This is a genomic window from Centipeda periodontii DSM 2778, from assembly GCF_000213975.1.
GTDB classification, from domain to species: domain Bacteria; phylum Bacillota; class Negativicutes; order Selenomonadales; family Selenomonadaceae; genus Centipeda; species Centipeda periodontii.
This window is the reverse complement of the sequence record NZ_GL892076.1, coordinates 101854-217196: the sequence shown is the minus strand read 5'-3', so window position 1 is coordinate 217196 and position 115343 is coordinate 101854. Positions and strand designations below refer to the sequence as shown.

97 protein-coding genes and 1 riboswitch (1 of these 98 running past the window's edge) are annotated in these 115343 nt (G+C 57.6%); of the genes, 63 read left to right on the top strand and 34 right to left on the bottom strand.

Going from position 1 to position 115343, the window contains the following annotated elements:
• A protein-coding gene (locus tag HMPREF9081_RS00990; protein ID WP_006305015.1) for a biotin transporter BioY crosses the window boundary here: on the top strand, nucleotides 1–21 show its 3' portion. Its footprint begins 534 nt before the window's first position; 21 of the gene's 555 nt are visible here — the last part of the coding sequence; the start codon falls outside the window, past its left edge; the stop codon is at nucleotides 19–21.
• Nucleotides 22–87: 66 nt separating this feature from the next.
• On the opposite strand, the gene sstT is transcribed toward HMPREF9081_RS00990, so the two are convergent.
• The 4 genes from sstT to HMPREF9081_RS00970 all read right to left on the bottom strand — a co-directional run bounded on the left by sstT (nucleotide 88) and on the right by HMPREF9081_RS00970 (nucleotide 4494).
• Nucleotides 88–1335, bottom strand: a complete 1248-nt coding sequence (gene sstT / locus HMPREF9081_RS00985; RefSeq protein WP_040394173.1) for a serine/threonine transporter SstT — start codon at nucleotides 1333–1335, stop codon at nucleotides 88–90.
• A 112-nt stretch (nucleotides 1336–1447) separates the two neighbouring features.
• Nucleotides 1448–2302, bottom strand: a complete 855-nt coding sequence (gene rfbD / locus HMPREF9081_RS00980; RefSeq protein ID WP_006305013.1) for a dTDP-4-dehydrorhamnose reductase — start codon at nucleotides 2300–2302, stop codon at nucleotides 1448–1450.
• Nucleotides 2303–2393: 91 nt separating this feature from the next.
• On the bottom strand, nucleotides 2394–3824 hold the full coding sequence (locus HMPREF9081_RS00975) for a sensor histidine kinase (protein WP_006305012.1): 1431 nt from the start codon (nucleotides 3822–3824) through the stop codon (nucleotides 2394–2396).
• Nucleotides 3808–4494: a response regulator transcription factor gene (locus tag HMPREF9081_RS00970; RefSeq protein ID WP_040394172.1), complete on the bottom strand. Its 687-nt coding sequence runs from the start codon at nucleotides 4492–4494 to the stop codon at nucleotides 3808–3810. The genes HMPREF9081_RS00975 and HMPREF9081_RS00970 overlap by 17 nt, the downstream gene beginning before the upstream one ends.
• A gap of 174 nt (nucleotides 4495–4668) precedes the next feature.
• Between HMPREF9081_RS00970 and rsmI the strand changes: the two genes are divergently transcribed.
• From rsmI to HMPREF9081_RS00910, 11 genes are all read left to right on the top strand, one after another.
• The gene (gene rsmI, locus HMPREF9081_RS00965) at nucleotides 4669–5520 is read left to right on the top strand and encodes a 16S rRNA (cytidine(1402)-2'-O)-methyltransferase (RefSeq protein WP_040394170.1); all 852 of its coding nucleotides are present in this window, start codon (nucleotides 4669–4671) and stop codon (nucleotides 5518–5520) included.
• 79 nt (nucleotides 5521–5599) lie between these two features.
• Nucleotides 5600–7024 (top strand): ATP-binding protein, encoded by a 1425-nt coding sequence (locus HMPREF9081_RS00960; protein WP_006305009.1) that lies wholly within the window; start codon nucleotides 5600–5602, stop codon nucleotides 7022–7024.
• Between the two features lie 64 nt (nucleotides 7025–7088).
• Nucleotides 7089–8633, top strand: coding sequence for a methionine--tRNA ligase (metG, locus tag HMPREF9081_RS00955; RefSeq protein ID WP_006305008.1), 1545 nt, complete (start codon nucleotides 7089–7091; stop codon nucleotides 8631–8633).
• Entirely contained in the window at nucleotides 8630–9412 is a 783-nt protein-coding gene (locus tag HMPREF9081_RS00950; protein ID WP_006305007.1) for a TatD family hydrolase, read from the top strand. The genes metG and HMPREF9081_RS00950 overlap by 4 nt, the downstream gene beginning before the upstream one ends.
• 225 nt (nucleotides 9413–9637) lie before the next feature.
• Nucleotides 9638–10447 (top strand): 3D domain-containing protein, encoded by an 810-nt coding sequence (locus tag HMPREF9081_RS00945; RefSeq protein ID WP_006305005.1) that lies wholly within the window; start codon nucleotides 9638–9640, stop codon nucleotides 10445–10447.
• Between the two features lie 120 nt (nucleotides 10448–10567).
• Nucleotides 10568–10798, top strand: a riboswitch (cobalamin riboswitch).
• Between the two features lie 423 nt (nucleotides 10799–11221).
• Nucleotides 11222–13405, top strand: coding sequence for a methylmalonyl-CoA mutase family protein (locus HMPREF9081_RS00935; protein WP_006305003.1), 2184 nt, complete (start codon nucleotides 11222–11224; stop codon nucleotides 13403–13405).
• Entirely contained in the window at nucleotides 13405–15603 is a 2199-nt protein-coding gene (gene scpA / locus HMPREF9081_RS00930) for a methylmalonyl-CoA mutase (protein ID WP_006305002.1), read from the top strand. Before HMPREF9081_RS00935 ends, scpA begins: the two co-directional genes overlap by 1 nt.
• 326 nt (nucleotides 15604–15929) lie before the next feature.
• Complete coding sequence (meaB, locus tag HMPREF9081_RS00925; protein ID WP_006305001.1) at nucleotides 15930–17108, top strand: methylmalonyl Co-A mutase-associated GTPase MeaB; 1179 nt, start codon at nucleotides 15930–15932, stop codon at nucleotides 17106–17108.
• A gap of 86 nt (nucleotides 17109–17194) precedes the next feature.
• Nucleotides 17195–17752 carry a peptide-methionine (S)-S-oxide reductase gene (locus HMPREF9081_RS00920; protein WP_006305000.1) on the top strand — a complete coding sequence of 186 codons (558 nt, stop codon included), beginning with the start codon at nucleotides 17195–17197 and terminating at the stop codon, nucleotides 17750–17752.
• Nucleotides 17753–17893: 141 nt separating this feature from the next.
• Nucleotides 17894–19096, top strand: a complete 1203-nt coding sequence (locus tag HMPREF9081_RS00915) for a type IV pili methyl-accepting chemotaxis transducer N-terminal domain-containing protein (protein ID WP_006304999.1) — start codon at nucleotides 17894–17896, stop codon at nucleotides 19094–19096.
• Nucleotides 19097–19201: 105 nt separating this feature from the next.
• Nucleotides 19202–20128 carry an RpnC/YadD family protein gene (locus HMPREF9081_RS00910; protein WP_006304998.1) on the top strand — a complete coding sequence of 309 codons (927 nt, stop codon included), beginning with the start codon at nucleotides 19202–19204 and terminating at the stop codon, nucleotides 20126–20128.
• Between the two features lie 269 nt (nucleotides 20129–20397).
• Here HMPREF9081_RS00910 and HMPREF9081_RS00905 read toward each other — a convergent pair whose 3' ends face one another.
• On the bottom strand, nucleotides 20398–22299 hold the full coding sequence (locus HMPREF9081_RS00905) for a PTS fructose transporter subunit IIABC (protein WP_006304996.1): 1902 nt from the start codon (nucleotides 22297–22299) through the stop codon (nucleotides 20398–20400).
• A 258-nt stretch (nucleotides 22300–22557) separates the two neighbouring features.
• Nucleotides 22558–23466: a 1-phosphofructokinase gene (gene pfkB / locus HMPREF9081_RS00900; RefSeq protein ID WP_040394168.1), complete on the bottom strand. Its 909-nt coding sequence runs from the start codon at nucleotides 23464–23466 to the stop codon at nucleotides 22558–22560.
• Nucleotides 23467–23636: 170 nt separating this feature from the next.
• On the opposite strand from pfkB, the gene HMPREF9081_RS00895 reads away from it, so the two are divergent.
• From HMPREF9081_RS00895 to rfbG, 15 genes are all read left to right on the top strand, one after another.
• Nucleotides 23637–24557, top strand: a complete 921-nt coding sequence (locus HMPREF9081_RS00895; protein WP_006304994.1) for a YitT family protein — start codon at nucleotides 23637–23639, stop codon at nucleotides 24555–24557.
• A gap of 183 nt (nucleotides 24558–24740) precedes the next feature.
• Nucleotides 24741–26288: a gluconokinase gene (locus HMPREF9081_RS00890; RefSeq protein WP_040395331.1), complete on the top strand. Its 1548-nt coding sequence runs from the start codon at nucleotides 24741–24743 to the stop codon at nucleotides 26286–26288.
• 15 nt (nucleotides 26289–26303) lie between these two features.
• On the top strand, nucleotides 26304–27728 hold the full coding sequence (gene gndA, locus HMPREF9081_RS00885; protein WP_006304992.1) for an NADP-dependent phosphogluconate dehydrogenase: 1425 nt from the start codon (nucleotides 26304–26306) through the stop codon (nucleotides 27726–27728).
• A gap of 228 nt (nucleotides 27729–27956) precedes the next feature.
• Nucleotides 27957–29276, top strand: a complete 1320-nt coding sequence (locus tag HMPREF9081_RS00880) for a gluconate:H+ symporter (RefSeq protein ID WP_006304991.1) — start codon at nucleotides 27957–27959, stop codon at nucleotides 29274–29276.
• Nucleotides 29277–29318: 42 nt separating this feature from the next.
• Nucleotides 29319–30833 carry an FGGY-family carbohydrate kinase gene (locus HMPREF9081_RS00875; RefSeq protein WP_006304990.1) on the top strand — a complete coding sequence of 505 codons (1515 nt, stop codon included), beginning with the start codon at nucleotides 29319–29321 and terminating at the stop codon, nucleotides 30831–30833.
• Nucleotides 30834–30844: 11 nt separating this feature from the next.
• On the top strand, nucleotides 30845–31201 hold the full coding sequence (locus tag HMPREF9081_RS00870) for a PTS glucitol/sorbitol transporter subunit IIA (protein WP_040394167.1): 357 nt from the start codon (nucleotides 30845–30847) through the stop codon (nucleotides 31199–31201).
• Nucleotides 31202–31211: 10 nt separating this feature from the next.
• Nucleotides 31212–32276, top strand: coding sequence for a 2-hydroxyacid dehydrogenase (locus HMPREF9081_RS00865; RefSeq protein ID WP_040394166.1), 1065 nt, complete (start codon nucleotides 31212–31214; stop codon nucleotides 32274–32276).
• A gap of 13 nt (nucleotides 32277–32289) precedes the next feature.
• Nucleotides 32290–33387, top strand: coding sequence for a zinc-dependent dehydrogenase (locus HMPREF9081_RS00860; protein ID WP_006304987.1), 1098 nt, complete (start codon nucleotides 32290–32292; stop codon nucleotides 33385–33387).
• A gap of 77 nt (nucleotides 33388–33464) precedes the next feature.
• Nucleotides 33465–34049: a dihydroxy-acid dehydratase domain-containing protein gene (locus HMPREF9081_RS14695; protein ID WP_006304986.1), complete on the top strand. Its 585-nt coding sequence runs from the start codon at nucleotides 33465–33467 to the stop codon at nucleotides 34047–34049.
• Nucleotides 34050–34065: 16 nt separating this feature from the next.
• On the top strand, nucleotides 34066–35448 hold the full coding sequence (locus tag HMPREF9081_RS00855) for a dihydroxy-acid dehydratase domain-containing protein (protein WP_006304985.1): 1383 nt from the start codon (nucleotides 34066–34068) through the stop codon (nucleotides 35446–35448).
• A 16-nt stretch (nucleotides 35449–35464) separates the two neighbouring features.
• On the top strand, nucleotides 35465–36352 hold the full coding sequence (locus HMPREF9081_RS00850; protein WP_006304984.1) for a dihydrodipicolinate synthase family protein: 888 nt from the start codon (nucleotides 35465–35467) through the stop codon (nucleotides 36350–36352).
• Between the two features lie 95 nt (nucleotides 36353–36447).
• On the top strand, nucleotides 36448–36588 hold the full coding sequence (locus HMPREF9081_RS14235; RefSeq protein WP_071778178.1) for a secretion protein HlyD: 141 nt from the start codon (nucleotides 36448–36450) through the stop codon (nucleotides 36586–36588).
• Nucleotides 36589–36633: 45 nt separating this feature from the next.
• Nucleotides 36634–37485 carry a MurR/RpiR family transcriptional regulator gene (locus HMPREF9081_RS00845; protein ID WP_006304983.1) on the top strand — a complete coding sequence of 284 codons (852 nt, stop codon included), beginning with the start codon at nucleotides 36634–36636 and terminating at the stop codon, nucleotides 37483–37485.
• 38 nt (nucleotides 37486–37523) lie between these two features.
• Nucleotides 37524–39602, top strand: a complete 2079-nt coding sequence (locus tag HMPREF9081_RS00840) for a sulfatase-like hydrolase/transferase (RefSeq protein WP_006304982.1) — start codon at nucleotides 37524–37526, stop codon at nucleotides 39600–39602.
• Nucleotides 39603–39706: 104 nt separating this feature from the next.
• Entirely contained in the window at nucleotides 39707–40768 is a 1062-nt protein-coding gene (gene rfbG, locus HMPREF9081_RS00835) for a CDP-glucose 4,6-dehydratase (protein WP_040394165.1), read from the top strand.
• 19 nt (nucleotides 40769–40787) lie between these two features.
• Here the strand turns inward: rfbG and HMPREF9081_RS00830 are convergent, their stop codons facing one another.
• On the bottom strand, nucleotides 40788–41924 hold the full coding sequence (locus HMPREF9081_RS00830) for a YibE/F family protein (protein ID WP_006304980.1): 1137 nt from the start codon (nucleotides 41922–41924) through the stop codon (nucleotides 40788–40790).
• 129 nt (nucleotides 41925–42053) lie between these two features.
• Here HMPREF9081_RS00830 and HMPREF9081_RS13730 point away from each other — a divergent pair, with 129 nt between their 5' ends.
• The 29 genes from HMPREF9081_RS13730 to HMPREF9081_RS00690 all read left to right on the top strand — a co-directional run bounded on the left by HMPREF9081_RS13730 (nucleotide 42054) and on the right by HMPREF9081_RS00690 (nucleotide 75951).
• Complete coding sequence (locus HMPREF9081_RS13730; RefSeq protein WP_006304979.1) at nucleotides 42054–42203, top strand: phosphomethylpyrimidine synthase ThiC; 150 nt, start codon at nucleotides 42054–42056, stop codon at nucleotides 42201–42203.
• Between the two features lie 247 nt (nucleotides 42204–42450).
• Nucleotides 42451–42651: a hypothetical protein gene (locus HMPREF9081_RS00825; protein ID WP_006304978.1), complete on the top strand. Its 201-nt coding sequence runs from the start codon at nucleotides 42451–42453 to the stop codon at nucleotides 42649–42651.
• Between the two features lie 71 nt (nucleotides 42652–42722).
• Complete coding sequence (locus tag HMPREF9081_RS00820; protein WP_006304977.1) at nucleotides 42723–43034, top strand: HMA2 domain-containing protein; 312 nt, start codon at nucleotides 42723–42725, stop codon at nucleotides 43032–43034.
• Entirely contained in the window at nucleotides 43031–43786 is a 756-nt protein-coding gene (locus HMPREF9081_RS00815) for an HMA2 domain-containing protein (protein ID WP_006304976.1), read from the top strand. Before HMPREF9081_RS00820 ends, HMPREF9081_RS00815 begins: the two co-directional genes overlap by 4 nt.
• Complete coding sequence (locus tag HMPREF9081_RS00810) at nucleotides 43774–45894, top strand: heavy metal translocating P-type ATPase (protein WP_006304975.1); 2121 nt, start codon at nucleotides 43774–43776, stop codon at nucleotides 45892–45894. The genes HMPREF9081_RS00815 and HMPREF9081_RS00810 overlap by 13 nt, the downstream gene beginning before the upstream one ends.
• Before the next feature lie 103 nt (nucleotides 45895–45997).
• Entirely contained in the window at nucleotides 45998–46426 is a 429-nt protein-coding gene (locus tag HMPREF9081_RS00805; RefSeq protein ID WP_006304974.1) for a hypothetical protein, read from the top strand.
• A 116-nt stretch (nucleotides 46427–46542) separates the two neighbouring features.
• Nucleotides 46543–46812: a flagellar biosynthesis anti-sigma factor FlgM gene (locus HMPREF9081_RS00800; RefSeq protein WP_006304973.1), complete on the top strand. Its 270-nt coding sequence runs from the start codon at nucleotides 46543–46545 to the stop codon at nucleotides 46810–46812.
• Nucleotides 46813–46825: 13 nt separating this feature from the next.
• On the top strand, nucleotides 46826–47314 hold the full coding sequence (locus HMPREF9081_RS00795) for a flagellar protein FlgN (RefSeq protein WP_006304972.1): 489 nt from the start codon (nucleotides 46826–46828) through the stop codon (nucleotides 47312–47314).
• Nucleotides 47315–47320: 6 nt separating this feature from the next.
• Entirely contained in the window at nucleotides 47321–47812 is a 492-nt protein-coding gene (locus tag HMPREF9081_RS00790; protein WP_006304971.1) for a hypothetical protein, read from the top strand.
• 34 nt (nucleotides 47813–47846) lie between these two features.
• Nucleotides 47847–49577 (top strand): flagellar hook-associated protein FlgK, encoded by a 1731-nt coding sequence (flgK, locus tag HMPREF9081_RS00785; protein WP_006304970.1) that lies wholly within the window; start codon nucleotides 47847–47849, stop codon nucleotides 49575–49577.
• A gap of 11 nt (nucleotides 49578–49588) precedes the next feature.
• Complete coding sequence (locus HMPREF9081_RS00780) at nucleotides 49589–50926, top strand: flagellin N-terminal helical domain-containing protein (protein ID WP_174262939.1); 1338 nt, start codon at nucleotides 49589–49591, stop codon at nucleotides 50924–50926.
• A gap of 31 nt (nucleotides 50927–50957) precedes the next feature.
• Entirely contained in the window at nucleotides 50958–51542 is a 585-nt protein-coding gene (locus tag HMPREF9081_RS00775; protein WP_040394161.1) for a DUF6470 family protein, read from the top strand.
• A 12-nt stretch (nucleotides 51543–51554) separates the two neighbouring features.
• Nucleotides 51555–52001: a flagellar assembly protein FliW gene (fliW, locus tag HMPREF9081_RS00770; RefSeq protein ID WP_006304967.1), complete on the top strand. Its 447-nt coding sequence runs from the start codon at nucleotides 51555–51557 to the stop codon at nucleotides 51999–52001.
• Nucleotides 52001–52222, top strand: coding sequence for a carbon storage regulator CsrA (gene csrA, locus HMPREF9081_RS00765; RefSeq protein ID WP_006304966.1), 222 nt, complete (start codon nucleotides 52001–52003; stop codon nucleotides 52220–52222). The genes fliW and csrA overlap by 1 nt, the downstream gene beginning before the upstream one ends.
• A gap of 68 nt (nucleotides 52223–52290) precedes the next feature.
• Complete coding sequence (locus tag HMPREF9081_RS00760; RefSeq protein ID WP_006304965.1) at nucleotides 52291–52713, top strand: flagellar protein FlaG; 423 nt, start codon at nucleotides 52291–52293, stop codon at nucleotides 52711–52713.
• A gap of 21 nt (nucleotides 52714–52734) precedes the next feature.
• A complete protein-coding gene (gene fliD / locus HMPREF9081_RS00755) occupies nucleotides 52735–54378 on the top strand; it encodes a flagellar filament capping protein FliD (protein WP_006304964.1) in 1644 nt (547 codons plus the stop codon).
• A gap of 20 nt (nucleotides 54379–54398) precedes the next feature.
• Nucleotides 54399–54815, top strand: coding sequence for a flagellar export chaperone FliS (fliS, locus tag HMPREF9081_RS00750; protein WP_006304963.1), 417 nt, complete (start codon nucleotides 54399–54401; stop codon nucleotides 54813–54815).
• Complete coding sequence (locus HMPREF9081_RS00745) at nucleotides 54805–55149, top strand: flagellar protein FliT (RefSeq protein ID WP_006304962.1); 345 nt, start codon at nucleotides 54805–54807, stop codon at nucleotides 55147–55149. Before fliS ends, HMPREF9081_RS00745 begins: the two co-directional genes overlap by 11 nt.
• Before the next feature lie 267 nt (nucleotides 55150–55416).
• Nucleotides 55417–56748 (top strand): flagellin N-terminal helical domain-containing protein, encoded by a 1332-nt coding sequence (locus HMPREF9081_RS00740; RefSeq protein WP_006304961.1) that lies wholly within the window; start codon nucleotides 55417–55419, stop codon nucleotides 56746–56748.
• A 124-nt stretch (nucleotides 56749–56872) separates the two neighbouring features.
• On the top strand, nucleotides 56873–60805 hold the full coding sequence (locus tag HMPREF9081_RS00735; RefSeq protein ID WP_040395328.1) for a glycosyltransferase: 3933 nt from the start codon (nucleotides 56873–56875) through the stop codon (nucleotides 60803–60805).
• Nucleotides 60802–62280 (top strand): glycosyltransferase, encoded by a 1479-nt coding sequence (locus HMPREF9081_RS00730; RefSeq protein WP_006304959.1) that lies wholly within the window; start codon nucleotides 60802–60804, stop codon nucleotides 62278–62280. Before HMPREF9081_RS00735 ends, HMPREF9081_RS00730 begins: the two co-directional genes overlap by 4 nt.
• Entirely contained in the window at nucleotides 62277–63923 is a 1647-nt protein-coding gene (locus HMPREF9081_RS00725; protein ID WP_006304958.1) for an O-linked N-acetylglucosamine transferase, SPINDLY family protein, read from the top strand. The genes HMPREF9081_RS00730 and HMPREF9081_RS00725 overlap by 4 nt, the downstream gene beginning before the upstream one ends.
• 54 nt (nucleotides 63924–63977) lie before the next feature.
• Nucleotides 63978–66698 (top strand): O-linked N-acetylglucosamine transferase family protein, encoded by a 2721-nt coding sequence (locus tag HMPREF9081_RS00720; RefSeq protein ID WP_006304957.1) that lies wholly within the window; start codon nucleotides 63978–63980, stop codon nucleotides 66696–66698.
• Between the two features lie 161 nt (nucleotides 66699–66859).
• On the top strand, nucleotides 66860–67762 hold the full coding sequence (locus tag HMPREF9081_RS00715) for a tetratricopeptide repeat protein (RefSeq protein ID WP_006304956.1): 903 nt from the start codon (nucleotides 66860–66862) through the stop codon (nucleotides 67760–67762).
• Nucleotides 67759–70494: a glycosyltransferase gene (locus HMPREF9081_RS00710; RefSeq protein ID WP_006304955.1), complete on the top strand. Its 2736-nt coding sequence runs from the start codon at nucleotides 67759–67761 to the stop codon at nucleotides 70492–70494. Before HMPREF9081_RS00715 ends, HMPREF9081_RS00710 begins: the two co-directional genes overlap by 4 nt.
• Before the next feature lie 168 nt (nucleotides 70495–70662).
• Nucleotides 70663–70863 carry a cold shock domain-containing protein gene (locus HMPREF9081_RS00705; RefSeq protein ID WP_006304954.1) on the top strand — a complete coding sequence of 67 codons (201 nt, stop codon included), beginning with the start codon at nucleotides 70663–70665 and terminating at the stop codon, nucleotides 70861–70863.
• 197 nt (nucleotides 70864–71060) lie between these two features.
• Entirely contained in the window at nucleotides 71061–71606 is a 546-nt protein-coding gene (gene hpf, locus HMPREF9081_RS00700; protein ID WP_006304953.1) for a ribosome hibernation-promoting factor, HPF/YfiA family, read from the top strand.
• A 123-nt stretch (nucleotides 71607–71729) separates the two neighbouring features.
• Nucleotides 71730–73022: a PepSY-associated TM helix domain-containing protein gene (locus HMPREF9081_RS00695; RefSeq protein WP_040394159.1), complete on the top strand. Its 1293-nt coding sequence runs from the start codon at nucleotides 71730–71732 to the stop codon at nucleotides 73020–73022.
• 265 nt (nucleotides 73023–73287) lie between these two features.
• Nucleotides 73288–75951: a calcium-translocating P-type ATPase, PMCA-type gene (locus HMPREF9081_RS00690; RefSeq protein WP_040394158.1), complete on the top strand. Its 2664-nt coding sequence runs from the start codon at nucleotides 73288–73290 to the stop codon at nucleotides 75949–75951.
• A gap of 252 nt (nucleotides 75952–76203) precedes the next feature.
• On the opposite strand, the gene HMPREF9081_RS00685 is transcribed toward HMPREF9081_RS00690, so the two are convergent.
• From HMPREF9081_RS00685 to HMPREF9081_RS00660, 6 genes are all read right to left on the bottom strand, one after another.
• Nucleotides 76204–77091 (bottom strand): radical SAM protein, encoded by an 888-nt coding sequence (locus HMPREF9081_RS00685; RefSeq protein WP_006304949.1) that lies wholly within the window; start codon nucleotides 77089–77091, stop codon nucleotides 76204–76206.
• A gap of 91 nt (nucleotides 77092–77182) precedes the next feature.
• Entirely contained in the window at nucleotides 77183–77950 is a 768-nt protein-coding gene (locus HMPREF9081_RS00680) for a DeoR/GlpR family DNA-binding transcription regulator (protein ID WP_040395325.1), read from the bottom strand.
• A 333-nt stretch (nucleotides 77951–78283) separates the two neighbouring features.
• Nucleotides 78284–79153 (bottom strand): CoB--CoM heterodisulfide reductase iron-sulfur subunit B family protein, encoded by an 870-nt coding sequence (locus tag HMPREF9081_RS00675; protein ID WP_006304947.1) that lies wholly within the window; start codon nucleotides 79151–79153, stop codon nucleotides 78284–78286.
• On the bottom strand, nucleotides 79150–80112 hold the full coding sequence (locus tag HMPREF9081_RS00670; protein ID WP_006304946.1) for a succinate dehydrogenase/fumarate reductase iron-sulfur subunit: 963 nt from the start codon (nucleotides 80110–80112) through the stop codon (nucleotides 79150–79152). The genes HMPREF9081_RS00675 and HMPREF9081_RS00670 overlap by 4 nt, the downstream gene beginning before the upstream one ends.
• A 1-nt stretch (nucleotide 80113) precedes the next feature.
• Nucleotides 80114–81961, bottom strand: a complete 1848-nt coding sequence (locus tag HMPREF9081_RS00665) for an FAD-binding protein (RefSeq protein ID WP_006304945.1) — start codon at nucleotides 81959–81961, stop codon at nucleotides 80114–80116.
• 185 nt (nucleotides 81962–82146) lie between these two features.
• Nucleotides 82147–82533, bottom strand: coding sequence for a GtrA family protein (locus tag HMPREF9081_RS00660; RefSeq protein WP_006304944.1), 387 nt, complete (start codon nucleotides 82531–82533; stop codon nucleotides 82147–82149).
• Nucleotides 82534–82647: 114 nt separating this feature from the next.
• On the opposite strand from HMPREF9081_RS00660, the gene HMPREF9081_RS00655 reads away from it, so the two are divergent.
• Entirely contained in the window at nucleotides 82648–83685 is a 1038-nt protein-coding gene (locus tag HMPREF9081_RS00655) for an FAD:protein FMN transferase (RefSeq protein WP_006304943.1), read from the top strand.
• Nucleotides 83686–83734: 49 nt separating this feature from the next.
• Here HMPREF9081_RS00655 and HMPREF9081_RS00650 read toward each other — a convergent pair whose 3' ends face one another.
• From HMPREF9081_RS00650 to HMPREF9081_RS00625, 6 genes are all read right to left on the bottom strand, one after another.
• Nucleotides 83735–84379: a CBS domain-containing protein gene (locus HMPREF9081_RS00650; RefSeq protein WP_006304942.1), complete on the bottom strand. Its 645-nt coding sequence runs from the start codon at nucleotides 84377–84379 to the stop codon at nucleotides 83735–83737.
• A 77-nt stretch (nucleotides 84380–84456) separates the two neighbouring features.
• On the bottom strand, nucleotides 84457–85191 hold the full coding sequence (locus tag HMPREF9081_RS00645) for an ABC transporter ATP-binding protein (protein WP_006304941.1): 735 nt from the start codon (nucleotides 85189–85191) through the stop codon (nucleotides 84457–84459).
• A gap of 1 nt (nucleotide 85192) precedes the next feature.
• On the bottom strand, nucleotides 85193–85963 hold the full coding sequence (locus tag HMPREF9081_RS00640; protein ID WP_006304940.1) for an ABC transporter ATP-binding protein: 771 nt from the start codon (nucleotides 85961–85963) through the stop codon (nucleotides 85193–85195).
• On the bottom strand, nucleotides 85963–86913 hold the full coding sequence (locus tag HMPREF9081_RS00635) for a branched-chain amino acid ABC transporter permease (RefSeq protein WP_006304939.1): 951 nt from the start codon (nucleotides 86911–86913) through the stop codon (nucleotides 85963–85965). The genes HMPREF9081_RS00640 and HMPREF9081_RS00635 overlap by 1 nt, the downstream gene beginning before the upstream one ends.
• 12 nt (nucleotides 86914–86925) lie before the next feature.
• Nucleotides 86926–87810: a branched-chain amino acid ABC transporter permease gene (locus HMPREF9081_RS00630; protein ID WP_006304938.1), complete on the bottom strand. Its 885-nt coding sequence runs from the start codon at nucleotides 87808–87810 to the stop codon at nucleotides 86926–86928.
• 67 nt (nucleotides 87811–87877) lie between these two features.
• A complete protein-coding gene (locus HMPREF9081_RS00625) occupies nucleotides 87878–89050 on the bottom strand; it encodes an ABC transporter substrate-binding protein (protein ID WP_006304937.1) in 1173 nt (390 codons plus the stop codon).
• 356 nt (nucleotides 89051–89406) lie between these two features.
• Here HMPREF9081_RS00625 and HMPREF9081_RS00620 point away from each other — a divergent pair, with 356 nt between their 5' ends.
• From HMPREF9081_RS00620 to HMPREF9081_RS00610, 3 genes are read left to right on the top strand one after another with little or no spacing between them, the layout of a single operon-like run.
• Complete coding sequence (locus tag HMPREF9081_RS00620; RefSeq protein WP_040394155.1) at nucleotides 89407–90666, top strand: diaminopimelate decarboxylase family protein; 1260 nt, start codon at nucleotides 89407–89409, stop codon at nucleotides 90664–90666.
• Nucleotides 90667–90721: 55 nt separating this feature from the next.
• Nucleotides 90722–91354, top strand: coding sequence for a nucleotidyltransferase family protein (locus HMPREF9081_RS12880; RefSeq protein ID WP_218916817.1), 633 nt, complete (start codon nucleotides 90722–90724; stop codon nucleotides 91352–91354).
• The gene (locus tag HMPREF9081_RS00610; protein WP_050794990.1) at nucleotides 91326–91583 is read left to right on the top strand and encodes a DUF6718 family protein; all 258 of its coding nucleotides are present in this window, start codon (nucleotides 91326–91328) and stop codon (nucleotides 91581–91583) included. The genes HMPREF9081_RS12880 and HMPREF9081_RS00610 overlap by 29 nt, the downstream gene beginning before the upstream one ends.
• A gap of 57 nt (nucleotides 91584–91640) precedes the next feature.
• Here HMPREF9081_RS00610 and HMPREF9081_RS00605 read toward each other — a convergent pair whose 3' ends face one another.
• From HMPREF9081_RS00605 to HMPREF9081_RS00535, 15 genes are all read right to left on the bottom strand, one after another.
• Nucleotides 91641–92210: a lipid-binding SYLF domain-containing protein gene (locus HMPREF9081_RS00605; protein WP_040394152.1), complete on the bottom strand. Its 570-nt coding sequence runs from the start codon at nucleotides 92208–92210 to the stop codon at nucleotides 91641–91643.
• Nucleotides 92211–92363: 153 nt separating this feature from the next.
• Nucleotides 92364–93755 (bottom strand): GntP family permease, encoded by a 1392-nt coding sequence (locus HMPREF9081_RS00600; protein WP_006304932.1) that lies wholly within the window; start codon nucleotides 93753–93755, stop codon nucleotides 92364–92366.
• A 159-nt stretch (nucleotides 93756–93914) separates the two neighbouring features.
• Nucleotides 93915–94151 (bottom strand): glutaredoxin family protein, encoded by a 237-nt coding sequence (locus tag HMPREF9081_RS00595; RefSeq protein WP_006304931.1) that lies wholly within the window; start codon nucleotides 94149–94151, stop codon nucleotides 93915–93917.
• Between the two features lie 12 nt (nucleotides 94152–94163).
• Nucleotides 94164–94394, bottom strand: coding sequence for a glutaredoxin family protein (locus HMPREF9081_RS00590; protein WP_006304930.1), 231 nt, complete (start codon nucleotides 94392–94394; stop codon nucleotides 94164–94166).
• A 182-nt stretch (nucleotides 94395–94576) separates the two neighbouring features.
• Nucleotides 94577–95509: an NAD(P)/FAD-dependent oxidoreductase gene (locus tag HMPREF9081_RS00585; protein WP_006304929.1), complete on the bottom strand. Its 933-nt coding sequence runs from the start codon at nucleotides 95507–95509 to the stop codon at nucleotides 94577–94579.
• A gap of 261 nt (nucleotides 95510–95770) precedes the next feature.
• On the bottom strand, nucleotides 95771–100714 hold the full coding sequence (locus tag HMPREF9081_RS00580; protein ID WP_006304928.1) for a TonB-dependent receptor plug domain-containing protein: 4944 nt from the start codon (nucleotides 100712–100714) through the stop codon (nucleotides 95771–95773).
• 277 nt (nucleotides 100715–100991) lie between these two features.
• A complete protein-coding gene (tsaA, locus tag HMPREF9081_RS00575; protein WP_006304927.1) occupies nucleotides 100992–101393 on the bottom strand; it encodes a tRNA (N6-threonylcarbamoyladenosine(37)-N6)-methyltransferase TrmO in 402 nt (133 codons plus the stop codon).
• A gap of 13 nt (nucleotides 101394–101406) precedes the next feature.
• Complete coding sequence (locus HMPREF9081_RS00570) at nucleotides 101407–102339, bottom strand: asparaginase (protein WP_006304926.1); 933 nt, start codon at nucleotides 102337–102339, stop codon at nucleotides 101407–101409.
• The gene (locus tag HMPREF9081_RS00565; protein ID WP_006304925.1) at nucleotides 102336–102737 is read right to left on the bottom strand and encodes a nitrous oxide-stimulated promoter family protein; all 402 of its coding nucleotides are present in this window, start codon (nucleotides 102735–102737) and stop codon (nucleotides 102336–102338) included. The genes HMPREF9081_RS00570 and HMPREF9081_RS00565 overlap by 4 nt, the downstream gene beginning before the upstream one ends.
• 140 nt (nucleotides 102738–102877) lie before the next feature.
• Nucleotides 102878–103240: a PTS glucitol/sorbitol transporter subunit IIA gene (locus tag HMPREF9081_RS00560; RefSeq protein WP_006304924.1), complete on the bottom strand. Its 363-nt coding sequence runs from the start codon at nucleotides 103238–103240 to the stop codon at nucleotides 102878–102880.
• Nucleotides 103241–103317: 77 nt separating this feature from the next.
• On the bottom strand, nucleotides 103318–104745 hold the full coding sequence (locus tag HMPREF9081_RS00555; protein WP_006304923.1) for a hypothetical protein: 1428 nt from the start codon (nucleotides 104743–104745) through the stop codon (nucleotides 103318–103320).
• A complete protein-coding gene (locus HMPREF9081_RS00550; protein WP_006304922.1) occupies nucleotides 104732–107869 on the bottom strand; it encodes a DEAD/DEAH box helicase in 3138 nt (1045 codons plus the stop codon). Before HMPREF9081_RS00550 ends, HMPREF9081_RS00555 begins: the two co-directional genes overlap by 14 nt.
• Nucleotides 107866–108714, bottom strand: a complete 849-nt coding sequence (locus tag HMPREF9081_RS00545) for a serine/threonine protein kinase (protein ID WP_006304921.1) — start codon at nucleotides 108712–108714, stop codon at nucleotides 107866–107868. Before HMPREF9081_RS00545 ends, HMPREF9081_RS00550 begins: the two co-directional genes overlap by 4 nt.
• Nucleotides 108705–110135, bottom strand: coding sequence for a protein kinase family protein (locus HMPREF9081_RS00540; protein WP_040394151.1), 1431 nt, complete (start codon nucleotides 110133–110135; stop codon nucleotides 108705–108707). The genes HMPREF9081_RS00545 and HMPREF9081_RS00540 overlap by 10 nt, the downstream gene beginning before the upstream one ends.
• Before the next feature lie 93 nt (nucleotides 110136–110228).
• Entirely contained in the window at nucleotides 110229–110786 is a 558-nt protein-coding gene (locus tag HMPREF9081_RS00535) for a flavodoxin family protein (protein ID WP_006304919.1), read from the bottom strand.
• A gap of 166 nt (nucleotides 110787–110952) precedes the next feature.
• Between HMPREF9081_RS00535 and HMPREF9081_RS00530 the strand changes: the two genes are divergently transcribed.
• From HMPREF9081_RS00530 to pflA, 3 genes are all read left to right on the top strand, one after another.
• A complete protein-coding gene (locus HMPREF9081_RS00530; protein WP_006304918.1) occupies nucleotides 110953–112110 on the top strand; it encodes an MFS transporter in 1158 nt (385 codons plus the stop codon).
• A gap of 187 nt (nucleotides 112111–112297) precedes the next feature.
• Nucleotides 112298–114547 carry a formate C-acetyltransferase gene (gene pflB, locus HMPREF9081_RS00525; RefSeq protein ID WP_040394150.1) on the top strand — a complete coding sequence of 750 codons (2250 nt, stop codon included), beginning with the start codon at nucleotides 112298–112300 and terminating at the stop codon, nucleotides 114545–114547.
• Between the two features lie 6 nt (nucleotides 114548–114553).
• Nucleotides 114554–115300, top strand: a complete 747-nt coding sequence (gene pflA, locus HMPREF9081_RS00520) for a pyruvate formate-lyase-activating protein (RefSeq protein ID WP_006304916.1) — start codon at nucleotides 114554–114556, stop codon at nucleotides 115298–115300.
• The last annotated feature ends 43 nt before the right edge of the window (nucleotides 115301–115343 follow it).

Below are 115343 nucleotides of genomic sequence, written 5' to 3'. Positions count from 1 at the left end.
CGACGGCTGCGGTATCTCTGAAGTCCATACAGACGAAAAAAACGGCTTCTGCACACGGGCGCAGAAGCCATTTTTGTATGTCGTGGATCAGCTCTTCGGCGTCATATCCTCCGCCGTGAGCGTGCCCGCCTTTGCGCGATCGGCAAACTCCGCCGTCGCGGTGAAGAGGACATCAGAGGAGCTGTTGAGTGCGGTTTCGCAGGAGTCCTGCAGCACGCCGATGATGAAGCCGACGCCGACGACCTGCATCGCGATGTCGTTGCTGATGCCGAACGAGGAGCAGGCGACCGGGATGAGGAGCAGCGAGCCGCCTGCAACGCCCGAGGCGCCGCACGCACCGACGGTGGCGATGAGACAGAGCAGGAGCGCCGTCGGCAGATCCACCTGAATGCCGAGTGTATGCGCCGCAGCGAGCGAGAGGATGGCGATCGTGATCGCCGCACCGCTCATGTTGATGGTCGCACCGAGTGGGATGGAGATGGAGTAGACCTCGGGGTTGAGTCCGAGGCGCTTGCAGAGTTGGAGGTTGACAGGAATGTTCGCCGCAGAGCTGCGTGTGAAGAATGCGTAGATGCCGCTTTCACGCAGTGTCGTTAAAACGAGCGGGTACGGGTTGCGATGGATCTGTGCCCAGACGATGAGCGGGTTCATGATGAGTGCAACGGAGAAGAATGCGCCGATCAGGACGGCGAGCAGCTGCAAATAGCCGATGAGGGCGTCCACACCGCTCGTACCGACTGCATCTGCCACGAGTCCCATGATGCCGAACGGGGCGAAGCGGATGACCCAGAGCACGATCTGCGTCATGACGACCGCGAAGTCGCGTACGGTGTTCTTCGTTGTCGGGCTTGCCTTCTGCAGGGCGATGCCCGCCAGGATGCTCCATGCGAGAATGCCAATGTAGTTGGCGTTTGCGATGGCGTGGAGCGGGTTGTCGACGACGTTCATGATGAGGTTGTGGACGACCTCGACAATGCCGCTCGGCGGCGCAATGGTCGCGTCTGCCACGACCAGATGAAGTGTCGAGGGGAAGGCGAATGAGAAGCCGACAGCGACGACGGATGCGAGGAAGGTCGCGACGATGTAGAGGCGAACGATGGGCTTCAGTGCCGCGCCTGAGCCGACGGTGCGCTGCGCCATGGCGTTCATGACGAGGACGAAGACGAGAATCGGCGCAACGCCTTTGAGGGCGCGGACGAAGACATCGCCGAGCACGGCGACGATGGGGATGATGGCGGGCACATAGAGTGCGATGCCGATACCGATGATGAGTCCGACCGCGATGAGCTTGATGAGTGCTGTCTCGCGGTACTTGCGGCTGATGTTGCTGAACAAGAAGATTCCTCCTTTAATCAGAAAAATATGCCCCATTGTACCATAATGGAGCATACTTGTCACGGGGTTGTCAGGGTATACAATACGGCGAGAGGGCGGGACAATGTTTCCCCTATACCCGCGCCTCTCCCAGCTCCTCCAAGAATCTCCCGACGGCATCCTGCCACGTCGGCAGGCGATGGAAGCCCGCCTCGTCGAGCGATTTTTTGCTGAGGCGGGAGTTCTTCGGGCGCACGGCTTTTGTCGGGTACATGTGGGAGGGGACGGAGGTGACGTTGACCTCCTTGCCCGCCTGCCGGAAGATCTCGGCAGCAAACTTCGCCCACGAGCAGAAGCCCTCGTTCGTCGCGTGGTAGATGCCGTACTTCTCGCTCTCGAGCATATCCGCGAGCAGCGGCGCGAGGTCGCGCGTATACGTGGGCGAGCCGATCTGGTCGGCGACGATGGAGAGGCTCTTGTGCGTTTTGGCGAGTTCGAGCATAGTTTTGACGAAATTCTTGCCATGTGCGCCGAACACCCATGAGATGCGCACAATGAAGTATTTCTCGAGATGCTGCTGCACCGCCTCCTCACCTGCGAGTTTTGACGCGCCGTAGACGTTGTGCGGCGATGTGAGTGCGTTCGTCTCGTACGGCGTCTCGCCTGTGCCGGGGAAGACGTAGTCCGTGCTGACGTAGAGGAGCTTTGCATCGCGTTCGCGTGCGAGGCGTGCGAGAATCTCCGTGCCCGCCGCGTTGATCTTGCGGCAGAGGGACGGTTCGTCCTCCGCCTTGTCGACGGCAGTGTATGCCGCCGCGTGGAGAATGGCATCCGGCTCGACCGCTTCGAGGACGGCACGCATGACGTTCTCGTCGGATAGGGGGAAGAGCTCCGAGGAGACACCGTGTACCTCGTGTCCGCGCGCCTTGCACTCTTCGACGCAGTCATGACCCAGCTGACCCGTCGCGCCGGTGATGAGGATCTTCATAGCAATCCACCTTTCTTTCTGTTTGTTATTTCATTGTACCATAAAAAGGTTGCCGCGCGAAATAATTTTACCTCGTGCAGCAACCTTTGTTTCATTCGTGTATGAGCGGGATGTTGAGCGTGATTGTCGTGCCCTCGTCCACCGCGCTCTTGAGCACAAGTTTGATGTCATGGCGCTCGGCAATCCAACGCGCGATCGAGAGACCCAGCCCCGAGCCGCCCGTTTCCTTTGTACGCGAGGAGTCAACGCGGTAGAAGCGGTCAAAGATGCGCGCTTGATGTTCCGGTGCAATCCCGATGCCGTCGTCCGTGAGGGTGACGGTGACCGAGCTGCCGTCGTTCGATCGAATGGAGTAGGCGTGGATGTGACCGCCGGGAGGCGTGTATTTTACGCTGTTTTCGAGGAAGATGCGCAGGAGCTGACGCAGCAGCACGGGATCAGCGCTTACGGTCGCGGGATCGTTCCTGCCGAGGGTGACCTCGTGTGAGGTCGTGACCGTATGCATCTTCTCTATCGTGTCGGCGAGGAGCTCTGCGAGATCGACCGCCTCCTTGTTGACTGCCTGTCGCTTCTGGTCGGCGCGTGCGAGGAAGAGCAGCTTTTCAATGAGCTGCTGCATATTCTCCGCCTCCGAGCGAATGGCGGTGATGCCCTCATCCAGAATGTTTTTGTCCTCGCGCCCCCAGCGCGAAAGCATATCGGAGTAGCCGAGGATGACGGTGAGAGGCGTACGCAGCTCGTGTGAGGCGTCGGATACAAAGCGTTGTTGCTGCGAGAAACCCTCCTGCAGACGATCGAGCATGCGGTTGAATGTGCGCGCCAGCTCGGAGAGCTCATCGCGGGCACGCGGTACGTCAAGACGCCTGCCGAGGCGCTCCACCTCGATGCTGCGTGCCGTCCACGTGAACTCGCGGATGGGTTTCAGGATACGCCGACTGATGAAGTGTCCCGCAAGAAGCGCGAGCACAAAGCCGATGGCGACGGTGTAGAAGATCAGGCGCTGCAGCGAGCTGAAAAAGTCCTTCTCGGTCATAATCGTGCGGAAGAAATGAACCTGATAGGGAATGCCGCCGTACTCGACGTAGCGCCGCGCGTGATAAACCGCCCCGCCTTGGAACTCGGAGACCTCCATATCGGGGTTTGCCCAGATCGGCGTTGTGACACGCCCCTGCTCAATGCGTTCAATGGAGGGGAAGTGGGTGTCTGTGTCGAGTACAATGCGTCCCGAACTATCCGTGATCCGCACAATAACGCCGGGGATCACGGGTCCTTCGAACCAGAACTTTGCCTCCGTGGCATTGCCGGTTTCGATATTGCTCATTACATGCTGGATGCTGCGATCGAGATCGACCTCTGCCTGCCGATAAAAATAGATGTACGCGCCAATCCCCAGAATCGCCGTCGACAAGATGAGTACGAAAAAGAGGATTGCCGCGTACAGCAGTGTGATCTTTGTGGAGATGCGGACGTAGAAATAACGATCGATCCAGCGTGCGAGATGCGTCCTAGTCGCGGACAACATATCCGACGCCCCGCACCGTGTAGATGTACTTCTTGTGGAAGCGGTCATCCAACTTGGCGCGCAGGTAGCGGATGTAGACGTCGACCACATTGGTCTCGCCCGTGTAGTCGAATCCCCATACCTCCTGCAGGATTTGGTCGCGTGTCAGCACCGTGCGCTTGTTGCGCAGGAGATACTCGAGGAGATCGTATTCGCGTTTCGTGAGGGCGACGGTCTCACCGTCCACCTGTACCTCGTAGCGTGAGAGGAACATGATGAGATTCTTCACCGTGAGGCGGTCGGAGGCATCCTCGGTGGAGATGTCACGGCGGCGCAGCGCGTTCCGAAGGCGCGCTAGGAGCTCGGGCACGGCAAACGGCTTCGTGATGTAGTCATCCGCCCCGATGTCCAGACCCTCCACGCGATCCTCGATCGCATCGCGTGCCGTCAGCATGATGATGGGGACGTTTGAGACCGTGCGCACGCGGCGGCAGATCTCGATGCCGTCCATGCCCGGCAGCATGACATCGAGCAGAATGATGTCGAAATTCTCCTGAATGATGCGCTCATAGGCGCGTGTGCCGTTGCCCTCGGTCTCTGCCTCAAAGCCCTCGTGCTCAAGCTCCATCTGCAAAAATCGTGCAATGCGCACTTCATCCTCTACAATGAGGACTCTCGTCTTTTCGTCCATCGTTATCCCCCTCATGATTCCTTGTTTCTGTCCCTACTATATATGAATGGCGTGGAAATGAAAAGCCAAAAATGAGAAATATAATCGAAATTTTAAGAGCGGAGGAGTTTTCATAAGGCTCGCTTGACAATGTGTCATCTGTGCCCCACAATGGGAGAAAAACAAACGGGAGGAATGACCGTGACCGGACGGCTCTATCTCTGTGCGACGCCCATCGGCAACCTCGGCGACATCACCTATCGCGCGGTTGAAACGCTGCGCACGGCAGACCTCATCGCTGCCGAGGACACGCGGCACACGCGCGGGCTGCTTTCGCACTACGACATCCACACGCCCATGACCAGCTATCACGAGCACAACAAAGAGGGAAAGGGCGCGGAACTGATCGCGCGCATGCAGGCGGGTGAGAACATCGTCTGCGTCAGCGACGCGGGGCTGCCGGGCATCGCCGACCCCGGCGGGGATCTTGCGCGGCGTGCCATCGCGGAGGGCATCCCCGTCACGCCGCTGCCGGGTGCAAACGCTGCGCTCTCCGCGCTCATCTGCGCGGGGTTGCCGCTCGATGGCTTTACCTTCGTCGGTTTTCTCCCGCGCAAGGAGAAGAAGCGGCGCGAACTGCTCGCGCGTGTTGCTGCCTACCCCGAGACACTCATCTTCTACGAGGCGCCGCATCGATTGAAGGAGACACTTGCCGCGCTCGTCGCGGCATTCGGTACGGAGCGGCGCGCGTGTGCCGCTCGCGAGCTGACGAAAAAGTTTGAAGAATTTCGACGTGCGTCGCTTGGGCAGTTGCTCGCGTATTATGGGGAAAACGAACCGCGCGGCGAGTTCGTCCTCATCGTTGCGGGCGCGGATGAGAGCGTTGCCAGTGTTGCGGATACGGCAGCGAAGATGACCCTCATGGAGCGCTACGAGGCGCATATCGCCAAAGGTTTGGACAAGAAGGAAGCCATGCGGCGCACCGCGCAGGAGCTTGGCATCGCGCGGCGGGATGTGTATCAGGCGCTGCTGGCGGAGGATGCGTGATGCTTGCACTTTGTTCGCCATCGATGTATAATCTTTCTAATCACGATTATACTAATCACGATTAGAAAGAGGGGGTTCTGTGTTTATTGGGCGTGCCCGCGAACTTGAATTTCTACAAGAGTGCTACGACTCCCCGCGCGCTGAACTTATCGTTCTTTATGGACGGCGGCGCATCGGTAAGACGGAGCTGCTGCAGCAGTTTGCGCGGGATAAGGCAGCCGTGTTCTACGCCTGTACGGAGTGTACCGATCAGGAGCAGCTTGCCCGCTTTTCAAAGCGCATCTTGCAGACAGGTCTTCCTGCGGCGCGATTTCTGACCGCATTTTCGGATTGGGAGACGGCACTCAGGAGCATACAGGAGGTTCCGTCCGAGGGGAAGAAGCTTCTCATCATCGACGAGTTCCCCTATATGTGCGCAAGCCATCCAGCGCTGCCGTCCATCCTGCAAAATCTTTGGGATCATGAGCTCTCGCGTGCGAACGTCATGCTCATTCTCTGCGGCAGTGCGATGAGCTTTATCGAGAATGAGTTGCTTGCCGAACGAAATCCGTTGTACGGACGAGCGACGGGCATCTACAAGCTGTTGCCGCTGCCCTTTGTAAGCGTACGGGAGTTTTTCCCGCAGTACAGTGTGGAGGATCAGGTCGCAGTCTATGCGATTCTTGGCGGTATACCCTACTATTTGATTCAGTTCCAATCCGAGAAATCCCTCGAAGAAAATATCTGCAAGAACATCCTGCAAAAGGGCTGCGTACTCTACAGCGAGGTGGAGTTTCTGCTTCGACAGGAGCTGCGCGAGACGAGTGTCTACAATGCCATCATTGAAGCGGTGGCACTCGGCAACAATACGCTCGCACTCATCCACAGCAAGACGCAGATCGAGAAAACGAAAATCAGCGTCTATCTGAAGAACCTCATGGAGATTGGCATCATCGAGCGCGAGTTTTCTGTGCTCTTCACCGTGAAGGAGCGTGCGGGCAGTGGGCGGGGGCTGTATCAGCTGACGGACGCGTACTTTCGCTTCTGGTACGCGTTCCTCTACGGCAGCCACTCGGAGCTTGAGGCGGGCGATGTGCGCGGTGTGTGGCAGCATCTCATTGCGCCGCAGCTGCATGCGTATGTCGCGCGTGCCTTTGAGAAGATCTGTGTGGAGCATCTGCGTGTGTGTAATCAGGCAGGGACGCTGCCATTTCACTTTGTCAAGATCGGTCGATGGTGGGAGAAGGTCACGCACACCGTAGATGGGAAAAGGCGTACCGTGTCGGAGGAGATCGACATTGTTGCTGCAGATCGCGCGGAGCGGAACTTCTTGCTCGCGGAATGTAAATTTCGCCATGCACCCGCCGATCTTGACGTACTTCGACAGTTGCAGGACAAATTTCCTCAAAAGAAATATCCCGGAAACTATCACTATGTGATCTTTTCCTTCTACGGCTTTACCGAGCGTTTGCGGGAGGCCGCGGCACGGGAGAATGTGCGGCTCGTGTCCGGAGAGGAGATATAGATTGAAAGCACGCAAATGCTGTGCTACTATATAAGGAAAAAATGATCGAAACGAGGCATGCATTATGAGTGAAAAAACTCCGTTTTACATCACCACACCCATCTACTACCCGAGTGCGAAGCTGCACATCGGACACGCTTACTGCACGACGGTTGCGGACACGATCGCGCGGTTCAAGCGGCTCGCGGGCTACGATGTGTTCTTTCTGACCGGCTCGGATGAGCATGGGCAGAAGATTCAGCAGGCGGCGGAGAAGGAGGGTGTGACGCCGCTCCAATACGTTGACCGCATCGTCGCGGGCTTTCAGGAGCTGTGGCGACTGCTCGGCATCTCCTACGACGACTTCATCCGCACGTCGGAGGAACGCCATCACGAACTTGTGCAGGCTATTTTTCAGCAGATCTACGATCAGGGCGACATCTACAAGGGCGAGTACAAGGGGCTCTACTGTACGCCGTGCGAGAGCTACTGGACGAAGCTGCAGCTCGACGAGAACGGCTGCTGCCCCGACTGCCACCGCCCTGTGCAGGAGGTCTCCGAGGAGGCGTACTTCTTCCGCATGAGCAAGTACGCGGATCGTCTGCTTGCGTACATCAATGAGCATCCGGACTTCATTCAGCCCGTCTCGCGCCGCAACGAGATGATCGCGTTCATCGAGCAGGGGCTTGAGGATCTCTGCGTCTCGCGCACCTCGTTCGACTGGGGCATCCCCGTGCCGTTCGACCCGAAGCACGTCGTCTACGTCTGGTTCGACGCACTTACGAACTACCTCACGCCGATCGGCTACATGGACGACAAGGCAAAATTCAATCACTACTGGCCGGCGGACGTGCATCTCGTCGGCAAGGAGATCGTGCGCTTCCACACGATCATCTGGGGCTGCATGCTGATGGCACTCGGGCTTGATCTGCCGAAAAAGGTGTACGGGCACGGCTGGCTGATTGTGGACGGGGCGAAGATGTCGAAGTCCGTCGGCAACGTGGTCGATCCGATTGCGCTCATCGAGGAGTTCGGCGCGGACGCCGTGCGCTACTTTCTCCTGCGCGAGATCACGCTCGGGCAGGATGGCAACATCTCGCGCGATGCGCTCATCGGGCGCATCAACTCCGACCTTGCGAACGACCTTGGCAATCTGCTTCACCGCACGCTCTCGATGGCAAAGAAGTATCGGGGGGGCGTTATCACGAAGGGTGCAGGACGTACGGACTTCGACGCGGTACTTGAGGACATGGCGGCAGCGACATTTGCGGACTACACGGAGCAGATGGAGCGCATGGAACTCTCCGCCGCAATCAAGACTGCGTGGGCGCTCATCTCGCGCACGAACAAGTACATTGACGAAACCGCGCCGTGGACACTCGCAAAGGATGAGGCGAAGGCGGCGGAGCTCGACTCCGTGCTCTATCATCTGGTCGAGTCGCTGCGCATTACGAGCGTCCTGATCTCCCCGTTCCTGCCCGTGACCGCGCGCCGCATCCACGAGCAGCTGGGATTTACGTCGGACTTTGACAGCGTGCGGCTCGCGGACGCTGCGTGGGGCGGCACGCCGGACGGGCACACGGTCGGCTCGGCGGAGCAGCTCTTCCCGCGCATTGAGATCGAAAAATGATGACATTCATTGATACGCACGCGCATCTGTATGACGAGCGCTACGATGATGACCGTGCAGACATGATCGCGCGCGCCGAGGCGGCGGGAGTCACACAGATCATCAGCATGGGCGACACGATGGCGGCATCCGCGCAGGTCATCGCCGATGCGGAGCAGTACCCCACACTCTATGCCGCCGTCGGCGTGCATCCCGAGAGTGCGTGCGTACTGACGGATGCAGAGCGGGCGCAGCTCCTCGCATGGGCAAAGCATCCGAAGGTGGTCGCCATCGGTGAGATCGGGCTTGACTACTACTGGGAGAAAGATCCAAAGGTGCGTGCCGTGCAGCGCGAGCTCTTCGTCGCGCAGCTCAGTGTTGCGCGTGCAGCAGGTCTTCCCGTCTGCATCCATGACCGCGAGGCGCACGGGGATACGCTCGCAATCCTAAAGGCGGAGGGGCGTGATCTCACGGGCGTACTCCACTGCTACTCGGGCAGCCTTGAGACAGCGCGCGAGCTGTGGAAGATGGGCTACTACATCGGCATCGACGGTCCTCTTACGTTCAAGAATGCGGCAAAACTCCCCGACATCGTGCGGGAGGCACCGCAGGAGAGGCTCCTCATCGAGACGGACAGCCCCTATCTCGCTCCCGTGCCAAAGCGCGGCAAGCGCAATGAGCCCGCCTACGTCGTGCATGTCGCGGCGAAGATTGCGGAGCTGCGCGGCGAATCGGTGGAGGAGGTTGCGGCGTACACGACGGAGAACGCGCGGCGACTGTATCCAAAGCTGGGGAAATAACTCCTAAATTACTGCGTGAAAATTGCAACACTTATATTGTTCTTTCGCAAATCGTCGCCCTGTGTATGGAGGAATCCTCCACGCACAGGGTTTTTGTGTGGGACGATAATCCCTTTCAAGTGGCGAGTAAAATATGAAAACACACGCTGAAATTATTCTGAATCCCATTTTTCATGAAAAATTCAGCGTAAAGTGGGAAAATGCTTTCAGCAAAGGAGGAATTCTATGCAGTGGAAGAAACTGGGACAGCTGATTCAGATCAAGAGAAACATGTTGTTTTGCGCCATCTTGGCGGGGATGATGCTCCTCTCCAGCGGATTCACGATGAACGGACTGCCGAAGAATATGCAGCGCGTGAGCGTGCATGTCGATGGCGAGACCATCACCGATATGACGGTGCAGACGAGACCCAACGATATTTTTGAGAAACTGGGCGTGAAACTCGGCGCGAAGGATACCTACGAGGTCTTCCACAACGAGGACGAGCGCCATACCGAGATTTCCGTACACCGTGCCGTTCCCGTCAGCATTTCGTTCTGGGATGACACGCAGCAGGTCATGACGAGCGGACGCACGGTCGGCGATGTCATCGCAGAGTACGGCTATAACCCGCATGAGGTCGATGTGACGCCGTCGATGGATACACCGATCACGGCAGGTCTTGCGATCGAGCTTACGGAGAACGAGCAGGCTGCCGAGCAGCGCCGCGCGCGTGAGCGTGAGGTGGATCGCGTCAGCCGTGGCATTCCGCGCTACCGTGCGGCATATACGATGCATGCGTCCGCCTACCTCCCGAGTGACGGGGGCGGCAGCGGCATGACGGCAACCGGGATTCCCGCAGGGCACGGCGTCGCGGCGGTCGATCCGGATGTCATTCCGCTCGGCACGCGCCTCTTCATCCCGGGCTACGGCGAGGAAATCGCCGCAGATACGGGCGGCGCGATTGTCGGCAACACAATTGATCTCTGTATGGAGAGTTACGATGAGGCGATCCGGTTCGGACGCCGCAACGTCGAGGTCTATGTCATCGACTGATGAAAATTATACACATGGAGAATCACTGTGCGATAATTCACGCAGTGATTCTTTTTTGCGCGAATCTTTATTGACAAGAAGCCGTTTCAGTGTTACTATTCTATCGTACCATAAAAACTAAATATTGATGATGGATCAAGTGCAGAGGTTCTGCGTGCAGAGCCTCAGATGCTTCATAGGGAATCCGGTATGGGAATCACTGATTTCATAAGCCGGAGCGGTCACGCCACTGTAACAGGGAGTGATTTCGCACGTCGATGAAAGTCGGCAGTCACTGGGGAGAGATCTCTGGGAAGATGCGAAAGAGCGATGAACTGGAGCCAGGAGACCTGCTTGATTAACAATCACCGATTGACCTGCGAGTGATGGGGATGGAGATTTTGCGGATTCGTTCGCCTCGAGAGAGAGTTTGGCACGGATAGACCAAACCATGTCGGGAACTGAGTAACGATACCGAAAAAGCCCGTTCTGCACACCGTGGAATGGGCTTTTTCTTTGTATAAACCCGTTTCCGGCGTGCATGAACGATCCTGAGGAGATCTGTGTGCATGTGAAAAGTATCCCATGCCCAGAGATTTCCCCGGGATGAAGGAGTATGCGCTCCTTGGGGAAACATTGCTCATCTTTTCAGTTCTCGTTTTGCTTCCTATATGGAAGCTACGCTCTGAGGGTGGAAGCTCAGAGCGCTTTTTTTACAAAAAATCATCATATGATGATTTTTTAGAGAAGTTAGTTTCGGTCTAATTTCCCTAAAAATATAAAGGAGGACATACTATGCCGGAAGAAAAAGAGCGGTCGAGCGACGAAGAGCTTCAGAAGCTTTTGAAAAAATCGGCGGATGTCGAGGACTTCCCCGACGTTCCGCTCGATGAATTCACGCCGCCCACGGATGAGGAGTGGAAAGCCGCATGCGAAGCGCTCCTCAAAGGCGCGCCGTTTGAAAAGAAGATGTTTACAAAGACGTACGAGGGGATCACCTTCGATCCCATGTATACGCGTAAACACACGGAAGAAATCCTGCCGAAGAGCGTTATGCCCGGCATGGGGGACTATCTGCGCGGCGTCGATGCGGCGGGCTACATCGGAAAGCCGTGGGGCATTGCGCAGGCGTGCGACGAGACGCTGCCCTCCGAGAACAACGAACTCCTGCGTCACGAGAACGACAAGGGATCGACGATCTATCACATCGTGCTGGACTCGGCGTCCCGTGCAGGCATCGACGCACGTCAGGCGGAGAAGGTCGGTGACACGGGCACGAGCGTGACGACGGTCGATGATATGCACACGTTGCTCACGGGGCTTGACCTCAAGAAGTTCCCGCTCTATGTCTATGCGGGCGCAAATGCCGTGCCCCTCCTCGCACTCGTGGCGGCGGCACGCCGCGCGGCGGGCGAGGATATGGCGAACGTGCAGGGCATCGTCGGCGCAGACCCCATCGGAGCGCTCGTGACGGACGGGAAACTCCCCGCCTCGCTGGACGCACACTATGACAGCCTCGCTGCGGCGGCGCGCTGGGCGACGGCGAATGCACCGCGTCTGCGTACGGTGTTCGTACGCAGCGATGTTTACAGCAGCGGCGGTGCAAACGATGTGCAGGAGGTTGCCTCCGTCCTCGCTACGGCGACGGCGTATCTCAGGGCGCTGTGCGAGCGTGGTCTTACGATTGACGAGGCGGCATCGCAGATCGCCTTTGGGTTCTCAATGGGCGCGAACTTCTTCCTGCAGATTGCAAAGCTGCGCGCCGTGCGTCCGATCTGGGCGCAGATCGTGAAGGCGTTCGGCGGCAGCGCAGAGGCGCAGAAGATGCGCATCCATGCGCGCCCTGCGCTCTTCTTCAAGACCATCTACGACCCGTATGTCAATATGCTCCGCAATACAACGGAGATCTTCTCGGGCGTCGTGGGCGGCATCGACTCCTTTGAGAGTGCGCCGTTCGACGAACCCATCCGCAAGGGCGATGAATTCTCGCGCCGCATCGCGCGCAATATTCAGATCATGCTACAGGAGGAATTCGGACTTCTCCAACCCATCGATCCCGCCGGCGGCTCGTGGGCAGTCGAAACATTGACACGCCAGATGAAGGAAAAGATCTGGGAAGAGTTCCAAAGCATCGAGAAGCAGGGCGGTATCGTGGAGGCTCTGCGCAGCGGTACGGTGCAGGATGCCATCGCGAAAGTGCTTGCCGACCGCTTCAAGAGTGCCAACCTCCGCAAAGACCGCATTGTCGGCAACAATATGTATCCGAACATGACGGAGACGCTGCTGGAGACGCGTGCGGAGGATACGGCGGCGCTCAAGGCACAGCGCACGAAAGACATCGACGCCTATCTCTCCGACATTGATGCAAAGCATCGTGACGAGGCGCTTGCCGCACTGAGGGGAGCGCTCAGTGTTGAGAATGCGACGGAGGCGGCGCTTGCGGGCGCAACGATTGCAGAGCTGATGAACGCAGTCAACGAGGGGAAGGGCGCGGAGACCGTTACCGCAATCGCGCCGCACCGTTGGAGCGAGCGTTTCGAGGCGCTACGCCGGCGCACGGAGGACTACAAGGCGGAGAAGAACGACAACGTGAAGATCTTCCTCGCGAACATGGGTCCCATCCCGCAGCACAAGGCACGTGCGGACTTTACCACGGGCTTCCTGCAGGTCGGCGCATTCGAGGTGCTCACGAACGACGGCTTCAAGACCGTCGAGGAGGCTGCAGAGGCAGCGCGTGCGAGCGGCGCGGATGCGGTTGTCATCTGCTCCACGGATGCGACCTATCCCGAGATCGTGCCCGCGCTCGCACCGAAGCTCCATGAGGTGCTGCCGAACGCGCGCGTATTCCTCGCGGGCGCCGCGCCGAAAGATCTGCTTGAGACTTACAAGGAAGCGGGCATTGACGAATACATCTCCGTCCGTGCGAACTGCTATGAGGTGCTCGAGAGCCTTCAGAAAAAGAAAGGGATGATTGCGTAATGGCAGGCTTTACCAACCCGGATTTCACGGGGATGAGCCTCGGCGAAAGCCCGTCCGCAGACTCCAAGGAGTGGCGCGCCCTCTTTGAGGGGACGACGGGACGGACATTCGAGGCACTCACGCACAAGACCATGGAGCGTGTGCCCGTGAAACCATTCTACGATCACGATGTATACGCATCGATGAACCACCTCGACTTCGCCAGCGGCATCCCGCCGTGCCTCAGAGGTCCTTACTCCACGATGTACGTCTTCCGTCCGTGGACGGTGCGTCAGTATGCGGGCTTTTCGACCGCCGAGGAGTCGAACGCATTCTATCGGCGCAACCTCGCCGCAGGTCAGAAAGGTCTTTCCATCGCGTTCGACCTTCCGACACATCGCGGCTATGATGCGGACAACCCGCGCGTCGTTGGCGACGTGGGCAAGGCGGGCGTTTCGGTCTGCTCCATGCTGGACATGAACATCCTGTTCTCCGGCATCCCACTCGATCAGATGTCCGTCTCCATGACCATGAACGGTGCCGTTCTGCCGATTCTCGCCTTCTTCATCGTATCGGGCGAGGAGCAGGGCGTTGACAAAAAGATCATGGCGGGCACGATCCAGAACGACATTTTGAAAGAGTTCATGGTGCGCAACACCTACATCTACCCGCCCGAGATGTCCATGCGCATCATCGGCGACATCTTTGAGTACACAACGAAGTACATGCCGAAGTTCAACAGCATCTCCATCTCCGGCTACCATATGCAGGAGGCGGGTGCGCCGGCGGACATCGAGCTGGGCTACACCCTCGCGGACGGTCTTGAGTACATCCGCACGGGCATCAAGGCGGGACTTGCCGTTGACGACTTTGCGAAGCGTCTCTCGTTCTTCTGGGCGATCGGCAAGAACTACTTCATGGAGATTGCAAAGATGCGCGCGGCGCGTGTCCTCTGGGCGAAGATCGTCAAATCCTTCGGCGCGCAGAACGACAAATCCATGGCTCTCAGAACGCACAGCCAGACATCGGGCTGGTCGCTGACCGCGCAGGATCCGTTCAACAACATCGCCCGCACGGCAATGGAGGCGATGGGTGCGGCACTCGGTCACACGCAGTCCCTCCACACGAACGCACTGGATGAGGCAATCGCGCTGCCGACGGACTTCTCGGCGCGTATCGCACGCAACACGCAGCTCTACATCCAGGATGAGACGAGCGTCTGCAAGATCATCGACCCGTGGGGCGGCTCCTACTACGTCGAGGCGCTCACGAACGAGATCATCCGCCGTGCATGGGCGCATATCCAGGAGGTCGAGTCCCTCGGCGGCATGGCAAAGGCGATCTCGACGGGACTGCCGAAAATGCGCATCGAGGAGGCGGCGGCACGCCGTCAGGCGCAGATCGACTCCGGCATCGAGAGCATCGTCGGTGTCAACAAGTACCGCCTGGAAAAGGAAGACCCCCTGCAGATCCTCGCCATCGACAATACCGCCGTGCGTCAGGCACAGGTGGAACGCCTTGAGAAACTGCGCGCAGAGCGCAATGCGGACGATGTGCGCCGCTGCCTTGAGGGCATCACGAAGGCGGCGGAGACACGCGACAACGGCAACCTCCTCGAGGCAGCGGTCGATGCGGCACGCGCACGCGCCTCGCTCGGCGAGATCTCCGATGCGGTGGAGAAGGTCTCCGGCCGCTTCCAGGCGGTCATTCACACGATCTCGGGTGTCTACTCCTCCGAGTTCACGGACAAGACCGAACTCGACCGCGCCCGTGAGATGGCGGACGAGTTCGAGGAACTCACGGGACGCCGTCCGCGTATCTTCGTCGCGAAGATGGGACAGGACGGACACGACCGCGGACAGAAGGTCATCGCCTCCTCCTTCGCCGACATGGGCTGGGACGTTGACGTGGGACCGCTCTTCCAGACGCCCGCCGAGACGGCGCAGGATGCCGTCGACAACGACGTGCACATGGTCGGGTTCAGCTCCCTCGCAGCGGGGCACAACACGCTCCTGCCGCAGCTCGTCGATGAGCTGAAGAAGCTCGGCCGCGACGACATCATGGTCTGCATCGGCGGCGTTATCCCCGTGCAGGACTATGACAACCTCTACGAGCACGGCGCGGTCGCGATTTTCGCACCGGGCACGAACATCCCCGAGGCGGGCATCAAGCTCCTGACACTTCTCATCGCACGCGCGAAGGAAGAGGCTGCAGGCTGAGGAAATAAATAAAACGCCCCTTCCACCGCTTGCGCGGTCCCCCTCCCCCGCCCCGTGCGGGGGAGGCTTTGAATTACGGGATATTAGGGAAGCACTGATAAATTCAGCACCGCCATCTTGACGTATCTTTTTTGCCCGCACTACGCCCGCGATCCTCCACATAGCTTTGGCTATGCGTCGGACTCTCTCCTTGTTCGGACGAAAAAATCTACGCCAATCTGAGGGTCTATTTTATCAGCGATTCCTTAGCTTCCCCCGTCGCTACGGGGGAAGTGGCGAGCGAAGCGAGTCGATAGGGGCGCCTCAATACCATAGAAGGAGGCTCTATGAGCGAAAAATATACAACGGAACGACCCGACTGGGTGCCCGAGGATGCCGACTGCAAATTCACGACAAGTGTCATGGGCGGCATCGAGGGGATCAAGGATCTGACCGTCGGCAATATCAATCCGAAACTATTGAACGGGCAGGGGATGCCCCGCCGCAAGCTCGTCCTATCGGAGGACGACTATGTTGCGGGCGTCGAGCGCGGCGACCGCATGACGCTCTCGCGCGCGATCACACTCATCGAGAGCAACAGCAGCCGCCACTTCAAACTCGCCCAGCGCGTGCTCCAGAGGCTGCTGCCAAAGACGGGCAACGCCCTGCGCATCGGCATCACGGGTGTACCGGGCGCGGGCAAGTCCACGATGATCGAGGCGTTCGGCAACATGCTCTGTGATCTGGGGCATCGCATCGCCGTTCTCACCGTCGACCCGACCAGCTCCGTCACGAAAGGCTCCATCCTCGGCGACAAGACGCGCATGGGTACGCTCTCGCGTCGTCCCGAGGCATTCATCCGCCCCTCGCCCGCCGGCGGCACACTCGGCGGCGTCGCGCGCAAGAGCCGCGAGACGATGCTGCTCTGTGAGGCGGCGGGCTACGATGTCATCATCATTGAGACGGTCGGTGTCGGACAGTCCGAGACGACCGTGCGCTCCATGGTCGACTTCTTCCTCCTCGTCGTGCTGACGGGTGCGGGCGATGAGCTGCAGGGCATCAAGAAGGGGATCATGGAGCTTGCGGATGCCATCGTCATCAACAAGGCGGACGGGGATAACCTCATCAAGGCAAAGGTCGCACGCGGACAGTACGAGCGCATGATCGAGTTCATCCGTCCCGCGACGCCGGGGTGGGAGACGCACGCCTATCTTGCCTCTGCCATCGAGAAGACAGGACTCGCCGAACTTTGGGAGCTCATCCGCATCTTCCGCGAGAAGACCACGGAGACGGGCGTTTGGAAGAAACGTCGTGACGGACAGCTGCTCGACTGGATGAACAGCATGATCGACGAGCACCTGCACAACCTCTTCTTCGACGATGCGGTCGTGCGCGGACGCATGCCCGAGGTGCGCGAGGCAATCCTCTCGGGTGAGATCTCGCCGACACAGGCGGTCGCCGAACTCCTTGGCGTGTTCGATGTGCGCCGCGCGGCGGGGCGGCAGGTCGATCTGTTTGCGAATTGAGAAATAGGGGGGCTGTTGCACGAAGTTTTCTAGCTTCGTGCAACAGCCCCGGGACCGCGCGAAGCGTGGTGGAAGGGGGACTTAGATTGCACAAACGCATCTGCCTCTCGGGCGCGGATATGTACGAGCTTGAGGAGGTTTTCAAGGAGTGGCGTGGCATCATCTCCGTCCGCACGGGCTACATCAACGCTGCACCGAACGCCGCGCATGACGACGTGGCAACGGGTACGGCGGGCGGGCGTATGGGCGTTGAGATCTGCTACGATCCGAAGAAGATCGACATCTCGCAGCTCCTCGACCTGCACTTCGCCGTTGTGACACCATACAGCATTGACGGGCAGGGTTATGTGCGCGGCAGTATGTACCGCGCGGGTATCTTTTACGAAAGCGCCGAGGACGAGCCGCAGATCGCGCTCTACCTCACCTTCCTTGCGGGGAAGGGGCGTTGTCCCGCGACGGGCGAACATCTGACGCTCAACGATCCGAACAGCAGTGCGGCGGCGCGGCGCGTACTGCACGCGACAATGGAACGGCTTACGTCCTTTCAGCCGGCGGCAGACGAGCATCAGGGCTATCTCAGCCGTCACCCCGAGACCGAGACCTACATCGACCTCGCACGCCTGCGTGCGCTTGTTAAACTTTGAAGCATACGGAAAAGATCGTTGACAATAAATCGTCGACGATCTTTTCCATTGTAACTATTTTTTTTAATTTCTCATTTCTTGCGTCTAATTTTATGATATAATCAAAGAAGTGATGGAGGTAACGCGTTTAGGAGAATATATATGATTATTCGAAATCGACTGCGCGCCACACTGTTGGTGCTTTTCGCATTCATTGTCGGACTCGTTGCCCTGAACTTTTATACATTTGAAAAACTGGAGGGAGACTCTCCTGCCGTCAACGCGTCCGGTTCCCTGCGCATGCGTGCCTATCAGCTTGCGTGGCTCTCGGCGCGCCTTGTTCCTGCCGATGCAGACGAGGCGGTGGATATCCGACGCAGTATGCGGACGCGGATTGAGGAGTATGAACGCGTTCTCACGGGGCTCAACGAGGGCTGTGCGGAGATGCATCTTGAGGCGTCCTCGGACGATGCGGTAAAGGCGCAGCTGGCTGTTGTGCAGCCCCTGTGGGAGAGTTATCGCGAGCACGTCTTTGATGTGCTGAGGGCGGATACGCCCGAGAAGAAATATGCGGCAAATGCTGTGGTCGCCGCTGAGGTTGTAGGCTATGTGACAGAGGTGGACAAGCTCGTTACAGCGTATGACCACGCGAGTCAGGCAAAGATCGAGGCTTCGGAAAAGATTGGCGTGAGCGTGATCTTCCTTGCCTTCCTCATCTTCGTCATCTCCTCCTACTGCATCATTACCGAGGTTCTGCGTCCGCTGGCGGCGCTTACTGCGTCCTTCCACGAGGTCGCGGGCAAGGAGGCGGATCTTACGCAGCAGCTGACTGCGAAGCGCTATGACGAGATCGGGCGCATTGTTCACTCGTTCAACAGTTTTGTCAGCGATCTGCGCCAAATCGTGCAGCGCGCGCAGGAATGTTCCACGGAGGTCTCGGGACTCTCGGACACACTATGGCAGGCGAGCATCGAAAACAGCAAGGCGGTTGAGTACAACGCCGTTGCCATCACGAATGTGGCGAATCACGCACACGAGCAGAATGAAAATATTCAGCTGCTTGCTGCGAGTGTCGGCGGCATCTCCGCGCATATGGAAGAGATGCAGACATCCATGAAGGCCGATGAGATCAACCGCGCCGCCCTGATCACCTCCATCGAGGCGGTGCGTGCCTGTGTGCAGGTCGCAGCTGCAGCTTCCGAGGACGTTGCGAAAGCGTCGCGGGAGATCACGGGGCTTACCGAGGACTCTGCCGCTGCCATCGAGCAGGAGACCGCCTCCCTCGAGGCGTTTGCCGCAACCGCCGAGCACCTCAAGGGGCTTTCGGGCGAACTGGATGAGCTTGTCGGACGGTTTAAGGTGTAATCCCATCATTGCGTTCATGCCGCCGAAGAAATTCGGCGGTTTTTCTTGCGAATTGACTGGAAAGAACGTACAATATAAAAAAGAATTGCAAATAAGGGAGCAGCTATGGGCAAGGAAGCGGAAGGACGACAGTATCAGGATACGGTATTTCGCGCGTATTTTAACGATGCGGATCGACTGCGGGAACTTGCGGGCGCCCTGCATGGGAGAACGTATGCGGCGAGCGATCCTGTGAAGATTGTGACACTTGAAGGGACATTCCTCTCGCAGGTCAAAAACGATATTTCATTTCTGCTGGCGGGGCGGTATCTCGTTTTCATCGAGCACCAGAGCACGCCAAATGAGAATATGCCACTGCGGTGTCTCTACTATGTATGTGAGCAACTGCGTGAGGAAATTGATAGCAGCCTGCTCTATCGCAATCGGAGTGTTTTACTTCCTGCGCCTGAGTTTCACGTATTTTATACGGGCACGAAGGAACTGCCCGAGGAGTTCGTGATGCGTCTCTCGGATGCATATCGGCGTGAGGGTGAGGAGAAGATACACCTTGAGCTTTTGGTGACGGTGCATAACATCGTCTATCGTGACCGAAAAAAACTGCTCATGGAGAGCCGTGCCCTACATGACTACAGCCGGTTCATTGGAGAGATCAAGGCGAACCGTGCGGCAGGAATGCTGCCGGCGGACGCCATCCGCGCCGCGATGCACACCTGTATGGAACGCGATATTATGCGTGCGTTTTTGAAAGCGCACGAGAGGGAGGTTGTTGATATGGTGAATTTTGAGTGGAATCAGGAACTGTTCGAGGCGGCAAAGTTTGAGGAGGGGCTTGAGCAGGGGCTTGAGCAGGGGCTTGAGCAGGGGCTTGAACGAGGGCGTGCGGAAGGGCGTGCGGAGGGGCGCGATGAGGAGAGAGGCGTCATGATCCTCAATATGCTGCGTGAGAAGATGCCGATTGAGATGATCGCGAAGGTCTCGAATCTCTCGCTCGAGAAGGTGCGGGAGCTTGGACGAATGCACAGTCTGCTATGAGGGAATACCGATCATAAATCCCATCTTGCTATCATCGGCAGAACGGGATTTTTGTATGCCTCGGGTGGTGTTACGCAGCAGAAAAATCCCCTTTTGTGCTATAATTGCAATTCAGTACAGCTTTTTCAGCCGGACAAGGAAGCGAACCGGACGCAGAGGGATTCTCCAATGCCTCCCACGCAGCGGCGGGGAAGAGGAACGAAAAAGGCTGTTGCATGAAGTTTTTTAACTTCACGCAACAGCTCATTTATTATACTGGGTACGATGCGTTACTCCTTGATCGGTTTCTTGAGCAGGGAGAGGATGACGGCACCGACGACGGCGCCGATGATGATACTCACGAGGTACATGAGCGGGTTGCCGATGGTCGGGACGACGAAGATGCCGCCGTGTGGTGCGCGCAGGGTGCAGTCAAAGAACATGGTGAGTGCGCCCGCGAGCGCAGAACCCACGACCATGGAGGGGATGACGCGCACAGGATCGGATGCCGCGAATGGGATCGCGCCCTCGGTGATAAAGGAGAGTCCCATGACGTAGTTTGTGATGCCCGCTTTGCGCTGGCTCTCGGTGAAGCGGTTCTTGAAGAACGTGGTCGCAAGTGCGATCGCCAGCGGCGGAACCATGCCGCCCGCCATGACCGCAGCCATGACGTGATACTCGCCCGACGCGAGGAGTCCCGTGCCCGTGACGTATGCCGCCTTGTTGATGGGACCACCCATATCGACTGCCATCATGCCGCCGACGATCAGTCCCATGAGGACGCGCGCCGAGGGATCCATGCCGCCGAGGGTCTCGATCATCCAGTTGTTGATGGCAGAGACGGGCGGCGCGATGATGTAGAGCGAGATCAGCCCCATGATGAGGATGCCGAAGAACGGATAGAGGAGGATGGGTTTGATGCCGTCGAGGGAGGCGGGCAGTCCCGCGAATACCTTCTTGAGGGCGTTGACGGCGTAGCCGCCGACGAAGCCCGCGAGCAGTGCGCCGAGGAAGCCCGTGCCCGTTGCGCCTGCGAGTGAACCGCCGACGAAGCCGACGGCAAGTCCCGGGCGGTCGGCAATCGACATGCCGATGAAGCCCGCGAGGACGGGGAGCATGAAGCCGAACGAGGCTCCGCCGACCTGCATGAAGAACTTGGCAAGCGGGGTGTTCGAGCCGAACTTTGACGGATCGATGGTGTAGTCGTCAAAGAGGAAGGCGAGCGCGATGAGGATACCGCCGCCCACAACGAACGGGAGCATATGCGAGACGCCGTTCATGAGATGTTTGTAGATCTGGCGGGCAAGACTCTCGTTTTCTGCATCGTCTGCGCCCTCTGCCGTGTCCGCACCGGTTGCATGGTAGATGGGGGCACTGCCGGAGAGTGCACGGTCGATCAGTTCATCTGCCTTGTTGATGCCGTCCGCGACCTTCGTGATGACGACGCGGCGCCCGTCAAAGCGGGACATGGCGACATTCTTGTCCGCCGCGACGATGATGCCGTCCGCGGCGGCGATCTCCTCCGGCGTGAGGACGTTCTTGACGCCCGCTGAGCCGTTCGTCTCGACTTTGACCGTGAGACCGCGTTTCTTCGCGTGCTGCTCGATGCTCTCCGCTGCCATAAAGGTGTGCGCGATGCCCGTGGGGCAGGCGGTGACAGCGAGGATCTGGATGTGGTCGGCGGCAGGCTTCGTCTCCTCGTCTGCCGTGTCGGCACCGGGCGCAACGAAGCGGTCGTTTTCCTTGTCGTCGATGAGGCGACGGAACTCCTCGACACTCTTGGCGGCGATGAGCGCCTCCTTGAAGTCGGGATCCATAATCATGGTCGCGAGCTTCGAGAGGATGGCGAGATGTTCGTCGTTCGCGCCGTTTGGAGCCGCGATCATGAAGAAGAGGCGGCTCGGGTTGCCGTCCATCGCGGCGAAGTCCATGCCGTCCGGAATGGTCATGGCGGCGAGTCCCGCCGCCTGCACGCCGTCGCTCTTGGCGTGCGGCGTTGCGATGCCGTCGCCAAGGCCGGTGGTGCCGCTCTCCTCACGGGCGAGCACGTCCTTGACGTACTGCTCCTTGTCGCTGAGGTTGCCGCCCTTTTCCATGTAGTCGGCAAGCAGGCGAATTGCCGCCTCCTTCGAGGCAGGGGCAGAAACGCCGAGGGCGATGCTCTTAGGGTTAAGAAGATCGTTGATATGCAAGGGAAACCCCCTCCTTTTTCATTGTGCTGAGTTTTATTCACTGTGCATACTCCTCGCAGAACCCTCGTTACGCAAGCGGTCGGGCACTTATCTGCCGAAATACCTGCGGATTCCAAACGCGCTTCGCTTGAACGAATAAAATCCGCAGGGGGCAGAACGTGCCCTCTCTTCCGCTTGCTCCACTAGGGTTTGCTACGGAGTATTGCACAGCTGCGATAGGTTTACATTCATTTGCCTGGGATGTATGCCGCAGTTACATCAAACAATCGTCTTCAGTAGCGCAAGTGCCTCTTCACGCGTGGCGAGGTTCTCGGAGAATGCGGAGGCGGAGCCGGTTGCGACGCCCATGTAGAACGCGCGCTCATAGTCGCCGTTCGACTCCATGAAGCCTGCGAGGAAGCCGGCGACCATCGAGTCGCCCGCGCCGACGGAGTTGACGAGCGTGCCCTTCGGTGCGGCGGAGCGGTAGAAGACTCCCTCGGACGTGAGGAGGATTGCGCCGTCGCCCGCCATGGAGATGAGCACATTCGTTGCGCCCTCTTCCTGCAGCTTCTTTGCGTGGTAGACGATCTCGTCGTCCGTTTTCAGATCCACGCCGAACATCTCACCGAGCTCGTGATTGTTTGGCTTGATGAGGAACGGGCGATACTTCAGCACGCGCCGCAGGAGATTCTTTGTCGCGTCGACCACGATGCGGATGCCGCGCCCCGCGAGATGCTCCATGATGCGCTCGTAGATGTCATCGGGCAGCGTGTTCGGAATCGATCCTGCGAGGACGAGCGTGTCGCCGCTCTTCAGGCGGCCAAGCTTTTCAAAGAGTGTACGCTGCGCTTCCTCCGTGATGACGGGCCCCTGTCCGTTGATCTCGGTCTCGCGTCCCGCCTTGATCTTGACGTTGATGCGCGAGAAGCCGTCATCGAGGCGCACGAAATCGTCTTTGACGCCGAATGAGTGCAGCATCTGCTGCATCGCGACGCCCGTGAACCCCGCGAGGAAGCCCAGCGCCGCACTGTCGTGTCCGAGATTTTTCAGCACGATGGAGACGTTGATGCCCTTGCCTCCCGGCAGGATCTGCTCGTAGTTCACGCGATTGATCTCGCCCACAGTGAGATCCTCCAATCGGACGATGTAGTCAATCGACGGATTGAAGGTGACGGTGTAGATCATGTAATTATCCCTCCCTAGATTTTCGATGAAATGATAATATTCCCCATTAAAACCATCATATATTCTAGACATGCCAAAGTCAAGGAATCCAGTTCCACATCTCCGACTTGTCAGCGCTTTTTCTTTCCTCTATAATGGAGAAGAAAATATAACGGAACAGGGGCGTATATATGACAGCAGAAATGGAAACGATGGAGCAGGGGAGCGTGCAGACGGAGGAAAAACCGAAGAAAGCGCCAGCACCGAAGGGGATCATGTTCTACATCAAGAAGGGGCTGCGCCTGATCCTCGGCGCGCTCATCACAGCAGTGGGATTGGAACTCTTCCTGATCCCGAACAATGTCATCGACGGCGGCGTGGTCGGCCTCTCGATCATGTCGCAGACGATCACAGGGATGGGGCTCGGCGTATTCCTCGTGCTCTACAACATTCCGTTCGTCTACATGGGCTACAAGCAGATCGGCAAGAGCTTTGCGCTTTCGACCATCTTTGCCATCATCATGCTCTCGATCTGGTCGAGTGTACTGCACGATGTGCCGCAGGTGACGAACGATCCGTTCCTTGCCGCGATCTTCGGCGGCGTCGTGACGGGGCTTGGCGTCGGCATTGTCATGCGTACGGGCGGCTGCTTCGACGGAACGGAGATCGTCGCGATCATCATGGACGCACGCACGCAGTTCTCCGTCGGCGAGGTTGTCATGTTCATCAATCTCTTCATCCTCTCTTCGGCGGGGCTGCTCTACGGGTGGGACAAGGCGATGTACTCGCTCTTTGCCTACTTCGTCATCGCGAAGATGATCGATGTCGTCCTCAAGGGACTCGATGAGTCCTACGCCGTGATGATCGTCACGAGCGAGCATGAGGAGATGACCGAAGCGCTCAACGAACGCCTCGGGCGCGGTGTGACACTGCTGCACGGCGCGGGCGGCTACACGGGCGATGCAAAGGAAATCCTTTACTGTGTCGTCACGCGCCTCGAACTCGACAAGCTCAAGGAGATCGTTCTTGACAAGGACGAGCGTGCCTTCGTCACAATCAATGCCGTGCACGACATTGTGGGCGGGCGGTTTAAGAAAAAGGCGATACACTAACAAGCAAGGGCTGTTGCACGAAAGTCGTGCAACAGCCCTTGTCATATGCATAAACTGATATAAAATAAACATTTTATAAAATAAAATATGATAATTATATTGCTTTCTGCGTGTGGATGTGCTACAATGCAGATAATTCATGCGAGTGATTTTGTTGTTTTTTCGAAGAAAGGCGGCGGCACGATGGGCAGTGTGAAAGAACAAAACATATGGATCGGCGTGGATGTCGGGACGACGGGTGTACGCGCAATCGCATACGAGGCATCCGGGTTGAGCCGTGCCTCAGCAGAGGCATTCTATCCACTGCGCACGCCACATCCGGACTGGGCGGAGGAACGCCCGTCAGAGATCCTTGCGGCGACGGAGCAGGTGGTGGGCAAGGTGGCGGATGCACTGCGCCATCAGGGGCGGATACCATCCGGCATCGCACTCAGTACGGTCATGCACAGCCTGATCCCGCTCGATGCGGAGAAGCAGCCGCTCACGGATATGCAGACGTGGGCAGACAGCCGCAGTGCAGGCATCGTGCGCGCGCTGAAGGAAACGGAACCCGCACTCTGCCGCTCGTTCTATGAGCGCACAGGCTGCCCCATGCACGCCTGCTACCCGCTGGCAAAGATCCTCTGGCTGAAACAGAATCGCCCCGAACTGTTCGCACGCACGAAGTTCATCGGCTCGATCAAGGATCATCTCTTCCATGCGTTCACGGGGGAGTTCCTCATCGACCGTTCGACGGCGAGCACGACCGCGCTCTATAACGCACGTCAGCTTGCGTGGGACACGGAGATCCTGAACTTCATCGGCATCACGGAGGATATGCTGCCGCCCGTCGTCTCGACAACCGAGGCACGTGCGCTCACGGCGGCTGCGGCGGAGCGGATGCACCTCACGGCAGGTCTGCCCGTTGTGATCGGTGCGACGGACGGCGTGCTCGTCAACGTGGGGATCGGTGCGGTCGCGGCGGGACAGCTGAGTGCGACCATCGGCACGAGCGGTGCCATGCGCATGCTCGTCGGTGAGCCGCGCACCGATGAGAAGATGCGTACATGGTGCTACAACCTCGTGGACGGGCTCTGGGTCGCGGGCGGCGCGATCAACAACGGCGGCATGATCCTGCGCTGGATGCGCGATAAGATCTGCCATTTCAGCGAGGCACAGATGGCGGCGCTCGATGTGGATGCTTACGACCTCATGACGATGAAGGCATCCAAGATTCCTGCCGGCTCGGACGGGCTGATCCTCCTGCCATTCTTCACGGGCGAGCGTGCGCCGTATTGGAACTCCGATCTGCGCGGGCTCTTCTTCGGGCTCTCGCTGAACCACAGCCGCTCCCATATGATTCGCGCCGTGATGGAGGGGATTTGCTACGGCATGCACAACGTCTTTGATGCCCTGCAGGGGTTCGGTGCGGTGCGTGACATCCGTATGAGCGGCAGCTTTACGAAGTCGCCGCTCTGGATGCGGATCCTCGCGGACGTGCTCGGCGAGCCGCTCGTTCTGCCCGATAACAGCGAGGGAGCGGCGTACGGTGCGGCGGTGCTGGGCTTTATCTCGGCAGGCGAAATGAAGGGGATCGCGGATACGGCAGATCTCGTACACGCAAAGAAGGTTTACGCGCCCGACCCGTCGAATCACAAGACATATGCGCAGCTCGTCGACATCAGCGGGCGGCTCTATCACAATCTGCAGAAGGAATTCGCCGAGATTGCGGCGTATCAGGCGGGACACTGAGGGGAGGAAATCGAGATGAGTAATGGAACGATGGATATTGGTGTCGTTGGCATGGGTGTCATGGGGAGCAATCTCGCGTTCAACATGGCGGATCATGGCTTTCAGGTGGCGGGGTGGAACCGCACATCGGATCTGACGGAGGCGGCAGAGAAACGCAATCCACCCGCGAATTTCCATGCTTGCTACGATTTGAAGGAATTCATCGGTTCCTTGAAGAAGCCGCGCCGCGTCTTCCTCATGATCGCTGCGGGAGCGCCCGTGGACTGGGCGATCGGGGAGATTGCCCCACTGCTCGAGGCGGGTGATATCATCCTCGACGGCGGCAACTCCTTCTATGCGGACACGCGCCGTCGGCATGACGCGCTCAGAGAGCAGGGGATCTGCTACTTCGGTGTGGGAGTTTCGGGCGGCGAGAAGGGCGCGCGCTTTGGCCCCGCCATCATGCCGGGCGGTGACCGCGCGGCGTACGAGGCCGTGCGCCCGATCCTAGAAGGAATTGCGGCGCGTGCGGGGGATGCGCCGTGCTGCACCTACATCGGCGAGGACGGCGCGGGACACTATGTCAAGATGGTGCACAATGGCATCGAGTATGCGGATATGCAGCTGATTGCGGAGACATACCTCATCCTGAAGCACGTAGGCAGCCTGTCGAATGCGCGCATCGGCGAGATCTTTCACGAGTGGAATGCAGGCGAGCTGAAGAGCTACCTCATCGGCATCACGGCGGACATCTTTGCCGAGCAGGATGCGGAGACGGGCAAGGCGCTCGTCGATATTATCGTCGACCGTGCGGGGCAGAAGGGGACGGGGCGCTGGACGAGCCTTGAGGCGCTGCAGTGCGGCGTGGATCTCTCCATGATCTCGGCGGCGTGCAACGCGCGTGTGCTCTCGAACCTCACCGAGGAGCGCGCCCATGCGGGAGCGGTCATGAGCGCACCTGCCGCCGCGGGCGAGGTTGGTGCGGACTTTATCGAAGCCGTGCGCCGCAGCCTGTATACGGCGAAGATCGTCGCCTACGCACAGGGGTTCTCGCTCTATCGTGCGGCAAAGGAGGAATTCGGCTGGTCGCTTGACTTCGGAAAGATTGCCTCCATCTTCCGTGCGGGCTGCATCATCCAGGCGGAATTTTTGCAGCGCATCACGGACGCCTATGAGCGCGAGCCGAATCTCAAGAATCTCATGTTCGATGACTTCTTCCTCTCCTCCATCAATGCGAACATGGAGAGTTTGCGCGGTACCGTCTGCCTTGCTGTGCAGCATGGCGTGCCCGTCCCCGCACTCTCTGCCGCCATGCAGTACATCGATGCACTGCGCAGCGGACAGCTCGGGGCAAACCTCATTCAGGCACAGCGCGACTATTTTGGTGCGCATACCTTCGAGCGCACGGACAAGGCGGGATCGTTCCACCATCAGTGGCAGGAGCATTATCCAAAAGAATAGGGCGTGGTTCACCACGAACGGGTTGCTGCATGAAATCGTGCAGCAATTTTTTTGCCATGAAATGATATTTAATAAACAAAAATAGATTAAATAAATGAAATGCTATTTACAAATGAAAAACAATCGTCTATAATTACGTTAGGAATTGTTGCAAGTCTTTCTGCCGGGGAATGGGGGCGGAAAGACGGTGGGGGATGAGATCCCCATACATGAAAGGAGAGGAATCCTATGCCGCTGATTATTCTAGCTGTGGGCATCCTGCTGCTGTTCTTCCTCATCGTTCGCGTGAAGCTGAACAGTTTCATCTCGCTGCTCATCGTCGCAGGTCTCGTCGGCTATGCCGAAGGACTGCCCGTCACGCAGATCATCCCCGTCATCCAAAAGGGGCTTGGCGGGACACTCGGAGGGCTTGCCATCGTCGTTTCGTTCGGCGCGATTCTCGGCAAGCTGATGGCAGAGAGCGGCGGTGCACAGCGCATTGCCATGACGCTCATCAATATGTTTGGAAAGGAAAAGGTCAAGTGGGCGGTCTGCCTTACGGGCTTCATTGTCGGCATTGCGCTCTTCTATGAAATCGGCTTCGTCCTCCTCATCCCGCTCGTCTTTACAATCGCGGCATCGGCGCAGATCCGCCTGCTCGAGGTCGGCATTCCGATGGCAGCGGCGCTCTCCGTGACGCACGGCTTCCTGCCGCCGCATCCGGGACCGACGGCGATCTCGGTCATCTACAATGCGGACATCGGTCTGACACTCGTCTATGGTGCACTTCTCGCAGCTCCAATTGCAATCATTGCGGGGCCGATCTTCTACAACTTCGTCAAGGATCTCAACCCCGCGATCCCCGAGGGGCTGTATAACCCGAAGGTGTTTACGGATGAGGAGATGCCGAGCTTCGGCGTCAGCGTATTCACCGCGCTCGTGCCTGTTGTGCTCATGGCCGGCTCGGCGATTGCAAAGATGACGCTTCCTGCCGGTTCGCACGCGCTGGCGATCATGACCTTCCTCGGCTCGCCGGATATGGCGCTCACGATCTCCATCTTCATCGCGTTCTACACATTTGGTATCTCGCGCGGCAAGAGCATTCAGGAGATCATGAAGATCTCCGAGTCTGCAATCCTTGCCATTGCCATGATCCTGCTCATCGTGGGCGGCGGCGGCGCGCTCAAGCAGATCCTCATCGACAGCGGCGTCGGCCGCTACATCGGCGACCTCCTCATGGGCTCCGACCTCTCGCCGCTTGTCCTCGCGTGGTCGATCGCCGCCGTCATCCGCATTGCCTGCGGCAGTGCGACGGTCGCAGCGCTTACGGCGGGTGGTATCGCTGCACCCGTGGTTGCGCTCACGGGTGTCAGCCCCGAGCTCATGGTGCTCGCGACGGGCGCGGGCAGTCTCATCATCTCGCCGCCGAACGATCCCGGCTTCTGGCTCTTCAAGGAGTTCTTCGGCCTCACGGTAAAGGAGACGGTACGTACGTGGTGCGCGATGGAGACCATCATCTCGGTGCTCGGTCTCGCGGGCGTCCTGATCCTCAACGTATTCATCGGCTGATGAAGGCGCTGCGCGGATCATATCCAAAGGAGCGTGGGTGTCATGGGCTATCTTCTGGGCATTGATGCAGGCTCTACAAACTACAAGGCGATCGCGTGTGACAAGACGGGGCGTTTTCTCGCCTCTGCACGTCGACCGGCAAATACGAAGTATCATGAAAACGGCTGGGCGGAGACCTCGCCTGAGCTGATCTGGGAGGGCGTCGCCGCCTGTATCGCGGAGATTGCGGCGCAGCTGCCCGGTGAGACGTGCGACGGTGTTGCAGTTGCGAGTTCAGGCGAGGATGTTCTGCTTGACGGCGCTGTGCAATCGGTGTATCCTGCAATCCGATGGTTCGATACGCGCACGGAGGCAATCGCCTCTGCGTGGGAGCCGTTCGGGCGAGAGCACATCTATCGGATTACGGGGATCAATCCAAATCCCGTGGCAAGCATCACAAAGATGCAGTGGATTAAACGCTATGTTCCTGAGGCATGGGGGCGGGCGCGGCTTTGGATCCCGATCGCGGGCTTCATCAGTCTGAAACTGACGGGCACAGCGCGTGCGCCGTGGACGAATGCGTGCCGATCGATGGCGTTTGATCTAACGCGCCGCGACTGGTCGACGGAGATCCTTGCGGAGGCGGGGATCGATCGCTCCATGCTCGCCGATCCCATCCGCCCGGGCGAGCAGATCGGCACGCTTACGCCCGCCGCTGCCGCAGCGACGGGACTCAAAGAAGGGGCGCCGGTCTTTGCGGGCGGTGTGGACTATGCCTGCGGCACCTTTGCGACGGGGATCATCCGTCCGGGGCAGATGCTCGACTCCACAGGGACGAGCGAGCAGCTGCTTGCGATTCTGGATGCGCCCGAGAGCAGCGCCGCGAGCATGGAGAAGAACTTCACGTCCGTCGCCTATGTGGTCAATGACGCCTACTACATCATGGGCATGATCGTCGCGTCGGGCGGGATCTTCGAGTGGTTCAAGAATACGTTCGCATGTGCGTCCTTCGACCAGCTGGTCGGGGAGGCATCGCTCGAGCCGATCGGTGCGCGCGGCTGCATGATGCTGCCGTATTTCTCGGGGCGTCACACGATGGGGAGCGACCCCGCCGCACGCGGGGCGTTCGTCGGACTTACACGCGCGACGACGCGCGGCACCTTTGTGCGAGCCATTCTCGAGGGGCTCTGCTACGAGATGCACAGCATCGTGCAGGCGATGCAGGAGCTCTCAGGGCAGAGCGTCGAGTCGATCTACGCCATCGGCGGTGCGGCAAAGAGTACGTTCTGGATGCAGATGAAGGCGGATGTCACAGGCATTCCCGTGCGCAGCAAGGATGTTCCGGAGGCTGCGGCGCTCGGTGCGGCGATGCTCGCCGGACTCGGCGCCGGTGTCTATGCGAGTCCGGAGGAAGCCGTCGCACGCGTGCGCTTTGCCGAGCGGGAGTATGTGCCGGATGAGGCACGTCACGCACAGTATATGGAGCTCTATGAGACGCTGAACCGAGCGCTCTATCCCGCACTGCGGGAGTTCAACGCGGCGGTGACGCGCGCGCAGGGGACAAATGAAACGAAGTGAGGAGAGCTATGATGAAATATGAAGCAACGGTCACGGCAATCGGGGATTTTGTACTGCCCTTTATGCAGACACGCGAGTCTGTCATCCTCTTTAACAAGGATGTACCGTACGAGTACGAGAACATGGTCGTGGCGCACACAAAGGGGGAGCTTTCGGCAGATATCGTGCCGGGAGATCGGCTGACCCTCGCAGATCGCAGTTATACGGTGACGGCGGTCGGCGATGAGGCGATGAAGACGCTGCGCGCAAACGGACACTGCACGATTGTGTTTACGGGCAAGGACGCAGTGGAACTGCCGGGGCAGATCATGGTCAAGGGCGACGGCGTGCCGCGCTTCATGGTCGGCGATGTCATTCGCTTTGAATAAGGAGGGGCACATGAAGGTATTGGTAATCGGCGATCCTCTGCTCTCATCCGAGCGCCTGGAGGCCGCCGTCAAGAAGATATTGGGCGATGTCGAAGTCGCGCGCGTGGACTGGAAGCCCGCAAGCGATGAGGAGTTCTGGTTCCTGCGCAGCGAGGTCGAGAAGAAAGGACCGTCGGCAGGAAAGCCGCCTGTGGAGATCTTCGATCATGTCGGCGATGTCGATATCATCATCACACATCACACGCCGATCAATGCAGAGATTGTAACAGCGGCAAAGAAATGCCGCATCATCGGCGCGTGCCGCGCGGGTGTCGAGAATGTGGATGTCGCGGCGGCATCGAAGCAGGGCATCGCCGTGTTTCACACGATGGGGCGCAACGCGCACGCGGTTTCGGACTACACGATCGGACTCATGCTCGCCGAGATGCGCAACATCGGACGTGCACACGCAGAGCTGAAGCAGGGACATTGGAAGAAGCAGTATTCGAACGCCGCCTTTGTCGGCGACATGCTCGAAAAGAAGATCGGTCTCGTCGGCTTCGGCTACATCGGGCATCTCGTGGCAAAGAAACTCAAAGGCTTCGACGTAGAGATCCTCGTCTACGATCCATATGCGAACGCGGCAGACGTCGAGGCGTCGGGCGCACGCCTCGTTCCCCTCGAGGAACTGTGTGCGGAGGCGGACTTTATCAGTATGCATGCGCGTCTCTCCGAGGCGACGCAGGGACTCCTCGGTGAAAAGGAGTTTGCGCGCATGAAGCCGACGGCATATGTCATCAATACAGCGCGCGCAGGACTCATCGATGAGCAGGCACTCATCAAAGCGCTGCATGACAAGAAGATCGGCGGCGCGGCAATTGACGTGTTCTGGACGGAGCCGCCGCCGGCGGATCATCCGTTTATGACGCTTGAGAACGTCACGATCACGCCCCATCTCGCGGGATCGACACGCGACGCATTCAACCGTACGCCCTACCTCCTGCTCGAGGAGATCAAGAGCACGATCAGCGGGAGTGCGCCGCGCTGGGTCGTCAATGCGGATGCCGTTTCGACCGACTTTTCGGGACTCAAATAGGGAGGAGGCAGCTATGAAAGCAGCAGTGTACCACGGCACGGCAGACGTGCGCGTGGAGGAGGTCGCAAAGCCGGTGATCGGTGCGGGGGAACTCCTCATCAAGGTCAAGGCGTGCGCCATCTGCGGCGGCGATCTCAGGACATTCCGCCATGGGCACAAGGCGATTCATCCGCCGATCATCCTCGGACATGAGATTGCGGGCGTGATCGAGGAGGTCGGTGCGGGCGTTGATCGTTACCACGTAGGCGACCGCGTTATCGTTGCGCCGGGCATCGGCTGCGGTGCATGCTCTTACTGTCTCTCGGGACGCCAGCATCTCTGCTATACGCGTGAAACCATCGCACACGGCTACGACGGCGGCTTTGCCGAGTACGTGCGCATTCCTGCAAGCGCTGTCCGTGCGGGCAATGTCAACTTCATCCCCAACGAGGTTGACTATCTCGCCGCCTCGCTCTCAGAACCCCTTGCCTGTGTCATCAACGGGCAGGAGGCGATGGACATCCAACTCGGTGATACCGTCGCCGTCATCGGTGCGGGTCCGATCGGCATCATGCACGCCGAGCTCGCGCGTGCGCGCGGCGCGGGGAAGATCTTCCTGCTGAACCGCAGCCGCAACCGTCTGGACGCAGCACACGATCTGAACTATGACGCCTACATCGAAACGGGTGAGGACGGTGGCGTGCAGGCGGTACTCGATGCGACGGACGGTCTCGGCGCGAACGTCGTCATCGTCACGGCGGGCAGCGCTGCGGCGCAGCGTGCGGGCATCGCCATGACGGGCAAGATGGGCAAGGTCTGCCTCTTTGCAGGGCTGCCGAAGGATACGCCCGAGCTCTCGTTCGACGTGAACTTTGTTCACTATCGGCAGATCACGCTGTACGGCACATTCTCATCCGCGCCGCGTCACAACGCGCTCGCCGTGGAACTGATCCGCAGCGGCAAGATCAATGCCGACCGCATCCTCACACATGCCGTCGCATTGGATGACATCGTGCACGGGTTCGAGCTTGTAGAGCACCGGGCAGGGATGCGCGTCGCGGTTGTTCCCCACATGGAGGAGATTGCGGAGGACATTGCGCGTCATCCGGATCTTGTGATTTCAAAAGGCTGATTTTCATCGGGACTGCTGCACGCTGCTTGTGCAGTGGTCCCGTTTTGTCTGTGTATTGAGTGAAAGGTGGAGCTGCGATGTCGATGGAGGAACTTTACGCACGGGAGCCGGCAGGGCTGTACGAGGTGCGCACGCGCAAGGCGGGACCGAAGGGGCGCCTGCCGCTGACGGATGAAATGCTGCGGAAATCGCCGAGCGGCAATATTTTCGGCATGACAATCAACGCGGGTATGGGGTGGAATCCCGACGATCTGGCGGGCGGCGATGTACTCATCATCGGCACACAGGGCGGCATCCGCCGCGATGACGGGACAACGGCGGCGGTAGGCCTGCACAATGGACATTTCGAGCTTGGCGATCTCATGCGTTCTGCTGCCGATGAACTAAAGGCGGAGGGCTATGTCCCACACGCCGCCTTTGTCACTGATCCCTGCGACGGACGCAGTCAGGGGACGACGGGCATGTTTGACTCGCTGCCATACCGGAATGATGCTGCGATCGTCATGCGCCGACTCATGCGCTCGCTGCCGACACGGCGTGCGATCATCGGCGTCGCCGCGTGTGACAAGGGGCTGCCCGCGATGATGATGGCGCTCGCGGGTATGCACGACCGTCCCGTCATCCTCACTATCCGGCGGCGCGACACTCTCGCCGACGGATAGTGAGGATCTCGGCACGGTGCAGACACTCGGGGTGCGCTATGCGAACGACGAGATCACGCTCGACTATGCTGCGCGGACGGGCTGCAGCTCCTGCGCGTCCCCGGGCGGCGGCTGTCAGTTCCTCGGTACGGCGGGTACGTCACAGGTCGTCGCCGAGGGACTCGGACTGACGCTCACACACGCGGCGCTTGCACCGTCGGGAGAGGAGATCTGGCGGGAACTCGGGCGTGCATCGGCGCGTGCGGTGATGGAACTCGCCGCGCGAAATATCGTGGCGTGCGATATCCTGACCGATCACGCGATCGAGAACGCAATGGTCATTCATGCCGCATTCGGCGGCTCCACGAACCTACTGCTCCATCTCCCCGCCGTTGCACATGCGGCGGGTTGCCACATGCCCGACGTTGCCGACTGGTCGCGCATCAACAGGGAGGTGCCGCGCCTCGTGAGCGTTTTGCCGATCGGCCCCGTCAACTATCCGACGGTATTCGCTTTCATGGCGGGCGGCGTACCCGAGGTTATGCTGCATCTCAGGAAATTGGGACTTCTGCATGAGGATGTGCGCACCGTCACAGGTGCGACACTTGGAGAAAACCTTGACTGGTGGGAGCAGTCCGAGCGACGCAGCATCTTACGCAAGCGTCTCGAAGAGGTGGACGGCCTTTCGCCCGATGAGGTGATTTTCAGCCCGGATGAAGCAAAGCGGCGCGGCATCGGCTCAACCGTCACCTTCCCTACGGGCAACATTGCGCCCGAGGGCTCCGTCGTAAAATCCACGGCGATCGATCCCTCTGTGATCGGCGCGGACAAGGTGTTTCGTCACACGGGCAAGGTCAAGACATTTACATCAGAAAAAGCGGCGATTGCTGCGCTCAAGGAACACGGGCGCATCGTCGCGGGGGACATCATGATCGTCATGGGCGGCGGGCCGAAGGGGACGGGCATGGAGGAGACGTATCAGCTCACCTCCGCACTCAAGCACCTGCCGTTCGGCAAGCATGTCTCCCTCATCACGGATGCGCGCTTCTCTGGTGTGTCGACGGGTGCCTGTTTCGGACATGTGGGACCCGAGGCTCTTGCGGGCGGCCCCATCGGTAAGCTGCGCGACGGCGATGTTGTCGAGATCATTGTTGATACCGAGAAGCTGGAGGGCAGTCTCAACTTTATTGGCACGGAGGAGAGGCCTCTGAGCTGCGAAGAGGGGGCGCGTGTACTTGCGGAACGCACGATGCAGGACGGCGTCGGTCCCGATGCGGAACTCCCTGACGATACGCGCCTCTGGGCGGCGCTGCAGGAGGTCAGTGGCGGTACATGGCGCGGTTGCGTCTACGATGTGGAGCGCATTCTCGCCGTGCTTGAGGCCGGAAAGAAAGCGCTACAGGAGAGATCAGGAAGATAGGGAAGCGGAGGATACTATGTTCAAGGGAGTCAACTCACCCGTCATTACGATATTGAAGGATGACGGCACAATCGACTATGAAAACATGGAGCGGCACATCAATCATCTCGTCGAGGCGGGACTGAACGGACTGCTCTTCCTCGGCAGTCTCGGCGAGTTCTACGCGTTCAGCGATGCGGAGAAGCGCGCACTGATCGACTTCGCCGTCAAGACCGTTGCGGGACGCACGCAGGTTGTGATCGGTGTCGGTCACACGGAGGAGGAGCAGGTCATCCGTCTTGCTGCCCATGCTGCGGAGGCGGGGGCAGATGCACTCAACATCGTTTCACCCTACTACTTCGGACCGCCTGCTGCGGCGGCGATTGATTATTTTGAGCGCATTGCAAAGAGAACCACGCTGCCGATCATGCTCTATAACTTCCCCGATCGTACGGGCAGCGACCTTTCTCCTGAGATCGTGCGCGAGATCGCACTGCGTTGTCCCACGATCACGGGCATCAAGGACACGGTGGACAACATCAGCCACACGCGGCGCATCTGTCAGGCGGTCAAGCCCGTACGCCAAGATTTCGCCGTTCTCTCGGGCTTTGATGAATACTATGTTGTGAACCGCATCTCCGGCGGTGACGGTGTCCTCTGCGGACTTACGAATGTTGTGCCCGAGCTTTTCGTCAAGATGCACACGTCCTATGAGCGCGGTGATTTTGCTGCGGCAGTTTGCTGTGCCGAGAAGATCGCGGGGCTCATGCGCATCTACGCCGTGACACCGCTCTTTATCACGGGGATGAAGGCGGCGGTGCGCGCGATGGGGCTGCCCATCTCCACCGACACACGCGCACCGGGGACGACACTCACGGAGGCCGAGGATCGGGAGATTTGCGCGATTCTCGCCGATCTTGATTAAGTGAAGAGTGAACGGCGAAATTATGACAACACCTCCTGCAAGGTTTTTTGCAGGAGGTGTTTTTTTAGGAATCGCTGATAAAATAGACCCTCAGATTGGCGCAGATTTTTCGTCCGATTGAGGCAGCAAACCGGACGCATAGCCAAAGCTATGTGGAGGATTTGCTAACGAAAAGCGGGCAAAAAAGATGCGCTAAGATGGCGGTGCTGAAGTTATCAGTGCTTCCTTTATGCTAATCTTTTTGTTATAATGATAAGAAAGTAACATCGAAGGGGAGTGGAATGATGGCGGAGAGTTTGCCGCTGCCCGTGATGCGCGGCAGTTATGCGCATATGACACGGACGGAAAAGCGCATCGCGGACTATGTGTCCGCGCATGTGAGTGAGGTGATGGAGCAGACAATCTCGGATCTTGCGGCTGCGGTCGGCAGCTCTGAGATCACGATCTCGCGCTTTTGTAAGAAGCTTGGATTCAGCGGGCTGCAGAGCTTCAAGATCGCGCTCGCGGCAGAGCTTTATACGCAGGAGGAAACAGTCTATCAGGACATCGACGCCGCTGACACGAGCGAGATGGTCGTGCAGAAGGTCTTTCGCAACATCACGGACGGACTCACGGACACGCTGAAGCTGCTCGACTATGCAGCGATTGACCGCGCTGTTGACATCATCCGCAGCGCGCGGCGCATCGCCGTCTACGGCTTCGGCAACTCGGCGACCGTCTGCCGCGACATCGAGACACGCTTCCTGCGTTTTGGCATGGTCGTACAGGCGTATAGCGACGCGCACCAGCAGGCGACCTCGGCGTCGCTCCTCACGGCGAAGGATGCCGTAATCGCCGTTTCGCATACGGGTGCGACCCTCGAGCTCCTCGACTCCGTGCGTACGGCGCGGGCGGCGGGCGCCTCCGTCGTCGTCATCACGAGCCATGCTCATGCGCCTCTGGCGAAACTTGGCGATGTTGTGCTGCACGGCATGGGACGCGAGGTGCACTACAGCTCCGAGGCCGTCTCCTCGCGCCTCATCCACATGGCGATCACCGATGCCCTCTATACGGTCATTGCGATGAGGGAGCCGAAAGAGTACCGCAGCAACCTCAAGAAGATGCGCGAGGTGATCGCGAAGAAGCGGTTATGATGGAATGACAGAAGAGCAGGTTGGAAAAGAGCAGATAAATGAAAATCTATCAATGGCATAAGGGAAATTCAACGGGGCGGCGTCTGTTTGACGAACTGTTGGCAAAGGTCGCCAATGAGGAGTGGGACGACGAATATCTGCTCCTTTTGATCGAATATCAAAAACTATATCCGGCGTCAGAAAAATTCGAAGTGTTCTATGCAAAATATGCACTGGCGCACGGCAATACACAGCTGGCGCTTGCGATTGCACGCGACGGCGAGCGCAAGCGCAGGGTGAGTCCTGTCGTGTGGGAACTCTTGGCGGAGTGTTATGAGCGGCTTGGGATGTTCTACGAAGCTGCTCTTTACCGTGCCTATCTGCGTGTGCACTGCCGCCGCCCGCTGCGGATGTCCATACCGGAGGGAGAGGAGCAGCGGTATCTTGATCTGTTCACATGTGCCGCTCGATTGGGGAGTTATGCACCATATATTTCGCGGGCCAACTTTGCGCAGGGCAGCATCGAATGGAAGTCCGGCGTATATGCGGGCGAATGGATCCCGCATGTCCTGCCGGAACCGTATCCGTATTGGGTGGGAGCCTACCTCGAGCGCGGGGAACTGAACTCGCACGGATGGCTGCTCGCACGTAGCCGTGCGGACTCCGCCTTTGCCAAACACTATGGCGCGGATTTTACCTTTGATATTTGGCGCTCGACCGTGCAGACCGAACTGGAGGTTCCGTGTGCGCCCGGAGAGACATACCTGCTGCCTGTAGCCGGAACAGAGCCGTCGCAGAAGATCGTTTTTTCCGTGGGGGAGCAGAGCTTCTTTGACCGTGGCGGGCAGTATCGCTATCTGTTTTATCGCGTGGAAGAGCCCGTTCGGATTTGCTCCGAGCAGCCCTTTGCGGCAGCACGCCCCATCCGCCTCGGACACAGTCCGAAACGCAAAAAGCTGGTGCTGAACATCCTTGTGGACGCGCTGAGCTGGGGTGCGATCAAAGAATTCCAATACGCAGATGTGCCGAACATCATGCGCTTCTTTTCCAAGGGCATTATTTTCAACAATCACTTCTCTGCGGCGGAGTATACCTATCCCTCGCTCGCGTCGATTGAGACGGGGATGTATCTGCATCACAATCAGGTGTTCAACGAGGTGTTCGGACAGGAGATCGATCCGTCCTATGTGACCATCTCTCAGCGCATGAAGGAACTCGGCTATCTCTGCGTGAATGTCATGGGGTCAGGGGATGGCATATACAACGGTGTGACGCGCGGGTTTGACCACATCATTGTGGACGCAACCTATCTGCCGGGATATGAGGCAGTGGAACGGACGATCCGTCACATCGAGGCATTTGATGAATGCGATCAGTTCCTGTGGATACATTTTGCCGATTCGCATGTGTACTCTGCGGGCGCGCAGGCACCTCCGAGCTCCATTCAGACACATTTGCCGCTCGCGCAGCGCATGGAGGGGAGCGACGATCGGGAGACCAGCGTGAATCTGCCGAGCCGTCCCATCTATATCGCTGCGAATCGACACAACATCCGCCATGCGGATCGTGTGCTCGGCGTACTCTTTGACTATTTGGAACATCATTTCAGCGACGATGAATACATTGTGCATCTGTATTCGGATCACGGCGTTCCCGTCTATGAGGCGGAGCCGTATCTCACGAGTGAGAAACAGGCGGGGGCGACGCTCATGATGCGCGGCGGGGATATTCCTGCACGCGGCATTGTGCAGGAGCTGACGAGCGGCGTCGACATCTACAATATCATGGCGCATAATGTCGGCTTCCCGGTCGGTGAGAATACGGACGGCAATCTCCCCGCAGCGCTCGGCGGGAAAGAGCGCGCCTATGTCATCTCTAATTCCATCTATCCGAGCAAGCGCTATGAGCTTGGGATCCGCACGATGGATTATGAATTCCGGCTCAGCTCGGAGGATATCGTCGGCATGGACGGCACCGTTGATCTTGCGGGGGCGAAGATGGCTGTATGGAAGAGAACTCCTGCGCATGAGAACGTCGATGATGATGCCGTATTCGAGTACTTCTATGACATTGCAATGAGATTTACCCGCGGCACGATCGATCACGAGGGACATCGCTGGCCTGAGCAAACGGATTGAGTCGAGCAGGATGCAGAAAAGTGCAAAGAGATATGGAAAAATCACGACGCACAGGAATCGTAAACCTGGACGTAGCTATGGAATTGGGAAGAAATGGAGGGGCAATGGGCGACTTAAACTTTTACGAGGGGAAGCGCGTATTCCTCACGGGACATACGGGATTCAAGGGCATGTGGCTCTCTCTCCTGCTTCTGAGGGCAGGTGCGGAGGTCACGGGATTTTCCCTCGATGCACCCACCAAGGGCGGCGCACAGGCACTGAGCCATCTTGGTATCTTGAAGGAAATGCGGGATGTGCGTGGGGATGTGCGTGATCTTGCAGCGCTGCGCCGCACATTTGATGAAGCAGATCCCGAGATTGTCTTCCACCTTGCGGCACAGCCGATCGTGCGCGAGAGCTACCGTCGCCCCGTGGATACGTTCGCGGCGAACGTGATGGGGACGGTCAATCTGCTCGAATGTGTCCGCGCATCGGACACCGTACACTCGGTACTTGTTGTGACGACGGACAAGGTCTATGAAAACAAGGAATGGGCATGGGGCTACCGTGAGAATGAGCCGTTGATGGGGTACGATCCCTATTCCGCGAGCAAGAGCTGTGCCGAGCTTGCGGTTTACAGCTATCGGCAGAGTTTTTTTGCCGATGGAGCAGTACGCCTCTCAACGGCGCGCGCGGGCAACGTGATCGGCGGCGGGGATTTTGCGCCCGACCGCATTATACCCGACTGCATCCGCGCAGCCGTGCGCGGGCAGGTGATCGACATCCGCAACCCCCACTCGACGCGTCCCTATCAGCATGTCTTGGAGCCACTCTCCGTCTATCTTACGATTGCGGCACGACAGGCGGCAGACGCCTCCCTCGTCGGCGCGTGGAACGTGGGACCCGACGATGCAGACTGTGTGACGACGGGCGAACTTGCCAATATCTTTTGTCGGACTTGGGGGGAGGGCGCACACTGGCAGACACACGCGGACAATGGCCCGCATGAGGCTCATTTCCTTAAGCTCGACTGCTCGAAGATCAAGAGTGAACTCGGATGGAAACCACGTTGGCATATTGCTGATGCCGTGGAGAAAACGGTGGAATGGGCAAAGGCGTGGGCGGCAGACAGTGATATGCGTGCAGTGACAGAGGAACAAGTGCGAGAATTCTTTAGGAATCACTGATAATTTTATCAGCGATTCCCTAGTCCTCTGCCTTTTTCCTTTTGCGCCGTGGGCGGACCGTGATGAGAAAGGCGGTGGCGTAGGCAGTGATGGGGATGGCGCAGAGGAGGCCGATGCTGCCGACAAGGGAGCGCACAACTTCGGTTGCGATCATGTTGAGGTTCATGACGTGCAGCAGGGAGATATCGGGCTGCGCGGAGATGAGGAGGATGAGCGGGAGTGCGCCGCCGATGTAGGCGAGGACGAGTGTATTCGCCATCGTGCCCATGACATCGCGTCCGACGTTCAGCCCTGAGGCGACGAGCTCCCGAAATCTGGTCTTGGGTGCGAGCTGCTTCATCTCATACTGCGCAGAGGCGATGGATACCGCTACGTCCATAACGGCGCCGAGTGCGCCGAGGACGATGCCCGAAAAGAGCAGCTCGCGAAAGTCCACGTCTTTCAGATAGAGTACCTTGAGCATACCTGCCTGCTCCTCAGCGACGCCCGTGAGATAGGAAAAGTGGATGGCAAGGATGGCGAGAAGCCCCGCGATGAGTATGCCGCCGATCGTGCCGATGATCGCGCCTGCGGACTTGACGTTGCGCCCGTTAACAATGAGCTGTGTCGCAAGCGTGATGACGGCGCCGATGAGGATCGTCCAGAGGAGGATGTGCGACGGTGCGAAAAGGATGAAGCCGATGAGTCCCTTTGCGATGAGAAGGACGGCGAAGAGGAGGACAAGGAGCGCCTTTGCGCCGGTGACGCCGCCGAAGAGGATGAGGAGCGCGGCGAAGCCGAGCAGCAGGAGGAGCATTGCGGGCAGGCGGTCGTAGTCGACGATGGCGTAGCTCTCGTTCTCCGTGCGGACGATGATGTTGTCGCCCTCCTGCGGGTGGATATCAAAGGCGGGATTGTTCAGCGTCCGGTGTGTGATCGTTGCCTCTGTTCCCTCTGCGGGGCCTGAGTCGATACGAATCTGTACCCTATACTGTGCGCTGCCCGGCGCAAATGCAGCGATGTCGTTTTCGCTCTCCGCAACGGAAAGCACTTCTGCCTTGTAGGTGGGCGGGTCGCCGTCCTCGCCGGCGGGCAGGTGGAAGAGTGCATAGAGAATGACGATGAGGGCGAGGCAGATGCCAAGGAAGCGTGCAAAGCGCTGCGAATGGATTTTCATGGAAATGCACCTTTCATGCATGTGGAAATGATCGGAATTATCATATAGAACAATGATGATATTTTGATGAAGAAGTGTGGAGAAAGTATCGGATTTTTATTTTAGGAGGCGATCGTTATGGCAACATAGATGCAGCGCGCACGTGCGGGAGAGACGACGGAGGAAATGCGCATTGTGGCGGAGGAGGAGCGGGTAACACCGGAGTTCGTACGCGAAGGTGTGGCGGCGGGGCGGATCGCAATCCCCGCGCACATGGACACTGCTAATCGTTATCCATGATGTCAATAGTTATTCCTGATTACCTTAAAACTATTGACTTTACGCCTATTCTCACATATACTGAGAACAACAGATGATTCCGGAGAGGACCGACGATGTTCTCACGGCGCAGGAATTGTCATCACCGTGTGAAATCTTTCAAAGCTGCCATACGGCGGCTTTTCTTTTCCATCGGTGAACTCAGTTCGAGGCAAGGCGCCAGAGTGTAAACAGCCCGCTCGGGCGATAGAACAGAGGAGGAATTGTCATGTTCTCAAAGACAGATTTTTGGATTGGCCTTGCGGTCGGTGCGGTGGCAGGTATTTTTGGCTATCGCTTCATGCAGGAGCGCACGCAGCAGCTCGCCGCGCTCGAGGCAGGTCAGGCGGATCTCTCGCTGGCGGAGCTTCAGCGCCAGAAGGAGGAACTGGAGGATCTGATTGCGGCGCAGTCCGCGTCGGAGCAGTAAGAGTTCCGTAGGGGTGGGGACTGCTGCGCGGAATCGCGCGCAGTCCCTTTTTGAAAGTAAGAGGGCTTTTCATGAATATTTTCGATACGATCAAAAACGCGATTCCACAGTCGGCGATGGATGTCTTCGTCCGCACGACGGACATTGCGTCGTATATGCCGGGGCGTGTGCGCCTCTACAGCAAGCAGCTCGTAAACAATGCGGCGCTCGAGGCGCAGGTGCAGGCACATCTTGGTGCACTCGCGGAGATTGAGCGCGTGGATACGAATATCGCGACGGGCTCGATCCTCATTACGTATGAGCCGGAGCGCCTGCGCAGGAATGCGGAGCTGCGCCGCGTAGAGGACTATATGCGCACGCACGCGAGGAGGCGGGCATCATGAACTACGTCTCAGGGTTGATGCTCGGCGCATCCGTTGCCAATATGCTGCGGCAGATGCTCGGCGCGGGCAGTACGTCCGGCTTTGCCGGGCAGGGCATGGGAGGAGGACACGGGCGCGCGATGCAGGATGGCAATCTGTTGTCGGGCGCTGCATCGCTCGGGAATTTTTCGAGCGGTGCATCTGCATTTTCGAGTCTCTTTGGCAGCATGGGGCGGATGGGTGGAAATACGCCCCTCCTGCATGCGGGCGTGTCGGATAAGAATGCTGTTCCTCAGCGGGCAAGCGATCCCTCGGTGTCTCCCTTTGCTGTGGTGCACGCATCGTCGGGGCGTCGTCGCTATCGGACGCCGTATCTGACACCGGAGTTCGCAAAGGTGCTTGAGGAGCTTCTGCCGCGTCTCCCGTTTGTGACGGCTCTGCGGGCAAACGCGGTGTCCGGCAGCATTCTCATTATTTACCCGCCGGAGGACGAGGCGCATATCCTCGTGCTCGCGGAGGGGTTGGAGGCGATCTTTGCAGAGGGACGCACCGCACCGCCGCCTGCGACGGTTGCGCAGAGCGTGCGCCGCTCGGTGCGTGATTTCAGCGGCTGGATTCAGCGGCACACGGGCGGGGCGCTCGATCTCAGTTCGCTGGTCGCGGTGATCTTTGTCCTGCGCGGGATTCGCCAGCTCCTGCTCACGAACAATACGCCGTCGGGTTCGCAGATGCTCTGGTGGGCACTGACGCTCATGAGGGGATGGAAGGTATGAAGCTCGTGAACACGCGAATTCGTCTGAGCACTGCCCTCCCGCGTGAGGATGCTCTGCGGCTTGCGGCGCGTATCCGCCGCTTCCCTGCGGTGACGGCGGCATCCGTGCGCGATGCACACGTCGAGCTCTGGCACGAGGGCACAATCCCCGCCGCACGCATCCTCGCGGCAGCAGAGCGTGCCGTGCGCGATGCGGCAGAAAAGGCGGTGACACCGACGGAACGCCTCGCGGAGTTCCGCCGCGATGCCGTGATCTCGCTCGCGAGCTTTGCGGCGATGGAACTGCTTCGGCGCGGTGCGCCCGAGCTCTTCGCCTCGCTGAAAATTCTGCGCGCTCTTCTCGTGCTTGGTATTTCACGTAATTTCATCAAGACGGGGATCGGCGGTTTGATCGAGAATCGGCAGCCGAATGCGGATACGCTGACGACGACGGCGGTCATCGCCTCCGTGCTCGCAGGCAAGCCCGAGTCGAGCCTCATGCTGCTCGCACTCAGCAACGGCTCTGAGATGCTGACGAGCTATGCGGCGGAGAAGGCGCGTACGCATATCTCGGGACTCCTCTCGCTCGGACAGCGCGATGTCTGGCTCGTCGAAGAGACGCCGGACGGCGAGGTCGAGCGCAAGGTGCCCGTGGAGGAAGTGCGCCCCGGTGATACGATCGCCGTGCACGCGGGCGAGAAGATTGTGATCGACGGGCGTGTCCTGCGCGGTGATGCGGCGGTGACGCAGGCATCCATCACGGGCGAATCGGCACCCGCGATGAAGCATGAGGGTGCACCGGTGTATGCGGGCAGTGTGGTTGAGGCGGGCGAGCTCGTCGTCGCGGTGGAGAAGGTGGGCGGCGATACCTCGCTCGCGCACATCGTTCACCTCGTCGAGGAGGCGCAGACGCGCCGCGCGCCCGTGCAGAACTTTGCCGATCAGATGGCGAACTATCTCGTACCCGTGTCCTTCCTCGGCGCGGCGATCGTCTACGGTGCGACGCGTGACTGGGGACGTGTGCTGAATCTGCTCTTTATTGACTTCTCCTGTGGCCTCAAGCTTTCCACGGCGACGGCAATGTCGGCGTCGATTGCGGCGGCGGCAAAGCGCGGCATCCTCGTCAAGGGCGGCAACTACATTGAGGCGCTTGCACGCACGGATACGGTTGTGCTCGACAAGACGGGAACACTGACGGTCGGCGTGCCGGAGATCACGTTCGTCCGCACGGCAGCGGGTGTGACGGAGAAGGAAGTCATCCTTCTCGCGGCATCGGCAGAAGAGCACTCCGTGCACCCGCTCGCTGTCGCCATTCAGAAATACGTGGAGGAACAGGCGTGGAAGGCACCGCAGCACCGATCCTCCAAAACAATTGTAGCGCGCGGCATGCTTGCCGAGGTGCCGGATTTCGAGGGCTTTGCGGGCGGTATCGTGCGTGTCGGCAGCCGTCGCTTCCTGCAGGAGAACGGCGTTACGGACGAGGAGAATTTGATTGCCTCGGTGACGGGGAAGAACCTCCTCTACGTCGCGCGGGATACGAAGCTCATCGGCATCATCGGCATCGAGGATCCGATCCGCCCGAAGATGAAGAAGACGCTGAACCAGCTGCGGCGCTGCGGCGTGGATGAAATTGTCATGCTCACGGGCGATGCAAAGGCGGTCGCGGCAGACGTGGCGCGCGAGATGGATGTGGACTCCTATCATGCGGAGATCCTGCCCGAGGATAAGTCGCGCTACGTCAATCAACTCAAGCAGCGCGGCACCGTCATGATGGTCGGTGACGGCATCAACGATGCGCCTGCGCTTGCATTTGCCGATGTGGGCGTTTCACTTGGCGGACGCCAGACGGACATCGCGGCGGAGTCCTCGGCGGTAACCATTCATTCCGAGGATCCGACGCGGCTTGTGGAGGCACTGCGCCTCGGACAGCGGTCGATGCACCTCGTACATCAGAACTTCAAGGCGACACTGCTCGTCAACTCGGCGGCGATGCTGCTCGGCGCACTCGGGTCGATCAGCCCTCTCGCAGCGGCGGCGATCCACAACACAGCGACGCTCGCCGTCGTCTTGAACAGCTGCCGCATCCTGACGCCGGAGGGTGGGCTTTTCGCGCGGCGCACACAGCGATGAATGCTTGATTTTTCCGCAAACCTGTTGTAGAATACGAGAGAAATAGGAGATAGTTTCGGATCATGCATTTACCGATCCGCTATTTGAGAGGAGTGTTTTGTCAATGGCAGGAAAGATGAAGAACTGCTCGAGTTGCGGGAAGGTATTTGTTTCGATCAACAATTCTCGTATCTGCATGGATTGCCGCGCGAAGGAAGAGGAGTACGAAAAGGAGATTATCGCGTATGTGCGCGACAACCCCAAGAGCACGATCGCGCAGATTGTTGAGGAAACCGGTGCACAGGAGCCGTTGATTCGGCGGATGATCCGCGAGGGTCGCTTTGTGGCAACGGGAGTCGAGCTCTACTATCCGTGTGATAAATGCGGCTCGCCCATCCAGAGAGGGCAGTACTGCGAGAAGTGCCAGAAGGAGATGCGCGAGGAACTGACCGCCGCGATTGCGAAGAAGAGCGGCGCGGCTGCAAAGCCCGCTGCTGATGCTGCAAGCGGACGCCGCGGATATGTGACACTCGGTGATAAGATGGGTAAATGAGTAAAAGTGCAGACGGGTACTTGGGAAAATCTTCTTAAGTACACGTCTTTTTTTTCGATAAAGAGTGTGAAAGGGCTCCAAATTTTTTGGAGTTGATATATTAGGTGGTGAAGAATATGTTGATCAGCAATCATGCAGTTGCGGCGGTGAGCCGTCTCTATGCGGGCAGTCAGTCGGCAGGAATGCGTCGTCTGGATGCGGCAGGAGCTGTGCAGCGTCCGGATGCACTCGAACTTTCCGGCGAGGCACAGAGCTTTGGTGATATTCTGCAAAAACTGCGGGGCATAGACGATGTGCGTTCTGAGCGTGTGGAGGCGCTTCGGGCACGTGAGCAGGAACCCGCACCGGCCGACATTGCGGCAAAGATGCTCGCAATGCGTTACTGATAGGGGCTAGGTCATGTGGAATACGTTCGCTGCAACACTCAAGGAACTTCATCGGCAGTACGAGAAGATCCGTGATCTGCAGGGGAAAAAGCGCCGCGTTCTCGTGGCACTTGACATGGCGGCGCTGGAGAAGCTGACCGCCGAGGAGGAGTTTCTCGCAAATGCGGTGCAGGAACTTGAGACACAACGCCTGACGCAGCTCGCGCAGATCGCAAAGGATACGCCCGGCGTCAGCGCCGAGACCGATATGGAGGAGCTTGCACTGCTTGCTCCGACCGATGCCGTTCACCGCTCCGTGCTCGCAGCGAGTCGGAAGCTGAGCCTCATCGTCAAGGAAACGAAGGAGCTCAGTGAGGCGAATTCCCTCCTCATTGAGGGAGCGCTCATCGCAGTGAACCGGCAGCTGGGCAGGATCGGCGGTGCCGTTGTCGACCCCGTATACGGGAGCAGCGGCACAGAGCAGGTGCGGCATCTGAAGAAAAACTTGGACTATAGGGCGTGAGCGGCGATGACAAATGAGATTCGCGAGGCACTTGTGCTCCTGAAAGAGCAGCTCGCCGCCTACGAAGAGGCGACGCTTCGCTTTGTTGCGCTGAGAGAAGCATTTTGTCGGAGTGCTTCGGGCGGGGGGCTTGCGGAGCCGACGGCGGCAGCGGAACGCAGCCTGAGTGAGGTGCGTACGCTTGCACGTCGGCAGTCGGACTTTTTGCTCCGGACAGGGGCGACAAGCCTCTCTGATATCGTCTCCCGTGAGCCGAATTTGCGTGAACGGCTCGCTGTGGAGCGCGTTTTGCGCGCCGTTGCTGCACGGCAGAAGGAACTGCAAGAACGCATACAAATTTGCGCGGAGCTGCTGCAGAGGAGTGCGGATTTCGTGAACTATCAGCTGAACGTCATCTCAGGCACGGCTGCGGACGACACCTACGGCAGATCGCAGCCCGTTGCGGGACCCGCACCCGGGGTGCGGCGCGAGATTGCAATGTTTGATGCAGATGTATAAATGAGCGAGTATATAAGGAAAGAGTGAGGGATCTATGCGGTCAACTTTTGCCGGACTCAATACGATGGTGCGGGGCATCCAGAACAATCAGCTCTCGCTCGACACCACGGGACACAACATCACAAATGCCTCGACAGAGGGGTATTCGCGCCAGCGCGTCGACTCGGCGGCGACGAACTATCAGGAGCGCCCATCCCTCTATGGGGGAGTCTATGTCGGCGGCGGCGTGGATGTCGTGGCGCTGAACCGTGCACGCAATGTCTACGCGGACAAGCAGTACTGGTCGGAGAACTCGACGCAGAACCTCTACCAGACGTACAAGACGAACTACGACAAGGTGGAAACGATCTTTAACGACTCCAAGAAGACGGGTGTGCTGAACGCGATGCAGCAGTTCTACTCCGCGTGGGTAAACCTCTCCAACTATGCAAGTGATTCGGCTTCGCGCACGTCGGTCATCGCGAAGGGGAACAACCTCATCGACCGCATTAAGACGAATGCACGGCAGTTGCAGTCTCAGATCGAGTCACAGTACGAGGAAATGCGCATTCAGGTTGGCAAGGTCAATGGTCTCACAAAGGAGATCGCACGTCTGAACAAGAACATCCTGTTTGCCGAAACGAACGGAGGCAAGGCGAACGACCTGCGCGACCAGCGCGACCTCCTCGTGGATAAGCTCTCTGAGATCACGAACGTCAATGTCTATGAAGAAGCAAATGGACAGTATACCGTCGTTTCGAACGGCATGTCGCTCGTTCAGCGCGAGAGCTCGCTGACGCTTGAGATGAGCGAGCCGATCAACAATAAGCAGTACGGGCTCACGGACTATACCCTGCGCATTAAGGAGGCGGGCGGCATCGGCTACGTCCCGCAGAGCGGCATCCTGAAAGCTCTGCAGGATACGATCGTGCAGGATAAGGGACACATCGACCAGCTCGCGGATATCTCCGCGACGCTTCTCACGACGTTCAACGATGTGCACAAGCTCGGCGCGGGCATTGATAACGACACGACCAATGGACCGACGACGTGGCTGAACTTTTTCGGGAAGAACAAGTTCAAGTCTGAGACAGGCACGACCTACGACCAGATGCAGTACACATGGCATATCGACCCGCTGACAGGGGAGCGCTATATGGAGGCTGCGGGCGCAACACTCACGCGTACGGTAGGCCCCCCGGGTGAGATGACGGTGCAGACGAACGTTACGGGCAGTCCGGACAGGCTCCAGTCGATGCAGATCATCAACGCACTCAAGATCGCAGATGAACTGACGGAACCGGGCGGGCAGAATCTCGTCGCCGCGCGTCAGATCACGAAGGCGGACGGGACAAAGGTCGTTCCGACTGCGCTGAGTGGCACTGGTTCGACTTACAAATATAAGTTTTCCGAGGTCAACGGCACGGGCGATGGAACGATGGCGGTGGAGCTGAGCAAGCTCTTCAACATTGACAAGGCGGGCACGATGAACCCGCGTGGCACGGAGCGTGCGGTCAGCGATGTCTCGATCAACCAGTACTACAACAGCATGATGAGCAAGCTCGGTGCAGATGCCGAAAACATCGACAAGACGCTCAAGCAGCAGGATGATCTCATGACGCAGATCGAGCAATGGCGGCAGTCCACCTCGGGGGTTGACTGGAACGAGGAGCTGACGAACATGCTCAAGTTCCAGACGGGCTATGGCGCGTGCTCACGTGTGCTCACGTCAATGGATGAGATGCTCGATCGTCTGATCAACAGCACGGGCGTCGTCGGAAGGTAAGAGGTGACATAATGGTTCACATTAGCAGCAACTACATGGTGCGGCGCTATCAGAGGGATCTGAACGCACTCGACTACACGAAGTCGAAACTCATGGAGCAGGGCGACGGCAGCAAACTGCACCGCCCCTCGGACAACTCCGTGGACTATTCGCGCTTCCTGCGCTACGATGTCTCCGAGGGCGAAAATGACCGCTATCAGGCCAGCGTTAAGGCTGGGATCTCGTGGATGAACGCGACGCAGACCTCGCTCTCTGCGATGGAGGACATACAGAAGACGTTCAAGGCAAAGACCATCCAGGGCGCAAACGACGATAAGGACGAGAAAGGCGGCGACTGGCCCGCGATTGCACGCGAGATGAAGGCGAACATTGAGCAGGCCGTTTCGCTCGGCAATACGCAGCTCGGCGACCGCTACATCTTCGCGGGACAGGCGGATCTCAAGCAGCCCTTTGTCATGTCGAGCGAGGCGGATCTGAAGAACCGTGGCGTGACGAAGACGCTCGATGACCGTCAGGCAGCCTTTTTCAACGATGCGAGCAACAACAACAGCGCGGATTTCCTGCACCAGATGCTCTCGCTCGACGGCGACGACGGCAATACATACTACCTCAACACGCTGACGGGTGATATCTACACGAAGAAATTCGTGCAGGAAGGCTACAAGGATGTCATTGCCAACGGGCGCAAGACCGTTTCCGCAGCGGATCGCGTCGGCAACATCACGACGGGTACGAACTTTATCAAGAACAATTTCAAGAACACGGGGGAGCTGGTCAGCGATCCGGGACAGGGTGTAAACTGGTCCAATAACACGGCGGTGTCCGGTGTGACGCTGAAATTCTCCTCTGTGCGCCAGCAGATTGTCACCTACAACGGCGATATGCGCTACATCTCGATGGTCAAGCAGAACGGCTCGACGGAGCCGTCGGCGGATACGGTCAACAAGACGGGGCAGGATATCTTCGGACGTGATCTTTTCGATGATAAAAATTCTGGCAACGAGCCCTCGGGTACGGCGATGGTCAACAATATGCTGACCGTCTATGCCAAGACGAAGGCGTGCGACGCACACTGGCTCAGCTCGGACGGCGTGACGCTCGCCGATGTCGCCAATCAGGTCACGCTGCAGGCGCATACGGAGACGGGCTCGCGCAGCGCCCTCTACACGGATATGACGGATATTCTCACGAATCACAAGGAGAATATCACGCGTGATATCACGAATACCACCGGTACGGATGTGGCGGAGCTCGCGACAAAGATGATGCAGCAGCAGACCATCATGAGTATGTCGCTTTCGATGGGGGCGCGCATCCTGCCGCTCTCGCTCGTGGATTATCTGCGGTAATTTCTTAAGCTAATGGGAAAGGATGCCCTTTATGCCTATGCTCTATCTGAATATACGCCACACGCTTCCGATGATCGGGATGCGTATTCAGCCGAATCGGCTGGATTCCGGCATGATACAGCCGCACTACGAACAGGAAACGCAGCAGGCACGCTCGAACCGCGGCGCAACGCAGCCGAAACTCACGATTGACAGCTATCCGAGTCGGCACAGCTACGGCTATACGAATCACACGGACTTTGCCCGTGAGAATCTCGAGCGCGGCATGCGCGAGGTACAGAAGGGCACATCAAAGCACACACAGATGGCATGGGCACTCGCTGAGGACGGACCGAAGGCAGGACGGCAGGTCGGCATCGAGTTTGCAAAGCGCGATATGGAGAACCGCGTCACGCGTCAGCGGACGCTGGTTGCGGCGCACATCCCTGACCCCGAGATCCACTTTGATGTGGGGCAGGCAGTTGGCGAGCCGACGGTCGGTCGCACAACGCCTCACTGGCACACGGAGGGAAAGCCGCGCCTTGAGTATAAGCGCGGCAGCATTGAGACCTACTTGCAGCAGAAAGGCGATATCCGCCGGTGGGTCAGTGAAGGCAAATACGATATACGTGCATAATAGGAGTCATTGATGAAGAAGATTATGACGAGCCGCTTTGGTGAGATCGAGGCGGCAGAGGAGTCCATCATCTGTTTTGAGGCGGGGATCCCCGCCTTCGAGGAGGAACGGGAGTTCATCATCATCCCGTATGAGGAGGACAGCCCGTATGTCTTTCTGCAGTCGGTCAAGACACCGGGGCTCGCCTTCCTGATGACGATGCCGCTCACATTCTTCCCCGACTATGAGTTCACCATCGATGATGAGGTGGAGGCGGAGCTCGGTCTGACATCTCCGGAGGAGGTGCTAATCTATGCAATTCTCACCCTGTCGGGCAATGAGATCCGCGATCTGACAGCCAATCTTATGGCGCCGATCGTCATCAACGCGAAGACGCGCAAAGCGAAGCAGATTGTGCTTGACCGCAGCGCGTATACGACAAAGCATCGGCTGTTCCCCGCCGAAAAGGAGGAACGGTAATGCTCGTGCTCACACGGAAACCCAGACAGCAGATCATGATTGGCGATAATATTGTTGTCAACATCGTGGAAGTTCAGGGCGACAACGTGCGCATTGCGATCGATGCGCCGCGCAGCGTCAAGATCTACCGCGGTGAGATATATCGGGCAATTCAGGAGGAGAATCAAAAGGCTGCGGCAGCGCCCGCAAACGTTGATCTCAGTGCATTGCCCAAGATCTGAAACAATTGTCAAGGAAGAATTGAAGGGAGCGCCGAGTGCGTTTCCAATGACACACGGAGGGGTGCCTTATGACCGTAAAAAATGTTCAGGATGTTATGCTGACGGCAGTACCTGTCAGCGGAATGAGGGGGGCGGACGTGCCCGAGGCCGATCCGCCCGAAGCAGCTGTACGGGAGGCACAGGCTCCTCTTGCGAACACCGCTGCTGACGCCGCAAAGGCAAAGGCTGCGGATGCTGCGGAACAGAAACCGCAGCATGAACCGCTCACGGAGGAGCAGACCGCATACCTTACAGAGCAGCTCAACGAGATCATGCGCAATATCAACGTCAATCTGCAGTTCCAGTACCATAAAGAGGTCAACTTTATGTCCGTGCGGATGCTTGACAAGAAGACCGGTGAGGTCCTGCGCGAGATCCCGCCCGAGGCAATGGTGGAACATATGATTAAGGTGCACGATTGGATCGGTGCATTTTTGGACAAGACGGCATAAGGATGCAGAAGGAGAAATAATATGGCAGGAGCAAAAGGAATCTATGGACTTTCCGGTTCGGGGCTGGACGTTGAATCGTTGGTCAAGGTCGGAATGATCTCGCAGCAGAAGAAATATGACCGCATCTACAAAAAAGAAGTCGAAACCGAATGGCGTAAAGAAGCCTATGCGAACGTCTATGATAAGGTCAATACATTCCGTTCGCGCATGTCGGACTATCGACTGAGTGCTACGACGAAACCAATGACAGCGACGAGCTCGAACGCGGATGCTGTCTCGGCGACGGCGAATGCGAGTGCAGGTGTGATGACGCACTCCGTCGAGGTCATGCAGGCGGCGACGAACGCCTACTTCATGACGGCGGCGGGACAGCATATTGCGCGTACGAACACCGGCGCTTCGACAAGCGTCAAGCTCAAGGACGTAGCGTTCACGGGCGGCACGATGCCGCCGGGCATGTCACCCGGGGATACGGCGCTCAGCTTCAAGATCTCGAACGGAACGGGCTCGGCAGAGGTGAAGTTCACGGCAGATGAGGTCTTTAACAAGAACCTCACCCTCAACGATCTTGCAAACCGCATCAACAATGCGCGCTATACGGCGAGCGGTCAGAAATCGTCGCTCGACATCCGTGCGAGCTATGACTCCGTATCGGACGGCTTCTCCCTCTTCAACAACAAGACGGGCGACAGCAACAAGATCAACCTCACCGTGGATACAACCTCAACCTCTGCGAGCTATACGACGAATCTCCTGAACAATCTGAAGCTCGGCGTCGTGAGCGGCGGCACCATCGGCGCACCCATGACACTTACGACGAGCAGCCCCACAACCATCGCGATGGCGACTGCGGGCACGAATGCGAACGTTAAGATTGACGGACGGACGTACAACAACCTTCAGGAAAACAACCTGCAGGTGAACGGCGTTACCTATACATTCAAGAAGACGACGCCCGTTGGTACACCGGCTACCGTCAACGTTGCGCAGGATCAGGACAAGCTCGTTGAGAACGTCAAGAAATTTGTCGAGGAGTACAATGCACTGCTCGATGATCTCGTCAAGCAGTATGGGGATAAGGGGCACAAGGACTATGGCGTGCTCACGAAGTCGCAGGAAGACGGCATGACGAAGGAGCAGGTCGAGAAGTGGAATGCGAAGGCGAAGGAGGGCCTCCTCTATCGGGATACCCACCTGCGCTCCATCATCGGCGATCTGCGCGATGCGGTGATCAATCGCGTGCAGTCCGTGCCCGGACGCTACAGCACGCTCTCGTCCATCGGCATTACGGCGAAAGATCAGACGGGGCATCTGCGGCTCGATGAGACGAAGCTCAAGAACGCGATTGCGGCGGAGCCGGATGCTGTGAACCGCCTCATCTCCTTTGATGATGAGAACGATGACTACGGCAACAACGGCGTTGCTTCCCGCATCTACAACAAGCTGAACGGGCGTCTCAAGGAGATGGAGCGCCATTCCGGCGTTGCAGCGGACAAGACGGATCTCAGTGAACTTGGCAAGCTCATTCAGAACTACGAGAAGCAGATGAGCGACTTCAAGAAGCTCATGTCGTCCTTTGAGAGCAAGCTCTACGAGAAGTACAATGCAATGGAGGTCGCAATCTCCCGTCTCTCGACACAGTTCAATTTCTTTAACGCACAATGACGTAAGGGGGGGATTCCCATATGGTAAACAGTGCTGCGGAGGCATACAAGAAGCAGCAGGTGATGACGGCAACACCCGAGGCGCTGACACTAATGCTCTACAACGGCTGTCTCAAGTTCATCAAGGAGGGGGTTGAAGCGCTTGCGGAGAAGAACTACGAGGCGTCCAACATCTCCCTTCAAAAGGCGCAGAACATCATCTCCGAGTTCCGCATCACGCTCAATATGGACTATGAGATCTCCCATCAGTTGATGCCGCTCTATAACTATGCCTACGACCGTCTGGTCGAGGGCAACATGAAGAGCGACCCTGCGATCATCCAAGAGGCGTCGGACATCATGACGGAGCTGCGCGATGCGTGGGCGCAGGCGATGAAGACGGCGCGTGAGGAAAAGGGCGCCCGCGGGATGGAAGGGAGCGGCGTCTATGCCGGATGAAGCATACGAGACGGCGCATGCCCTCTGGGAGAAGTATCGTGTTCTCACGCACGAGCTGCTCAAATTCGTGGATGCGGACGAGATTGATACCTTTCTCGATCTCGTCGATCAGCGTGAGCAGATTGTGGGCATGCTGAAAGGACTTTCGTCGGATCCCTATCGGACGGGGGCCGAGTGGGCTGCCTATGACGCGGAACTCCGTCCGCTCGAAATGCAGATTCAGTACAAGGCGCGCGCGTGGCTCAATCGTTCACGGCGGCAGAACGCAGCTGTGCACAGCTACGATCTCACGGGGGCGAGCCCTTTGGGAGGCAACCTCAATCGGCGGTACTAATTTCTGTCTAAATTTTGCGGCTGTCACCCTTGACAAACAGATAAAAAAAAGTAAAATAGTTCCAGTTCCAAACTTAAGTATGTCTTCATCATGACGATATACTTTATGTAAGGTGATAATAAGCAAGCGGTGCGGCTGCCAAGGAGGGCTAGCTAGCAGCCATTCAGGATAGACGCGTCACTTGCCTATTATACAGCGGGCACGGATGTCCGCACATATATTCAGGGTTCCGGAACATCCGGAAAGACACCAGGGAGGAATTTACACATGGCAATGGTAGTAAAGAACAACATGTCGGCGGTCAACACGCTCAACATCCTGAACAGGAACCAGTCGGCACTCGCGAAGAGCCTTCAGAAGGTCTCCTCGGGCATGAAGATCAACAACGCCGGTGACGATGCGTCCGGCTATGCCATCTCCGAGCGTATGCGCGTCCAGATCCGTTCGCTCGATCAGGACAACCAGAACACGCAGAACGGCAACAGCATGATGCGTACCGCTGAGGGCGCTGTCTCCAGCACGGTCGAGATCCTCAAGACCCTCAAGGAGAAGGCGATCAACGCAGCGAACGACACGAACACGGATGAAGATCGCCGCACGATCCAGAAGGAGATCAACCAGATGGTTGATCAGATCGACGACAACGCGCTCGCCACGTACAACGGCAAGTACCTCGTCGACGGCTCGCGCAACAGCGTTGGCACGGCGACCTGCACGACCCTTTCGAACTCCGCGCTGAGCACGGAGACGAAATGGGCGTCTGCTCTGACAAGCATCCAGAACCGCATGGGCGAGAGCCTCAACATCCAGTCGACGGATAAGCTCACGGTTTCCTACGTTCGTCAGGGTCGTACCTACACGACGACGTTCGAGGTCGGCACGAACAAGCTGGTCGACATTCTCGATAAAGCTGCGTTCAACGGCTCGGAGTCTTTTGCGGGCAAGGATCTTCTTGATTCTGCTTCCACGCAGAATAAGGCCTACATCGGTAAGGACAAGGCTGGGAACAGCATCTTCACGGCGGATAACAAGACGGCGATTTCGATCGCGGCTGCCGGTTCGGGCACGACCTATCAGATCTCCTCGTTCACGCTTTCGGTCATGGACAACTCGGGCACGCTCCGCAAGACGGCGAACAATGCTCTCGATATGTTCAATGAGCGTATTCGTGCAGAGAACAAGTCCGACGACAACGCTCTCGTTCTTCAGACGGGCACGAAGGCAAATCAGGCGATCAAGGTCAGCATGACGGATATGCGTTCGCTCGCACTTGGTCTCAAGGGCACGGATGGTTCTGTCCTCAGCGTCCAGACGCAGGATCGTGCAAACGCTGCGATCAACACGATTGATTCGGCGCTCCAGAAGGCTCTTGATGAGCAGGCAAACATTGGCGCTGTTCAGACGCGTCTCGCCTACACGAGCTCGAACCTCTCGACGGCATCCGAGAACGTTCAGAACTCCGAGTCCACGATTCGCGATGCGGATATGGCGAAGGAGATGACGAACTACACGAAGAACAACGTGCTGCTCCAGGCTGCGCAGTCCATGCTCGCGCAGGCGAACCAGAACAGCTCCGCTGTCCTTTCGCTCCTCCAGTAATTCGCTTCGGCTGTTACATACGGATGACAGGAACCTCTCCCCTCGGGGAGGGGTTCTTTTTCTTTGCTAATTTTATCCATATCGCGTATAATATTCCTCGAATGGGAATGGAAGGATGTGCATGATGAGGATCTCTGCCTGTTATATTGTAAAGGATGAGGTAGCTGAGCTGCGACGTTCTCTTGCCTCTCTTCGAGATGCGGTCGACGAGATCGTTATTGTCTCAACGGCAGCGGACGTAGGTGTGGCAGAGCTTGCATCAAACTTTCATGCACAGCTCTGGGATTTTCCGTGGCAGAATGATTTCTCCGCCGCACGGAACTACGCTCTTGGCAAGGTTAGCGGGGAAATTGTTATCTTTTTGGATGCGGATGAATACTTCTTCCATCCGGAACACGTTCGAAATGCGCTTGATGATGTGATACGTGCAGCACCCGACTTTGACATAATAATGCTTCGCCGCTGCAATTTTATGACTGCCAATGTCGTTCAGAATGCTATGTATGACAATAGCCCTCGTATTCTTCGTATGCCCGGTCTTCACTACGAGGGCATGATTCATGAGCAGGCTGTTCGTGATGACGGAAAGGAGCGCGTGCTCGCCTATGGCGATGAACGCCTTGCTGTCGGACATACGGGGTATCTAAAGATACGCGGCGAGGCGAAGATTCGGCGCAATATTGCGATGCTGGCACAGGATGCCGCGCTTCACGGACGAACGGAGATGCATGCGCTTTATTTGATGGATTGCTTCTTCGGACTGAAGGACTATGAGAAGGTAATTGCCCTGTCCAAGGAGGTCTTGCAGGGAAATATCAGGGTTATTGGCTCTGAGAGCACGATCTATCATCAGGTGATCGAGTCCATGCGCGCCCTTCACTATCCAGACGAGGAAATGTTGGCGCTTGCTGATGAGGCTCTGGCGAAATTTCCGGAGCTGCCGGATTTCTACGCGCAGCGCGGGATGATCCTCTGCGGGCTTGTGCGTTACCGTGAAGCGGCGGAGAGCTTTGAGGAGGCTTTGCGCCGCTACGATCATGACTTTCTTTCCATACATAACTCCTCGTTCTTTAATGATGCTGTTGCGGCGCTTGTCTCAGAGCGACTCGCTCGGATCTATCGGGTGCTGGGGGTGCCCGCGGCGGCGCAGCTTTGGGAGGAGCGGCAGAGAGCTTATCTGGGGGGGGATACGGGAGCTGAGGTGAAAGAGAAAATGCAGATTACGGCGTGCTACATTGTGCGCGATGATGCCGTCCATCTGAAACAGTCCATTGAGAGTCTGTGCACTGCGGTGGATGAGATCATTGTCCTCGATACGGGGTCGCAGGATGACAGTGTGCGCACTGCGGAGGAATGCGGCGCCTCGGTATATCACGCGGCGTGGCAGGATGATTTTGCAGCGGCGCGCAATGCTGTGCTTGCCCACGCGAGTGGAGCGTGGATTGTCTTTATCGATGCGGATGAATACTTTTCTCCCGAGACGCGGGAGCATCTGCGGGCAGTGATTGAGGAAGCGGATCGCACGGAGGGTGAGGTGCTTCTCGTCCCGTGGCACAATATTGATGAAGCGACGGGAGAAACGCTGCTCGATTCCTATGCACCGCGCATCTTTCGGCGACGAGAGGGCCGGCACTACGTGGGGCGTATTCATGAGGAACTGCGGGAAGCGGATGGCTCGGCACCGCTTTCCCGCATCATTGCACCGGAACTTTTGACGCTTGTCCATACGGGCTACTCCGCCGTGCTTACCCGTGAAAAGGGGGAGCGCAATCTGCGTCTGCTCCTCGAAGAACTGGAACATACCGATACACCGGAGCGCTGCTGGCGCTATCTCGCCGAGACCTATGACAATCTGGGCAATGAACGCATGGCAGAACGCTATGCTCTTCTCGATATCGGGACGGGTCGGCGCAGTGTTCTGTATGCGAGCTGTTCTTATCGGATCCTCCTGCGTATCTATGGTGCGAATCCGGTGCTCAGGGACAAGCATCTTGCCGTTGCGGAGCAGGCAGTACGAGAATTTCCGGAACTGCCGGAGATGCACGCGGAGCTCGCGGAGGCGCTTGCTGCATTTCATCGGTATGAGGATGCGACTGCCGCGGCAGAGCAGGCGCTCCAAACAGGGCCGCCGACGGCGGGGACGGAGCAGTCGGTCTTTACGGCTGAGATGCGCGATGCACTGTGTCGCCGGATGAAGATATGGCAGCGTATTGCATCGCGTGCAGAGGAGATCCGCATTGCCGCATGTGTCTTTGTGCGCGATGATGCGCGCGACATGGAAACGTGGCTCGGCAATGCTGCGGTCTATGCCGATGAGCGGGTCGTTGCCGATACGGGATCGACGGACGGGACGCGAGCGCTTTCGGAGCGGGCAGGGGCGAAGGTCTTCGACTTCCCGTGGCGGGATGACTTCGCCGCCGCCCGCAATGCGGTGATTGCAGAGGCACATGCGGACTGGGTGACGGTTCTGGATGCGGATGAGTCTTTTGTTGATCCTGCGGAACTGCGGCCCTATCTTGCGATGATGGATGTTGTACTGCCCCATGTGGACGCGGTCCTGCTGCCGATCGTGCATGTGGATGAGGATGCGGGCAATCGTGAGATCGGGCGTGCGCCGCATGTCCGGCTTCTGCGTATGGGGCGCGGCCTTTTCTATGAGGGGCGGGTACATGAGGCACTGCGTAAGGAGGACGGAGAGCCGGTGCTCTATCACGAGCCGGTCGCTCTTGTCATTCGCCATGTGGGGTACTCCTCGGGACGCATCCGTGCGAAGCACGAGCGAAATCTTGCACTGATGGAGCGGCGCATCGGGGAGCACGGTCTTCAGATCGGCGATTGCCGCTACCTTGCCGATACCTATTACGGGCTTGGAAAGTATGCTGCTGCGCTGATCTATGTGCGTGCCGCTCTTGAGGAGAATGTGACCTCGTTCGGTGCGCAGAGCCATCTTCATCATCTTCTGTTGGATGTGATGGAGAAGGAGAATATTCCGCTGCCGGAACAAATTGCAGCCGCACACGCGGCATGCCGCGCGTTTTCGCAGCTGCCGGACTTTTATGGGCGCCTCGGGCTGCTCCTCGCCGCAGATGGTGATGCCGGCGCTTTGGATGCCCTGACAAAGGCGCTGATGCTCTATGAGCATCCGACAGATGCGGAGGGTGAGGCATCGGTGTTCCCTGCGTGGGCAGGGGCGGTTTCTGCTGCGCGTGCACGTATTTTAATGGAAATGGGACAAAGAGATGCGGCAGAGGAGGAGCTGACACGCGCATTCACATTCAATACTGCGCGGGAAGAGGCTCTGGATGTCTCTATGGAATTGCATGGTTCCGAGGATGTAGCGCAGATTCTCGCCGGAATGCGGGAGCTTCTTGGTGAGGGAGTGGAGACGCTTGCCTATCTCACGCGCTTTGCGGACAGCTATGGCTGGCTGGCACTCGGCGCGGCGGCACGCGCAGAACTCTCGCGTATGACGGGGCACGTTGTTCCTACGCCCGAAATCTATGAGCGCATACGCGTGCTTGCACCGAAGGAACTGGGCGAGCACGTGGTCGGCGCGTTGGTCGAATACGTGCGCGAGATGCCGGAGATCCTTCTGCGTCTGGAACGCGAACGCCGTGCGAAGAGCCTTCATCTCTATCATCGGCTGCGCAGTCTGCTGCCGGATGCGATGCTGGCATTCTGGCGGCACTACGATGAGCCGGATGCGGTCGCACTGCCGGAGGCGATGGACGGCTATGAGAGCGTGCGTGCGGCGTTTATCCATCATGCGGACGCGGAGCAGAGCGCACGCTTTCTGCGTGTTGCTGCGGGCTATGGAAGAGATGTCCTGCGTGCTGCGGCAGAGGATTTTGCAGATGCACAGCGATGGGAGGGGGCGTTCCTCGGGTGGAGCCTCCTCTCTGCCGTGGAGGGAGAGTCGCTGGACAGCTGTTACGGGATGGCGCTTGCCGCCCTCTATCTCGGTGCACGCACGGAGGCGCAGGAATGCCTAACTCGTGCATGCACTCTCGATCCATCGCACAGGAAGGCAATGGAACTATTGGAGCTGATCAAATGAAGATCTCGGCATGTGTGATCGCCAAGAATGAGGCGGAAAATTTGCCGCGCTGGCTTGCGTCGATGCGTGTCTTTGCCGATGAGATGATCGTGGTCGATACGGGATCGGCAGATGCGACGGTGGAGATCGCACGCACGGGCGGTGCGCGGGTGTATCATTTTGACTGGATCAATGATTTTGCCGCAGCAAAGAATTTTGCACTCGATCAGGCACAGGGCGACTGGGTGGTCTTTACGGATGCGGACGAGTACTTCACGGAGGAGAGTGCGTCGCGCGTACGTCCGCTGATTGAGGAATACGACAAAAAAGAGACGATGGACGGATTTATCGTGCACCTCGTCAACATCGACATGGATACGGGGGCGCTCCTCGGTACAACGGCCCAGGTGCAGCGGATCTTTCGCCGTGCGCCGCACATCCGCTTTGTGGGGAGTATTCACGAACATGTGGAGAACCTCAGCGGAGATCCCGGGCGCGAGATGATGATGGCGCCGGGGCTGACACTTTACCATACGGGCTACTCGCCGCGCATTATCAAAGAGAAGTCCAAACGGGATTTGGATCTGCTGCTCGCGCGGCGTGCGCGCGGCGTGTATAAGAAGCTCGACGAATACCATCTGATGGACTGCTACTATACGCTTGAGGATTATCCGAAGGCAGTGCATTATGCACGGTTGGCACGGGACAGCAAGGATCGTCCCGTCGGTTCGGAAAACCGTCCGCATGCGGTTCTTCTCCAGGGGCTCATCCTTATGGGGGCGCCGGATGCGGAGATCGAAGATGCGTATCAGGTAGCGCGCCAAGCATTTCCGGAACAGGCGGATTTCCCTCTGATCTATGGGATCTATGCGTGGGAAGCGGGATATTTCGCGCGAGCGCGCGAAGCGTACACGGAGGGTGTACGTCTGCATGAGGAGTATTATCGTGCGGGGGACTTCTCTGGCATTCTCGCTCCGCGTGCCTATGCATGCCTCGGCGCGGCTGCGGTACTCTCGGGAAATGTGGAGGGGGCAGTTGCGCTCTATGAGCGTGCCATAGAACTGCGCCCGCACGATGCATCTGCCCTCGTGGGATTCGTGCGCCTTCTCGGGGCGGTGGGCGCGGATGATGCGACGCTCATCGAAACCCTGAATCGGCTCTATGATGAAACGGCGGATGCGGCGTTTCTCTCTTCGATTCTCGCGGGAACGGACTTTCCTCTGGCAAGCCTCTACTATGACCGGCGTGCGGACATACACTTCTCGGAGCGTCGGCGCTTCCTCCTCGCGGGTGATGTAAGCTCTGCGGCGGCATCGCTGATCGAGGATATGGAGCGCGCGGCGGTGGTTGCAGCTGCGCGTGGGGCACGCTTTGCACCCACGCAGCAGGGGGCACTTGCGTTTTTGCTGCCGCATGTGTGCAGGGGGGAATCTGCGGCTCCCGAAGCACAGCGGGTGATACGCCGCATCGGACGGCTTGCGAGGGGGACGGAATGACGGGCGAGGCACTTGAGGCGCTGCGCGATCGGATCTTTGCGGCGCTCGCGCACGGGGATGAGAAGGCAGCACGCAAGGGGATCAAGCAGCTGCACAAACATGTACCCCTCGAAGCCGCGGGGCTCCTGACGGCACTTCATATCGAGGCGAAATGTGCGCAGGAAGCTCTTGCGGCATGGAGGGAATGCGCGGCACTTGCCCCCGACGATCCCTATACAATCTTTTTGCGTGCGCGCATTTATCTCCTCGAGGGGGAACGTGTCGCAGCACGCAAGGCATTGACGCCGCTTATTGACGCAAGCATGCCCCCTGCGATTGCGGAGAAGGTGTATAATCTCGCGGGACAGTGCGCCCGTTTCCTCGGCGATGCAGAGGATGCCGTGAAGTTCTATGAACGGGCGCGCGACGCTGCGCCCGATCTCGCCCTGCGTGCGCTGAACGCGAGCAATGTACTCTTTAACCGGCACTATCTGCCCGCGACGCTCGCGGAGGACAAGAGGGCGGCAGAGGAGTACGGCGCGCTCTGTGCGGATGTGCATCCGTTCGACCACACGGAGCACCGTGCGGGCAAGCGGCTGCGCATCGGCTATCTCTCGCCCGATGTCAGGGAGCACGTTGTGCTCTCCTTTTCGTATGCGCTGATGACAGCGCTCGATCGGTCGCGCTTTGAGGTGACGGTCTATGCGCTGAATGCAGAGGATGCGTACACGGAAAAGGTGCGGCAGTCGGTTGAGCATTTCCGCAATCTTGGACAACGCTCGGCGGAAGAAGCGGCGCATACGATCTATCGCGACGGCATTGACATTCTCGTCGAGCTTGCGGGACACACGGCGGGCATGACGCTGCCGATCCTTGCCTACCGTCCTGCGCCGGTGCAGATCTCAGGGATCGGCTATTTTGCTTCGACAGGGCTGCCTACGGTTGATTATTTCCTTGCCGATCCCGTGCTTGCGGAAGGGAATGCGGAGGCGGGCTTCGTGGAGGAGCTGCTTGTCCTGCCGCACTCACATTTCTGCTGGCAGCCGCTCCATGCGGCGCCCGTGCCCGCTCACGCTCCTGCGGCGGGGCGCGGCGTTGTCTTTGGCAGCTTCAACAACTTTACAAAGCTGAATGACCGCGTGCTCCGTACATGGGCAGAGATCCTGCGCCGCGTGCCGGAGAGCCGCCTCTTTTTGAAGACGGATGTCTTTTCGTATGCGGATGCACGTGCGGAGGTTCTGCACCGCATGGGAGAGGCGGGAATTCCGCTCGATCGCGTCGATACGGAAGGTTCCTCGAAAGATTATCTTGCTGCATACAATCGCGTGGATATTGCGCTCGACCCCTTTCCCTATCCGGGGGGCGGCACGACATGCGACGCCCTCTATATGGGCGTGCCTGTGGTCACGCTTGCAGGGGCATCTCTCGGTAGCCGCTTCGGTGCCTCCCTCTTGGAGAATGTTGGAGCGGGAGCGCTCGTCGCGCGGGCGGAGGAGGAATATATCGCGCTTGCGGTTTCCCTTGCCGGTGATGCCGACATACTGGATGCCCTGCACGCGGGATTGCGGCGGATGATGGAGAGCTCCCCCGTGATGGATGCGGTCGGTTATGGTGCGGCAGTGGGAGCAGCCTATGAGCAGCTTTGGTCGGCATATACTGCTTAAAGTCCAACTCCATTTATGACGATAGTATGAGTATGGACAGAAAGAGGAGAGAAGATGAAGAAAAAAAAGATAAAGCGTAGGGAAAGAAAACGCACGGAGAATGCAGAGCGAAAGATTCGTCTTGGCTATCTCTCCTCGGATTTTGGGATGGGGCGTACGCGGGATCTGCTGCCCGCGTTCTTCGCTGCCTATAATAAGCTGCGCTTTGAGATCTATGCCTATCATACGGGCATGGGCGGTGATACGGCGCTTTTTTCGAAGGAGGTCACGCTGCGGGAGCTCGGTGGTGCTGCGCCTGCAGAGGCGGCAGAGATCATTCGCAGGGATAAAATTGATCTGCTCGTGGATCTCTCGCTTCGAATGCCGGATGAAACTATCTGTGCCATTATGGAGATGCATCCCGCTGCGCATGTGATCTCCCTCGCAGACAACTGCCCACGGGAGCTTGCGGAAGTACTGCCCACGGTTGAGGGGGAGGTGCTTCTTCCTTATTGCTATACGCCGTTCGATCCTGCCCACAGATATACCTACCGCGCTCCGCTCCTCGATACGGGGGTGCCGGCGATCGGCGTGAGCGGATCGCTGTACGGGGACGGTGCGGCGGCGCTTCGGCAGATGCTTTCGGATCTTCTTGCGCGCATGCCTGCCGTTCGTCTGATTCTTCCCGCAAGTATTGCAGAGGGGCTTTCGGCGGAGGACTTCGCGCAGATTGCGGAACTGGGGACGGAGAAATCTGCGCTCGATCTGGTGGATGAGCTCCCCTATGATGAGATTGACATTTTGCTTGGGATCCATGTCGATCTCATGGATGTCTGCCATGCGGCGGAGCACGGTGTACCTCTTCTTGTATCGGAATCTCTTGTCGATGACCGCTATGCCGCGATGTTGATGGCTCGACTGGGACTGCCCACGGCAGCTCGTGTTGAGGATGTGGGCGCGCAGGCATGCGCGCTCTGCGCTGATCTTCCGCGCCTCTCACAGCTGCACGGGCTCCTGCATTGGCATCTTTTGGATGTATTCGATATAGGTGCGGTCATGTTTTCCGTGGAGAGGGCCTATGATCGCGTGCTTGTATGCGGCGCGGCGCAGGAACCGGAGGAGCTTGCCGTACGGCTTGCACATGCAGCCGGCGCACAGGATTGGGAGACGGTTTTCCATACGGCGCACATGCTGGACGGGCTTGAGCGGCTTGTGCCGGAGCAACGCATGAGCCTTGCGTGGGGATATTTCTTCAGGGATGATCTGGTGCTTGCCGGACGATGGGCGCTTGCGGCTGAGGGGGTGCCGTGGGAGCGCGAAGGCGCACGCCTCTATCTCTCTGTCATCAGTGATACACCGCCCGGAACGCACCTGGAGATCTATGAGCGGGCGCAGCATGGGCTTGCGCTGATTGACAGCGGTCTTCCTGTGGTGGAAGATATTCCTGAAAATTTGTTTAAGGTGTGTGCGGATCACGGGGTATTTGTCTGTGATTCTGCAACAGTATCTTCCTATGCAATGGCATATTCTCAGCGGACGACCGACCTCTTTATGCGGCGCTTCTACTATGGAGGCGGACTCTTCAGGCTCAATGCCGCAGATGTTCCGGCGCAGGAGGTCTATCAAAAGAGCCTTGGCTATGGGGCGCTCTTTGCGGATGTGCAGCCCTATTCCCATGCAGGGCGACGCAGGAAGGAAAAGCTGCGCATCGGCTACATCTCCGGGGACTTTCGTATGCATGTCATGCAGTACTTTATCTGGCCGTTCCTTGCCGGATTTGATCCCGACCGGTTCGAAGTCTACGCCTACAGTCTCGGCAAGGAGGATCAATATGCAAAATTCTTCCAAACACTTGTTACATGCTGGCGGGATCTCTCGGAGCATGCACGGGATATGGAGCACGTTGCGCGCGCGATCTATGCGGACGAGGTCGATATTCTCTTTGACCTTGCGGGGCATACGTCGAATTCCGGGCTTGCCGCCCTTGCATGGAAGCCTGCCCCCGTGCAGCTTTCGGGGCTTGGTTATATGGCGACAACGGGACTGCCCGCAGTAGACTATTTCGTAACCGATCACTACTGTGACCCGGAGGGAAGCGGCAGCGAAAGTGTCTATGTTGAAAAATTACTGCGTTTAACGAGTCAGTTCTGCTATAATGGCTATACGAGCCTGCCTGCATCCGAGGGAACACCGGCACGTGCGAAGGGCTATGTTCAGTTTGCTTCGTTCAATAAGTACGCAAAGCTGCAGGATGAGATGCTCCTGGCATGGCGCACGATACTGGAACGTGTCCCGAATGCACGCCTCCTACTAAAGAACAGTGCCTATGGGGGGCGGGGGATTGCTGTACTGGCGTATGATCGCCTGCAGCGGCTCGGATTTGATATGAGCCGCGTGCAGTTCGAGGGCGCGACATCGGACTATATGCTGCGGTATCTCGATGTGGACATTGCGCTCGATACCTTCCCGTGGCCGGGCGGCGGAACGAGCTGCGATGCGCTCTACATGGGTGTGCCCGTCGTCTCCTACTATACGGAGCGGCACAGCACGCGCTTTACTTACAGCCTCTTGGCGAATATCGGGCTTGCAGATCTTGCCTCTGAGCAGCTTTCGGACTACGTCGAGACGGCGGTGGCACTGGCGGGGAATCTCGATCTGCTCGATGCTCTGCATAGGGAACTGCGCCCTCGGATGAAGGCATCGCCGGTCATGGACCAGGAGCGTTATATTCGTGAGATGGAGGAATGGTATCGTGCGATCTGGGCGGACTGGGAAGCGCAGCAGGGATTCGTTTGAACGCAGTCTTGCCGGAATGCAGGAAGCATATGCAGATGGGCAAGGCATGATATGAACATTTGCATAGGTTACCGCATAATCCGATTGGTTTAATGATGGGCTCCACAGCTATGTCCGCGCCGTGGAAGCGGCATATGAGATGATATGGGAGCGATATCTCAATGAAGAAACGCAACAAGAGCCGTGCAGAGCGCACGCGCAGAAAGCGTGCACGTCGGGAAGAAAAGCGTAATGCGAAAGGGACGATGACGATGGCAGAGAAGAAAATTGCAACGATCGAACAGATTCGTAAGCATGTGGAGAAAAAGGAGTATGCAGAGGTCATCAATTCCTTTGCCGATATGATCGCGCAGGGAAATCCGCCGGAAGAGTGTTTCGGGGATGTTGCGCGTGCCTACTTCGAGCTCGGCGACTATACGCGTGCGGCAACTTGGGTGACGAATGTGCTCTCGCGCGATGCCGGCAATGTGGATGCACGCATTCTGCTTGCGCGCATCTGTCGGCGTGAGAAGCGTCCGGACGATGCGCTGAAGCTCTTTGAGAATATCCTTTCTGTGCACGGGCGTGCAGTTTCCTCTGCGCAGCGTACGGAGATCAGCCGCCTCGCAGGGCTCGATGCACGCCTCACGCCGGAGAGGACGCGTGCGGAGTATCCGCACCTTGCGGCGCTTTTGGGGCTCGGTGCAGCGCCCGTACAGCAGGCGCCTGCTGCAGCTGCCGTCACAGCGCCGCTTGCCGTCCCGCAGCCTGTCGCTCCGGCAGTACCTGTCGCAAGCACCGCAGATGCCGAGGAGCGGGCGGCGGAGATCCTTGCGCAGGCGATTCGCCCCGTGGAAAAAATGGAGGCGTTGAACGCCTTCGCGGGCGCGGCATATGTCGCAGATGACTATGCGGGGGCAAAGGTGCTGCTCACGGCAGCCCTGCATCTCGATCCGGGCTGTGATGCGACGCTCAGGAACATGGCACTCCTTCTGCACGAGATGGGCGAACGGGATAAGGCGATTCAGGTGGCCGCAAAGATGCGGATGGCAGACTTCACGCTGCTGCGTACGCTGAAATCATGAGTGCGCTCAGCATTATCCTCACAGCCACAGAGGAAGGGGCGTATCTGCGCGAGACGGCAGAGGCGGCACTCTCCTCTGTTGCGGCTCTGCGCATCGATACAGAGCTGATCATCACTTCATCGGCGGCGATGGAAAAGACCGTGCGAAAGGAGATGCACGGTCTGCCGTGCCGCGTGTGCCCATCTGCCACAACTGCGCCTGCAGCACTCTCGAATCACGGTGCCGCACTTGCCTCAGGCGAAGTGTTCCTCTTTCTGCAGGAGGGCGTTATCCTTACGGCAGAGGGCTTTCAGAAGCTCTTGGAGACCCTTTTGCTGCACGAAGAGATCGCTGCCGTCGGTCCGTTCTCCAATCACACACAATTTTTGTGGCAGTACCTGAAGGACGAGGAGATGAGGGCGTCCGGCGAGGATCCGACCGCATGGGTCAGCAGACATTTGACGAGCCCGTCGGAGAGCCTGTTCCTCGAGCACGTTGCCCTGCTTGTGCGGCGTTCTGCATTTCAGCAGGTACATGGGTTCGATGAGGCGTTCGCGGGCGGCGGCGCCGATCTTGATCTTTCGTTCCGTCTGAAATACGATGGGTTCCACCTCCTGCGCGCTCCCGTCTACTTTGTGCACAGGGGCGCGGGAAGCTGCGACCTCTACGATCTGACCCGATCGGAGGCGCGCCCCCTCCTGTTGCAGCGGTGGGGGATCGACATCGGCGTGCCCGAAACGATTCTGCAAGAGACACTGGGCGGTATCGTGTGGACAAAGAATATGCCGCTCATTCATGCAAGTGGGCGGTCGGCGTTCCTCAGGACATCGCTTGTCAGCATCATGATCCCGACGTATAACCGCCCGGAGTACTTCCGTGAGACGCTTGAAAGTGCGCGGTCACAGACGTATCCCAATATTGAGATCATTGTCTGTGACAACTCTACAGATGACCGCACCGAGGAGCTGATGCAGGCATATCAGGATGATATACGCGTGCGCTATGTCCGGAATAAAATGGCGAAAACCAAGGCAGAGAACTTTATGCCGTTCGAGCACCTGGCACAGGGGGAGTTCCTGCAGTGGTGCATGGACGATGATATCCTCCTGCCGGATAAAATAACGCGGATGGTCGATGCGTTCCTCTCAGAGCCGACGGTAACCCTTGTCACATCGGTGCGCGGTGTTATTGATGGGGATGGAATGTTTCTGGGACAGTGGGAGGACGCGCCGCCCATCCATGGGACCTATGGAGGCTTTCGTGGCTCGTTCGTCGGCTATATGACGCTTGCAAACTGTACCAACTTTTTGGGCGAGCCCTCCGCCGTCCTCTTTCGGCGGCGTGATCTGACGCATCATTACTGGCGTGCGGAGTCGCGTGGATGTCTGACCATATCGGACTGTGCCATGTGGCTCGAACTTCTCGAAAAGGGCGATGCCGTCGTCTTTGCGCGGCCGCTCAGCCTGTTCCGTGTGCATGACGATCAGGAGGGACAGAATCCGGAGTCCTTGGTTCGCAGCGTGATTGAATGGCGGCACCTCATTGAGGAATACTGGCGCCGTCGCGTGTTTTTGACGAAGGAAGAGGAGCATCGGGAGGCGCTGGATTCACTGCAGATATTTAACCAAAGGGTTGTCGGCACGCTCCCACTGGTATCCCCTGCGCTGCGTCAGGAATATGAAGCGGGGGTGCCAGATATCCATGTTGTGCTGATGAACCGCGTGGAGGAGTGCGCACCGATTCGACTGGACATTCCCTTTGCAAAACTTGTTTCACGCGGCTTCATCTCGTTAAGCGGGGCGACGCAGCGAGGAGATGAGGCGCTCGATCTGTATGGTCTTCGGGATCTTCATGATAGTTTTATCCTGTTTGAAAGAGCTTTTATCAACTGTGATTCACCCGTGAACCAAATCCTTGCAAAGTATGGAACACAGGGGAATGTATTGCTCCATGAGCTGGATGACCATCCGGTGATCTCAAAGCAGATGCTGGAGGATAACTACTTCTCCTTCCGTGCCGTCTCCGCCGTGCAGACTTCGACGCAGTACCTCGCGGACTTCCTGCGTGAATTCAATCCTTATGTCTATCTCTTTGAGAATCAGTTGGAAGCTCTGCCCGAGCGGCGTACGTATGACGTGCCAAAGGATCGCGTGACGATCTTCTTCGGCGCATTTAATCGTCGCCCGGACTGGGAGCCGCTGATGCCCGCGATCAATAATGCGATCCGACGGCATGGCGACCGCCTGTACTTCCGTGTCGTTTCGGATCATGGCTTCTATCAGGCGCTCCAAACGGAGGCAAAAGAGTTCACGGGCGGCACGCAGGACGGTGACATTGTCGTCCCGTACGAGATGTATACGGCGGCACTGCATGCCTCGGACATCGCGCTCCTGCCGCTGAATGATACGGATTTCAACCGTGCCAAGTCCGATCTGAAGTTCATCGAGTCGGCGGGACACGGCGCCGCGGTGCTCGCCTCGCCGACGGTCTATGCGGGGACGGTGCGTGACGGTGAGACGGGGCTGATCTTCCGCAGCCCGAAGGAGTTCGCGCAGAAGCTCGACCTCCTCATCCGCCGTGCCGACCTCAGGCGTACGCTCGCGGAGAAGGCTTACCGCTATGTGGCGGAGCACCGCCTGCTCGATCAGCACATCGACGACTATATCCATGCCTATCGCGAGATGTTCGAGCGGAGGGAGGAACTGGAACGCGCACGTCTCCAACGCGTTGCAAAGTTCTTTCCGCATCTTTGATATTCATTGTGACAAATGTCAAAGAATATAAATTCTTCTTTTTCACTCTGTTTCGTGTTATCCCATTGACAGTACTACACACGGCTCTTATAATAAGAATAAGCATACGTGCGAAACTGGAGAAAGGCTGGTTGCGGTACTTTCTCTATCAGTGAAAGGAGAGCCGATATGACGGGCAAAGTGAAATGGTTCAGCGCGGATAAGGGATATGGATTTATCTCCCGCGAGGATGGAGACGATGTGTTCGTACACTTTTCCTCGATCCAAGGCGAGGGTTACAAGACGCTCAGCGAGGGTCAGGAAGTGGAGTTCGACATTGTCGAGGGCGCGCGTGGTCCCCAGGCGGACAACGTCGTCAAAAAGGAATAAGCACAATGGTTTGAAAAGCCCGGCTTACACAGCGGGCTTTTTCATTTGCGCAAAAGAGCGGAATCGTGCAAGAGAAAAATCAGAATTTAAGGAAAGTGCTATTCTTTTTGCAGGTTTTTTTCCCCGCATGTCGAAATACATAGATAAAGGGGGGGCGATAGAATAGCGCTCCCGTGGATAGAAAGGGGCTGTGTTTCATGGCTGCATTCACGATTCGGGGAAAGAATGTCGAGGTTACACCGGCGCTGCGGGACTATGTGGAGAAGCGGGTCGGCAAGATCACGAAGTACTTCGAGAACGTCGGGGACATCTCGGTACTGCTCTCGGTGGAGGGGAAGCATCACAAGGTAGAGGTAACGGCTCCCATCGTGCGCGGCGTCTTGCTGCGTGGTGAGGAGCGTTCGGAGGATATGTACAGCTCCATCGATCTCGTCATCGAGAAGCTGGAGCGCCAGATTCGCAAGCAGAAGACAAAACTCGAGCGCCGTTTCCGTCACGGCGGGTTCAAGGCAGAGGCGGTCGAGACATTCGTCCAGCCGACACCGGAGGAGGACGATGTCTTCCCGGTCGTCAAGACGAAGCGCTTTGCCCTGCAGCCGATGGATGTGCAGGAGGCGATCATGCAGATGAATCTGCTGAATCACCGCTTCTTCGTCTTCCGCAACGCGGAAACGGAGGAGGTCAACGTGGTCTACAGCAGAAACGACGGAAAGTACGCCCTGATCGAGGTCGAAGAGGGCTGATTGTGAAAATGGGGGACGGCTGCGCGTTTGCGGTGCGCAGTCGTTCTCTTTTTTGTCCCGTTTCCGTTCATTTTGTGTTATGATAGTGGGCGGTAAAATTTCTCTATGGAACGGGGGCAATCAATGAGAAAAATCTATGTTATTCATCAATGGGTGAGCCTTATCTGCGCGCTCTTTCTCCTGCTGCTGACGCTGACGGGGCTGCCGCTGCTCTTTCGCAGTGAAATCAATGCGTGGAACACGGTGAATCTGCCGCAAAGTGGGGAGCCCATGCCGCTCCGTGCGATCTGGGAGGCGCTGCCTGCGGGGACGGCGGCGGTGATGCAGGCGTTTCCGGAGAAGGAGATCCTCGGTGTCACACCGGACGGGTCGGACGGGACGCTCTACTTCCTCGTCAAGGATCGCAGTGGAAAGGCGGCGCGATCCCATATGCGCATGGGCGGCGAGCAGATCATGTACGATGTGCGCACGGGCACGGTCTTCAACCGCAAAGACCGCGTCTACCGCTCCGAAGCCGTGCAACAGTTCATGCATACGATGCACGTTCTGCACGTCCGCATGGGGATGGATGAGGGCGGGCGCGACCTTCTCGCATTCATGTGCGGCCTTTCCGTCATCTCCATTGTGAGCGGTGTCTATCTCTATCTGCCGATGATGAAGAGCCTTGCGTTTGGCACGCGGCGGCGAAAGAGCAGTCGTCTGTTCTGGTCGGACTGGCACAAGATCACGTCCGTCTTTGCGGGCACATGGGCGGTCGTGATGTGTGTGAGCGGCATCTTCATCGTCCTTTACTCCATCGGAATACGGGACTATCACCGCACGGCGCACGCACTTGCGATGGAGCATTTTGCGGCGCAGGAACAGAGTGCGGGGACACTGTCTTCGACCGAGGCGCTAACGCGAATTCAGGAGAGCTTTCCTGCGAAGGATATTATTTCCCTGCGCCTTCCTACGGCAGCGGATGGCTATTATATCTTCCAGATCGCCGAGCCCGCCGTGCGTGCGACGGATTTTACGCTCGGCGAGCAGGCATACCTGCCTGCGGCGGGCGGGGAGCCGCTCTTTGTACCCGTGCCCGCGTGGCTGCAGACGGCGCCGTTCTTCCTGAATATCCACATTCACAACCATGAGATGCTTGCGGAGAAAATCTTCTGGGGGCTGCTCATCCTCATGACGGCGGCGATGATTGTCACGGGGATCGTGCTCTGGCTGACGCGCTGGAAGAGTCGCATCTCGGATGCCGTTGAGGCTGCCGCTCGGCGACGGACAAATGCAGCGTGGGAGGAGCCGATGCGGATTGCCGTACTGAGTTTGATCATATTCATCGCACCGATGTACGGCAGGATCGGAGAGTGGATAGCCCTTGCACTCAGCGCCTATCTCGTCTTTTACTTTGTACGCGCCGTGCGTAGGTGATGTGTTAGGGAAGCACTGATAAATTCAGCACCATCATCTTGGCGCATCTTTTTTGCCCGCTTTTCGTCGGCAAATCCTCCACAGAGCACCACTCTGCGTCCGGTTTGCCTCCTCAACCGGACGAAAAAATCTACGCCAATCTGACGGACTTCATTTTATCAGCGATTCCCTAGAAGTTCTTCGGCACATATTACGGAATGTTTCATGTGTCCACCCATGTTCCGCAACATTTATCATAGAGCCGTTTTTAGAAAAGGGGATGCCGTTGAAATTCACGGGACTTACATCGTCTGAGGCGGAAGCATCGCGCGTGCAATACGGCGCGAATACCATTCCGGAGCCTGCGTGGGTGACGTTTGGAGAGGCGTTCCTAGAGACGTTCCGCGATCCGATGATCCGCATCCTGCTCGTGATGGTCGCGCTTATGATCGCGATGTACTTCGCGGGGCATGCGGAGATCTACGAGCCGATCGGCACGATCGTGACCGTCATCATCGTCGCAACGGTGACGGCGCGGACGAATGTGGCGAGCGATACAGAGTACCGTGCTCTGCGTGCAAGCTCGGCAAAGGATACGGCAAAGGTCTGCCGCGACGGCGGGCTCCTCGTGCTGCCCGTGGACGACATCGTTGTGGGTGATCATGTGATCCTGCAGGGCGGGAACAAGATCCCGGCGGACGGAATGCTCATCGCGGGGGAACTCCGCGTCAACAATTCGGCACTCAACGGGGAGACGGAGGAGTGCCCGAAGGTTCCCGCAGACATCCTCTATCGCTTTCCCGAAGAGGTTACGGGCGACACCTTCGTCGATGATGCGACACTCTTTCGCGGGAGCGTCGTCTTTGACGGTGAGGGCGTGATGGAGGTGCGCCGCGTCGGCGTGCAGACAATGATGGGGAAGATGGCGGCGGAGATGCAGGCGCGTGAGCCGGACTCTCCCCTGCAGGTGAAGCTTGCGAAGCTCGCCGATCAGATCTCGGCGTTCGGCTACGTCTCAGGACTGGTCATCATCTCGCTCTATATGATGTTTTTCGTCCTGCGTGCGGGTGGGCTTGAGGCATATGTCATGCTGGGATGGAGTGCGATCCTTGTGGATGTGATTCAGGCGGTCTCGCTCGCGATCCTCATCATCGTCTGCGCCGTACCCGAGGGGCTGCCGCTCATGATCTCGCTCGTCCTCATGCAGAATACGAGTCGGATGCTCGCACGCGGCGTCCTCGTGCGGCGTGCGGTCGGCATCGAAACGGCGGGCTCGCTGAACATCCTCTTCAGCGACAAAACGGGTACGATCACGGGCGGACAGCTTGAGGTCGTGGAATTCTTTACGGCGGACGGCACGGTCATCGCGCCCGAGGAGCATGCCGTCCTCCATGAAAAGCTGAAGCTCGCGATCGGTATGAACTCCGCCGCCATGTATGATGAGAGCGGCAGTGTCGTTGGCGGCAATCCGACCGATCAGGCGGTCATGCGTTTTCTGGGCGTCGAAACGTACCGTGCGATGCAGGCAGATGAACGCTGCCGCGCAGGGCAGCGGCAGACCTTCAACTCGACGAACAAGTTCAGTCAGGCGGAGCTGCCTGCGCGCGGTACGGTCGTCTACAAGGGGGCGCCCGAGGCACTGCTTGCACGTGCGAAGTACGCGCTCCGAGCGGATGGGACACTCGTGCCGTTTGACGCGGCGGCACTGAACGAAAAAATAAACGCCTATGCGACGCGTGCAATGCGCGTGCTGGCGTTCGGGTATTCGGAGCAGCCCTTCCGAAAGAACGAGATCAACGCGGATGTGGTTCTCATCGGGCTTGCGGCTATTCGTGACGATGTGCGCCCCGAGGCGCGCGAGGCGATCACGGAGGTGCAGGCGGCGGGCGTGCAGGTCGTCATGGTGACGGGCGATCGGCGCGAGACCGCCGTTGCGATCGCGCGTGATGCGGGCCTCCTGCGCGAGGACAGCGATCTCGTGCTCACGAGCAGCGACCTCGCGCAGATGCGCGATGATGAGGTACAGCGCGTTTTGCCGCAGCTGCGCGTCATCGCGCGCGCACTGCCGACGGACAAGTCCCGTATCGTGCGACTCTCGCAGAAGATGAACCTCGTCGTCGGCATGACGGGGGACGGCGTGAATGACTCACCCGCACTGCGCCGTGCGGATGTCGGCTTTGCGATGGGCAGCGGCACGGAGGCGGCGCGTGACGCGGGGGATATCGTCATCCTCGATGATAACTTTCGCTCGATTAAGGACGCGATTCTCTACGGACGCACGATCTACAACAACATCCTGAAATTCTGCCGCTTTCAGCTTGTCATCAACATCGCGGCGGTCGTCGTGAGCGCCGTTGCGCCGTTCTTCGGCATCATCGAGCCGCTACGCGTCACGCATCTCCTCTTCATCAACCTCGTCATGGACAGCCTCGGCGCGATCATGCTCGGCAATGAACCTGCGCACGAGAGCTACATGCGCGAAAAGCCGCGCAGCCGCGATGCGAACCTTATCAGCCCGGCAATGAGCGTGCAGATCGTCTGCATGGGAGCGTGGCTTGTCCTGCTCAGTTTCTATTTTCTGACGAACGTGCATATTGCCGCCGTCTTTGACGGGAAAGCGGAGCACTATACGGCGTACTTCCTGCTTTTCGTCCTCGCCTCGCTGATGAACGGCTTCAACGTGCGCTCCACGGGCTTCGGCATCTTCCGTGCGCTTGGAGAGAATCCGGGCTTTCTCAAGGTATGGGTGATGATCGTCCTCATCATGGCGGCAATCATCAACGCGCCGTATATTCCGCACGATATCGGGCTGTGGATCGGCGGCATGTTCAGCACGACGCCCATTCACGCGGGCGGTTGGGTGCTTGTCTTCCTCCTTGCCGCGACCATGATTCCTGCGGACATGCTGAGAAAGGCTGCGTGGAAAGGGATTATGAGGGCGAGAGGGTGAATGACATGCTTGGTGTGGTTGAGGGAATCAACGACGTTATGCCGTGCATATGCATAGAGCAGTGTGATGCCCAAAAGCGAACCCTAGTGGAGCAAGTGAGTAAAGTGCGCGGTACGCCCCGTCGGATTTCTTTCGTTCAAGCGAAGCGCGTTTAAGAAGTCCGACGGTATTTAAGCGTACAAGCGCACGATCACTTGCGTAACTAAGCGTTCGCGTTGGGTTCACACTGCTCCGTTATAATATCGAATCCAATCACTCAAAATCCGGTACATACTGCGCCCCCACCGCCTCCGCACCCTGCACATAGACGCGCTTCATCCCAAGCTCACGTGCCGCATTCACCACGCTCTCGTATTCAAACGTTGTCAGGCGGCGGTGGAGCGGCGGGAACTCTGCGGCACGATAGAGCGGCGTATACTGCCGCATCAGACTGAGCTGGACGGAATCACCGAACGTCTCCCACAGCCGCCGCACGAGCGCAATGCTCTCGTGACGGTGCCCCGGCAGCACGAGATGTCGTACCAGCACGCCGCCGAGAAGCTGACCGTCGGGGGAAAAGCGAATCGCGCCAACCTGCGCGACCATTGCCCCGAGCGCCGCCCACGCCGCTGCCGCATAATCCGGTGCGGCGGAGTAGAGCCGCCCGCTTTCCTCCGTATCATACTTCAGATCGGGCAGGTAGATGTCCACCGCACCTGCAAGGCGCATGATGTTCTCCACCGTCTCATAGCCGCTCGTGTTCCAGACCACGGGGAGCGTCAGCCCCTGCGCGCGTGCACGTGTGAGCGCATCGAGAATCTGCGGTGTGTAGTGCGTCGGTGTCACAAGATCGAGCGTTGCAGCTCCCTCGCGCGCAAGCTCCAGAAATCGTGCGGCAAGTTCCTCCGTGCTCATCTCCGTGCCGCCGCCCTCGTGGCTGATCGCGTGATTTTGGCAGTAGACGCAGCGCAGCGTGCAGTGGGAGAAGAACACGGCGCCCGCGCCGTGCACGCCGACAAGGCACGGCTCCTCCCACTGATGGAGCATCGTGCGCGCTACGCGCACCGTATGTCCCGCACCACAGAAACCGCGCGCCCCCATCATGCGATTCACGCCGCAGCGACGCGGACAGAGCGTGCAGTGCGCGAGAAGATCTTCCATGCAAAAACTCCTTTCTCTCTATATTTTTGCACAAGAAAACCGAGACGGCAAGAGCCGCCTCGGCTTTTTCATTCCGAACAGTATGCGATGCTTAGGGCAGTACGATATCCACACCGAGTTCTGCCGCCGCCGCGCGAATGTCCGAAGGTGGTTCCGTATCCGTCACGAGCCCTGCGAGCGCGTTGAGCGGAGTGTAGTCATAGTTGCCGTCCGTCGAGAGCTTGCGCGCCTCCGCCACCACGTAGGCGCGTTTGCTGCGCGCGATGATGCGTGCCTTGTTCAGTCCGTCGTCGATGTCGTAGGTGGACACACTGTTGCCCTTGACATCCACGCCGACCGCGCCGACGAATGCGATGTCGGGCTTGAGCCTGCCGATGAAGTCCTGCGTCATGCCGCCCCAGAACCCGTCGCGTCCGCGGTTGATCTGTCCGCCCGCAAAGATCAGCTCGATGCGGGGGTTGCGCGCGAGCACGCCGAGTACATCGACCATGTTCGTCACAACCGTCAGATCGCGGTCGCTCTTCATGAGAAGTTCCGCAATGGCGAGGTTGCTCGTCGACACATCGAGAAAGACCATGTCCTTATCCTGGATGAGCGAAACAGCAGCCTGCGCGATGCGGCGCTTTGCCTCGACATCCATGTGACGATGACGGCTGACCTCGATCATATGAACGCTCTGTGTTAGTTTCACAGCGCCGCCATAGGTGCGTTTCAGTCGTCCTTGTCGCTCGAGCGATCCCAGATCCTTGCGGATACAGTCCTCGGTCACCTTGAATTTGGCGCTGAGCTCCTTGACTTTGACTTTACCGTCACGCTCCACCATGCGGACGATGAGCTCTTGGCGCTCTTCCAGAAACATGATATTCACTCCCTTTGCGCAGATGAAATTGGCAGCGCTCATATATCTGCAATCAATGAGCCGTCCATCCTTTTTTTCCAGTGTAGCGCAAAATTGCTAAAATAGCAAGACAATTTTAGCTATTGAAGCAAATTTATAAGAGTGTATTCATTGCATATATTCTATTATAATAGACAATATCCTCCATCTACTTTCGTTAAATTGTAATTACATGCGAATAAAATGAAAAAATGCCCACAGTTGCCCTCGCGATGCGTCGGAAGATACGTGATTTCATGCCATATCCGACTCATATACGCGAGGCACAGCTGTGGGCAGTCCCGTGAAAAGGGCTCAGCCCCCGATCTTTAATTTTTCACGCGCGGAAACGTGACGGTTAAATCCAACTTCGTCCCGCGTCATGCCCAGCGCGAGCCCGACAAGCTGCTGCAGGTGGAGGACAGGCATATCGGTCTGTGAGTGCACCGCCTCGCGTCCCTCGGGTCCGTACATGTCGAGCTGCATCTGGCAGAGGGGACAGGGCGTCGCGATGAGATTTGCTCCGGCACGGTCGGCGCTCGCTGCGATCTGCCCCGTGACGGTCAGCACATCGTGCTCCGCCGTGAACTGTGCGTGGAAGCCGCAGCACTTGCGTCCCGCGTCGAACCAGACGGGCTCTGCGCCGAGGCGGCGCACAAGGCGTTCGAACGATTCGGGATAATCGCCGCTCTCGTGATTCATGATGAGCGCAGGGCGCAGAATGTGGCAGCCATAGTAGCAGGCGACCTGCGTGCCCTTGAGCGCGTCCGTAATTTTTCCGTCGAGGACTTCCGGGTGCTCGTCAAGCACCCAGAGGAAGTGTGTGATCTCGCTTGTTCCCTGATATGCGTATGGATGCCCCGCCTCCTTGAGGATGGCGTTGACCTTCTCCTTGAGCGCTGCGTCATGGTCGAGCCGATACTTTGCCGCGCGCAGCTGCAAGGTACAGGTGTTGCAGACGGTCAGGATCGGCAGATCCATGTGCTCGGCAATGGAGATGTTGCGTGCGTTGACGGCGAGCGCGGCGAGGTCGTTCACGCCCTGCGCGTGCGAGGCACCGCAGCACGTCCAGTTCGGGATTTCCTCTACATCAATGGCAAGACGCGCACAGACCTCTTTGAGCGAGGTATATGCCTCGGCGGCCGCTCCCTCGAGGACGCAGCCCGGAAATAATGCGTACTTCATGATGTTGCCTCCTCCTTGTCCGCCTGCTCCGCCGCCTTTACGATCGCGGCAATGGTCTTGATCTCAGGGTTGACGGGATGGCTCGCGAGCGGATCCATTTTGCCCGTGTTCATGAGGCGCAGTGCCATTGGCAGGCGCAGAGCGGACATGAAGTAGCCCTCGGACTTGATGTTGAGCTTTGACTCGTCGAGCGTACCGGACTCGGAGATGTCGTCATAGATTGCCTTGGCGTGGCGTGCGCCGACGTTGTCGTCGAGATGGTGACGGAACGTCGCCTCCTTGAGCTTTTCAATCGCACCTGCGGGATCGAGTCCCTTCGGACACTTCGCCGTGCATTCCTGACAGTTGAAGCAGCGCCAGAGGCCCGCGTCGAGCACCGCCTTCAGATGTTCGGCGGGTGTCTTGCTGCGCGAGTCTGCGACGAGCTTTTCCGCCTTGACAAAGGCGAACGGATCGAGGAAGTCGTCTGCGTTCAGCGTGTTCTTATTGCACTCGGAGACACAGGAGCCGCAGAGGATGCAGCCCGCATATTTCTTGTACTTGTTGAAGTCCTCGGGCGACTGCAGGCAGCCGGTCTCGGATGTGAAATCGTCCTTCGGGTGCAGTGTGGGCTTTACCTTCTTGATGCGTGCGTACTTCGGATCCCAGTCCACGACGAGATCGCGGATGACGGTGAAGTTGCCGAGCGGTTCGATGGTCAGCTCCTCTGTCTGATAACGTGCGAGGAGATCCTCGACGAGCACCTCGCAGGAGAGCTCGGCATTGCCGTTCACGCGGACGGCACATGCGCCGCAGATGCTCGAGCGGCATGCACTCGTGAAGGAGAGCGTCGGGTCGAGCTTCTCCTTGACGTAGGTCAGCGCATTGAGGACGGTCAGGCCCGTGGTGATGGGGACGGTATAGGTGTCCACCCACTTCTTCCCCTCGACGAAGCGATGGATTTTGAGCTGCACGTCCATATCAATACTTCCTTTCCTGCGGCGGATACTTCGTGATGACGACATCCTGATACTCCGCAGCATAGCTGCCGTCCGACTTCTTGAAGATCAGCGTGTGCTTGAGGAAATTCGCGTCGTCGCGCTTTGGGAAATCACGGCGTGAATGACCACCGCGGCTCTCCTTGCGTGCAATCGCGCCCTGCACGATGGCATGGGAGATCTGCAGCATATTGCCGAGCTCGACGTACTGTGCGAACGCTGTGTTGTATACATGGGACGTGTCGCCGACGAAGCAGTTCTTGTAGTCCTCCTCGAGCGCATGCAGCTCCTTTGCCGCCTCCTCGAGCTGCGGACCATTCCGAAATACGCCCGCCTTAAACCACATGGTATCGACCATTGCGTCGCGGATCTCGGGCACGGTGCGGTTGTTCATGTGCGGACGCGCGGTCACCTTGTCGAAGCGATCCTTCCACTTTGTGCAGCCTGCCGTGAGCGCATCCTGACTGCCCTCGTAAGCATGCTCCTTCGCGTAGGCAGCGGCACCCTCGCCGGCGGTCTTGCCGAAGACCAGAACCTCGGAGAGGCTGTTTGCGCCGAGGCGGTTCGCGCCGTGCACGGAGACGCAGCTCGCCTCACCTGCCGTGTAGATGCCGGGGACGCGCGTTGCGCCCGTATGGAAGTCCGCCATTTCGAGCCCGCCCATCGAGTAGTGGCAGGTCGGGCTGATGAGCACGGGGGCCTTCGTGATGTCAACGCCCGCGAAGCGGAGCGATAGGTCGGCGACCTGCCCGAGGCGCTCGCGGATGCGTTCGGCTGGAATCTTTGTAAAGTCAAGGTAGACGCCTGCGGTCAGCCCCTCGCCGATGCCGTGTCCCTCCTCGATCTCGGTTGCAATCGCGCGTGCTACGATGTCACGCGTCGCGAGCTCCATCTTCTCCGGAGCATAGCGCGACATAAAACGCTCGCCGTTCTTATTGATGAGGAGCGCACCCTCGGAGCGGCTCGACTCGGAGAGGAGCACGCCGTTGACGGAGAGTCCCGTCGGGTGGAACTGCACCATCTCTGGGTCTTTGAACGGAATGCCCGCATTCATGCCCGCGACGATGCCGTCGCCCGTGGAACTGTACGGGTTGGATGTGCGTACCCAGTAGGCGCGTCCGTAGCCGCCCGTTGCGATGAGGACGGTCTTTGCGGGGATGCCGATGAGGTCGCCCGTACGCATATCCATAGCGACAACGCCCGCGAGCTTGCCTGCGTCCGTCATCGTGATTTCAAGCATCTGACATTCGGAGATGAAGTCCACGTCATGTGCAAGACACTGTTCGAAGAGCGCGTGCACCATCGCATGCCCTGCACGATCTTCGAAGTAGGATGCGCGTGCGTGGGATGAGCCGCCCATCTTGCGCTGATGGAAGTGTCCGTCCTTCTGACGGTTGTACGGATAGCCCATGTAGTCCATCTCGTAGATGGTTTTGCCCGCGTTCTCGGCGAAGTATTCAACGGCGTCCTGATCGCAGAGATAGTCCCCGCCCTTGATCGTGTCAAACGTATGCGACTCGACCGTGTCCTTGTCGTCCGTGACCCCCGTGACGCCGTTCATGCCGCCCTGCGCCATTGTTGACGCTGAGCGCGTGGGCATGAGTTTCGACATGACGGCGACCTTTATGTCCTTGTCCTTTGTCGCGGCAAGCGCCGCGCGCATGCCGGCACCCCCGCTGCCGATGATGAGCACGTCGTAGGTCACGTCGCCGTGCCTGACCTGTGCGGGAATGTTCTTGTTCCCACAGCCGAGATAGGCGCCGGACATGAGAACTACGCCCGCCGCCGCAGTGCCTTTGATAAAAGTGCGGCGTGAGATTTCCATTGCCATAGCTTTCGTCTCCTCTTTTGGTGATGCATAGAATTTATCTCAACGATTGATAAAAACTATCGTGATTTTATTTCGCGTTGATAGGTGGAAAATCCTGCATTGTTGTGGGGGAAACGTGCACTTGAAAAAGCCTCCCGTTTGCAGCGGGAGGCTTGAAGTCTCTGTGTGAAGTTGTTAGAATGGATTCATCTGCCGAGGACGGCGCGGCGTTTGAGGATGTAGTTCCACACCATGACGATGGCGGCAGCGATCAGCTTTGCAATCATGTAGTAGATGCCTATGAGGTCAACAAGCATCCACATGAGGAGTTGGTTGAGTCCGAGACCCGCGATGCTCGAGCCGAAGAAGAGCATCTTCATGCGGCGCGTCTGTGCATTTGCCCCGCGAAAGACGCAGACGAGGCAGAGCCAGTAGTTGACGAGGACGGAGACAGTGAAGGAGATGCCCGCCGAAAACAGATAGTAAAGTCCTCCGTACTCGGTGAGGATGTAGAGCAGGCCGTAGTCGAGGATGAAGCACGCGCCGCCGACGAGGACGAAGCGAGCGATTTCGTAAAGTCTGGAATGCGGCATAGAGCACCTCGCATCGTTTTTGTGTGTGAACCACCGTACGCACGCTACGCGAACACATCGTTGCGCAAGCGGTCGCGTTCTCGTTCATCTAAGGAATCTTTGAAAGGAATACATATGATAGAAAGATTCTTCACGTTGTATAAAATTCCTGCTGCGGTTCTTTTTTGCGCAGTCCTCCTCCTCGGCGGGTGCGGGGGCACAGTGACGGCGGAGGAGACAAAACTCGTGATGGGAACGGTGGCACGGCTCGTGGTGCGTGCGGATGAGATCACGTCGCAGGCGGCGCTGCGCGACGGGATGGCGGTGCTCGCGCAGACGGAGCGCGATGCGGATGGGGAAGCACTCGCGGCTGTGGAGGCGGCGGCAGGAACGGGGGAGTGGCGGGAGATATCGCCCGCGCTCTATGATACACTGAACCTCGCGCAGGAGATCGCGCATCGTTCGGACGGTGCATTCGATGTGACGGCGGGCACGCTCACACAGCTCTGGGAGCGGGCACGCACGGAGAAGATGCCGCCACCTGCCGAGGCGGTTATGGAGGCACGCGTACATGTCGGCTATGAGGCGCTCGAACTTCGTACGATGGAGGAAACCGGTCAAACGAAATATGAGGCGAGACTCATGAAAGCGGGCATGAAGTTCGACCGCGGCGCACTCATCAAGGGGCTGGCACTTGACGGTATTCGTAACTCTTGGCAGAGTGCGGACGTAACGGATGCGCTCGCAGATCTTGGGACCAGCTCGATTCTCGGGATGGGCGTGAACGAGGAGGGCGCACCGTGGCAGATCGGCATCCGCAATCCGCGCGGAGTGGAGCGGTCTGATCTCCTCTCCGTCGTACCCCTTTCAAACGAAGTGCTCTCCTCTTCGGGCGATGATGAGCGATTCTTTATGTATGAGGGACGGCGCTGGCATCATCTCATCGATCCACGCACGGGCTATCCTGCGCAGACGGGGCTCGCTTCCGTGACCGTCGTCCTGCCGATGGATGTGGAGGAGGGGGCATGGCAGGGACATATGGGGGCGCTTTCCGATATGCTCTCGACGGCGATCTTCGTGCTTGGCGCAGAGGAGGGAAAGAAGCTGCTCGCGGATTTCCCCGATGCGCGGCTGATTTTGATCGACACGGATGGGAAACGGATAGGGGAGTAAGAACGCATAGAAAAACTCTGCCGTTTTGTGCGGCAGAGTTTTTTTCAATTTAGCCAATCTGAATCACATGGCTGACGGTGAAGCCCTTTGCCAAGAGGCGCTCCTTGACCGTGTCCACGTCGTCGATGTCGGCGCGAATGATGATCTGATAGGTGCCGCTCGGCTGCGGCAGTGTGACCATGCTGTCGATGCTGATGTCGAGATCGGCGAGGACGGTCGCGATGTCGCGCAGGACGCCCGTGCGGTCGGCAACGTCGATCGTGAGACGCGTCTTGCCGCTGTCGAGTCCCATGACGGCAATGAACGCCTTGAAGATGTCCGTGGAGGAGATGATGCCGACGAGCTTGCCGACCTCCGAGAGGACGGGCATACCGCCGATCTTCTCGCGCGTCATGATGAGCGCGGCTTCCTCGATCGTCATCGTGTCGGTCACGGTGATGACATTCTTCTGCATGACATCGGCAACCTTGATCTTCGAGAGCAGGGTGCGCAGTTCGTAGCGGTCGAGTGTGGTCGCCGAGGAGGGCGAGGCGCGCAGGAGATCACGATTCGTGAAAAAGCCGACGAGCTTTCCGTGCTCCACGACCGGGAGGCGGCGGAAATGCCCCTTGTCCATGAGTTTTGCCGCATCGTCCATGCCTGCGTCGGGGCCGATCGTGACGGGATTCTTGGTCATACAGTTGGCAACAAACATAAATGCTTCCTCCTTGCCAATGGTAACACGAGATATTTTCTCTAATAATTCGCGCTTTGCGTCGCGTTTTCCTTCTTTTATCCCCCTAAATACGCCTTCCGCACATCCTCACTTGCCGCCAGTTCCCTCGCATCGCCGGACAGCGTGATGCGTCCCGTTTCGAGGACGTAGGCGCGGCTGGCAATGGAGAGCGCCATGTTTGCGTTCTGCTCGACGAGCAGGACGGTCGTGCCCGTCTTGTTGATGTCCACGATGATCGAGAAAATCTCCTTGATGAGGAGCGGAGCGAGCCCCATCGACGGCTCGTCGAGGAGCAGGAGGCGCGGGCGGCTCATGAGGGCGCGTCCCATCGCGAGCATTTGCTGCTCGCCGCCCGAGAGAGTGCCCGCCTGCTGCGCGATGCGCTCCTTGAGGCGCGGGAAGCGCGTAAAGACCATCTCCATGTCGGCGGCAATGCCGTCCTTGTCACTGCGCGTGAACGCGCCGAGCTCAAGGTTCTCAAGCACACTCATCTCGGCGAAGATGCGTCGTCCCTCGGGCACCTGCGAGATGCCGGCACGCACGATCTCATGTGCGCCCGTACCCGCGATGCTCCTGCCCTCGAATTCGATCGTGCCGCTCTTCGGCGCGATCAGCCCCGAGATCGTGCGCAGTGTCGTGGACTTGCCCGCGCCGTTCGCGCCGATGAGGGTGACGATCTCACCTTCATTCACTTCGAGCGAGAGCCCCTTGAGCGCGTGAATCGCGCCGTAGTAAACCTCCAGATCCGTCACACGGAGCATGGGAGCTTTTGCTGCTGTTTCCTTTGCCATGTTATTCCTCCGCCCCCAGATATGCACGGATGACCTCGGGATTCGAGCGAATCTCCTCCGGTGTGCCGTTCGCGATGATCGCGCCGTATTCGAGCACGTAGATGCGCTCGCAGATGCCCATGACGAGCGCCATGTCATGCTCGATGAGGAGGATCGTGATGCCGAAATCCTTCTTGACCCAGCGGATCATCTCCATGAGTTCGAGTGTCTCCTGCGGGTTCATGCCCGCCGCCGGCTCGTCGAGGAGCAGGAGGCTCGGCTGCGCCGCGAGGGCGCGCGCGATCTCGAGCCGCCGTTGCGCACCGTAGGGCAGGTTCTTTGCCTTCTCCTCTGCCGCGTCCGCGAGGTGGAAGATCTCGAGCAGGCGGTACGCCTCCTCGGTGAGACGATTCTCCTCGCCCCAGTAGCGCCCGAGGCGCAGCACGGACTCTATCAGCCCGTAGTTCATGTGGCAGTGGTAGGCGATCTTTACGTTGTCGAGCACGGAGAGCTCACCGAAGAGACGAATGTTCTGGAACGTGCGTGCAATGCCGCGCTCTGTGATCTGGTAGGGCTTCAGCCCGACAATGCTCTTGCCCTTGAACGTAATCTCGCCCGTCGTCGGCTGGTAGACGCCCGTAAAGAGGTTGAACGCGGTCGTCTTGCCCGCGCCGTTCGGCCCGATCAGCCCAAGTAATTCTCCATTCTTGATGTGCACATTGAAGTCGACGATCGCCTTGAGGCCGCCAAAGACCATCGAGACATCGTTTGCCGTGAGTAAATCCTTTGCCATTACGCCTCACCCCCCTTCTTGAAGAAGCGGCGCAGCGGCTGCATCGCCGTGACCTCGACGTAGCCGAAGAGCCCCTGCGGACGGTAGAACATGAGCAGGATGAGTGCGAGCGCGTAGATGATCATGCGCGCATTCGGGAAGCTCGCGAGCGCCGCCGAGAGGAAGGTCACGACGAGCGCACCCGCGATTGAGCCCGTCATCGAGCCGAGTCCGCCCATGACGACCATGATGAGGATGTTGAACGACTGCATGAAGGTGAACGAGGCGGGGCTGAGGATATACATATTGTGTCCGAAGAGCACACCCGCAACACCCGCGAAGAATGCGCCGATCGTGAACGCGAGCACCTTGTACTTCGTCGTATTGACGCCCATTGACTCCGCCGCGATCTCGTTCTCGCGGATCGCGAGGCACGCGCGGCCGTGGCGCGAGTTGACGAAATTCTTGATGATGAAAAGCGTAACGAGCATCAGGAAGAACACCCATGTAAAGTTCGTGTGGTGGGCGATGCCCTTGAAGCCCGCCGCGCCGCCGACGTAGGGGACGTTGATGATCACGATGCGGACGATCTCGCCGAGGCCGAGCGTTGCGATGGCGAGGTAGTCGCCGCGCAGACGCAGTGTCGGCAGACCGATGAGTGCGCCGAGGAGTCCTGCCGCAACACCGCCTACGAGGATGGCGAGCGGAAACGGGACTCCAAAATTCGTCGTGAGGACGACGCCGACGTAGGCGCCGACCGCCATAAATCCCGCGTGCCCGAGTGAAAACTGTCCCGTGTAGCCGTTGATCAGGTTGAGGCTCGCCGCGAGGATGATGTTGATCCCTGCGAAGATGAGGTTCAGCTGCCAGAACGCACTCAGCATGCCGGCGCTTGTCAGCCCCATGATAACACCATAGATCACGAGGGCGAAGACGAGCATCTTGAGATCATTTTTCTGCAAAAGATTCATCTGCAACCCTCCTTAGACCTTTTCCTTGACATTTTTTCCGAAGATTCCTGCGGGTTTGAAGAGCAGGACGAGAATCAGGATGGCGAATGCCGCCGCATCGCGGAACATCGAGAAGCCGAATCCCGAGATAAACGCTTCGACGATGCCGAGGACGAGCCCGCCGACGACCGCGCCCGGCAGGATGCCGATGCCGCCAAATACCGCCGCAACGAACGCTTTGATGCCGGGCATCAGCCCCATCAGCGGGTCGATCGAGTTGTAGTAGATGCCGATGAGTACGCCTGCGACCGCCGCGAGTGCCGAGCCGATGGCGAACGTGATCGAGATGATGCGGTTTGCGTTGATGCCCATGAGCTGCGCCGCCTCCGTATCATACGATGCGGCGCGCATCGCTTTGCCGATTTTCGTCGAGCGTACGATGTAGGTGAGGATGAGCATCAGCACGAAGGTCACGCCCATGATGAGCAGCTGCTGCCCGCTGATGATGAGCCCCGCCAGATCGAATGAAATGTCACTGATCGTTGCGGGGAAGGTGCGCGGCGTGGGGGATACGATCGCCATCATGACGTACTCGAGGAGAAATGACACGCCGATCGCCGTGATGAGTACGGAGATGCGCGGTGCATGGCGCAGGGGACGATAGGCGAAGCGTTCGACAATGACGCCGAGCAGTGCGGTGACTGCCATCGATATGAGAATCGCCGGAAGGGCAGGAATGCCGAGCGTAATGGCGTAGAAGCCGAGATAGGCGCCGACCATGTAGATATCGCCGTGCGCAAAGTTGATGAGCTTGATGATGCCGTAGATCATCGTATAGCCAAGAGCGATCAGCGCGTAGATACTGCCGAGCGAGATCCCGTTGATCAGCTGCTGCAGAATCTGGTGCATAAACTCCATAGAATGACCTCCTGATAAAAAAGAGCCGCAGTTGTGCGGCTCTTTTTGAAAGCGTCAGCCGAATCTATTACATGCTCGGCATAATCTTTGCGACGACAACGCGGTCGCCGTCCTTGTTCTCGAGAATGACCGCCTGCTTGATTGGGTTGTGCTGCGCGTCCATCGTAATCGTGCCCGTGCCGACGACGAGATCCTTTGTCTCCTCAATCGCCTTGCGCAGCGCCTCGGGATCATCCGAGCCCGCGCGCTTCAGCGCATCCACGAGCAGCTTGCCCGCGTCATAGCCGAGTGCGGCGAACACGTTCGGAGCATGGTTGTATTCCTTCTGGAACGCGTCGATGAAGGGGCGCACGGACTCATCCTTGTCGGAGTAGTGCGTGCTGAAGTACGTGTTGTTCAATGCAGCTGTGCCCGCGAGCTCCGCGACCTTCGGATCGTCCCAGCCGTCCGTGCCGATAATGGGCGCCGTGATGCCGATCTCGCGCGCCTGCTTGACGATCTTGCCGACCTCCTCATAGTAGGCGGGGACGAAGATGACATCCGCATTCGCCGCGCGCAGACGCGTGAGCGTTGCCTTGAAGTCCTGATCCTTTGCAAGGAATCCTTCGGTCATAAGCACCTGACCGCCCCCTGCCGTAAAGACCTTCTCAAAGACTGCGGCGAGGCTCTTGGAGTAGTCCGTCGAGTTGTCGATGTAGATGACCGCCGTCTTTGCCTTGAGCGTATCCAGTGCAAACTTCGCCATGACATCGCCCTGCTGCGGATCGATGAAGCAGCTGCGGAAGATCCACGGCTTCACAACGCCGTTCTCGACCGTGACATCGACCGCCGTTGCGTCCGGTGCGATGACGGGGACCTTGTTGTCCGTCGCAACCTGCGACTCCGCGATGACGTTGCCCGTCGTTGCGGGACCCACGATCGCGCGAACATGATCGTCGGAGATCAGCTTCGTCGCCGCATTGATCGACTCTGCCGCCTCGGACTTGTTGTCCGCCTCGACGAGGACGATCTTTTTGCCATTGATGCCGCCGGCATCATTTGCCTCCTTGATCGCGAGCTTCAGACCCTCGAGCGTCGAACTGCCGTAGTTCGCCGTATTGCCCGTCATCTCGAAGTTTGCACCGATGCGGATCTCATCCGACTTTGCCGCGTCGCCGCCGCAGCCTGCGAGCACCGAGCCGAGAAGCGCCGTGCCGACCAGAGCGGCAGCAAGGCGCAGCGCCTTTCCTCCAAATATCATGAAGATACCCCCTTATTAGTTCCCAATGTATGAATCAATGAAAATAAAAAAAGATAGCCCTCATTATAGGGGAGAGAAGGATTTTCGTCAAGGTATACAATTTGATTTCTTCCGTGCGGTCTCGTGCAGATTGACAGAGTTGTTTTGCCGTTGCTATAATAACGGAATCTCATGTTTTGCAAGCCTCCCCCGTCGAAACGGGGGAGGGGGACCGCGAAGCGGTGGTGGGGGCGCTTTGAGCAAGGCAGGTATTGCTATCGTAAGCAAGTCTCATCAGACACTGGCGCCCCCATCGGCTCGCTATGCTCGCCACTTCCCCCGCATCGGCGGGGGAAGCTCATATAGAGGAGGATACCATGAACGAAAAGAACTTTCCGCTTACGCAGGAAGAGACGCTGCGCCTGATCGAGCGATACCCGACCCCGTTCCATATCTATGATGAGGCGAAGATCCGCGCGAACTTCCACCGCCTGTGCGATGCATTTACATGGGCACCGAGTTTCCGCGAGCACTTTGCCGTCAAGGCACTCCCGAATCCGCGCATCGTTCAGATCCTCCACGAAGAGGGCGCGGGCACGGACTGCAGCAGCATCGCGGAGCTTATCATCTCCGAGGCAGCGGGCGTTATGGGCGAGGAGATCATACTTTCCTCGAACGATACCCCGTATGACGAGTTCCAAAAGGCAATCGCCCTAGGCGCGGTCATCAACCTCGACGACATCACGCATCTGGACTACATGGCAAAGCACGCGGGGCTGCCCGAGGTGCTGAGCTTTCGCTACAACCCCGGCGACCTCATCGAGGGCAACGATATCATCGGTAAGCCCCTGGAGGCGAAATACGGTCTTACGCGCGAGCAGATCTTTGAGGGCTATCGGCGCGCCCGAGAGATGGGCGTGAAGCGATTCGGTCTGCATACGATGGTCATTTCTGCCGAACTGCGTACAGAGGCGTTCCTTCTCACCGCGCGCATCATGTTCGAGCTTGCGGCGGAGCTCAAGGCACGCCTCGGCATCCACATCGAGTTCGTCAACCTCGGCGGCGGCTTTGGCATCCCGTACCGTCCCGAGGAAAGCCCTGTGGACTACGCAGCCGTCGGCGCGGGCATCGAGCAGATCTACAATGAGATCATGCGCCCCGCAGGACTCGGCGATGTCGCTGTCCGTACCGAGAGCGGACGCGCCATGACGGGCGATGCGGGGTGGCTCGTCTCCACCGTCCTTCACGAGAAGGACACGTACAAGCACTACATCGGACTCGACTCCTGCATGGCGAATTTGATGCGCCCCGCACTCTACGGCGCATATCATCACATTACCGTGCTCGGCAAGGAGCATGCGCCCGCTGACCACATTTACGACATCACCGGCTCGCTGTGTGAGAACAACGACAAGTTCGCCATCGACCGTGCCCTCCCGAAGATCGACATCGGCGACATCGTCATCATTCATGATACGGGTGCGCACGGCAGCGCGATGGGATTCAACTACAACGGCAAACTCTGGTGCGCCGAGCTTCTCCTGCGCACGGACGGCAGCGTCGAACTCATCCGCCGTGCCCAGACGCTTGACGACTACTTCGCAACATTGAAATACGACGGCTCGCTGATGAAATGAAAAAGCACCTTTCTGTGTTTTATGATATAGTAATAGAAGAGCAGGAGGGATATTGGTGGCAGAGAATAACGGTTGCTTCATATCCCATGCATTGCTTATCAATTTGTCATGTACCTCTGAACTGGGATGCAGTCTGAGGAATGTGTTGGCACATATTGATAAAGAAAAACTAATGTCGGATGTCAGGCACGTGCGCCGCTTCTACCGTGAGCGAATTCCTCTCTTGGAAACATCGGGACTGGACTATCGCATTAAGTCACTGGAATCCATACTGCTCAAGTATGATCGTTACTATCCGAATTTTACAGTTGAGCGCACCTATAATGACATTCTTGGCTTTCGGCTCATATGTTCTGACTACGCGCAGGTAGATGAACTGCGCGGTGCATATCCACAGGAGTTCAGACACTGCTCCGATATGCGTGTTGGGAAGAAATGTGATGACGGTTATCGCGGCGTTCATCTGTATTTTCAAGTTGACCATTTTCACTATCCAATCGAGTTTCAATATAACACCGTATTTGATCGTCGATTGAATGATTGGCTGCATTGTTACCTATACAAACGCAGTGAAAAGGCAGCAGAAATCGGCGCATTCCTGCGAACATTGTATGAGCAGGGAAAAATCAGGAGTGAGGATGACTTTAGGAGGGATCTGTATGGCTTATATTGTGGCGAAAAATCGTGATATACGCGGCTGCATTGCAGTTGAGATGGAGCCGGGCAATCGCCTGAATGGGCTCGATGAATATCTTTCGGAGACGGTGCTTGGCACAGGTACCCAGATCGTTCTGATCAGTCACCCCGATGCCTATCATGAGTACGCACCCTATGAGATTCTGACCTCGGAGGAGGAATTTATTCGACGGGCGCTGCATATGGACATGCCTGATCGTACGAACCGCAAATCTGCATAAAGAAAGCTCCGCCTACACATCGGCGGAGCTTTCTTTATGCAGATTGTATATCAACTTTTACGAATTGAGCTTTCGATTCGGATAGATGCTGAGTCCCTTGATCGCCGCACCGACCGCAAGTCCCTTCGTCGTGACCTGATAGACCCAGATGTCCTTGCCGACGATATCCGCGCCCTCGATCGAGCCGCCCGAATAGCCGTCGGTTGCAGAGGCCTCCGCCTCACCGCCGATCTTGAACTTGCCGGAGATGAAGGACTCCCAAGCGCGCTTTGTGCCAAAGATGAAAATGAGATCGTATTCCTTCACGCCGAGTCCGATGCCGAGCTGGTACGACTCCATCTTCATATAGATCTGTTCGCCCGTACGGTTGTTCACGGCAACGCCGCGTCCGTGCGCGCCGCCGAGCAGACCGATCTGCGATCCGGTGGCGCTGATCGTCGCGTAGCCATAGGCGCCACCGATCACATCGTGCGCATCCGGCGTGAGATCATAGAGATGATCGAGTGCTTGTACGCGGAGCTTTTGGATTTCGGCGCGCTGCTGACCGGCACTCTTTGCCAGTGTCGTGGCAGAGAATGCGAGCAGCAGGGTGAGTGTGAGAATAATCAGTCGTGTTGGGAATTTCATTGTGACCTCCTTATCCAATCCATATGACGTTTCTTCTATTTTACGGTGTTTTGGAAGATGAGGCAAGAAAAAGATAGATTGGAATATGGGAACACCTGCATCAGAAAAAGAGCATTGCATGGCGCAGTGCTCTTTTGTGTGTTCTGCGAAATATCAGCTCAGCACCAGACTCAGGAGGCCGATCTCGATGATCGCAGCGATGCCGAGAACGAGGGTGCCCATCGTCTGCACGCGGTAGCCCTGATCGGGTGTCAGACCACTGAACTCCGAGACGACCCAGAAGTACGAGTCATTCGCGTGCGAAACCGTCATCGCGCCCGCGCCGATTGCCATGCAGGCGAGCGTCGCACGGATCGGCGTATCAAAGCCGAGCACCGTGAGCAGCGGCGCAATAATGCCCGCCGTCGTAATCATCGCGACGGTCGAGGAGCCCTGTGCCGTTTTCAGCACAGCGGCGAGCAGGAACGGGAAGAAGATACCCATGCTGCCAAACACATCGGCGTTCGCCGTGATATACCGAACCATATCCGAGACCGCAATCACCTTGCCGAGCACGCCGCCCGCCGCCGTGATGAAGAGGATGGGACCAACCGCCGTCAGACTGCTGTTGCAGACGGCGTAGAACTCCTCCGAGCGATCCACGGAGAAGAGCTGGAGGGTGGCAAGCGCCATGCCGATCGCAAGTGCGATGATCGGCGTGCCCAAAAAGCGCAGGAGCTCGGGAACGAACCCCGTCAATCCCAACATTACAATCACGGAGGACAGCGCCATCAGCGAGATCGGGATCATGATCGGGGCGAGCGTACTGAACGCCGAGGGGAGTTTGCCATAGGAGGCGATGAGATCCTTGTAGATCTTTGCGACCTCCTCGGAATTGACCTCATCCTTTGACTTCACCTTCGTACCGATCCAGCGCGCGAAGAAGTAGCCGGCGATCAGCGGGAAGATGGAGCAGAGCAGTCCAAGACCAATGACCTGTAGCAGATAGTCGCCGATGCCGAGCGTGCTTGCCGCTGCGATCGGTCCCGGTGTCGGCGGGATAAAGACGTGTGAAATAAAGAGACCGGAACTCAGGGCAAAGGTCATGGAGACGGCAGAGACTGCCGTGCGGCGCACGAGCGCCTTGCGGATCGGGTCGAGGATGACGAAGCCCGAGTCGCAGAAGACGGGGATCGAGACCACCCAGCCCATGAGCTGTACGGCGATGACGGGGTTGTCCTTGCCCACGAGCTGGATCATCATATCCGCGAGCTTCAGGGCACCGCCTGTCTTTTCGAGGATCGTGCCGATCATCGCACCGAGGATGATGACGATGCCGATGCTCGTGAATGTTCCCGAGAATCCCTGTCCGATGACCGTCGCCAGACCATACTGTACCGTACCGTCTGCGAGCTTGTGGTCGATGAGCGGAATGCCGGCGGCAAGCCCAAGCGCGAGCGCGACCAGCATGATCGAGATGAACGGATGAATGCGCAGCTTTGAGATCATGACGATCATGATGACGATCGCCACCCAAAAGGCGAGGATAAGGGGTAATCCTGTCATATCAAAACCTCCTTGCGTCAGGGCACAATGATCTCTTGCTGTGCCCACACAAACGAAACGTCCCTGCCTCTCTATTTTAATCCGATTCAAAAATTTTGGCAAGCAGAAACGCGAAAAAAACGGACACAGATTTTTGCGTCCGTTTCGATATGTCTTCTTTTATGCTGTAATCCCGAGAATTTTATCCAGTTTCTCACGATCATAGCTGACGGCGAACTCCTTGCCGTCCGCCGTCGTGACGGGGACGATCGTATCGCCCGAAAGGCTGCGGCACTCCTCGCGCGCAGCTTCATCGACTTCGATGTTGTGTTCCTCATAGGGAATGCCGCGATACTTGAGGTACTTCTTCACCTTGACACACCACGGGCAGACCGTGATGGAGTAGACCTTTACCATAGCGGTCTCCCCTTACACACCGAGATGGCGGTCGATGGCGGGCTGATCGAAGCCGCGCACATATTCGCCGTTCTCGAAAAGAATGACAGGGCACGCGCCCTCGCCCGTGAGCTTGATGAGATCATCGTAGGCGGCAGGCTCCTTTTCAATGTCGCGCACCGTGTACGCGACGCCCTTCTTGTCGAGATACTTCTTTGCCTTCGTGCACCACGGGCACGCGTCGAATGAAAAAACCTGAATCATGGGAATGTCCTCCTTATCGTTTGTATCGAATAGTTCGTTACTTCTGAATGCCCCTATCGGCTCACTGCGTTCGCCACTTCCCCCGTAGCGACGGGGGAAGCTAATATGCCGTTTTCAAAAGCCTCCCCTGCCACAGCGGGGGAGGGGGACCATGCGCAGCATGGTGGAAGGGGCGCCCCTCATTACTTCTTCAATCCTGCCAGATACTTCTCCGCATGGAGCGCGGCGGTCGTGCCGTCGGCGGCGGCGGTTGTGAGCTGATGGATCTCCTTCACGCGGATGTCGCCCGCGACAAAGACGCCCGGGATCTCCGTGCGGCAGTTCTCATCCGCCGCGATGTAGCCCGTCTCCGTGAGCTTCAGCTGCCCCACAAACAAATCGGTATTCGGCAACACACCGATGTTGACGAAGATGCTGTCCACGGGCAGCGTCTCCTTTTTGCCCGTGTCCTTGTGCAGGAGATCGACGGACGTGAGCCGATCCTCACCGTTCAGATGCTCGATCTCCGTCTCGAGCATCACCGTCACCTTTGGATTGGCGTAGAGCGCATCCTGTGAGGTCTTATCCGCGCGCAGCTGAGAGCGGTGGATAAGGTAGAGATGCGAGGCGTACTTCGTGAGGAAGTTCGCCGCATCGACTGCCGCGTTGCCGCCGCCCATGACGGAGATCACCTTGCCCTGATACGTGTGCCCATCGCACATGTGGCAGTAGTGCACACCGCGATTGAAGTAGTGAGGCTCCTGCGGCAGCGGCAGCTTGCGGCGGTTCATGCCCGAGGCGATGATGATGACGGGCGTCTCGTAGATGTACGTCTCCGTCTCCACGATCTTCGGCGTGGATTTGAGGTCGACGCGTTCAATGCGGTCGAACTCGTCAATCTCCGCACCGAAATTCGTCGCCTGCTTTTCGAGCGTCCCGATCAGCTCCATCCCGCTCACGCGTTCGAAGCCCGGATAGTTCTCGATGTCCGCTGCCGTCGCGATCTGTCCGCCGACGAGCGAGTTCTCAAGCACGAGCGTCCTGAGGTTCATGCGCCCGCAGTAGAGGGCGGCGGTCAGCCCCGCCATGCCCGCACCGATGATGACGACATCCTTTTGAATATGCTTCTTTGCCATGAATTCATCTCCTTTAATAAATTTTGACCTTTTGATTATTATAGCATGTCTGTCAAGATATAACTGTGATAAAAAACACAAAAATAGCCCACACTCCACTGTGGACTATCTTTGCTGTGTATTATATTTTAGGAGAGCTTTGGAAACGTCCGAAGACATTCCCTAACGAAAGCCTGAATAAAGTATAGCACATCTGAGAACGAAAATCAATAGATTTTTGAGAAAAATTTTCAGCGAAATGTGGAGTGTGGAAAATTTTCTTTAGAATTTGTACGTCACTTGGAAGCGCGTATAGTTCCCGAGCTTGAAGTTCTCCGAGCCGTGGATGGTATCGCGGCGTCCTGTGCCCTTTGCATCGAAGGTGTAGAACAGCTCGACGAGCCAGTTCTGCGCGGGGACGTAGCCGCCGCCGATCGTAAAGCTCTGGATACCGTCGAGGTAGCGGTCGGGCAGGAAGCCAGTGCCGTTGCCGCCGAAGAACGAGCCGTGCTCGAAGTGCTTGTAGTCGACGAATGCGTTCCACGTTCCGGCGCGATCCGTGTCCGCGCGTCCGATGTCGAGGCGTAGTGCCCAGAACTTTGGCGCGCTCCCCATACTGCGTCCCTTCGGGGTGAAGATGTCGGTACGCACAGGATGCTCGAACATTGTCTCACCGTTCATGTACTTGCCGAAGCGTGTGAAGTTGTAGCCGTAGTCGAATGAAACGGTCGTTTTCCGTCCCACCTGCCACTGTGCGCCAAGACCGAGGACATTCGCGAGATTGCTGAAACTGTGGCTGTCATTGTCCGTGCCGTTCGCGACCTGCATCGTGTAGTTCCTGCCGCCGATGGAGCGCAGATACCACGCCGTCACGCCGAGATCGGGGCGCAGCTGCTTGCGGTACTGGATGAATGCCGCCTTGTCGATGGGCGGAATATAGTCCCTCTCAAGAACGGTTCCGCGCGACTTGATAAGGTTGCCGACAACATTGCCGAGTGCGGCACGTGGCAGCTTGTTCTCGGATTCGGATTTTCGCAAAACGTCTTCGAGTGCTTCCAAATAGTTGAATAGGATGTTGCTCATGTTCAAATCGTAGCGGGAACGCGAGCTTTCGTTTTCATATTGGTCTTGGTAGAGAGACCCCATGGTATCCGGCGTCGTGAATGTATAGTTGGGCCATCCGGAGGAATCCTCTGTAACGACAGCGCGTACACGCTTGAACCGGTAGTCCCCGGCAGAACTGCTGTCATATGTGGAAGTTCCTGTCATCGTATCACCCGAGCCACTCAAGGTCCAAACATCATCGAGTGGATCGGTGGCTCCGTAGTAGCCCCATGCTTGTTTGGCATTATACTCCGCAATCTCATTGAATGCGGACATGAGATCATTTTTATGGTTCTGGAGATAGGAATTGTCCGCACGCAGGGCTTCATCGCTTGCGGCGTTGAAGCCGAATTTCTGATTCATCCGCTTCTTGAATTCTTTTTCCTCATCGGAATCATACTCAGATATGTAGCTGGAGTAGGATACGCTTGTCTTTTTGACCTTGACATTGCCGTGCGCATCCTCCACCTCGTAGAGAACCTGCGTGCCCGAGGGCGCGTCAAATGCAATGACCTTGTTCGCCAGTTCACTGCCATAGGCCGCTTTGACGATGCCGTGCAGGCGCTTGATGATCGCGGTCTTTTCTTCAATGCTGGCACTGTTGTCGTATGCCTCTTTGATCTGCTGATAGAAGAAGGCATTGTTGGTCTTGCCCTTGTAATTTTCTTCGTATTCCTTCGTCAGGGCTGCGACATCTTCATCCTGAATACCATACATCAGACTTTCGCGCAGAATACCCATCAGCTCGGCGGCTGTCGGTGGGCGATAGAAGTCCGTATAGGTCACATGGGTATACGCCGTATCCGAGACACCGGTCGACTGCTTGAACGTGCCGAAGCCGACACGCAGCTGAGAGGTCTTGCCCGTATAGACACCGCGGATGCCGTCGTACTCACGCCCGAACCAGTAGCCTGTGACACCCATCGGCTCGGTGAGACGACCGAGGGAGAGATCCCATTTCTTCATACGCTGCGTCACGTCCGCCTGTTCAAGGCGTGCCTTGCCGAGCCCCTTGCTGTCCGGTTGGCTGTGTGCGGGATCGACGCCCTGTGTGCCGGAGAGGCTGCCGAGGATGCGGATATTCGTGTTCTCGGCGACGCGTGCATCGGCACCGACGCGGATGCGCTGCTCGAAGCCGTGCTCGTTCGCATCGCGCATGTTGCGGACGGCGCCCTCACTGACGGAGGAGTCCTCCGTATAGGTCGACTGCGGGCGGTTCGTTCCGTTGTGCGCCGTCCAGCGCAGCTGATAGTCGCCAATGAGGTTGACGCCCATCGCCTTGCTCTCGTCGAACGGGCGGGCAAGGAACTTGTTCAGCAGTGCCTCTTCCTGTGCCCCCATCTCGGTCGTACCGTTTGTGAGGAGGCTCTTCTTCGGACCCGCCGTGTCGAACTTGAAGTTCGCGCCAATGCGGTAGACGCGCTCCTGTGTCGCGCGGTCGTCGTCACGATGGTTGAAGATGTTGTTCACGCCGACGTAGACCATGGCATCTTCACTGAGCTTCTTCTGCACCATGAAATTCCAGATGCCGAACGTTTTTTCCTGATACTCTTGCCTGCCATACACGGCACTGCTACCGGACAGAATATCCGGCCAGTAGTTTGCCCTGTTCGCAAGCGTATTGCTGTCCAGCATACGGATATAGTAGTCGCCCCAGAGCTGTGCGAACCAGCCCGTCTTCTTGTCCTCGTAGGAGATGCCGATGTCGATCTTGTGCGTCGGGCGGTCGAGCAGACGCTTCGGCATGAGCGGATCGCTCTTGTTGATGGCGTGGAGGTAGGTATAGCCGAGGCGTGCATCCCAATGCGGACCGATCTTCTGACGCACCTCTGCTTCGAGTCCGGTGATCTCCGCGCGTCCGATGTTCTTGAAGCTGTAGATCATATCCGGCGCCCGCATCCATTTTGCGTAGTCGCCAAGCTGCGGGGCAAAGTCCATATATTTGCCTGTGAAGTAGACACTCATGTAGTCGCGGATGCGGTTGTGGAAGACACCGACACGCGCATAGGTGTTCTTCGTCTCACCCTCGATGCTCATGTCGATGTTGACGGACTTTTCGGGCCTCAGGTTCGGATTCCCTGCCCACCACCAGCCCATGCGTGCAACTCCGATCCCGACGGGATTGCTGCCGTACATCTCCCAGTTGTACCAGAGTTCGCCCATGCCCGGTTCGGCATAACTCGTACCGATGTTCGCCTTGAAGCGACGGTGTGCATTGCCGCCGACGTTATGCGTCACACCGACACTGCCGGAGATGTTCGTGCCAAAGAGATTGCTGTGATCGAGCCGCAGGATGGGGAAGAGAATTGTGTCCTTCGAGAGCTGCCATGTGTCACCGACAAAGAAATGCTGTTTGTTGATCGTGCCCTTGCCTGTGGTAATGCGCTGGTCGCGATTCCAATACTCCTCAAGGAATTTTTTTCCGTTGAATGTCACGGCGTTGGGGTTTCGCTGTTCCCCCCAGCCGTAGTATTTATCGACGATGTTGGAACCGTAAAAGGAGGGGTTCTGCGCCTCCAGTTGTGCCTTGAAGTCGTTGTAATCGTCCCAGAAGGATGCCGGAGCGTCAATGTCGCTGCCCGCAACCTGCAGCTTCCCCATCCAGTTTTTCGTGAGCTCTCCTTTGTCCAGACGGTACTCTTTGTATTGCTCATAGGTGACTTTGGGGGCGAGGTTGGGTGTGCCGTCCGTCTTGGTGGGAAGCACGTTGCCGTGGCTGTCTGTGTGAAATTTATCATAGTAATAGTATTCGTAATCGCCATCCCACTGCGGCACGCCATTCCGCTCGCCCGAAAATTTATAGTCATGGATATGCGACCATACATATTTCTTCTCGTCGCCGTCGCGTGTCAGCCAATCCCGTTTATCCACGCGCAGCCCCTTGTCGTAATCCCACGGGTCGATGCGGCGCGTCGAGGTGTTCGGCGAACTCTTGAGACGACTGCCCTCTCCGGATTCGTTTGTGATTCCGAAACCAAAGCTGAGCAGGTGTTTGTCGCTCAGCTGTGTATTCATCGACGCCTTGAAGTCGATCTGTCGATGGTCGACATCGTCCACATAGCGCAGTTCATTCTTTCCTTCGTAGACACTTTTTCCGTCATAGTTGATGAGGGAGACATCGTTTTCTTTGATGTTGGTGGAGTTCAGTTCGACCTTCCAGTCGCTCACATTATTGTATCCGGTCCAACCGATGTTATAGGAGTTGCGGTCTGCCTGCCGTTTGAAATGCTGCTGTGGTTCGAGGTCAGAGTCGGAGTGCTTGACATCGCGGACGAGATCCTCCGTATAATGATCCATGCGAACCTCAAATGTATTACGATTGTCCGGCTCGTATGTTCCGACCAGACCGACCGTTGCCGTGTCGCCATAGGCGCGCAGAACGTTTGGTTTGAAGTCGCGCTTACCATAGTCAAACCCCATATCGGTTTTCCGTCGTGCAACACTTGCGTATACGGGCATGATCTCGCGTTTGCTACCCGAGAGACCGACGCGGAACTTGCCCATCTGCCCCGAGTCTGCACGCAGGAAGAAGTTCGAGAACGGAAGACCGTCGTCGTTTTTGGTCTTTAGCCCCTCCCAGTTGAACTGGAATCCCGGCTCCTTTGTCGCCTTGCGTGTGATGATGTTCACGACACCGCCGATCGCGTCCGAGCCGTACTTCGAGCTTGCCGCGCCTTGGATGATCTCGATGCGCTCGACGTTCTCCGTGCCGAGGCGCATGACCTCGTCCGCTGCGCCCGAGTATTTTGCGAGGTCCCCGAGAACAGGCTGACCGTCCACGAGAATCAGTGTATGGCGCGGCTCTGCGCCGCGGATCGAGACACCAACGCGCCCCATCGCATCCACCGTGCGCGAGACGCCCGTCTCGCTGAAGATGATGTCCTCGACGGATTTCGCCTGCTTCTTCTCGATGTCCTCTTTCGTGATGATGGTCTTCTGTTGGGACTCCATCTTTGCCTCTTCCTGCGCGGCATCCACCTCCACATGAATATCCGCAGTAGAAACTTTGCCTCCTCCCTGTGTCCCGTCATCCGCCCATGCCGTATAGGCGGGCAGGGTGAGTCCTGCCAAAATCGCGTAGGTGAGCAGATGCAGCGAGCGCTTACTCTGTTTCCTCGTCATGAGATCCTCCTTAATACAATGCGTGAATGCGTTTCAATCCATGGAAACGCGCATACTTGCTCACAGGACACACGGAAATAGAATCCAATACGTACATCTGTGAGACAAGCTAAATGAAAAAGATAATTGCGTTAAAATAGCGCATGAGTATTATAAAGGCGAATGGGATTCATTACAAGTGTTTTTCACGCATGGTCGAAATCTAATTTTTCAATACAAAGTTTCTGAATCCAGTTCATAAAAATAATCCCGTTCAACATGAACGGGATGAGAGAATTTATGGGAGTTGAATGACATCCATCCGTGTATAGGGCTTGATGTCGATGATGCTGCTGCCGTCGAGGGCATCGAGTCCCTTCACGCGGAGGATGGTTCCCTCGCGTGCGATGAGTTCGGCGATGCAGAGGGAGAGAGGATTCGGGCGACCGGGGGAGCGGCTGGCGAATACGCCGTGAATTTCTTTTGACATGGGCGGCAGTGTCTTCAGTATGTCGCGTTTCGCCAGATGCGCCCAGTAGAGGACGATGAGGTATTTGTTCTGCTCGATTTTTAGGAGTCCGTCCGTAAAGGCAGGGTGAATCTCGATCTCCGAGATCTCCTCACTCATGTGTCCCTGTCGTGGGATGTCTGTAAGGTTTTTGTAGTCGTTATGCACAACGCCGATTTCTTGAAGCTGCATGATGTATTCCTTTTTATTTGAGTGATTTCACCGTTTCTCCCTCGGGCGTCTCTGCAAGCCTCTGCATCAGGCGCGCGTAGAGTGCCTCGATGGGGAGGCTGCCGCCCGCGAGGGCGCCGAGCTGTGCCGCACGTACGCCTACCTCGTAGTGCGAGAGATCCGCACCGTCATAGATGCACTGTGTTGTGAGGACAACGGTGCAGGCGCGTGTCCGTGCGCGGTCAAGCGAGGGCAGAAAACTTTCCTCCGCATCGTCGCCGGGGACACTGCCGCACCCGTAGCCCTCGAGGATGATGCCGCGATAGCCCGATGCGATGTGTGCATCAATGGTGATGGGCTTCATGCCGGGATAGAGGCGGATGACGGCGACGCGCTCATCGAGGGCGTCATGCAGACGAAAGGGCGCGGATGGCGCAGATGGGGCAGAGAGGTCAACCTCTGCGCGCCCGATGCTGCGAAAGGCATCATCTGCAAGCGAATACATTTTCTTCGCAGCGTTGCCGTGGATGAACCGCCCACCGAAGGCGACGCACACGCCCGCGAAGCCGCTGCACGCCGCCTCATACGCGAGACGCAGGTTTTGCTCCGCATCCGAGCCGTCCCTGCCGAGTGGACGCTGTGCGCCTGTGATGACAACGGGGCGGTCGATATTTTCAAGCATATAGTAGAGTGCGGCGGCGGTATATGCCATCGTATCGGTGCCGTGGGTGATGATAAAGCCGTCGTAGTCCGTGCGTACATCGGCGACTCTGCGCGCGATCATCTGCCAGTGGGAGGGCGCGATGTTTGTGGAGTCGAGCGAGAGAAGGTCGATGACTTCGATGGCGGCGTCCGCGGCACCGATGGCGGTGCGCATATCTTCGCCGGAGAGGGCGGGGCGCAGACCGTGCGCTGTTTCCCGTGAGGCAATCGTGCCGCCCGTCGCGAGGAGGAGAATCTTCTTCATGAGAGGTATCCTTTATTTTGATTGTGCTGCGACCGTTTTGCAAGTTTTTTTTCACGTCTGCGTGCCGCGAGATCGATCCAGATGTGCTGCAAAGTCATGAGAGGGCGATGGAGGAGCATCCGAGGTCCGCTGTAGCGCATAACGATGCGGATCTGTTCCCGCATATCGGTGGTGTAGCAGTGGACGGGGCATGCCGAACAAAAGGACTTGACCGCCATGCGCGGGCAGCGGATGATGCGTTTGCGCGCGTAGTCGAGGAGACGGCGGCAGTCGGGGCAGAGTGCGGGCGTGTCATCCTGCAGATCTGTGCGATTGGCGTGCCCCTGCCCACGGCAGTAGATGTCGATCATCTCCATCATGACATCGATCTCTATTGAGCGCTTCTTCTCCGTATCCATCCCTCGGCTCCTTTCTCTTTTGACAATTCAATAGATAGTATACTATGGGGGAAATACTTTCCGCAAGCATATGTGTCACTTCTGTGCAAAATAAAAGACTGCCGCCGGCGTTCAGCGCATGCAGCAGTCTTTTGCATACATTACAGAATCTCGAGGGTGTCGCCCGTTATGATGCGCGGGAGGTCTGCGCCGATGAGGTGAATCTCGCCGGGCTGGACTTTCTCGTTCGATTCTTCGCTCTCAAAGTGCAGGGTGACGTGTCCGTGTGCACGCAGATTCGCATTCGCATCCGAGCCGACGTGCGTGACCTTATAGCTGCGCTCGGCGATGACAACGGTGTCACCTTCCTTGACATCGTCGCTCAGCGTACCTTTCGTGTGAGAGACAACCATGTTCTCGTAGGAGTAGGGAACGTCCTTGTCAAAGATGATGAGGTTGCCGCGCGTCTGAAGCAGCTGCAGTGCAAAATCCCCAATGGCGGTGAATGTAACGCGGTACTTCATAAAATCCTCCCATTTACAACTTTAATTTTATATTTATTTTACTCTATTATGGGTAAGATGGCAAGGGGGCAAAAAGATCATTTTTGCTGTGCCGTTTCTTCCTGTTTTCTCCGCTCAATCAGAGCTTTGGACAGCGATGCCGCCATCGTTTCTTCCGGCTCCCGTATGCCTTCTTCGTGTGGAGGATCGGCAGGCGTGTTTTCCTCCTGCCGCGACACTTCCTTTTTCCGTCTGCATTGATGAAAACAGCTTCGAAGCATGCCCTCCGTTTTTCCCTTTCCGTGTTGGTGTGCCGTATCCGCAATCAATCCTGCCAGCGAGCGAACTTCGTCATCGCCTGCGGTGGCGCGCAATACTATGCCACAGGCGTCCTCGTGGGCAATATAGCAGGGGTCACCGCTGCCAAGGCGATACAACACCTCAAAAAGGTTGTGTGAGAATTCATCCGGACGCATGCCGGACGACGTGATGGAGACCATATCTTTTTCCGGCAGGTAGCGAAATGCATTTTTGCCGAAGTACGCGTTGGTAAAATGCTGCTTGAATACATATTCTTTTTCTTTGCTTGAGCCGCGCTCATGTTTCGTTTGATTCTTTTCCTCGTAAATCTTCGTGCTCTCTTCTTTGTAGAGCTGCCCAAAGAGCTGACGGAGGGAGTGCATATATTCTGCGCCGTCTGCACACACAAGTGTGTCTGACGGGAAATTGTATTGCTGCCGGAGCTCCTCTGTACTGACGCTGAAGGGGAGCCACACATAGGATCTCGTTCCATACAATTCGTGCTCATCTGAAACGCGATGGTGCCCGAAGACGATGGGATCCGTTATGCCGTCCAATAGGAGCATGCAGGAGCGTGCATATTTTAGCTCTAAACATTTGATGTCCGTGATCTCCTCGAGGTTTGTATGGAGCACATGGCGCGCCTTTTGCAGGAAATCACCGTCATAGCCTTGCTCTTTCAAGCGCTCCTCGATGATCTTTGCATCGAGTGTCTTGGGGCCGGAGAGCACGCCTGTATTCCACGTCGATGCCTCTCTGCGCTCATAGAGCACATAATTGTCCACTTGGCGCTTCCACGGCAGGAGAGCCAGATTCAGTACATCCAGCTGGACTTTCTGTCGGCCCGTCTGAAGCTGTATCTTGTGTTCCGCCTGTACGGCTTCCTCTCCCAGCGGGGTGAGATGTCCTTCCCCGTCGATATGTCCATAGCCGCGCAGGAGGCGTGTCAGCGGACGGATGTAGTCGAGAGAAAGCCCCATGAGTGCAGAGATCTCTTTTTCTCCGGCGCCTTGCTGTATGAATCGCAGCAGCAAAAGCTCGATCTTTTCAAAGTCCTCGAAGCTTTTTTCCTGCGTTTCCACTTCGATCAATGCCAGCGGATAGAAGACCATCGCCGCAAACGTGACCGTTTCGGGCCGAATTGCGGGATAGGTTTCCAGTATTTCGTGAAATACAAAGTCCAGTATTTTTTTGCCGTCATACGGATTCGTGTTATTCTTCCACATGAACGCCCAACTCCTTCATCTTTTGGAAAAACACATGGCTGCTCATGCGTTCTCCGCTGCCGGCATCGACATCCTGCAAGAGCTGACGCATGAACTCGGAGAAGCGTTTTTCGCTGTATTCGTATGCGTTCGCCTCATCGGACTCATCCTCAACGGGTTCCACATACATACAGGAGGAGAGAAACTCCATGTCTCCAATCAGGACGAGCGTCTGCTTGCACCTTGACATGGCGACGTTCAGCCGACGCAGTTCCTTCATGAAGCCGATGCGCGGCCGCTGCGGAGCCTTGTTTGCACTGCGTGTGAAACTGTAAAAAATCAGCTTGCGTTCCTGTCCCTGAAAACTGTCCAGTGTTGCTGCCATATTGGGGGCATCGGGATCGTCGAAGACGGTTTCGATCTTCTCGCGTATGTATTGGATTTGTCGTTTATACGCGGAGATGATGCCGATGACCTCCTGCAGCTTCTCCTGCTCACCTTCTTTTTTGGAGGACAGGAGATCGTCCAGATAGCCCGGAATACAGCTCATCGCTTTCAGAATGGAGATGATGATTTTTGCCTCGTATTCATTCTGTGCCCCGTTTTTCCCCGTTGACTCTTCGAATCTCTGTGCACCTGCATCAGAGGTGTCGATGATGATATAGGGCTTTTGAGACAGGAAGGGCAATTTTCCGGGAAGTGCCTTTTTCCCCTCCCAAGAGAGATATTTTCCGTCGTAAAACCATTTTGACAGGGTGTCTGCAATCTCCGCCGGCATGCGGTACTGTGTATCGAGCATGATTTTGTTCTCTGCCGGCAGCTCCTCGTAGAGCTTTTCAAACAGGCTCTTTTCCAAAAGCTCTGTTTCGATTCCGTGGGCTTTGCAGGCGGTCAGCATGGCTTCCTCTGTCATGGGTGGGATCTGCTTGTGGTCTCCCAGCATGATCAGCTTGTTGGATACGCTCATCGGGACCAATGCGTTGTGCAGCTGAATCTGTCCTGCCTCGTCAATGATCGTTACGTCGAAGTCCAGATCCGCAAAACGCTTTTGCGAATTGATGCCGATGCACGTGGCGCCGACAAGGTTTACGGACTTCAAAAGAAGATTTTTCAAGGTGTAGTTCTGCTGTGAAAGTCCGTCCGCTTTCCACTCGCTTACGAGGGCACGAACATTTTTTAGCCGCTGCAGCTCCCGTGCGGCGCTCTCTCGATAGCTTTTCACCTGCGCCGGGGATTGAATGCTTTGCCGTGCTTCCTCTGTTCTGAGCGCCGAAAAGAATCCGAAGTCGAGGACACCCAACGCGTGCAGCACCTCCTGCTGCCGCTGTCTCCGCATCACACGGGATGCGGCATAGGGCAGGAAAATCTCTTTGCGAAATTCCTCGCGGCTTGCTTTGTAGTTGTTCCTCGCGGCGCAGTGTTCCTCATGACACAGGATGCCGAGCTCATTCAGCTGTTTCAGTTTTCTCTGCTTTCTCGCGTGTGTGAAGCGAATCCACTGCTTGCCCAGCCAGTACGGTACGGTCGCCCATCCGACGCTTTTGCGCGCATATTCATTTTTTTGTTCGTTCAGCCGTTGGCATTCCTGTTCCGTATATGCGATTTCCTCCTTGACGGATCGTTCTTTCTCACGCGCACGAAAAAAATGCGCCCGTGGTGCCATAAGGCGGGTCGGCGCCTCGCGGCGGAAGGCTATACCGTGTTCCGTCTGTGTGTCAAAGGCGATCACAAGGAGCTCCACGCGATGGATAATATCACTCCATGTTTTTTCCAGTCGATTCAGATGAAAGAGATTTGCGGTTACGGATGTTTCAATATCCTTGCGCAGGTTTTCAAGCTTGCGTTCAAATAAATACCTTTTTACATTGTCCTGCACCTTCGCCTCAGAACCGATCCGTATGATGTTGATGCCGTCTTCCCCGGTCATGCGCTCCAACACGTTGTCGACAGCCTTGTTGTTCTGCGAAGAGATGAGGACGCGTTTTTCCTCCTGTCGTACAAAGTGGCGTACCCACTCAAGGATGACCGTGGTCTTTCCGGTACCCGGCGGTCCCATGACGAGAAGGATATCCTTTGCACGAACGCCGCTTAGGATGGCCTGTATCTGGCTTTCGTTCTTGGGACTTTTCGCATCTTCGCGCAGCTGCCGCTCCCAAGAGGACAGATCCTGCTCCGTAAAGCCCAATGTACTTCTTTTTCCGAATACGTGATTGATGTATTTTGCCGCTGCTGTTCCGTTGCGCAGCTTTTCGACGGCATCGAGCTGGACATCCATACACACTTCCGATATGGAGAGTTCCAAATAGCCCTGTTTCTCGAGGTTTGATAGATTGAGCTGTCGGTTGAACAGGAGGGTCAGCCATCCCTCGTCCTTGTTTGCTTCGTATATTTCGGCTGTTTTGCTCTCTCCCAGCTCACTGACCTGAACCTGTACACCCTCCTTGTATGCGTTTGCTGCTTCCTCCCCAAGCGGATCGGTGATGAACTTGTACGCCTGACGATCCAAACGGCCATAATGAACCGCCTGTATATCCCGATAAAACAGGCGGCCTGCCTGATGTTTCCGTTCCTTTTCGAGGCTGTTGGTCATCGTTGCATAGCTTGCGGCGAGATCGAGGCGGCGCTCCGTTTTCTTTTCGATCTTTTCGATGTCCTTTTTGAATTTCTTTAGATGCTTTTCGATTGTTGTGATCGTATCTTTGTCCATAAACGCGGACGCGTCTTTTTTGCTCTCTTCGTCAAAATATTCCTCACCGTTCCGCCATGCGGAGCGTCCGTAATTGGTGTGTGTGAACTCCACGTGAATGCCGCGCTCCGGTGAGATTAAAATACCTCGTGTCAGGGCGAGGTTCTGATCCATGAAGGACTTTTCGGCAAAGCCGATCAGCGTGATGTTATCTGTGATTTCCCCTTTGGTATCCCGGAATGCGCACTGAAAAACGCCATTGTCCGTAAAGAGTTTGGGCCGCCCCCAATCCAGTGTGAAGATCAGGATCTTTGCTCCGGAAAGCCGCTGCAGGAATTCGTTCGGGTCCTTTCCATTGCTGCTGAGTGCCTCGTACGCCGTCTTTGTAACCCCGAAAGAAATGCCGCACGACACGGTAACAATATCTGATTCGGCTTGAAGAAGAATGTCTGTGCTCATCGCCTTCGCCCTCCTTTTCCTCCAAGACTCTTCCGTGCATCATCCAGCGCATTGCATAGGGCAGAAGCGTTGGCATAGCGCTGTGCGGGATCGCATGCCATGCACTTGACGATGATGTCATTGATCTTTTTATCGATGTTCGGGTTTTTTTCTATGGGCGGGATGAAATACTCCCACTCCTTGTAATTTCGCTTGCTCAGCGCATACTCATCGCCGCGCTGCGGACGTTTCCCGACAAAATGCTGATAGAGGATGACACCGATGGCAAAAATGTCCACTTTTTCACGATCCGGTGTCTTTGAGTTCTCCATCATCTCGGGCGCACGGTACCCCTCTGTGCCCTCCATGCGGTGCGGCGGTGATATACTGAGATTGAAATCGATCAGATATACCCGATCATCCTTGGCAATCATGATATTTGCGGGTTTGATGTCCTTGTGTGTGATCTTTATGCTCTGCATTGCTGCCAGAATGCGGCATAGCTGTGCCATCCAGAGCAGGATCTTCTGTGGAGGCGTTTTTCCCATAAAGCGCTCAAGCGTATTTCCGTAAATCCATTGCATTACGATGTAGAGATTGTGTGTATCCTCATCGTAATGTATCGTATAGATGCGCGGAATATAATTCGTCTCGCTTTCCAGCCTGGTCATTATGGATATTTCGTTTTTGGCAATGCTGAGCAGTTTCCGGCGTTCCTGTTCTGTCTTACCGTCGATGTGCACGACTTTCAGACATACCGTTCTCTCGAACGTTCGGTCGATCGCCCGATAGATCGTATTTCCCGTTTCGATCTTTTGCTCATCGGTATACGCGTAGCGATGTTCCTGCGAAAATATCAGTTCCATGCGGCGTCCTCTTTCCTGACAGCAGAAAGCACATCTTCGGTATCCGGGCGATCCTCCGCCCGATCGGATACCATTTTCTCAATGAAGGAGAGAAACTCATCCGACAAGTCCTCTTCCAGCTTCTCGAAGACATCTTCCCCCAAATCCTGCTGTATCTTCCCGGACAGAATATCGGCGAACAGCATCCCGAGTGAATATACATCCACACTGCGCCATTCGCGGTCGGTGTAGGTTTCCCAACGATGGGTTTGTGGAGGAATATATTTTTTTCGTTTCTGCTCCCGAATTTCTGTGAGACTGTCATTGGCCTCAGGCAATACGGTAACGCCATCATTCTCGATGATCTTGGCAAAGTCGAAATTCGCCAGATAGGGAGCCCAACGCTTTTGTTCTCCTTGACTGTAATTGCAGAGGTAGATGCTGTCATAAGAGAGCATACGGTAATAGATCGGCGGATTCAAATCATGCAGTTCTTTCAGGCAGTAACATACCTGCGTGCAGATCTGCAAGCGATTTTTCATCGTGATGGACTGCAGCAGCGCATCCGACAGGGGAATGGGCTCGTGAGGGAAGATGTAGGCGATGATGTAAAACGGACTCGGGTTGTTCATGGGACAGATTTCACGGATCTCAGACATTCCGCGAATCCCATACGGGGTGAGGTCTTTTATGCGGTGGATGGCATCAATTTTGTGTTTCAGAAATTCACGGCGCTCCGTATCCTTTTCATAGAGCCGCAAAATGGCATAGCTGCGATTACGCTCATCCCCATCCGAATCATGATGCGCCAAAAACTCCGTTTTGCAGCCGGACCATTTCTGATCATTCGGTACATACGCCTTGTCGACATGGAAGCTGCCAATGGGCATGTATTCCTCGTGAAATTCCTTGGAAAGCCCTTCCACGCGCCCTTGGTAGATCTGGTACAGCAGCTTGTAAATGACCTTCAGTGCGCGTACGGCATGTGGATAATCCGACAGCACCTGTATTTTTGGGTCGGTATCGGCAGGATTTTTGATATGGGAATCCTGATTGCCGAACCGGCGCAAAAAGGTGTAGCCATCCGCTTTATCGGCGGTGTGATCCTCTTTCATATACGAGATTTTGCCGAGTGGGGGGAGAAAGGGGCGCTGTGATACTTTCTGTTCCTGCTTTAGCCAGCCCATTTTGGTCAGAAACTGAGTGTTTTGCAAGGCGGATATTTTGTCGAACAAGTCCCATTTTCTGCATTCGCTCCGCGCAGCTTTCTCTGCCTTTTCGCTCAGTTTTCGCTCTCGGAGCAGCTCATATATAATTGCCTCCAATGCTTTGCGCACGTTATTTCCTATGTTGTAGTCAATGCGTACCTGTGACTCTGCTTTGTACAGGCATTGATATGCCTCCGGATTGAGCTTCTCTAAGAATGCAAAGTTGGATTTCATACGGCGCCTCCTCTTCTTATGGTGAAAAACAGACTCTAGAAGAAACAATTCCATCCCAGCCGCATAAATCCTTCCAACGGTATATAAAATTCTTTAATCGTGCGCGTTTTTCTTCTCCTCCTGCGCGCGGCGGAATTTCTCAAGCAGGTCGAGCTTGTGCTCCATCTTCCCAACAAACGCGCGTGCGGCGGCGCGGTCGTCTTCGTTTGGGTGCTCGGCGGCACGCACCCAGCGTTCCTGTGCCTCGGGGCTGTTATGCGTGTCGTCGGGATCGGATTTCTTGCGTCGCGCGATGAGGGCGGGGGCGAGTTTTCCCTGTGCGGAGAAGGTACCGAGAATTTCAATGTTCTCTCCGAGCAGGTAGGCGGCACGCGCGAACGAGGTGACGGCGTGCTCCGAGCCGACATCTGCGCCGTGCGTCTGGAAGAGCACCACACACGCATTTGTCACCTTCGGCAGATATGCCTTCATAAGATCGTCGGGACCGCCGCGCCGCAGCCAGTAGCCGAGTGCGACAACGTCGTACGCAGAGAGATCCGTCGGTGCGTCCTGCACGCGGAAGAGGTCGGCGCCCGCAGTGCCCGCAATCTCCTCGGCGATTGCCTTTGTGTTGCCTGTGGTGGATGAGTAGATGACCGCCCATTTTCTCATATTGTGAATGCTCCTTTACATTTTCCTATTGTTTGTTACAATACATTACATCATATTTTTTGATTGTACGCAAGGATGTTGGTCACAGGGGGAAGAAGTCTATTGTGCGATGCTCCGAAGCAACTTCTAAAGTGGAGTACGCATAGTATAAACAAGGGAGTACATCATGAACTACAAGATACGGCACGCAACGGCACTGCTCTCGACAGGGCACGCAATGGTGGATTTTTATGCGAATTTCCTGCCGATCCTCCTGCCGCTGCTCATGCTGAAATTCGGACTGTCGCTCACGATGTGCGGCGTACTTGTCATGGTCGCATCCGTGACGACGAATATGCTGCAGCCCATCTTCGGCTATCTGATGGATCGGCGGAACTTCAGCCCCATGCTCCCGTACATCGTCCCTGCCGCCGCCGTGCCGATCTGCATGGTGGGCTTTGCGGGGGATATGGTACTGCTCTTTCTGCTTGTTGCCGTGACGGGTGCAGCGACAGCGGCGTATCATCCGCTCTCGTCGATGCTTGTCGGACGGACGGCGGCGGACGGACGCGGGAACGGCATGATGAGCTATTTCATCGCGGGCGGCAATGCGGGCATGGCGTTCGTGCCGCTTGTCCTCGTCGCGTTTCTTGAGAAATTGTCGGTCGATGCGCTGCCGCTGCTCATTCTGCCCGCACTCCTTATGGGGCTGCTTTTTGTGCGTTCGGGATTGTGCGGTGTTTCGTCGCTGCCGGAACATCGGGCAGAGGAACGTCCGAAGCTCGCGCGCGTTCTCCTCGCACGCACAACGATTACGCTGAACCTCGCGATGGGGCTGCGCTGCTGGACGCACGGTGCGTTCGGCACCTTCCTGCCGCTGCTCCTCGTCGGAAATGGCGAGGACACGAGTGCAGCGGGACTCTTCCTCACGATCTTTATGGTGGGCGGCATGACGGGCGGACTTGTCGGCGGCAATCTCGCGGACAAGTTCACGGGCCGCGCGATCATTGTGAGTTCCCTCCTGTTCGGCATTCTGCCCTGCGCCTATTACTTTACCCATGTGAGTGCGGATATCATCGGCGGCGTTGTTCTCTTTGCTGCGGGCTTTGCGCTGATGGCACCGCAGCCGAGCTCGATCATCTGGGCGCAGCAGGCGCTTCCCGAGAACGCTGCGATGGCGTCGGGCATGATGCTCGGCATGTCGTTCGGCCTCGGCAGCCTCGGTGTCGCGGCGACGGCGGCACTCGGCGATCACATCGGACTCGCGCCCGCGCTGCTTATCTCCGTCGGCGCGCTTCCTCTTGCGGCACTGCTCTCGTATATCACGCAGGAGCCGGAGCGGTAACGCGGTGTTCGCGAGAGGCGCACACGCATCGAAAAACCATATACGCGAGTTATAATTTCTATGAAAAATATTGATAGCGTTTATTTTGTCTTTTCTATTGAAATGTAAACTGTATTGAAGTATTATGAGAGCAACAAGTGGGGATTTATTCTCAATGGAGATTTCATCAAAGAATAGGAGGCAAAATATGCTGCAGAGCAAGAGTTGGGACGGTTTTGAAGGGGGCGTCTGGCAGGAGGAGGTCAACGTTCGCGACTTCATCCAGCGCAATTACACCCAGTACGACGGCGATGAGTCCTTCCTCGCACCGCCGACGGACGCGACAAACCGTCTGTGGGCACGCGTCCAAGAATTGCAGAAGGAGGAGCGCGCGAAGGGCGGCGTCCTCGACATGGAGACGGAGGTCGTTTCGGGGCTGACGGCATACGGTCCGGGCTACATCGACCCCGCGCACAAAGACCTCGAAAAGGTGGTCGGGCTTCAGACGGACAAGCCCCTGAAGCAGGCGTTCATGCCCTACGGCGGCATCCGCATGGCGGAGGAGGCGCTTGAGAACTACGGCTACAAGGTCAGCCCGAAACTCCACGAGATCTTTACCAAGTATCACAAGACGCACAATGCGGCGGTCTTTGACGCATATACAGAGGAGATCCGTGCGGCACGCCGCAGCCACATCATCACGGGGCTGCCCGACACGTACGGGCGAGGGCGCATCGTGGGCGACTACCGCCGCGTTGCGCTCTACGGCATTGATCAGCTGATCGCGTTCAAGCAGGAGGATCTCCTGAACTACGGCGACGGTGTCATGACAAACGATGTCATTCAGCAGCGCGAGGAGGTCGCCGAGCAGATCCGCGCGCTGAAGGGCATGAAGGAGATGGCGCAGCTCTACGGCTTTGACATCTCCGCACCCGCGAAGGATGCGCGCGAGGCGGTGCAGTGGCTCTATTTCGGCTACCTTGCGGCGATCAAGACGCAGAACGGTGCGGCGATGAGCGTCGGCCGCATCTCGACATTCCTCGATATCTATATCCAGCGCGACCTCGCGCGCGGTATCCTCTCCGAGGAGGAGGCGCAGGAGCTGATCGACCACATCGTGCTGAAGTTCCGCATGGTGAAGTTCGCACGCATCACGTCCTACAACGAGCTGTTCTCGGGCGACCCGATCTGGGCGACGCTTGAGATGGCGGGCATCGGCATGGACGGCCGCCACATGGTCACGAAGAACGATTTCCGCTTCCTCCATACGCTCGAGAACATGGGCCCTTCCCCCGAGCCGAACCTCACCGTTCTCTACTCGTCGAAGCTGCCCGAGACGTTCAAGAACTATGCGGCGCGCATCTCCATCCGCACGAGCTCGATCCAGTATGAGAACGACGACGTGATGAAACCCGCATGGGGCGACGACTACTCGATCTGCTGCTGCGTGTCGGCGACGCAGACGGGCAAGGAGATGCAGTTCTTCGGCGCACGCGCGAACCTCGCAAAATGCCTCCTCTACGCGATCAATGGGGGCGTGGACGAGAAGAGCGGCGTGCAGGTTGGTCCTGCCTACCGCCCGATCCACACGGAGTATCTTGAGTACGACAATGTCATCGTGAAGTACGAGCGCATGATGGACTGGCTCGCGCATGTCTACGTAAACGCGCTGAACATCATCCAGTATATGCACGACAAGTACTACTACGAGGCGGCGGAGATGGCGCTCATCGACACGGATGTGCGCCGCACGTTCGCGACAGGCATTGCGGGCTTCTCTCACGTCGTTGACTCGCTGTCCGCGATCAAGTATGCAAAGGTGAAGCCGATCTACAAGGACGGCATCGTCGTGGACTATGAGACAACGGGCGATTTCCCGCGCTACGGCAACGACGATGACCGCGCGGATGAGATCGCGAAGTGGGTGCTCAAAACCTTCCTCTCGAAGATCAAGGCGCGTCACACCTATCGTCACTCCGAGCCGACGACCTCGATCCTCACGATCACGTCGAACGTTGTCTACGGGAAGTACACGGGTGCGATGCCGGACGGACGCAAGGCATGGACGCCGCTCGCGCCGGGCGCAAACCCGAGCTACGGCGCGGAGTGCTGCGGGCTGCTCGCCTCGCTCAACTCCGTGGCAAAACTGCCGTACCACTGGGCGCTCGACGGCATCTCGAACACGCAGAGCATGACGCCCTCCTCCATCGGACACAACGAGGACGAGCGCGTGCAGAATCTCGTGAGTGCGATGGACGGCTACTTCGATCAGGGTGCACATCATCTGAACGTCAACGTATTTGGGCGCGAGACGCTTGAGCACATCATGGAGCATCCCGAGGATCCCGCATACGCGAACTTCACGATCCGCGTTTCGGGCTACGCCGTCAAGTTCATCAGCCTGACGCGCGAGCAGCAGGAGGATGTGATCTCGCGTACCTTCCATGCGCACATGTAAAGGAAGATGAAAGGACGCATCAGCGCGACGGAGAGCTTCGGCTCGGTCGATGGTCCCGGTATCCGCTTCGTCGTCTTCGTGCAGGGCTGCCGCTACCGCTGTCAGTACTGTCACAATCCGGAGACATGGGAGCAGGAGGGCGGCTACGAGGCGACCCCCGAGGAGATCTTTCGGATGGCGTGGCGCTACCGCCCGTACTGGAAGCAGACGGGCGGCATCACGGTCAGCGGTGGCGAGCCGCTGCTCCAACTGGAGTTCGTGACAGAGCTCTTTCGCCTTGCGAAGGCAAAGGGGGTCAACACCGCCATCGATACGGCGGGCGAGCCGTTCACGCATGAGGAACCGTTCTTCAGCGCGTTCGAAAAGCTCTTGCCGCTCACCGATCTGTTCCTGCTCGATCTCAAGCACATCGATCCCGTGAAGCATATCGCTCTCGTGGGGGCATCCAACGTGAACACGCTCACACTCGCGGCGTTCCTCTCGGAGCGCGGCAAGCGCATGTGGATTCGTCATGTGCTTGTACCGGGCTGGACGACGGATGAGGCGGATCTCCGGCGACTGTCGGAGTTCATCGCGCTACTCAAGACCGTTGACCGCGTAGAGGTGCTGCCCTATCACGCAATGGCACGGCACAAGTACGAGGATCTGCACCTGCCGTATCGGCTCGGGGAGACGCCCGCGCCAACGGCACAGGAGATCGCCCGCGCGGAGGAGATCCTGCGCGTGGGGGACTATACGGGATATTTACGGTAAATGAAAAGGGGTTGTTGCATGAACGCCCCTATCGGTTCGCTAT

What these genes read in the sequence shown, in the direction of transcription:
- rfbD (WP_006305013.1), bottom strand. Translation starts at nt 2,302, where the DNA reads ATGAAGATCCTCATCACCGGCGCGACGGGTCAGCTGGGTCATGACTGC.
- HMPREF9081_RS00975 (WP_006305012.1), bottom strand. Translation starts at nt 3,824, where the DNA reads ATGTTGTCCGCGACTAGGACGCATCTCGCACGCTGGATCGATCGTTAT.
- HMPREF9081_RS00970 (WP_040394172.1), bottom strand. Translation starts at nt 4,494, where the DNA reads ATGGACGAAAAGACGAGAGTCCTCATTGTAGAGGATGAAGTGCGCATT.
- rsmI (WP_040394170.1), top strand. Translation starts at nt 4,669, where the DNA reads ATGACCGTGACCGGACGGCTCTATCTCTGTGCGACGCCCATCGGCAAC.
- metG (WP_006305008.1), top strand. Translation starts at nt 7,089, where the DNA reads ATGAGTGAAAAAACTCCGTTTTACATCACCACACCCATCTACTACCCG.
- HMPREF9081_RS00950 (WP_006305007.1), top strand. Translation starts at nt 8,630, where the DNA reads ATGATGACATTCATTGATACGCACGCGCATCTGTATGACGAGCGCTAC.
- HMPREF9081_RS00945 (WP_006305005.1), top strand. Translation starts at nt 9,638, where the DNA reads ATGCAGTGGAAGAAACTGGGACAGCTGATTCAGATCAAGAGAAACATG.
- HMPREF9081_RS00935 (WP_006305003.1), top strand. Translation starts at nt 11,222, where the DNA reads ATGCCGGAAGAAAAAGAGCGGTCGAGCGACGAAGAGCTTCAGAAGCTT.
- scpA (WP_006305002.1), top strand. Translation starts at nt 13,405, where the DNA reads ATGGCAGGCTTTACCAACCCGGATTTCACGGGGATGAGCCTCGGCGAA.
- meaB (WP_006305001.1), top strand. Translation starts at nt 15,930, where the DNA reads ATGAGCGAAAAATATACAACGGAACGACCCGACTGGGTGCCCGAGGAT.
- HMPREF9081_RS00915 (WP_006304999.1), top strand. Translation starts at nt 17,894, where the DNA reads ATGATTATTCGAAATCGACTGCGCGCCACACTGTTGGTGCTTTTCGCA.
- HMPREF9081_RS00910 (WP_006304998.1), top strand. Translation starts at nt 19,202, where the DNA reads ATGGGCAAGGAAGCGGAAGGACGACAGTATCAGGATACGGTATTTCGC.
- pfkB (WP_040394168.1), bottom strand. Translation starts at nt 23,466, where the DNA reads ATGATCTACACCGTCACCTTCAATCCGTCGATTGACTACATCGTCCGA.
- HMPREF9081_RS00895 (WP_006304994.1), top strand. Translation starts at nt 23,637, where the DNA reads ATGACAGCAGAAATGGAAACGATGGAGCAGGGGAGCGTGCAGACGGAG.
- HMPREF9081_RS00890 (WP_040395331.1), top strand. Translation starts at nt 24,741, where the DNA reads ATGGGCAGTGTGAAAGAACAAAACATATGGATCGGCGTGGATGTCGGG.
- gndA (WP_006304992.1), top strand. Translation starts at nt 26,304, where the DNA reads ATGAGTAATGGAACGATGGATATTGGTGTCGTTGGCATGGGTGTCATG.
- HMPREF9081_RS00880 (WP_006304991.1), top strand. Translation starts at nt 27,957, where the DNA reads ATGCCGCTGATTATTCTAGCTGTGGGCATCCTGCTGCTGTTCTTCCTC.
- HMPREF9081_RS00875 (WP_006304990.1), top strand. Translation starts at nt 29,319, where the DNA reads ATGGGCTATCTTCTGGGCATTGATGCAGGCTCTACAAACTACAAGGCG.
- HMPREF9081_RS00870 (WP_040394167.1), top strand. Translation starts at nt 30,845, where the DNA reads ATGAAATATGAAGCAACGGTCACGGCAATCGGGGATTTTGTACTGCCC.
- HMPREF9081_RS00865 (WP_040394166.1), top strand. Translation starts at nt 31,212, where the DNA reads ATGAAGGTATTGGTAATCGGCGATCCTCTGCTCTCATCCGAGCGCCTG.
- HMPREF9081_RS00860 (WP_006304987.1), top strand. Translation starts at nt 32,290, where the DNA reads ATGAAAGCAGCAGTGTACCACGGCACGGCAGACGTGCGCGTGGAGGAG.
- HMPREF9081_RS14695 (WP_006304986.1), top strand. Translation starts at nt 33,465, where the DNA reads ATGTCGATGGAGGAACTTTACGCACGGGAGCCGGCAGGGCTGTACGAG.
- HMPREF9081_RS00850 (WP_006304984.1), top strand. Translation starts at nt 35,465, where the DNA reads ATGTTCAAGGGAGTCAACTCACCCGTCATTACGATATTGAAGGATGAC.
- HMPREF9081_RS00845 (WP_006304983.1), top strand. Translation starts at nt 36,634, where the DNA reads ATGATGGCGGAGAGTTTGCCGCTGCCCGTGATGCGCGGCAGTTATGCG.
- HMPREF9081_RS00840 (WP_006304982.1), top strand. Translation starts at nt 37,524, where the DNA reads ATGAAAATCTATCAATGGCATAAGGGAAATTCAACGGGGCGGCGTCTG.
- rfbG (WP_040394165.1), top strand. Translation starts at nt 39,707, where the DNA reads ATGGGCGACTTAAACTTTTACGAGGGGAAGCGCGTATTCCTCACGGGA.
- HMPREF9081_RS00830 (WP_006304980.1), bottom strand. Translation starts at nt 41,924, where the DNA reads ATGAAAATCCATTCGCAGCGCTTTGCACGCTTCCTTGGCATCTGCCTC.
- HMPREF9081_RS13730 (WP_006304979.1), top strand. Translation starts at nt 42,054, where the DNA reads ATGCAGCGCGCACGTGCGGGAGAGACGACGGAGGAAATGCGCATTGTG.
- HMPREF9081_RS00825 (WP_006304978.1), top strand. Translation starts at nt 42,451, where the DNA reads ATGTTCTCAAAGACAGATTTTTGGATTGGCCTTGCGGTCGGTGCGGTG.
- HMPREF9081_RS00820 (WP_006304977.1), top strand. Translation starts at nt 42,723, where the DNA reads ATGAATATTTTCGATACGATCAAAAACGCGATTCCACAGTCGGCGATG.
- HMPREF9081_RS00815 (WP_006304976.1), top strand. Translation starts at nt 43,031, where the DNA reads ATGAACTACGTCTCAGGGTTGATGCTCGGCGCATCCGTTGCCAATATG.
- HMPREF9081_RS00810 (WP_006304975.1), top strand. Translation starts at nt 43,774, where the DNA reads ATGGAAGGTATGAAGCTCGTGAACACGCGAATTCGTCTGAGCACTGCC.
- HMPREF9081_RS00805 (WP_006304974.1), top strand. Translation starts at nt 45,998, where the DNA reads ATGGCAGGAAAGATGAAGAACTGCTCGAGTTGCGGGAAGGTATTTGTT.
- HMPREF9081_RS00800 (WP_006304973.1), top strand. Translation starts at nt 46,543, where the DNA reads ATGTTGATCAGCAATCATGCAGTTGCGGCGGTGAGCCGTCTCTATGCG.
- HMPREF9081_RS00795 (WP_006304972.1), top strand. Translation starts at nt 46,826, where the DNA reads ATGTGGAATACGTTCGCTGCAACACTCAAGGAACTTCATCGGCAGTAC.
- HMPREF9081_RS00790 (WP_006304971.1), top strand. Translation starts at nt 47,321, where the DNA reads ATGACAAATGAGATTCGCGAGGCACTTGTGCTCCTGAAAGAGCAGCTC.
- flgK (WP_006304970.1), top strand. Translation starts at nt 47,847, where the DNA reads ATGCGGTCAACTTTTGCCGGACTCAATACGATGGTGCGGGGCATCCAG.
- HMPREF9081_RS00780 (WP_174262939.1), top strand. Translation starts at nt 49,589, where the DNA reads ATGGTTCACATTAGCAGCAACTACATGGTGCGGCGCTATCAGAGGGAT.
- HMPREF9081_RS00775 (WP_040394161.1), top strand. Translation starts at nt 50,958, where the DNA reads ATGCCTATGCTCTATCTGAATATACGCCACACGCTTCCGATGATCGGG.
- fliW (WP_006304967.1), top strand. Translation starts at nt 51,555, where the DNA reads ATGAAGAAGATTATGACGAGCCGCTTTGGTGAGATCGAGGCGGCAGAG.
- csrA (WP_006304966.1), top strand. Translation starts at nt 52,001, where the DNA reads ATGCTCGTGCTCACACGGAAACCCAGACAGCAGATCATGATTGGCGAT.
- HMPREF9081_RS00760 (WP_006304965.1), top strand. Translation starts at nt 52,291, where the DNA reads ATGACCGTAAAAAATGTTCAGGATGTTATGCTGACGGCAGTACCTGTC.
- fliD (WP_006304964.1), top strand. Translation starts at nt 52,735, where the DNA reads ATGGCAGGAGCAAAAGGAATCTATGGACTTTCCGGTTCGGGGCTGGAC.
- fliS (WP_006304963.1), top strand. Translation starts at nt 54,399, where the DNA reads ATGGTAAACAGTGCTGCGGAGGCATACAAGAAGCAGCAGGTGATGACG.
- HMPREF9081_RS00745 (WP_006304962.1), top strand. Translation starts at nt 54,805, where the DNA reads ATGCCGGATGAAGCATACGAGACGGCGCATGCCCTCTGGGAGAAGTAT.
- HMPREF9081_RS00740 (WP_006304961.1), top strand. Translation starts at nt 55,417, where the DNA reads ATGGCAATGGTAGTAAAGAACAACATGTCGGCGGTCAACACGCTCAAC.
- HMPREF9081_RS00735 (WP_040395328.1), top strand. Translation starts at nt 56,873, where the DNA reads ATGAGGATCTCTGCCTGTTATATTGTAAAGGATGAGGTAGCTGAGCTG.
- HMPREF9081_RS00730 (WP_006304959.1), top strand. Translation starts at nt 60,802, where the DNA reads ATGAAGATCTCGGCATGTGTGATCGCCAAGAATGAGGCGGAAAATTTG.
- HMPREF9081_RS00725 (WP_006304958.1), top strand. Translation starts at nt 62,277, where the DNA reads ATGACGGGCGAGGCACTTGAGGCGCTGCGCGATCGGATCTTTGCGGCG.
- HMPREF9081_RS00720 (WP_006304957.1), top strand. Translation starts at nt 63,978, where the DNA reads ATGAAGAAAAAAAAGATAAAGCGTAGGGAAAGAAAACGCACGGAGAAT.
- HMPREF9081_RS00715 (WP_006304956.1), top strand. Translation starts at nt 66,860, where the DNA reads ATGAAGAAACGCAACAAGAGCCGTGCAGAGCGCACGCGCAGAAAGCGT.
- HMPREF9081_RS00710 (WP_006304955.1), top strand. Translation starts at nt 67,759, where the DNA reads ATGAGTGCGCTCAGCATTATCCTCACAGCCACAGAGGAAGGGGCGTAT.
- HMPREF9081_RS00705 (WP_006304954.1), top strand. Translation starts at nt 70,663, where the DNA reads ATGACGGGCAAAGTGAAATGGTTCAGCGCGGATAAGGGATATGGATTT.
- hpf (WP_006304953.1), top strand. Translation starts at nt 71,061, where the DNA reads ATGGCTGCATTCACGATTCGGGGAAAGAATGTCGAGGTTACACCGGCG.
- HMPREF9081_RS00695 (WP_040394159.1), top strand. Translation starts at nt 71,730, where the DNA reads ATGAGAAAAATCTATGTTATTCATCAATGGGTGAGCCTTATCTGCGCG.
- HMPREF9081_RS00685 (WP_006304949.1), bottom strand. Translation starts at nt 77,091, where the DNA reads ATGGAAGATCTTCTCGCGCACTGCACGCTCTGTCCGCGTCGCTGCGGC.
- HMPREF9081_RS00680 (WP_040395325.1), bottom strand. Translation starts at nt 77,950, where the DNA reads ATGTTTCTGGAAGAGCGCCAAGAGCTCATCGTCCGCATGGTGGAGCGT.
- HMPREF9081_RS00675 (WP_006304947.1), bottom strand. Translation starts at nt 79,153, where the DNA reads ATGAAGTACGCATTATTTCCGGGCTGCGTCCTCGAGGGAGCGGCCGCC.
- HMPREF9081_RS00670 (WP_006304946.1), bottom strand. Translation starts at nt 80,112, where the DNA reads ATGGACGTGCAGCTCAAAATCCATCGCTTCGTCGAGGGGAAGAAGTGG.
- HMPREF9081_RS00665 (WP_006304945.1), bottom strand. Translation starts at nt 81,961, where the DNA reads ATGGCAATGGAAATCTCACGCCGCACTTTTATCAAAGGCACTGCGGCG.
- HMPREF9081_RS00660 (WP_006304944.1), bottom strand. Translation starts at nt 82,533, where the DNA reads ATGCCGCATTCCAGACTTTACGAAATCGCTCGCTTCGTCCTCGTCGGC.
- HMPREF9081_RS00655 (WP_006304943.1), top strand. Translation starts at nt 82,648, where the DNA reads ATGATAGAAAGATTCTTCACGTTGTATAAAATTCCTGCTGCGGTTCTT.
- HMPREF9081_RS00650 (WP_006304942.1), bottom strand. Translation starts at nt 84,379, where the DNA reads ATGTTTGTTGCCAACTGTATGACCAAGAATCCCGTCACGATCGGCCCC.
- HMPREF9081_RS00645 (WP_006304941.1), bottom strand. Translation starts at nt 85,191, where the DNA reads ATGGCAAAGGAAACAGCAGCAAAAGCTCCCATGCTCCGTGTGACGGAT.
- HMPREF9081_RS00640 (WP_006304940.1), bottom strand. Translation starts at nt 85,963, where the DNA reads ATGGCAAAGGATTTACTCACGGCAAACGATGTCTCGATGGTCTTTGGC.
- HMPREF9081_RS00635 (WP_006304939.1), bottom strand. Translation starts at nt 86,913, where the DNA reads ATGAATCTTTTGCAGAAAAATGATCTCAAGATGCTCGTCTTCGCCCTC.
- HMPREF9081_RS00630 (WP_006304938.1), bottom strand. Translation starts at nt 87,810, where the DNA reads ATGGAGTTTATGCACCAGATTCTGCAGCAGCTGATCAACGGGATCTCG.
- HMPREF9081_RS00625 (WP_006304937.1), bottom strand. Translation starts at nt 89,050, where the DNA reads ATGATATTTGGAGGAAAGGCGCTGCGCCTTGCTGCCGCTCTGGTCGGC.
- HMPREF9081_RS00620 (WP_040394155.1), top strand. Translation starts at nt 89,407, where the DNA reads ATGAACGAAAAGAACTTTCCGCTTACGCAGGAAGAGACGCTGCGCCTG.
- HMPREF9081_RS00610 (WP_050794990.1), top strand. Translation starts at nt 91,326, where the DNA reads ATGGCTTATATTGTGGCGAAAAATCGTGATATACGCGGCTGCATTGCA.
- HMPREF9081_RS00605 (WP_040394152.1), bottom strand. Translation starts at nt 92,210, where the DNA reads ATGAAATTCCCAACACGACTGATTATTCTCACACTCACCCTGCTGCTC.
- HMPREF9081_RS00600 (WP_006304932.1), bottom strand. Translation starts at nt 93,755, where the DNA reads ATGACAGGATTACCCCTTATCCTCGCCTTTTGGGTGGCGATCGTCATC.
- HMPREF9081_RS00595 (WP_006304931.1), bottom strand. Translation starts at nt 94,151, where the DNA reads ATGGTAAAGGTCTACTCCATCACGGTCTGCCCGTGGTGTGTCAAGGTG.
- HMPREF9081_RS00590 (WP_006304930.1), bottom strand. Translation starts at nt 94,394, where the DNA reads ATGATTCAGGTTTTTTCATTCGACGCGTGCCCGTGGTGCACGAAGGCA.
- HMPREF9081_RS00585 (WP_006304929.1), bottom strand. Translation starts at nt 95,509, where the DNA reads ATGGCAAAGAAGCATATTCAAAAGGATGTCGTCATCATCGGTGCGGGC.
- HMPREF9081_RS00580 (WP_006304928.1), bottom strand. Translation starts at nt 100,714, where the DNA reads ATGACGAGGAAACAGAGTAAGCGCTCGCTGCATCTGCTCACCTACGCG.
- tsaA (WP_006304927.1), bottom strand. Translation starts at nt 101,393, where the DNA reads ATGCAGCTTCAAGAAATCGGCGTTGTGCATAACGACTACAAAAACCTT.
- HMPREF9081_RS00570 (WP_006304926.1), bottom strand. Translation starts at nt 102,339, where the DNA reads ATGAAGAAGATTCTCCTCCTCGCGACGGGCGGCACGATTGCCTCACGG.
- HMPREF9081_RS00565 (WP_006304925.1), bottom strand. Translation starts at nt 102,737, where the DNA reads ATGGATACGGAGAAGAAGCGCTCAATAGAGATCGATGTCATGATGGAG.
- HMPREF9081_RS00560 (WP_006304924.1), bottom strand. Translation starts at nt 103,240, where the DNA reads ATGAAGTACCGCGTTACATTCACCGCCATTGGGGATTTTGCACTGCAG.
- HMPREF9081_RS00555 (WP_006304923.1), bottom strand. Translation starts at nt 104,745, where the DNA reads ATGTGGAAGAATAACACGAATCCGTATGACGGCAAAAAAATACTGGAC.
- HMPREF9081_RS00550 (WP_006304922.1), bottom strand. Translation starts at nt 107,869, where the DNA reads ATGAGCACAGACATTCTTCTTCAAGCCGAATCAGATATTGTTACCGTG.
- HMPREF9081_RS00545 (WP_006304921.1), bottom strand. Translation starts at nt 108,714, where the DNA reads ATGGAACTGATATTTTCGCAGGAACATCGCTACGCGTATACCGATGAG.
- HMPREF9081_RS00540 (WP_040394151.1), bottom strand. Translation starts at nt 110,135, where the DNA reads ATGAAATCCAACTTTGCATTCTTAGAGAAGCTCAATCCGGAGGCATAT.
- HMPREF9081_RS00535 (WP_006304919.1), bottom strand. Translation starts at nt 110,786, where the DNA reads ATGAGAAAATGGGCGGTCATCTACTCATCCACCACAGGCAACACAAAG.
- HMPREF9081_RS00530 (WP_006304918.1), top strand. Translation starts at nt 110,953, where the DNA reads ATGAACTACAAGATACGGCACGCAACGGCACTGCTCTCGACAGGGCAC.
- pflB (WP_040394150.1), top strand. Translation starts at nt 112,298, where the DNA reads ATGCTGCAGAGCAAGAGTTGGGACGGTTTTGAAGGGGGCGTCTGGCAG.
- pflA (WP_006304916.1), top strand. Translation starts at nt 114,554, where the DNA reads ATGAAAGGACGCATCAGCGCGACGGAGAGCTTCGGCTCGGTCGATGGT.